Origin of the sequence: Streptomyces sp. NPDC059850, assembly GCF_042731515.1 — a bacterium.
Taxonomy (GTDB): Bacteria; Actinomycetota; Actinomycetes; order Streptomycetales; family Streptomycetaceae; genus Streptomyces.
The window spans coordinates 173,015-265,454 of record NZ_JBHWJI010000003.1; the positions used below are offsets into that span (position 1 = coordinate 173,015).

71 protein-coding genes, 1 tRNA gene and 7 pseudogenes (1 of these 79 only partly in view) are annotated in these 92,440 nt (G+C 70.3%); 33 read left to right on the plus strand and 46 right to left on the minus strand.

Going from position 1 to position 92,440, the window contains the following annotated elements:
* The 4 genes and pseudogenes from ACFV9T_RS03870 to ACFV9T_RS03885 form a co-directional block, all read right to left on the minus strand.
* A protein-coding gene (locus tag ACFV9T_RS03870) for a glycosyltransferase (protein ID WP_385436480.1) crosses the window boundary here: on the minus strand, positions 1 to 180 show its start. Its footprint begins 1,044 nt before the window's first position; only the first 180 of its 1,224 coding nucleotides appear in the window; its start codon is at positions 178 to 180; its stop codon lies beyond the left edge, outside the window.
* 5 nt (positions 181 to 185) lie between these two features.
* Positions 186 to 5,225, minus strand: a pseudogene (locus ACFV9T_RS03875) (type I polyketide synthase); the annotation flags it as partial.
* Positions 5,226 to 5,371: 146 nt separating this feature from the next.
* Positions 5,372 to 11,227: an SDR family NAD(P)-dependent oxidoreductase gene (locus ACFV9T_RS03880; protein WP_385436481.1), complete on the minus strand. Its 5,856-nt coding sequence runs from the start codon at positions 11,225 to 11,227 to the stop codon at positions 5,372 to 5,374.
* Positions 11,228 to 11,612: 385 nt separating this feature from the next.
* Positions 11,613 to 12,719: pseudogene (locus tag ACFV9T_RS03885) on the minus strand (integrase core domain-containing protein).
* On the opposite strand from ACFV9T_RS03885, the pseudogene ACFV9T_RS03890 reads away from it, so the two are divergent.
* A pseudogene (locus tag ACFV9T_RS03890) lies at positions 12,681 to 12,890 on the plus strand (IS5/IS1182 family transposase); the annotation flags it as partial. The pseudogenes ACFV9T_RS03885 and ACFV9T_RS03890 overlap by 39 nt on opposite strands.
* A gap of 90 nt (positions 12,891 to 12,980) precedes the next feature.
* On the opposite strand, the pseudogene ACFV9T_RS03895 reads toward ACFV9T_RS03890, so the two are convergent.
* Positions 12,981 to 13,196 (minus strand): annotated as a pseudogene (locus tag ACFV9T_RS03895) (transposase); the annotation flags it as partial.
* 174 nt (positions 13,197 to 13,370) lie between these two features.
* Between ACFV9T_RS03895 and ACFV9T_RS03900 the strand changes: the two are divergent.
* The gene (locus ACFV9T_RS03900) at positions 13,371 to 14,507 is read left to right on the plus strand and encodes an amidohydrolase family protein (protein WP_385436482.1); all 1,137 of its coding nucleotides are present in this window, start codon (positions 13,371 to 13,373) and stop codon (positions 14,505 to 14,507) included.
* A gap of 159 nt (positions 14,508 to 14,666) precedes the next feature.
* Positions 14,667 to 14,927, plus strand: a complete 261-nt coding sequence (locus ACFV9T_RS03905; protein WP_385436483.1) for a transposase — start codon at positions 14,667 to 14,669, stop codon at positions 14,925 to 14,927.
* A gap of 186 nt (positions 14,928 to 15,113) precedes the next feature.
* Here the strand turns inward: ACFV9T_RS03905 and ACFV9T_RS03910 are convergent, their stop codons facing one another.
* Entirely contained in the window at positions 15,114 to 15,656 is a 543-nt protein-coding gene (locus ACFV9T_RS03910) for a class I SAM-dependent methyltransferase (protein ID WP_385436484.1), read from the minus strand.
* Positions 15,657 to 15,993: 337 nt separating this feature from the next.
* Here ACFV9T_RS03910 and ACFV9T_RS03915 point away from each other — a divergent pair, with 337 nt between their 5' ends.
* Entirely contained in the window at positions 15,994 to 16,647 is a 654-nt protein-coding gene (locus ACFV9T_RS03915) for a LacI family DNA-binding transcriptional regulator (RefSeq protein ID WP_385436485.1), read from the plus strand.
* Positions 16,626 to 16,961, plus strand: a complete 336-nt coding sequence (locus tag ACFV9T_RS03920; protein WP_385436486.1) for a hypothetical protein — start codon at positions 16,626 to 16,628, stop codon at positions 16,959 to 16,961. The genes ACFV9T_RS03915 and ACFV9T_RS03920 overlap by 22 nt, the downstream gene beginning before the upstream one ends.
* Before the next feature lie 445 nt (positions 16,962 to 17,406).
* On the opposite strand, the gene ACFV9T_RS03925 is transcribed toward ACFV9T_RS03920, so the two are convergent.
* From ACFV9T_RS03925 to ACFV9T_RS03955, 7 genes are all read right to left on the minus strand, one after another.
* Positions 17,407 to 18,552, minus strand: a complete 1,146-nt coding sequence (locus ACFV9T_RS03925) for a Gfo/Idh/MocA family protein (protein ID WP_385436487.1) — start codon at positions 18,550 to 18,552, stop codon at positions 17,407 to 17,409.
* 76 nt (positions 18,553 to 18,628) lie between these two features.
* Positions 18,629 to 19,774 carry a Gfo/Idh/MocA family protein gene (locus ACFV9T_RS03930; RefSeq protein WP_385436488.1) on the minus strand — a complete coding sequence of 382 codons (1,146 nt, stop codon included), beginning with the start codon at positions 19,772 to 19,774 and terminating at the stop codon, positions 18,629 to 18,631.
* On the minus strand, positions 19,771 to 20,553 hold the full coding sequence (locus tag ACFV9T_RS03935; protein WP_385436489.1) for a ThuA domain-containing protein: 783 nt from the start codon (positions 20,551 to 20,553) through the stop codon (positions 19,771 to 19,773). Before ACFV9T_RS03935 ends, ACFV9T_RS03930 begins: the two co-directional genes overlap by 4 nt.
* 47 nt (positions 20,554 to 20,600) lie before the next feature.
* Positions 20,601 to 21,443, minus strand: coding sequence for a carbohydrate ABC transporter permease (locus ACFV9T_RS03940; RefSeq protein ID WP_385436490.1), 843 nt, complete (start codon positions 21,441 to 21,443; stop codon positions 20,601 to 20,603).
* Positions 21,444 to 21,450: 7 nt separating this feature from the next.
* Positions 21,451 to 22,509, minus strand: a complete 1,059-nt coding sequence (locus ACFV9T_RS03945; protein WP_385436491.1) for a carbohydrate ABC transporter permease — start codon at positions 22,507 to 22,509, stop codon at positions 21,451 to 21,453.
* A complete protein-coding gene (locus ACFV9T_RS03950; RefSeq protein WP_385436492.1) occupies positions 22,502 to 23,731 on the minus strand; it encodes an extracellular solute-binding protein in 1,230 nt (409 codons plus the stop codon). Before ACFV9T_RS03950 ends, ACFV9T_RS03945 begins: the two co-directional genes overlap by 8 nt.
* A 106-nt stretch (positions 23,732 to 23,837) precedes the next feature.
* Positions 23,838 to 24,878: a LacI family DNA-binding transcriptional regulator gene (locus ACFV9T_RS03955; protein ID WP_385436493.1), complete on the minus strand. Its 1,041-nt coding sequence runs from the start codon at positions 24,876 to 24,878 to the stop codon at positions 23,838 to 23,840.
* Between the two features lie 275 nt (positions 24,879 to 25,153).
* On the opposite strand from ACFV9T_RS03955, the gene ACFV9T_RS03960 reads away from it, so the two are divergent.
* The 7 genes from ACFV9T_RS03960 to ACFV9T_RS03990 all read left to right on the plus strand — a co-directional run bounded on the left by ACFV9T_RS03960 (position 25,154) and on the right by ACFV9T_RS03990 (position 31,428).
* Entirely contained in the window at positions 25,154 to 25,363 is a 210-nt protein-coding gene (locus tag ACFV9T_RS03960; RefSeq protein WP_385436494.1) for a hypothetical protein, read from the plus strand.
* A gap of 279 nt (positions 25,364 to 25,642) precedes the next feature.
* Positions 25,643 to 25,852 carry a LacI family DNA-binding transcriptional regulator gene (locus ACFV9T_RS03965; RefSeq protein WP_385436495.1) on the plus strand — a complete coding sequence of 70 codons (210 nt, stop codon included), beginning with the start codon at positions 25,643 to 25,645 and terminating at the stop codon, positions 25,850 to 25,852.
* A gap of 354 nt (positions 25,853 to 26,206) precedes the next feature.
* Complete coding sequence (locus ACFV9T_RS03970; protein ID WP_385436496.1) at positions 26,207 to 27,469, plus strand: ABC transporter substrate-binding protein; 1,263 nt, start codon at positions 26,207 to 26,209, stop codon at positions 27,467 to 27,469.
* A gap of 3 nt (positions 27,470 to 27,472) precedes the next feature.
* Positions 27,473 to 28,816: an enolase C-terminal domain-like protein gene (locus ACFV9T_RS03975; protein WP_385436497.1), complete on the plus strand. Its 1,344-nt coding sequence runs from the start codon at positions 27,473 to 27,475 to the stop codon at positions 28,814 to 28,816.
* Positions 28,817 to 28,964: 148 nt separating this feature from the next.
* Complete coding sequence (locus ACFV9T_RS03980; protein ID WP_385436498.1) at positions 28,965 to 29,975, plus strand: carbohydrate ABC transporter permease; 1,011 nt, start codon at positions 28,965 to 28,967, stop codon at positions 29,973 to 29,975.
* Entirely contained in the window at positions 29,972 to 30,856 is an 885-nt protein-coding gene (locus ACFV9T_RS03985; RefSeq protein WP_385436499.1) for a carbohydrate ABC transporter permease, read from the plus strand. The genes ACFV9T_RS03980 and ACFV9T_RS03985 overlap by 4 nt, the downstream gene beginning before the upstream one ends.
* Positions 30,857 to 30,867: 11 nt before the next feature.
* Positions 30,868 to 31,428, plus strand: coding sequence for a hypothetical protein (locus tag ACFV9T_RS03990; RefSeq protein WP_385436500.1), 561 nt, complete (start codon positions 30,868 to 30,870; stop codon positions 31,426 to 31,428).
* On the opposite strand, the pseudogene ACFV9T_RS03995 reads toward ACFV9T_RS03990, so the two are convergent.
* A pseudogene (locus ACFV9T_RS03995) lies at positions 31,422 to 32,027 on the minus strand (IS200/IS605 family accessory protein TnpB-related protein); the annotation flags it as partial. The gene ACFV9T_RS03990 and the pseudogene ACFV9T_RS03995 overlap by 7 nt on opposite strands.
* A gap of 346 nt (positions 32,028 to 32,373) precedes the next feature.
* Here ACFV9T_RS03995 and ACFV9T_RS04000 point away from each other — a divergent pair.
* Positions 32,374 to 33,396: a LacI family DNA-binding transcriptional regulator gene (locus tag ACFV9T_RS04000; RefSeq protein ID WP_385436501.1), complete on the plus strand. Its 1,023-nt coding sequence runs from the start codon at positions 32,374 to 32,376 to the stop codon at positions 33,394 to 33,396.
* Between the two features lie 53 nt (positions 33,397 to 33,449).
* Here ACFV9T_RS04000 and ACFV9T_RS04005 read toward each other — a convergent pair whose 3' ends face one another.
* The 11 genes and pseudogenes from ACFV9T_RS04005 to ACFV9T_RS04055 all read right to left on the minus strand — a co-directional run bounded on the left by ACFV9T_RS04005 (position 33,450) and on the right by ACFV9T_RS04055 (position 45,503).
* Complete coding sequence (locus ACFV9T_RS04005; RefSeq protein ID WP_385436502.1) at positions 33,450 to 33,830, minus strand: DUF202 domain-containing protein; 381 nt, start codon at positions 33,828 to 33,830, stop codon at positions 33,450 to 33,452.
* Positions 33,776 to 34,144, minus strand: a complete 369-nt coding sequence (locus ACFV9T_RS04010; RefSeq protein ID WP_385436503.1) for a YidH family protein — start codon at positions 34,142 to 34,144, stop codon at positions 33,776 to 33,778. Before ACFV9T_RS04010 ends, ACFV9T_RS04005 begins: the two co-directional genes overlap by 55 nt.
* Positions 34,141 to 35,121 carry a formylglycine-generating enzyme family protein gene (locus tag ACFV9T_RS04015; protein ID WP_385436504.1) on the minus strand — a complete coding sequence of 327 codons (981 nt, stop codon included), beginning with the start codon at positions 35,119 to 35,121 and terminating at the stop codon, positions 34,141 to 34,143. Before ACFV9T_RS04015 ends, ACFV9T_RS04010 begins: the two co-directional genes overlap by 4 nt.
* Positions 35,121 to 36,722, minus strand: coding sequence for a sugar porter family MFS transporter (locus tag ACFV9T_RS04020; RefSeq protein ID WP_385436551.1), 1,602 nt, complete (start codon positions 36,720 to 36,722; stop codon positions 35,121 to 35,123). Before ACFV9T_RS04020 ends, ACFV9T_RS04015 begins: the two co-directional genes overlap by 1 nt.
* Positions 36,634 to 38,004: a sulfatase gene (locus ACFV9T_RS04025; RefSeq protein ID WP_385436505.1), complete on the minus strand. Its 1,371-nt coding sequence runs from the start codon at positions 38,002 to 38,004 to the stop codon at positions 36,634 to 36,636. Before ACFV9T_RS04025 ends, ACFV9T_RS04020 begins: the two co-directional genes overlap by 89 nt.
* A gap of 684 nt (positions 38,005 to 38,688) precedes the next feature.
* Positions 38,689 to 38,889: pseudogene (locus ACFV9T_RS04030) on the minus strand (hypothetical protein); the annotation flags it as partial.
* Positions 38,890 to 39,080: 191 nt separating this feature from the next.
* Positions 39,081 to 39,926 (minus strand): carbohydrate ABC transporter permease, encoded by an 846-nt coding sequence (locus ACFV9T_RS04035; RefSeq protein ID WP_385436506.1) that lies wholly within the window; start codon positions 39,924 to 39,926, stop codon positions 39,081 to 39,083.
* The gene (locus ACFV9T_RS04040; RefSeq protein ID WP_385436507.1) at positions 39,923 to 40,756 is read right to left on the minus strand and encodes a carbohydrate ABC transporter permease; all 834 of its coding nucleotides are present in this window, start codon (positions 40,754 to 40,756) and stop codon (positions 39,923 to 39,925) included. The genes ACFV9T_RS04035 and ACFV9T_RS04040 overlap by 4 nt, the downstream gene beginning before the upstream one ends.
* A gap of 95 nt (positions 40,757 to 40,851) precedes the next feature.
* A complete protein-coding gene (locus ACFV9T_RS04045) occupies positions 40,852 to 42,114 on the minus strand; it encodes an ABC transporter substrate-binding protein (protein ID WP_385436508.1) in 1,263 nt (420 codons plus the stop codon).
* Positions 42,115 to 42,168: 54 nt separating this feature from the next.
* The gene (locus tag ACFV9T_RS04050) at positions 42,169 to 44,343 is read right to left on the minus strand and encodes a glycoside hydrolase family 36 protein (RefSeq protein ID WP_385436509.1); all 2,175 of its coding nucleotides are present in this window, start codon (positions 44,341 to 44,343) and stop codon (positions 42,169 to 42,171) included.
* A 143-nt stretch (positions 44,344 to 44,486) separates the two neighbouring features.
* Entirely contained in the window at positions 44,487 to 45,503 is a 1,017-nt protein-coding gene (locus ACFV9T_RS04055) for a LacI family DNA-binding transcriptional regulator (protein ID WP_385436510.1), read from the minus strand.
* Between the two features lie 602 nt (positions 45,504 to 46,105).
* Here ACFV9T_RS04055 and ACFV9T_RS04060 point away from each other — a divergent pair.
* Positions 46,106 to 46,711 carry a dihydrofolate reductase family protein gene (locus tag ACFV9T_RS04060; protein WP_385436511.1) on the plus strand — a complete coding sequence of 202 codons (606 nt, stop codon included), beginning with the start codon at positions 46,106 to 46,108 and terminating at the stop codon, positions 46,709 to 46,711.
* 235 nt (positions 46,712 to 46,946) lie between these two features.
* On the opposite strand, the gene ACFV9T_RS04065 is transcribed toward ACFV9T_RS04060, so the two are convergent.
* Both ACFV9T_RS04065 and ACFV9T_RS04070 read right to left on the minus strand, forming a co-directional pair.
* The gene (locus ACFV9T_RS04065; protein WP_385436512.1) at positions 46,947 to 48,176 is read right to left on the minus strand and encodes a M20 family metallopeptidase; all 1,230 of its coding nucleotides are present in this window, start codon (positions 48,174 to 48,176) and stop codon (positions 46,947 to 46,949) included.
* A 60-nt stretch (positions 48,177 to 48,236) separates the two neighbouring features.
* Entirely contained in the window at positions 48,237 to 49,568 is a 1,332-nt protein-coding gene (locus ACFV9T_RS04070) for an MFS transporter (RefSeq protein ID WP_385436513.1), read from the minus strand.
* 146 nt (positions 49,569 to 49,714) lie between these two features.
* Between ACFV9T_RS04070 and ACFV9T_RS04075 the strand changes: the two genes are divergently transcribed.
* Positions 49,715 to 50,611 carry a LysR family transcriptional regulator gene (locus tag ACFV9T_RS04075; RefSeq protein WP_385436514.1) on the plus strand — a complete coding sequence of 299 codons (897 nt, stop codon included), beginning with the start codon at positions 49,715 to 49,717 and terminating at the stop codon, positions 50,609 to 50,611.
* Positions 50,612 to 50,617: 6 nt separating this feature from the next.
* Here ACFV9T_RS04075 and ACFV9T_RS04080 read toward each other — a convergent pair whose 3' ends face one another.
* Complete coding sequence (locus tag ACFV9T_RS04080) at positions 50,618 to 51,568, minus strand: nitrilase-related carbon-nitrogen hydrolase (RefSeq protein WP_385436515.1); 951 nt, start codon at positions 51,566 to 51,568, stop codon at positions 50,618 to 50,620.
* Positions 51,569 to 51,617: 49 nt separating this feature from the next.
* On the opposite strand from ACFV9T_RS04080, the gene ACFV9T_RS04085 reads away from it, so the two are divergent.
* Positions 51,618 to 52,553, plus strand: coding sequence for a LysR substrate-binding domain-containing protein (locus ACFV9T_RS04085; protein WP_385436516.1), 936 nt, complete (start codon positions 51,618 to 51,620; stop codon positions 52,551 to 52,553).
* A 169-nt stretch (positions 52,554 to 52,722) separates the two neighbouring features.
* Here ACFV9T_RS04085 and ACFV9T_RS04090 read toward each other — a convergent pair whose 3' ends face one another.
* Entirely contained in the window at positions 52,723 to 53,022 is a 300-nt protein-coding gene (locus tag ACFV9T_RS04090) for a MarR family winged helix-turn-helix transcriptional regulator (protein ID WP_385436517.1), read from the minus strand.
* Between the two features lie 10 nt (positions 53,023 to 53,032).
* On the opposite strand from ACFV9T_RS04090, the gene ACFV9T_RS04095 reads away from it, so the two are divergent.
* Complete coding sequence (locus ACFV9T_RS04095) at positions 53,033 to 53,386, plus strand: Fur family transcriptional regulator (protein WP_385436518.1); 354 nt, start codon at positions 53,033 to 53,035, stop codon at positions 53,384 to 53,386.
* Between the two features lie 46 nt (positions 53,387 to 53,432).
* Here ACFV9T_RS04095 and ACFV9T_RS04100 read toward each other — a convergent pair whose 3' ends face one another.
* Complete coding sequence (locus tag ACFV9T_RS04100; RefSeq protein WP_385436519.1) at positions 53,433 to 54,545, minus strand: HoxN/HupN/NixA family nickel/cobalt transporter; 1,113 nt, start codon at positions 54,543 to 54,545, stop codon at positions 53,433 to 53,435.
* 143 nt (positions 54,546 to 54,688) lie between these two features.
* On the opposite strand from ACFV9T_RS04100, the gene tsaD reads away from it, so the two are divergent.
* Genes tsaD through alaS form a run of 3 tightly spaced genes read left to right on the plus strand, consistent with a single transcriptional unit; the run spans position 54,689 to position 58,991 of the window.
* The gene (gene tsaD, locus ACFV9T_RS04105; RefSeq protein WP_385436520.1) at positions 54,689 to 55,756 is read left to right on the plus strand and encodes a tRNA (adenosine(37)-N6)-threonylcarbamoyltransferase complex transferase subunit TsaD; all 1,068 of its coding nucleotides are present in this window, start codon (positions 54,689 to 54,691) and stop codon (positions 55,754 to 55,756) included.
* A complete protein-coding gene (locus tag ACFV9T_RS04110) occupies positions 55,756 to 56,322 on the plus strand; it encodes a GNAT family N-acetyltransferase (RefSeq protein WP_385436521.1) in 567 nt (188 codons plus the stop codon). Before tsaD ends, ACFV9T_RS04110 begins: the two co-directional genes overlap by 1 nt.
* Before the next feature lie 17 nt (positions 56,323 to 56,339).
* Positions 56,340 to 58,991 carry an alanine--tRNA ligase gene (gene alaS / locus ACFV9T_RS04115; protein ID WP_385436522.1) on the plus strand — a complete coding sequence of 884 codons (2,652 nt, stop codon included), beginning with the start codon at positions 56,340 to 56,342 and terminating at the stop codon, positions 58,989 to 58,991.
* Between the two features lie 230 nt (positions 58,992 to 59,221).
* Here alaS and ACFV9T_RS04120 read toward each other — a convergent pair whose 3' ends face one another.
* From ACFV9T_RS04120 to ACFV9T_RS04135, 4 genes are all read right to left on the minus strand, one after another.
* Positions 59,222 to 59,752, minus strand: coding sequence for a hypothetical protein (locus tag ACFV9T_RS04120; protein WP_385436523.1), 531 nt, complete (start codon positions 59,750 to 59,752; stop codon positions 59,222 to 59,224).
* A gap of 614 nt (positions 59,753 to 60,366) precedes the next feature.
* Complete coding sequence (locus ACFV9T_RS04125) at positions 60,367 to 61,479, minus strand: PucR family transcriptional regulator (RefSeq protein WP_385436524.1); 1,113 nt, start codon at positions 61,477 to 61,479, stop codon at positions 60,367 to 60,369.
* 214 nt (positions 61,480 to 61,693) lie between these two features.
* Complete coding sequence (locus ACFV9T_RS04130; protein WP_385436525.1) at positions 61,694 to 62,359, minus strand: fasciclin domain-containing protein; 666 nt, start codon at positions 62,357 to 62,359, stop codon at positions 61,694 to 61,696.
* A 75-nt stretch (positions 62,360 to 62,434) separates the two neighbouring features.
* Positions 62,435 to 64,108, minus strand: a complete 1,674-nt coding sequence (locus tag ACFV9T_RS04135; protein WP_385436526.1) for a molybdopterin-dependent oxidoreductase — start codon at positions 64,106 to 64,108, stop codon at positions 62,435 to 62,437.
* Between the two features lie 263 nt (positions 64,109 to 64,371).
* Here ACFV9T_RS04135 and sigK point away from each other — a divergent pair, with 263 nt between their 5' ends.
* The 8 genes from sigK to ACFV9T_RS04175 all read left to right on the plus strand — a co-directional run bounded on the left by sigK (position 64,372) and on the right by ACFV9T_RS04175 (position 72,096).
* Positions 64,372 to 64,959: an ECF RNA polymerase sigma factor SigK gene (gene sigK / locus ACFV9T_RS04140; protein WP_385436552.1), complete on the plus strand. Its 588-nt coding sequence runs from the start codon at positions 64,372 to 64,374 to the stop codon at positions 64,957 to 64,959.
* Positions 64,956 to 65,705, plus strand: a complete 750-nt coding sequence (locus ACFV9T_RS04145) for an anti-sigma factor domain-containing protein (RefSeq protein WP_385436527.1) — start codon at positions 64,956 to 64,958, stop codon at positions 65,703 to 65,705. The genes sigK and ACFV9T_RS04145 overlap by 4 nt, the downstream gene beginning before the upstream one ends.
* Positions 65,706 to 65,840: 135 nt before the next feature.
* Positions 65,841 to 67,109: an NAD(P)/FAD-dependent oxidoreductase gene (locus ACFV9T_RS04150; RefSeq protein ID WP_385436528.1), complete on the plus strand. Its 1,269-nt coding sequence runs from the start codon at positions 65,841 to 65,843 to the stop codon at positions 67,107 to 67,109.
* A complete protein-coding gene (locus tag ACFV9T_RS04155) occupies positions 67,106 to 67,909 on the plus strand; it encodes a DUF1365 domain-containing protein (protein WP_385436529.1) in 804 nt (267 codons plus the stop codon). The genes ACFV9T_RS04150 and ACFV9T_RS04155 overlap by 4 nt, the downstream gene beginning before the upstream one ends.
* Complete coding sequence (locus tag ACFV9T_RS04160; protein WP_385436530.1) at positions 67,906 to 69,243, plus strand: class I SAM-dependent methyltransferase; 1,338 nt, start codon at positions 67,906 to 67,908, stop codon at positions 69,241 to 69,243. The genes ACFV9T_RS04155 and ACFV9T_RS04160 overlap by 4 nt, the downstream gene beginning before the upstream one ends.
* Complete coding sequence (locus ACFV9T_RS04165) at positions 69,240 to 70,538, plus strand: class I SAM-dependent methyltransferase (RefSeq protein WP_385436531.1); 1,299 nt, start codon at positions 69,240 to 69,242, stop codon at positions 70,536 to 70,538. The genes ACFV9T_RS04160 and ACFV9T_RS04165 overlap by 4 nt, the downstream gene beginning before the upstream one ends.
* Positions 70,535 to 71,362 (plus strand): DUF1295 domain-containing protein, encoded by an 828-nt coding sequence (locus tag ACFV9T_RS04170; RefSeq protein ID WP_385436532.1) that lies wholly within the window; start codon positions 70,535 to 70,537, stop codon positions 71,360 to 71,362. Before ACFV9T_RS04165 ends, ACFV9T_RS04170 begins: the two co-directional genes overlap by 4 nt.
* Positions 71,359 to 72,096, plus strand: coding sequence for a serine aminopeptidase domain-containing protein (locus ACFV9T_RS04175; RefSeq protein WP_385436533.1), 738 nt, complete (start codon positions 71,359 to 71,361; stop codon positions 72,094 to 72,096). The genes ACFV9T_RS04170 and ACFV9T_RS04175 overlap by 4 nt, the downstream gene beginning before the upstream one ends.
* Positions 72,097 to 72,239: 143 nt before the next feature.
* Here ACFV9T_RS04175 and ACFV9T_RS04180 read toward each other — a convergent pair whose 3' ends face one another.
* Both ACFV9T_RS04180 and ACFV9T_RS04185 read right to left on the minus strand, forming a co-directional pair.
* Positions 72,240 to 72,893, minus strand: coding sequence for a class F sortase (locus ACFV9T_RS04180; protein WP_385436534.1), 654 nt, complete (start codon positions 72,891 to 72,893; stop codon positions 72,240 to 72,242).
* Entirely contained in the window at positions 72,890 to 73,714 is an 825-nt protein-coding gene (locus ACFV9T_RS04185; protein ID WP_385436535.1) for a hypothetical protein, read from the minus strand. Before ACFV9T_RS04185 ends, ACFV9T_RS04180 begins: the two co-directional genes overlap by 4 nt.
* Before the next feature lie 236 nt (positions 73,715 to 73,950).
* Here ACFV9T_RS04185 and ACFV9T_RS04190 point away from each other — a divergent pair, with 236 nt between their 5' ends.
* Complete coding sequence (locus ACFV9T_RS04190) at positions 73,951 to 74,685, plus strand: GntR family transcriptional regulator (RefSeq protein WP_385436536.1); 735 nt, start codon at positions 73,951 to 73,953, stop codon at positions 74,683 to 74,685.
* Between the two features lie 120 nt (positions 74,686 to 74,805).
* Entirely contained in the window at positions 74,806 to 76,485 is a 1,680-nt protein-coding gene (locus ACFV9T_RS04195; RefSeq protein WP_385436537.1) for a purine-cytosine permease family protein, read from the plus strand.
* A 49-nt stretch (positions 76,486 to 76,534) separates the two neighbouring features.
* Here ACFV9T_RS04195 and ACFV9T_RS04200 read toward each other — a convergent pair whose 3' ends face one another.
* The 6 genes and pseudogenes from ACFV9T_RS04200 to ACFV9T_RS04225 form a co-directional block, all read right to left on the minus strand.
* Positions 76,535 to 77,200, minus strand: coding sequence for an ABC transporter ATP-binding protein (locus ACFV9T_RS04200; protein ID WP_385436538.1), 666 nt, complete (start codon positions 77,198 to 77,200; stop codon positions 76,535 to 76,537).
* The gene (locus tag ACFV9T_RS04205) at positions 77,193 to 78,164 is read right to left on the minus strand and encodes an ABC transporter ATP-binding protein (RefSeq protein ID WP_385436539.1); all 972 of its coding nucleotides are present in this window, start codon (positions 78,162 to 78,164) and stop codon (positions 77,193 to 77,195) included. The genes ACFV9T_RS04200 and ACFV9T_RS04205 overlap by 8 nt, the downstream gene beginning before the upstream one ends.
* A complete protein-coding gene (locus ACFV9T_RS04210) occupies positions 78,161 to 79,006 on the minus strand; it encodes an ABC transporter permease (protein WP_385436540.1) in 846 nt (281 codons plus the stop codon). Before ACFV9T_RS04210 ends, ACFV9T_RS04205 begins: the two co-directional genes overlap by 4 nt.
* Positions 78,999 to 79,964, minus strand: a complete 966-nt coding sequence (locus ACFV9T_RS04215; RefSeq protein WP_385436553.1) for an ABC transporter permease — start codon at positions 79,962 to 79,964, stop codon at positions 78,999 to 79,001. The genes ACFV9T_RS04210 and ACFV9T_RS04215 overlap by 8 nt, the downstream gene beginning before the upstream one ends.
* A gap of 17 nt (positions 79,965 to 79,981) precedes the next feature.
* Positions 79,982 to 81,574: an ABC transporter substrate-binding protein gene (locus tag ACFV9T_RS04220; RefSeq protein WP_385436541.1), complete on the minus strand. Its 1,593-nt coding sequence runs from the start codon at positions 81,572 to 81,574 to the stop codon at positions 79,982 to 79,984.
* Positions 81,575 to 82,077: 503 nt separating this feature from the next.
* Positions 82,078 to 82,361, minus strand: a pseudogene (locus ACFV9T_RS04225) (superoxide dismutase); the annotation flags it as partial.
* Between the two features lie 525 nt (positions 82,362 to 82,886).
* Here ACFV9T_RS04225 and xerC point away from each other — a divergent pair.
* Positions 82,887 to 84,161, plus strand: a complete 1,275-nt coding sequence (gene xerC / locus ACFV9T_RS04230; protein ID WP_385436542.1) for a tyrosine recombinase XerC — start codon at positions 82,887 to 82,889, stop codon at positions 84,159 to 84,161.
* Between the two features lie 116 nt (positions 84,162 to 84,277).
* Here the strand turns inward: xerC and ACFV9T_RS04235 are convergent.
* A tRNA-Pro gene (locus tag ACFV9T_RS04235) sits at positions 84,278 to 84,351 on the minus strand.
* A gap of 561 nt (positions 84,352 to 84,912) precedes the next feature.
* On the minus strand, positions 84,913 to 85,902 hold the full coding sequence (locus ACFV9T_RS04240) for an alpha/beta fold hydrolase (RefSeq protein WP_385436543.1): 990 nt from the start codon (positions 85,900 to 85,902) through the stop codon (positions 84,913 to 84,915).
* 187 nt (positions 85,903 to 86,089) lie between these two features.
* Here ACFV9T_RS04240 and ACFV9T_RS04245 point away from each other — a divergent pair, with 187 nt between their 5' ends.
* Positions 86,090 to 89,368 carry an amidohydrolase family protein gene (locus ACFV9T_RS04245; RefSeq protein WP_385436544.1) on the plus strand — a complete coding sequence of 1,093 codons (3,279 nt, stop codon included), beginning with the start codon at positions 86,090 to 86,092 and terminating at the stop codon, positions 89,366 to 89,368.
* A gap of 6 nt (positions 89,369 to 89,374) precedes the next feature.
* Here the strand turns inward: ACFV9T_RS04245 and ACFV9T_RS04250 are convergent, their stop codons facing one another.
* A complete protein-coding gene (locus ACFV9T_RS04250) occupies positions 89,375 to 90,349 on the minus strand; it encodes a LysR family transcriptional regulator (RefSeq protein ID WP_385436545.1) in 975 nt (324 codons plus the stop codon).
* 70 nt (positions 90,350 to 90,419) lie between these two features.
* Between ACFV9T_RS04250 and ACFV9T_RS04255 the strand changes: the two genes are divergently transcribed.
* On the plus strand, positions 90,420 to 91,538 hold the full coding sequence (locus tag ACFV9T_RS04255; RefSeq protein WP_385436554.1) for a TDT family transporter: 1,119 nt from the start codon (positions 90,420 to 90,422) through the stop codon (positions 91,536 to 91,538).
* A 31-nt stretch (positions 91,539 to 91,569) separates the two neighbouring features.
* Here the strand turns inward: ACFV9T_RS04255 and ACFV9T_RS04260 are convergent, their stop codons facing one another.
* Complete coding sequence (locus ACFV9T_RS04260; protein WP_385436546.1) at positions 91,570 to 92,307, minus strand: helical backbone metal receptor; 738 nt, start codon at positions 92,305 to 92,307, stop codon at positions 91,570 to 91,572.
* Positions 92,308 to 92,440 lie beyond the last annotated feature (133 nt).

A 92,440-nucleotide genomic window follows, 5' to 3' on the forward strand; every position in this document is an offset into this window, starting at 1 on the left:
CGCGGAGACCGGGAGGTCGGGCAGCACCCGGAAGCCGAGCCCGCATCCCTCGACCAGTGCGCGGTGCTGCTCGTGGGTGGCGATGGTGACCGTATGTCCGTCCTCGGCCAGGCGGACGCCGACTCCGGTGAGCGGAGCCACGTCTCCTGTGGTGCCGAAGGTGACGACAGTGATACGCATCGCGGTCAGCCCTTCCTGCCGTCGAGCGCGAGACGGATCAAAGAGGCGGGGTCCATCGAGGTGATGTCCGCACCGCGGTCGTCGGCGCCGGAGGTGGGCGGCCCGTCGGTCGGGTCCTGTGCGGCACCGGCCGGGTGGAGCTCGCCGATCAGATGGCCGGCGAGCTCGGTGATGGTGGGGTGCTCGTAGATCAGGGTGGCCGGCAGGTCGAGTCCGGTCAGGTCCCGCAGCCGGTTCCGCAGATTCACGGCGGCCATCGAGTCGAAGCCGAGGTCGGTGAAGGAACGGTCGTCCTCGATCGCTGCCGGATCGCCGTGGCCGAGCACATCGGCCACCTCCGTACGGAGGTCGGTACGGGCCGCCGCCGTCCGTTCGGCGGCCGGCAGTCGGGCCAGCCGGTCGGCGAGCACGGGCCGCACCGAGGTGGCCGGTGGCTCCGTGGCGGCGGCCGCCTCGTGGGCCGTGGCGAGCGGGGCGAGCAGCGGACTGGACCGCAGGGCGGTGAAGCCCGGCAGAAAGGTCGCCCAGTCCACGTCGGCGAGCACGGGGCAGGTCTCCCCGCCGCCGAGGGCGTGGGCCAGCGCGGTGACGGCGAGTCCGGGGTCGAGACGGGGCAGACCCAGCTGGCGCATGAACGCCGCGGCGTCCTTGTCGCTCGCCATGCCGATCTCGCCCCAGGGGCCCCACGCGACCGAGGTGGCCGGCTTTCCCTCGGCGCGCCGGCGTTGCGCCAGCCCGTCCAGGTAGGCGTTTCCGGCCGCGTAAGCGGCTTGCTTGCCACCGCCCCAGACGGCCGAGACCGAGGAGAACAACGCGAACACCTCCAGCTCGGAGGTGCCGGTGGCCTCGGTGCCGTCGAGAAGCTCGTCGAGGTACGCGGCGCCGAGGACCTTCCCGGAGACAATCCGCGCGTACTCGTCGAGGCCGGTGGCGGTGAGGCCGCCGAACTGGCCCGTACCGGCGGCGTGCAGCACGGCGGTCAGTGGCTCTGAGGTGCCGGTGGCCTCCGCCACCGCCGCCGCCACCGCGTCCCTGTCGGTCATGTCGCAGCTGAGAACGGTGGTCTTGGCGCCGAGCGCGGAGAGGTCCGCCTCCAGTTCGGCGGCGCCGGGGGCGTGCGGTCCGCGGCGGCTGGTGAGCACAAGGCGCGCGGCGCCGTTCCCGGCCGCCCAGCGGGCCACGGCGGCGCCGATGCCGCCGGTACCTCCGGTGATCAGTACGGTGCCGTGGGGGCGCCAGGCCACGAGCTCCGGGCCGCCGTCCCGTTCGTCTTCTCCCGCGTACCGGTTCAGCCTGCGGGTGAGGATCCGGCCGGAGCGGAGGGCGAGTTGGTCCTCGTCGTCGTCTCGGGACAGGTTCGCGGCCAGCTGCCGTACGTCGGCGGCAGCGGGGTGTTCCGGCAGGTCCACGAGACCGCCCCAGATGCCGGGCTGCTCCAGCGCCACGGCGCGGCCGAGACCCCACACCTGGGTCTGCCGGGGATGGGGAAGCGGTTCGCCGTCGGTGCTGACCGCGCCGCCGGTCACGGCCCACAGCCGGGCCGGGCGCCGCGCCTGGGTGAGGGCCCGCACCAGGGTGAGGGTGGCGGCCATGCCGGCGGTCACCGCCGCGTGCCGCAAATGCGGACGCTCGTCGAGGGCCAGCAGTGAGACCACACCGGCCAGTTCGCCGTGTCCGCCCGCCGGCGGGGAGGCGCTGGTCTCCGCACCCGTCGTGAGGGCGTCGAGCCGTCGGGCGAGGTGCGCGGCGCCCGTGCCGTCCGTGTGGTCGGGGTCGGTCACCGTGCCGTCGAGTTCCCAGCGCACCACCGTTGTGTGTCCGTCCGGGCCGGTGAGGGCATCGGTCAACTCGTCGGCCAGGGCGCGGAAGTGTGGGTCGGTGAGCGGTGGCGCCACCAGCAGCCAGGTACCGGTGCCGGCACTCGTTCCAGCGGGCGGGGCGGCCTGCTCCCAGGTGATCCGATAGCGCCAGTCATCGGTCAGCTCCCGCTCACGCCGGCGTCGGCGCCAGGCGGCGAGCGCGGGCAGCGTTTCGGCGAGCGGCCGGGCGTCCGCGCCGGTGATACGCGCGAGTTCCGCGGCGTCGCCGCGCTCCACCGCGTCCCAGAACGCGGTGTCCGTCCTGTCCGGTGCCCGCGTGCCCGCGGCCGGTGCGGCCTCCTGTCCGCGCAGCACGTCGGCCCAGTAGCGCTTGTGCTGGAAGGCGTAGGTGGGCAGTTCGACAGGCTGTGCTCCCGTACCGGCGAACACCGCCGACCACTCCAGGGGTGTGCCGTTGGTGTACAGGGCGCTCAACGCCCGCATCAGCGCCTTGGGTTCGTCCTGGCCCTTGCGCAGGGCCGGTATCACCGTGCGGTTGGCGGAGGCCGCTGCGCCCGGCAGGTCCGTCAGGCACTCCTCGACCGCCGCGCTGAGCTCCGCCCCGGGACCCAGCTCCACGAAGCACCGCACGCCCTGCGCGGCGAGGAACGTCACGCCGTCGTGGAACCGTACGGCCTCCCGGACATGGCGCACCCAGTACTCGGGGGCGCAGACCTCGTCCGCGGTGACCGTACGGCCGGTCAGGTTGGACAGCAGCGGAATCCTCGGCGGCGCCCAGCTCATCCCGCGTGCCACGGTCAGGAAGGACTCCAGCATCGGCTCCATCAGCGCGGAGTGGAAGGCGTGGCTGACGGTCAGGCGCTTCGTCCTGCGGCCGAGCGCGGCGAAGCGCGCCACCGCCTCGTCCACGGCTTCCTCCGCACCCGAAAGCACCAGGGAAGTGGGCCCGTTCACCGCGGCGACGGACAGCGGGGCCGAGGCGGCGGCCAGTACCGACGCGGCCTCCTCCTCGGTGGCCTGCACGGCGGCCATCGCTCCGCCGGGGGGCAGGTCCTGCATCAGACGCCCGCGGGCCGCGACCAGGCGACAGGCGTCGCCGAGCGAGAGCACGCCCGCCACATGGGCGGCGGTGATCTCTCCGATGGAGTGGCCGCCGACGAAGTCCGTCCGCAGGCCCCAGGACTCCATCAGCCGGAACAGCGCCGTCTCCAGCGCGAACAGCGCCGCCTGGGCGTACTCGGTCCGGTGCAGGTGCCCGGCGCCGGGACCGGACGGCCCGCTCCCGGCAGCCACCACCCGGCGCAGCGGCCGGTCCAGGTGGCGGTCGAGTTCGCGGCATACGGCGGCGTAGTGCTCGGCGAACGCGGGGAAGGCGGCCGCGAGTTCCTCGCCCATCCCGGCGCGCTGTGCGCCCTGTCCGCTGAACAGTACGGCGAGTCGGTCGTCGGGCGGCCCGGCGGCGGCGCGCAGCACGCCGGGCGGCCGCTCGGCCCCTTCGGCGAGCTGCGCCAGTGTGCGCAGCGCGTCCGCGCGGGTGGACGGGACGAATGCGGCGCGGTGGCGCAGCGGGCTGCGGGTGGTGGCGAGGGCGTAGCCGATGTCGAGCGGCCCGGGGGCCTCCGGTGCGTCCCGCTCGACCGTGGAGAGGTGGTCGTGCAACCGCTCGGCCTGGGCGCGGAGTCCGGCGGCGGTCGCCGAGGAAAGCAGCCATGGTCTCGGCGCTGGAGCCGCGGACGATGCCGGAGCCGCGGACAGTGCCGGAGCCGCGGACGGTTCCGCCGGCCTTTCGGCGGCGACGGCGTCCTTGGAGCTTTCGCCGCTCCCGAAATTCTCGCCGCTGTTGGACCTCTCGCCGCTCCTGGACTTCTCGGCGTCACCGCCGTCCGCCGGTGCCGGCGGCTCTTCCAGAATCACGTGGGCGTTGGTGCCGCTGATGCCGAAGGCCGAGACACCGGCCCGGCGCGGACGGTCGCCGGACGGCCAGGGCCGGGCTTCGGTCAGCAGTTCCACGGGTCCGGAAGCCCAGTCCACGGCAGGGTTCGGCTCGTCCATGTGGAGCGTTTTCGGCAGCACTCCGTGCCGCATGCCCAGCACCATCTTGATCAGCCCGAGCGCGCCGGCCGCGGCCGTGGTGTGACCGATGTTGGACTTCAGGGATCCCAGCTGGAGCTTGGGCAGAGCGGGAGCGCGGTCCGCGAACGCCGCCATGAGGGCCCGGCCCTCGATGGGGTCGCCGAGCGCGGTCGCCGTGCCGTGCGCCTCGATGGCGTCGATGTCGTCGCTGCGGAGCCCCGCCTCGGCCAGCGCCGCAGCGATGACGCGTTCCTGCGCCGGTCCGCTGGGCGCGGTCAGTCCGCTGCTCGCGCCGTCCTGGTTCACGGCCGAACCCCTGATCACCGCGAGGATCCGACGGCCTTTGCGCCGCGCATCGGAGAGCGGTTCGACCAGCAGAAGTCCCACGCCCTCGGCCCAGTTGGTGCCGTCGGCCGCCTTGGCGAAGGGCTTGCACCGGCCGTCCCCGGCGAGCCCCCGCTGCCTGCTGAACTCGACATACGCCTCCGCGAGCGCCATCACCGCCACCCCGCCGACGATCGCCGCCGAGCAGTCGCCGTTGCGCAACGCCTGGCCGGCCAGATGCAGCGCCACCAAGGAGGAGGAGCAGGCGGTGTCCACCGTCACGGCCGGGCCCTGCAGTCCGAGCGTGTAGGCGACGCGGCCGGAGATCACGCTGGTGACGCTGCCGGTGATGCCATAGCCCTCGAGATGGCTGCCGACCGTCTCGTAACCCGTGTTCGTCGCACCGATGAACACGCCCGTGTCACTGCCTTTGAGGGACATCGGCGCGATGCCGGCGCGTTCGAGCAGTTCCCAGGACGTCTCGAGCACCTGCCGGTGCTGGGGGCACATCGCCTCCGCCTCGCGGGGGCCGATGCCGAAGAGGTCCGCGTCGAAGTGCCCGGCGTCGTCCAGGAATCCGGCCTCCTGGACATACGTGGTGCCCGGGTGGTCCGGGTCGGGATGGAAGAGCGAGTCCAGGTCCCAGTTGCGGTCACGCGGAAAGGGCACGACCGCGTCCCGCTCGGAGACCAGCAGCTCCCAGAGTCCCTCGGGAGAGGTGACACCACCGGGGGTGCGGCAGGCGATGCCGGTGATCGCCAGCGGTTCCCGGTGGCGCGCCTCGACGCTCCGCAGGCGCTGCCGGGTCTCTCGCAGCTCGTGCGCCGCGCGCTTGAGATAGCTGCGCAGCTGTACTTCCGTTGCGGCCATGGGGCTCGCTGCCTTCCTGAAACACCGGGACGGTCTGGAAAACACCGGTACGGCGAGGGCGCCGACCGGATCCGGCAGTGCTGTGTCGACGGGGGGCGCAGCGCTCAGCCGGCGCCGTTCCCTGATTCGGCGTCGAGGAACGCGAAGAGCTCCTCGTCGCTTGCGGAGTCCAGGTCCGCCGTGGCCGCCGCGGGGTTCTCGCCCTCGACGTGCCGCTGTGGCGCGTCGTCGGCGAGTCTCCCCAGGAGGGCCCGCAGCCGCTTGGCCGTCAGGGCTCGTTCCGCATCGTCCGCGCAGAGGCCGGCGACCGCTCGTTCCAGGGCGCCGAGGTGGTCCCGTACGGTGCTCTCCGCCCGGTCCTGCGGGGCCAGGGAGCGCAGGAGGAAGCCGGCGAGCGCCGCCACCGTGGGGTGTTCGAAGGTGACGGTGACCGGCAGCCGCACACCGGTGGCGGCGCCGAGCCGGTTGCGGAGCTCGATCGCGGTCAGGGAGTCGAGGCCCTGGTCGGTGAAGCCCCGTTCGGGGTCCACCGCGTCCGGCGAGGCATGGCCCAGTACAGCGGCGGCATGACTGCGCACCAGGTCTCGCAGGATCCAGTCGTGCTCCGCCGCCGGAGCCTGGGCGAGCCGCTGGGCCAGCGCAGTCGAGCTGTCCGGCGTGGTCGCTCCGGCGCCGGCCGCGCCCTGGGCGGCCGAGCGGGACGGGGCGCGCACCAGGCCGCGCAGCAGCGGCGGCAGGGCGCCGGACTCCGCCCGCTCCCGCAGCCGGCGGGCGTCCAGACGCAGTGGGGCGAGGACGACGTTCTCGGGCAGGGCGGCGTGGGCCAGGGCCTCGTCGAAGAGCCGCAGCCCGTCCTCGGCGGTGAACGGGTGGATCGACAGGCGGGCCAGACGTTTGCGGTCGGCGGAGTCCAACTGCCCCGTCATACCGCTGCCGTCCGCCCAGAGACCCCAGGCCAGCGAGAGCGCAGGGAGCCCGGCGGCGCGGCGCCACTGGGCCAGCGCGTCCAGGAAGGTGTTGGCGGCCGCGTAGTTGGCCTGCCCCGGACTGCCGCAAAGACCGGCCATCGAGGAGAACAGGACGAACTGGGAAGGGTCGTGATGTGCCGTCAGCTCGTGCAGGAGCAGGGCCGCATCAGCCTTCGGGCGCATGACGCGGGCCACGCGCTCGGGGGTGAGCGAGCCGAGGGTGCCGTCGTCCAGGACGCCGGCGGCGTGCACCACGGCGGTGAGCGGGTGTGCGGCGGGTATGCCGCCGAGCAGCGCGGTGAGGGCTGCCCGGTCGGAGGTGTCGCAGGCGGCGACGGAGACCTCGGCGCCCGACCCGGTGAGTTCGGCGACGAGTTGCTCCGCACCGTCGGCGGCCGGGCCGCGGCGGCTGGTGAGCAGCAGTCTGCGGACCCCGTGCTCGGTGACGAGATGACGGGCGATCAGCGCGCCGACCGTTCCGGTGCCGCCGGTGATCAGGGTGGTGCCGTCGGCCGGCCAGGGCCGGGGCCGGTCGGGCGGTGGCTCGGTGATCCGGGCCAGCCGTGGGACGAGCGGCTGTCCCGCACGCAGGGCGAGCTGCGGCTCGGCGGCGGCCGACGCGGTGTGCACGGCGCGGGCGAGCCCCTGGGCGGACTTCTCCGACGCGTCGAGGTCGACGAGCAGCAGCCGTCCGGGGTGCTCGGACTGTGCCGAGCGCACCAGACCGCTGATCGCCGCCGCGCTCGGTGAGACGGTCTCGCCGGGGCTGCCCGGCTCCGGTACGGCGCCGTGGGTCACCACCACGAGACGGGTGTCGGCCACCGCGTCTTCGGCCAGCCAGTCCCGCAGTACGGCCAGCATCCGCTGGGTCCCCTCCAGGGCCGCCGCGGCAAGATCCGCTGCCGGAAGCCGGGAGGTGGGGTGACCGGCGGGCGCGGAGCCGGTGGGCGCGGAGCCGGAGGCCGAAGACCCGGACGACAAGGAACCGGAGGACGAGAAACCGGAGGCCCAAAGTCCGTCCGACCCGCCGGACACGTCGTCGGACACGACATGCAGCACAACCGCCCCAGGCGGCGCAGCCCCGCCGCGGACGGCGGCCAACAGTGCGCTCACCTCCCCCGGAGACGTCAGATCGACCCAGTTCGCCTCGTCCGGCGCGGCCGTCCCTTCCGGAGCCGGTGAAGGCAGCGGAACCCACTGCGTGCGGAAGACCCCGGTCCCCTCTCGCCGCGCCCTCCGCACGGTCCCGGCGAGCAGCTCGGCGGGCATCGCACGCACTGCCAGGGACTCGACCGATGCGACGGGCGCGCCCGTCGCATCGGCCAGGGCCAGGGACAGCGAGCCCGTCCCGGCCGGGGTGATCCTGACGCGCACCGCGGTGGCCCCGGTGGCGTGCACGCTGAGGCCGCTCCAGCTGAACGGCAGCAGCGGTTCGCGGATCTCTCCGTCGGCGTCCGGCAGCCAGGGCTGCAGCGCCGCGTCAAGGAGCGCCGGGTGGACCACGAAGCGGGCGGCCTGGTCCTCATGGCCGTCCGGCAGGCAGACCTCGGCATAGACGTCCGTACCGTCCCGCCAGAGGGCGCATACGCCCTGGAAGAGCGGCCCGTAGTGGTAACCGGCGTCCGCGAGGCGGGAGTAGAAGAAGTCCACCGGTACGGGCTCGGCGCCCGGCGGAGGCCAGGACTCCGGTTGCCACAGCGGTGTTCCCGGCGCGGCGGCGAGCGCGCCCGACGCGTGCCGCGTCCACGGCTCGTCCGGCACCGCACCGTCGGCGCGGGACCAGACAGTCACTGCCCGAAGGCCCTGCGCATCCGCCCCGCCGACCCGTACCTGGATCCGTACGCCGCCCTCCTCGGGGAGGATCAGCGGGCGCTCCACGGTGAGTTCGTCGAGCCGCCGGCAGCCCAGTTCGTCGCCGGCGCGGATCGCCAGCTCCGCGAAGGCCGTTCCCGGGAACAGCACCGACTCGCCCACGGCGTGGTCGGCGAGCCAGGGGTGCGTGGTCCCCGACAGATATCCGCTGAGCAGCACGCCGTCGTCCGCCGCCAGCGGTGACGACGTGGTCAGCAGGGGATGGTCGACGCCGTCGAGTCCGGCGGTGGCCAGTTCGGGGGCCGCCGTCCGGCCGCTGAGCCAGTAGCGCTGCCGCTGAAAGGCGTAGGTGGGCAGGAGAGCCGGGTCCATCCGCTCGCCTTCGGGGGGACACAACCGTGCCCAGTCCACCGGGACGCCGCGGGTGAACGCCTCGGCAAGCGAGGTGAGAAAGCGCCGGGTGCCGCCCTCGTGCCGGCGCAGCGACCCCAGCACCGCCCCCGCCTCGACGCCCGCGGCCTCGAGGACGGATTCCGCGCCCGCCGCGAGGACCGGGTGCGGGCTGCACTCGATCAGGGTGGTGTGGCCGTCGGCCGCCAGCGCGCCGAGCGCTTCGTCGAAGCGCACGGTCTGCCGGAGGTTGGTGTACCAGTACTCCGCGTCCAGGGCAGCGGTGTCCAGGAAGCCGCCGGTGACCGTGGAGCAGAACGGTATGGAGCTTGTGCGCGGCCGCAGCCCGTCCAGAACCTGCGGCAGCCGCTCGCGGAGCACCGCCACACTCGCGGAGTGCGAGGCGTAGTCCACAGGGATGCGCTTGGCCTGGACCCCGTCCCGCTCGCAGTCGGCGAGGAACTCCTCCACCGCGTCCAGCGGTCCCGCCACCACCGTGGCCGCGGGGCCGTTGACGGCGGCCGGTGAGAGGTCGTCGGCCCAGGGTGCGATCCGTTCACGTACCGCGTCGGCGGGCAGCGGCACCGACACCATGCCGCCCGCTCCGGCGAGTTCGTCGAGGACCAGTTTGCTGCGGAGCACCACGACCTTCGCCGCGTCGTCGAGCGTCAGGGCGCCGCTGACACAGGCGGCCGCGATCTCGCCCTGAGAGTGGCCGACCACCGCCGACGGGGTCACTCCGCAGGCCCGCCACAGACCCGCGAGCGCGGTCATCACCACGAAGAGCAGGGGCTGCACCACGTCGACCCGGTCCATGGACGGCGCCTGCGGCTCCTCGCGCAGCACGGCCAGGACGGACCAGTCGGTGTGCACCTCCACGGCCCCTGCGGCCTTGTCGAACTCGGCGGCGAACGCGGGCGACTCGCCGTACAGCCGCAGTGCCATGCCGGCCCACTGCGAGCCCTGCCCCGGGAAGACGAAGACCGGGTCCGGAGCCACGGGCGGTGCGGTGCCCCGGACGATCGCCGGGTGGCTCTCGCCGCTCGCCAGCGACCTCAGCAGATCAGCCTCTTGTGACGGCTCGGCCAGCACTACGGCCCGGCTCGCCAGTTCAGCCCGGCCCCGGGCGAACGCCGCGGCGACGGTGGCCGCCGGCCATGCGCTCAGGTCCGCCCCGTCCCCGCCACCGGTCAGCGCGTCCGCCAGCCGGCCGGCCTGTCCGCGCAGCGCCGCGTCGCTGTGCCCGCTGATCACCAGAGGGCGGGGCGCCGCGGTCAGGATCGGACGGCCGGCGGTCTGTTCCGGCTCCCGCCGGATCCGGTTGTCGTACGTCCCGTTGTCGGATGTCCCGTTGCCGTACGCCCCGTTGCCATACCTCCCGACCGGTTCAGGAGCCTGCTCGAGGATCACATGGGCGTTGGTGCCGCTGATTCCGAACGAGGAGACGCCGGCCCGGCGCGGCCGACCCGTCTGCGGCCACTTGGTGCGCTCCGTCAGTACCGAGACCTGCCCCGCCGCCCAGTCGGCCTTGCCGGACACGGCGTCCACGTGCAGCGTCTTGGGCAGGACCCCGTGGCGCAGCGCCATCACCATCTTGATCACGCTGGTGGCTCCGGCGGCGGCCTGGGTGTGCCCCGTGTTGGACTTCACCGAGCCGAGCAACAGGGGCCGGTCTGCCGGACGTTGCCCTCCGTGGACGGCGATCAGCGCCTGTGCCTCGGTCGGGTCGCCCAGCGGGGTGCCGGTGCCATGGCCGTCCATGGCGTCCACGTCCTCGGGCCGCAGGCCCGCGTCGGCGAGCGCCGCGCGCAGGACCCGCTCCTGGGCAGAAGCGCTGGGCGCGGTCAGTCCGTTGCTCGCCCCGTCCTGATTGAGCGCCGAGCCGCGCACCAGCGCCAGGACCGGGTGGCCGAGCCGCCGGGCGTCAAAGAGCCGTTCGAGGACGAGCATGCTCGCGCCCTCGGCGAGGCCGAAGCCGTCGGCGCCGTCCGAGTACGCCTTGCAGCGTCCGTCCGCCGCGAGCGCCCGCATCCGGCTGAACAGGACCAGATAGCCGGGCTCCGGCATCACGGTGGCGCCGCCGGCGAGCGCGAGCGAGCACTCGCCGCGGCGCAGCGCGGTGACGGCCAGATGCAGCGCGGTCAGCGAGGAGGAGCACGCGGTGTCCACGGTGATCGCCGGGCCTTCCAGGCCCAACGCGTAGGAGATGCGGCCCGACGCCACGCTGGGAGTCGTGCCGGTGAGCAGTTGCGCCTCGAGGCCGCCGGGGGCCTCGGCGGTTGTGGGCCCGTACTGCTGGTAGATCAGTCCCGCGTAGACACCGGTACGGCTGCCGCGCAGGGAGTCGGGGGCGATGCCGGCCCGCTCCAGCGCTTCCCAGGAGACTTCGAGGAGCAGTCGCTGCTGTGGATCCACCGCCCGGGCCTCGCGTGGACTGATTCCGAAGAGCGCCGGGTCGAACTGGTCGGCGTCGTGGAGGAATCCGCCCTCGCGCTGATAGAAGGTGCCGGTCTTCGCGGCGTCGGGATCGAGGAGTCGCCCGGTGTCCCAGCCCCGCCCCGTGGGCAAGTCGCCGACGAGATCATCGCCGTCGAGCAGGGACCGCCATAATTCCTCCGGAGACTCAATTCCGCCAGGCAACCGGCAGGCCGCCGCGACAATTGCGATGGGGTCGTCGGCCTGAATTTCCGCTCTATCGGCAGCATTCGCCGCAGAAAGCGTGACCCCGGCAGGTAAGTTCTCGTCATCCCGCAAAACGCGATCCCCCGCGTGATGTAATGCGCTGACCATTATGTCCGGAAGGAAAGTCGCGACAGCACGGAATACGGATTGCCCAATAGGGCGCACAAGCGCGTCGCTTCCCTCTGGCAATGCTTGATCCAGAGTCGAACACTAGGCCAGCTCTAGAACAAGAGTCAACCTCCCCTGGACGGCCGCGAGTTCCGCGAAATCCCCGGCAAGGGCGGCCCGAATGCATGAGTTGGCGCGAAATGCATGGGTCGCACCAGGGTTCACCGGAGGACAAATGCCGCCCTTCCGGTCAGGCTTGGGGAGTTATTGCAGGTGAGCGATTCGGGCTCGCCTCAAACGCCGGAGGGGATGAATCTTGTCATGCGTCCAAAACCACATCCGACACCGGCACCGACTGACCCTCGATCCACTGCGTGAATTCTGATCACGGGTGTCGGGCGGGTTCCGGGTGCTTCTGATGATGGAGCGATCGGGGCGGTGTGGCGTGGTACTCGTTGAGCAGTCCGCCGAGTACCTGCGTGCGCCTGACCGTGGCAGCGGCCAGGGGGACGTCGTTCGGGTCGTCGTCTGGGGCACGTAGACCCAGGCTGCGGTGGGCGCGTCCCGCGTTGTAGTGCTCGGCATACGTGGTGAGGACCGTACGCAGGTGTCGTTCGCCGGTGATGAGGAGGCGGTCGGTGCACTCTGCGCGGACTGTGCGTATCCATCGTTCGGCGAACGCGTTGGACCGGGGACTTTACGGCGGAGTCGGGATGACGGCTGTGCCGTTGCCGGCGAAGACGTCGTCGAATGCGGCCGTGAACTTGCTGTCCCGGTCACGGATGAGGAACCGGAAGCACCCACCCCTGTCGCCGAGGTCCATGAGCAGATTGCGGGCGAGTTGAGTGACCCATGCGCCGGCCGGGTGGGCGGTGACGCCCAGGACGTGAACGCGCCGGGTGGCAGTCTCCATGACGAAGAAGACGTAGAGGCGTTTGAGGAAGACAGTGTCCACGTGCATGAAATCGCAGGCCAGAAGCGTGTGGGCCTGGGCCCGGAGGAAGGTACGCCAGGTCTGCTGGGATGCACGCTGCGGTGCGGGCGGCAGGCCGGCGCGGCGCAGGACGCGCCGGATCGTGGCGGCGGCAACCCGATGGCCAAGCCGTCGTAGCTCACCTTGGATTCTGACGTATCCCCAGGTCGGGTTCTCTCGCGCCAGGCGCTGGATGAGCGCCGCAATCTCTTCTGCCAGCGGTGGCCGGCCGGGTCCGACCGCCGTTTGACGCCACTTCCAGCGCACGAGACGGCGGTGCCAGGCCAGCAGCGTCCCCGGGGTAACCAGCCGATGGCGGCGCAAGACGGATGGCAGGTGCCGTGCGAGAGCGGAGAGCACGGCACGATCAGCCCATGAAAGCCGCGGCCGCCCTACCTGCCGGCGAAGCACAGCAACCTCATGACGAAGCGCCAGGATCTCGGCGTTACTCACGGCGGTCGACCGGCCCAGCAAAAGAATCTGTCGCCGTGTTTCGGGATATCGAAGTCGACCGCGCACCGCCGGTTCCTGATCTGGTCGCGGGCCGGGGTGTGGGGCCGGCCGCACGAGGCGGTGCTGCACCGACTCGATGACGCCGGCCTCATCGACGTCTCGCGCGTGGTCCTCGACTCCGCTCACGTGAGGGCTAGAAATGGGGGCGAACTCAAGGTCCGGGACCCCCTTTTTCGTGTCGATGTGGCTGCCGTCGATCACCGCCCGGGACCAATCGATCTCGTTTGCCGCGTTCAGCTGGGCAAGCAGGATCCGATGCAGATCGTCGAACACCCCGGCGTTGATCCACCGCTTGATCCGCCGCCAGCACGTCATGCCTGACCTGAAGCCGAGTTCCTGCGGAAGGTCTTCCCAGCCGATCCCGGTATGCAGCACGTACAAGATGCCCTGCAGGCACTGCCGATCCGGCACCGGCCGCGGACCGGGCGCCTTCATCGGGCCACGGCGGAAGCAACGGCTCGAGAAGCTCCCACAACTGATCATTTAGCAGATCGCGTGAGCAGCTCTTTAACGTTCGTCTCAGGTTCGCTCGGTAGGAAGTAGGCATGCAGATAAGCGATGCACCCCGTACGCAGGAGACTAGACCCCCTGAAGCATCTCGCAGACGGATGCCGTACGGATACCTCACCACACAAACGCCTGAAGAGAGGGACTGACATGAAGCCCATGGGACGCCGCGGCTTTCTCACCGCCAGCACGGCACTTGGCATTGGTGCCGGCTTGTCCACGCACGCCATTGTCTCGGAAGCGAGCGAGAACGAGACTTCGGACAAGACTTCTGACATTTCACGGCGGGACCAGGACCTGCCCTTCATTGGCACGGAGGAGACCTTTTCGACTCCCACGTTGTTGAAGCTGAACTCCATCAATCAGGATCACATAGCGTTCCTTGAGGAAATTGGTCTTTCGGATCTAGGCCAACGCCGCATCGGCGATATGGATGCGGGGGGACTCAACGTTCAAATCCTCTCTGCTCATACACCCTCCGTGCAAAATGTCCCTGGGCAACGGGGCATCGACCTTGCCTATCGCCTTAACCGGCAACTTGTAGACGGGCCAATCGCCAAATATCCGGGCCGCTTCAAGGCTTTCGCCACCTTGCCCTTGCAGAGCCCGGAGGCGGCGGCGGACGAACTGGAACGCTCGGTTCGGGAAGATGGCTTCTTGGGCGCACTGACCAACGGACACATCGCGAAGAAGTATCTCGATCATCCCGATTTCGAGCCTGTGCTGGCACGTGCCGTTGCTCTCGATGTGCCGATCTACCTGCATCCCGGCTATCCAGCTGACGAGGTCTTCAAGATCTACTACAGCACCACACGGTCTAAATACACGGAAGAGTACCAAGACTACATTTTCAGTGGGTCTGGATATGGCTGGCACCAGGAGGTGCTGACCCAATGCATTCGGATGATCGCGTACGGGGTTTTCGACAGATTCCCCAAACTGAAAATCATCATCGGCCACATGGGCGAAGGTCTTCCCTTCTACTACGAGCGGATCGTCAATGACATGGGCGAGCCGACCAAAGACTCGCTCGAGAAGCCCATCGGGCAATACTTCCAGGACAACTTCTGGGTCACAACCAGCGCATTCCCCCAGACCGAACTGCTCGATCTCCTGCTGAAGTACATAAGCGTGGATCGAGTGATGTTCGCAACCGACTACCCGTTCGCGGACATAAAGGAGCAGACCGACTGGTTCCGCGGAGTCGACTTGCCGCGCGAAGACAAGGAAAAGATTGCGTTCCGAAATGCAGAGAAACTGTTCAGAATGAAAGTGCCCGTGAAGTGATACGCCAGCATCGGCCGGAGCGAAAGAATGCTTTGCTGTAAGGCGAGAGTGCGGCCGAAGTATGCGATGCGCGGCTGCCCCATAACGCGGTCTCATACAGGCTCTTCTAAGAGGATGTCTTACGTGCTCGTGTGGTGAGCTGCGGCATCATTGCTGCTTGTGGGTGTCGATCTGTCGCAGCGGCTGGTTCCTGACGGTCTGTGGGAGCTGGTCGTACCGTTGCTGCCGTCGTTCAACTCCCGTCCGCAGGGCGGCGGGACCGCTCCGTGTGACGAGCGGGCCGTGTTCACGGCGGTCGTGTATGTGCTGACCAGCGGGTGCGCCTGGCGACATCTGCCGGAGACGTTCGGCGTCTCGCCCGCGACCGCGCATCGCACCTCGCCCGTTCAGGCAGTCGTAGAAGTCACCACGGAAGCGTGACAGCGTTCCGAACGCCTCACGCCGGTCCCCCTGTTGCAGCACACTCTTCTCCACGGCCTCGGTCTGGTCAGGTGCGTCCTTGGTCGGAGCACATGATCAGGCCGAGGTCACCCGCGCGTCCGGCGAATGCCCAGGTGAGCGACCCAGTTCGAGGCGCATTTCGACCTCGTCAGATAAACGACAAGATTAGGGCTTGCTATGCACGGAAACGGCATACGTCCCGTCGGTGTAAGGGTCGCGAGCCCACGTCGCGTACCTGGCTTCCATGGTGAGCCCCACCGCACGGCAGTGCGCGTCGTAGTCGTCCAGGGTGTAACCGCGGTCCAGAGCGAAACCCGCGACGAGACGCCCAGCCGGACGCACATGAGCCGCCGCCCCAGCCACCAGAGCCGGTTCCGTCCCCGGTGGGGTGAACAGAGGGACATTGCCCGCCAGCACCACGACATCGAATGACAACCCCAGGTCGAGGTTGATCAGATCCCGCAAGTACCAGCGGATCTCCGGGGCCAGCCGCCGGGCGGTGGCGAGCATCGACTCATCGGTGTCCACACCCGCCACGTCGATCCCGTGACGGGCCAGCTCGATGGCCACCCGGCCGGTACCACAACCCGCATCGAGGACCGTGGTGGGCTGGAAGGAACGGACCAGCGCGGCCTCACCGTGGATGTCCCCTCCTTCGGCGGCGATGCGGTCGAACCGGGACTGGTACTCATCACCGTTCCACATCATGCGGCCAGAGTGTCACATGCGCGAATGCGCGCGACCATACGGGCAGCGAGCGAGTCCGGCCGCTTCCGGAATCCGCCCGAGGAAGCCGTCGTCAGCCTCACTCACCCCCCTCGATGGCTGCTTGGCACACTATTTAGCGTTGATCATCCGCGCACACGCCAAGTGCCGCGCTACCGCACTTGTCGCGGGTGCCCGAGCCAGTCCAGCCCGGCCCAGCGCGGCCATGCCGCGTCGCACTCGATCAGAAGGGGTGCGGGCCGGGTCGTCCGCAGGTAGTACCCAACACCCGTGTCTCGCCGGGCGGGAAGCGCGCGTGCCGCGGGCGTACGCCTTGCGCTTGAGCTGGAGCGTGGACCACGTCGGTGAAGAGGCGCGACCCACGGGCTTCGTCTCCGGCCGCGATGACGAGTTCGTGGCATGCACGGCGAAGCCCTACACCGGGGTGCGGTGGGGCGAGATCGTCGGCCTGGAGCCGACGTACGTCCGGCCTACCTCCATACGCATCGAGGCCCAGCTGTACGAACCGGACTCGGGGGAACTACTCCACTGCCCGCCGAAGGACGACTCCTACCGAGACGTCGATACGCCTGCGTGGCTGACTCGCCTGGTCACACAGCATGTAGTTCGCACCGAGCCGTCGGCGTGCGCCTGTCATCGGCGCCGGTTCGTGTCCCGCGGGCGCGGCCCGGCCGGTGGGGGCGCCCGGCGACCGGGGCCGACGCTGGCGGATGTGGCCGAACCGGCTGGGGTGTCCACGGGCACGGTGTCGAACGTGTTGAACCGGCCGGAGCGGGTGGCCGAGCACACACGGGTGCGGGTGGAGAAGGCGGTCGCCGAGTTGGGGTTCGTGCGGCGGACCGGGACGACCGGGGACGGTGTGCACTGGCGCCGCAGCGGGTGTCGTCTGGGCCGTGGCCGGGCCTGCCAGTGCCGGGCCGGAATTCGCAGGGCCGGGCAGCTGCGTGCTGGGTGCCCATCAAGGACGGGCTGACGCGGCACGGGCTGCGGCATGGGCACAAGGTGCTGATGGACGAGCTGGGCACGCCTAAGGTACTGGCCGACCAGCGCATGAGGCACACGGACAGTTCGGTGTCGGCGAACTACTCGCACGTCACTACCGAGATGCGGGTAAGGCTGTGCGAGCAGCTGACCGAGGTGTGGGAAGCGGCGCTGTCGGCGCGGCTGGCGCTGTGTCGGACGTCGGCGGTGCCGGTACTGGAGAGGCTGCTTCGGGAGCACGAGGCGGCGCTGGAAGAGAGTTCCAAGGTCATCTCCCATTTGGCTCCCAGGAGGCCCCCAGCATGACTCAGGGGCCCGTCTCCGTGATGGAGATGGGCCCCTGGCCTGCGATAACACCGTCGGGACGACAGGATTTGAACCTGCGACCCCTTGACCCCCAGTCAAGTGCGAACGCCGAATTCCCCGGAATTGCGGCGCTTTCTACTGACGAAATACGTGCAGTAACGCCTGAGTTGTGCGGGGTCGCGCACACCGTGTGGTCCCCAAATGGTCCCCACGATAATGCCTCCATAAGCCAGCTTCGCTTCCACTTCCATCATGCACCGCTTGGCAACATCCGACAAGAACCCACCACTGGGGCCGGGAAGTGAACGCCACCGGCACAAGCCGACACGTCAATGCCCGTGCCGACGCGATCCAGGGCGAGATACTCAACGAGTTCCCGCTATGCAGCATGACGTGCAACGATGACTTTTCGAGCGGCACAACCCCCGCCGAGGGAGTCATCTGGTCAGCCGACGCTCGTCCAGCGGGAGGAGTCCGCCGCGCTGCGCTCGATGGCCCGTATCACGTACTGGACCTGGAGGCCGTCGGCGAACGACGGACGCGGGTCGCTCCCGTCCTCCGCCACCGCTGTCAGGAAGTCGTGGACCTGGTGGACGAAGGCGTGCTCGTAGCCCAGGCCGTGACCGGGCGGCCACCAGGCACCCAGGTAGGGGTGAGCGGGCTCGGTGACCAGGATCCGGCGGAATCCCGCTTCCGTTTCCGGGTGGGCCGCGTCGTACAGCAGGAGCTCGTTCATTGATTCGAAGTCGAAGGCGAGCGATCCCCGTGACCCGTTCACCTCTATCCGCATCGCGTTCTTGCGTCCCGTGGCGAAGCGGGTCGCTTCGACCACGACGAGTCCACCCCCTGCGAGCCGACCGGTGAACGCGGTCGCATCGTCTACGGTCACCCGACCACGCCGGTCCCCGGCCCGAGCCGAGAGCCCGCTGGATTCCGCCGGCAGGGGGCGCTCGGTGACGAACGTGGCCTGCGTCGCCGACACTCCGGTGAGCCGCTCTCCGGTCAGGTGCTGGAGGAGGTCGATGACGTGCGACCCGAGGTCCCCCAGGGCGCCGGAGCCGGCCTGTTCCTTGCGCAGCCGCCACACCAGCGGGAACTCGGGGTCGACGATCCAGTCCTGGAGGTACTGGGCCCTGACGTGCCGCACCTCGCCGATCCGGCCCTCGGCGATCAGGCGGGCGGCGTGTGCCAGTGCGGGCACGCGCCGGTTGTTGAAGCCGACCATCGACCGGACGCCGGCCCGTGCGGCGACCCGCGCGGCGGCGGCCATGCGCTCGGCCTCCTCGGCCGTATTGGCGAGGGGCTTCTCGCACAGCACGTGTTTGCCGGCGGACAGGGCGGCGACCGCGATGTCGGCGTGGGAGTCGCCGGGGGTGCAGATATCGACGATGTCGACGTCGTCGCGCCGTACCACCTCCTGCCAGTCGGCCGCCCAGTCACCCCACCCCAGCCGCTCGGCCGCCCGCGCCGCGCCCTTCGGGTCACGGCCGCAGACGACGGTCATGTCGATGTCGAAGGGCAGGTCGAACACTCGGGGCGCGGTGCGCCATGCCTGGGAGTGCACGGCTCCCATGAACGAGTGGCCGATCATGGCCACCCCGAGGCGGGGGCGGCCGGTACCGGGGTCAGGAGCAGGGCGAGGCACGGGGTCCCCTCTCGGTAGGGCGTCAGGCTGAAGCCGCGGCGGGCGGTGGCTGGTGCTGCGGGACGAGGGCACCGCGAACCGACGGCCAGCCAGTAAGGGCGGCACGTACGTCGGCGCGGGTTTCCTCGCGCAGGGCCGCCGCGTACGCCTGATCGAGCACGTCGTCGACGAGCACGCGCTGTCCGGTCCGGGCCGACTGCACCGCCGCCTCGACCATCGCCAGGCTCATGGTGTTCTCGTGCACCTCGCCCATGGGTGTGCTGCCCGTCCGCAGCGACTCGACGAAGGCCCACAACGCTCCTCCGATGTCGGAGTACGGGGAGCGGGGCCGCTCAGCCGGTTCTACGTCGGCGACGAGCATGGGCTCGTTGTCGCCGTCCCACAGCGCCGAACCCTTCTCGCCGCTCGCCCGCCACGTGCCGTTCCACGACGTCTCGGCGCCCGGACTGCACCAACTGCCGTTGTACGCGTAGCGTGTTCCGCCCTCCATCTCGAAGACGGCGCTCGCGGCGGCGTCGCCGTCGTACCAGCTCCACGGCGGGTTGTACGCCTGGCAGTAGGCGGAGACCGGGTCCGCGCCGAGCAGGAATCGGGCCGAGTCGAAGGCGTGGATCGCCATGTCGATCAGCAGCGGGTACGCCATCTCCTCGCGGAAGCCGCCGAAGCGCGGAGCCTTGAAGAACTCGGTCGTCAGCGTGCCGATCGCACCGAGTTCCCCCAGCATCCCGTGCAGGGCGAACAGTTGGGGGTTCCAGCGCCGTGACTGGCTCACCATGAACAACTCGCCGCTCACCTCGGACGCGGCCGCGAGGGACAGGGAGCGGGCCAGGGTGTCCGCGCTCGGCTTCTCGCCGAGGACGGGCAGCCCGGCGAACAGCGCGGCGGTGGTGATGGGGTGGTGCGCCACCGGAACCGTCACGTTGACGCATGCCTGGGCGCCGGTGTCGGCCGCGAGCGCGACGGCGTCGGAGCCGACCGGAAGGTCCGGCCGCCCCAGGCCGGCGGCGGATCGGCGGGCGGCGTCCAGATCGAGGTCGACGATGCCGACGAGCTCGGTCTCGGGCGTGGCGGTGACGGTGGCCAGCCACCGCTGTCCCATGGAGCCGGCACCGACCACCACCACGCGCAGGGGGTTCTCGGGCCCGCAGGGAATCGTCCGGTGGGTCATCGAAGCGGCCCCGTGTAGGACCTGCCGTCGAAGAAGTCGTCGGTGTCGTAGCGCAGCAGCTCCGGGTAGCCACGCTCAGGCCGGTCCGTGCGAGCCCACTGCACGCCGTTGGCGATCACCCGGCGAATGTCCTTGTTGTGGTAGACCGGGTAGTCCTGGTCGCCGGGGCTGAAGTAGAAGATCCTGCCGTGGCCGCGGCGGAACGTGCAGCCGCTGCGCATCACCTCACCGCCCGTGAACGAGCTGACGAATACCAGCTCGTCCGGTACGGGGATGTCGAAGAACTCGCCGTACATCTCGTCCTCGTCGACGATGAGCGGATGCGGGACTCCCTGGGCGATCGGGTGCGTGGGATTCACCGTCCACACCAGCTCGCGGTCGTGCTCGTTGCGCCACCGCAGGGTGCAGCTGGTGCCCATGAGCTTGACGAAGATCTTCGACCAGTGGCCGGAGTGGAGCACCACCAGGCCCATGCCCGACAGCACGTGCCGGTGCACCCGTTCCACGACCTCGTCGGATACCTCGGCATGGGCGGCGTGTCCCCACCAGGTGAGGACATCGGTCCCGGCGAGCACCTCCTCGGTCAGGCCGTGCTCGGGGTCGTCCAGCGTCGCCGTGCGGACGGTGCAGGCGTCGCCGAGGTTCTCCTTGATGCCCTCGGCGATCGTGGTGTGCATGCCCTGTGGGTAGATCTCCGCCACGTGCTCCTCGATCTTCTCGTGGCGGTTCTCGCCCCACACGGTCACGTGGATCGGGGCCGAGGGCTGTGCGGAAGACATGGTCACAGTGGTGTTCTGCCTTTCTCCGAAGTCGCCCGGAGGGCGGGTCATTTAACGGCTCCGCCGGTCACGCCGGCGCCGATATAGCGCTGTGCCACCAGGAGCAGCACGAGAGCCGGGACCGAGGCGAGGGTTGCGGTGGCCATCACCGCGTTCCAGTCGCTCGTGTGGATGCCGAGGTACTGGTAGAGGCCGAGCGTGACGGGGCGGACGGCCTCGGTCGTCGTCAGGGTCAGCGCGAAGAGGAAGTCGCTCCAGGTGAACAGGAAGGTGAACAGCCCCGCCGTGATGAGGGCGTTCCTGCTCATCGGCAGGACGATCGAGACGAACGCCCGGACATTGCCCGCCCCGTCCACCCGGGCCGCCTCGACCACCGAGGACGGGATGCTGCCCATGAAGGCCCGCAAGATGAGGATCGCGAAGGGGATGCCGTTGTGTGAGTCGGCCAGGATCAGTCCGGTGATCGAGTTGAGCAGCCCGAGGTCGTTGTACGCGCTGTAGAGGGCGTTGGCCACGACGATGCCGGGGATCATTTGGCTGATCAGGATCCCGAACAGCACCGGGCCGACCCAGCGCGCTTTGACGCGGGCGAGTGCGTACGCGGCCGGGCTCGCGACGATCAGGCTGAACACCACACTTCCCACTGACACGATCAGGCTGGTCAGGAGGTTGGGCCCCTGTTGGCTCAGCGCGGTGGCGTAGCCGTCGAGGTTCAGTCGCGTGGGGAACCAGGGCGTGCTCACAGCGGTGTTGGCCGGCTGGAGGGAGACGTTGACCATCCAGTAGACCGGGAACAGCATCACGGCAAGGATCAGCGCGCCGACTGCGGTGTGCCCCCACGGCCGCCGAGAGTGCCGCCGGTGGACAGATGTGTGCGTGATGGATGACATGACGGCCTCACTGCTCGACGGTGCGCCGGTTCGCACGCAGGTAGAGGACGGCGAAGACCAGCGAGATGCCGATGAGGATGTTGCCGAGCGCGGCGCCCTGCCCGAAGTCGAACTGCTGGAAGGAGAGTTGGTAGGACTGGCTGGCGATGGTCTGCGTCGCGTTCGCCGGGCCGCCGTTGGTGAGCCCGAGGATCACGTCGAGCACCTTGACCGTATAGACCACGCCGAGGACGAGCACCACGCTGACCACGGGGCGCAGCAGGGGCCAGGTCACGTGCCGGAACGCCCGCCAGCCCGTCGCCCCGTCCAAGGCCGCCGCCTCGTACAGCTCCTCGGGGATGTCCTGCAGTCCTCCGTAGAGGATCGCGACGTTGAAGGGGATCCCGATCCAGATGTTGACCATGATCACCGCGATCAGCGCCAGCGAGGTGCTGGTCAGCCAGCCGGGACGGTCCTGTACCAGGTGCAGGGCACCGAGGAACCGGTTGAGCACGCCGTTGTCCTGGTCGAGGATCCAGCGCCACACCGCGCTGGAGACGATCAGCGGCACCAGCCACGGCAGCAGTAGCAGGGAGCGCATGACACCGTTCAGCGGGAACCTGCGGCGGAAGAACAGCGCGATCGCCAGGCCGGTGAGGAACTGCCCCGCGATCGAACCCACGGTGAACAGCACCGTGTTGAGGAGTGCCTTGTCGAAGACGGCGGAAGACACGACCGCCGTGTAGTTGGCGAACCCGGCCCATGGCGCCTGGCCGGTGTAGAAGGTGGCCGTCGTGTAGTGCTGGAACCCCATGACGACGTTCTTCACCACCGGGTAGCCGAAGAAGGCCACCATGTAGGCCAGGGCCGGAATCAGGAACAGAAGGAGGGACGAGTGCTGTCGGCCGCGCCTGGACCGCCACCAGGATCGCTTCCAGGGTGTTCTGCCGGGCGGGGCAGGGGACTTGGGCGCCGCCTGCCGCACGGCCTCAGGGCCTACGGGGTGCTTGTCGTTCCGGGGCAGTCCGCGGCGGGTGAGGGCGGAGGCATTGCCCACGGCCCGGGCCGCCCGCCGTGCATCAGCCATCCTGTGCCCGCTTCAATGCCTGCGCCGGAGTCGCGCCCTGGGTGAGCGCGGTCTGGATCGCGGTGTAGATCCTGGTAGCGGCCTTCGGCCAGTCCTTGCCCAACTCACCGGTGCGGGCCCGGGCGTCACGCACCTGTTGGATGAACGCCTTCATCTTGGGCTGTTCTGCGGCAAACTTGTCCATCAGCACGGTCTTCGTCGGCACGGTCTGGCGCTGCGAGGCCAGCGACAAATGGTTCTTGTCGGAGTTGAGGCACGCGACGACCTTGGCCGCCTTGGCCTGGCGCTCCGCGTTGCCGGTCCGCGGGACCGTCCATGTCTCACCGCCCAGAGGGACGACCGGGGGGCCGCCGGCCTTGCGTACCGGAATCTGCACGACGCCGTAGTGCAGACTCTTCTCCTTGTCCAGGACCGGGAACTGCCAGGGGCCGTTGATCATCATGGCCGCGTTGCCCGCTTTGAATTGGTCATTGACGTCGGCCTGGCCCCAGTTGACCACCGACTTCGAGGCGGACCCGTTCTTGACAAGGTCCACCCACAACTGAAGGGCCTGCGCAACCTCGGGGGTGGCTATGTTCTTCTCATCGCCGCCGTTGGACCACATGAACGGCAGGAACTGCCACGTTCCCTCGCGGGTGGCCGGTGCGGAGAAGGCGATGCCGTACCTCTTGCCCGACGTGAGCTTCTTGGCGGCCGACTTGAGCTCGTCCCACGTAGCGGGCGGCTTGATCCCCGCCCGGTCCAGTATGTCCTTGTTGTAGAACAGGCCGACCGTGTTGGTCACCGGCTGCAGGCCGTACAGCTTGCCCTGGTAGGTGGAGGCGTCCACCACTCCCTTGGCGTATCCGTCCGCCGACAGGCCGAAGTCACCGAGCGGAGCGAGGGCGCCGGCGGCGGCGATCTGCTGCAGGTCGGGGTTGTCGAGCATCAGCACGTCCGGCAGTGTCCGCGACGACGCCTGCTGCAGCACCTTGGAGATGAGGGAGGCGCCGGGTACGGCCTCTCGCTCGATCTTCACTCCGTTCCGCTGCCCGCACGCGTCCAGGACCTTCGCGTAGACCTGCTTGTCGGGCTGATCGACGTAGGAGTCCATCACCCGCAGCGTGCCGGCACCGCCGGACGATCCGGCATTCGAGCCACAGGCGCTCAGGGAGAGCGGCGCCAGGAGCGCCAGGGCCACCGTCAGTGTCGTTCTGCTGAGGAATTCTCGTCGTTGAGCCATCTTCGTTCTCTCTTCGGTCGGCGCTGTCTCGGGCGGACCGCGCGGGGGTGTCGATACGTATCGACAGCAATCAGGTGTCACCCCCCTTGACGCGAACAGTTGAGGATCAGCGGACAGGCAGGCTGGTCTGACGCACGGTCAGACGCGGGGTCACCAGTTCAATGGTCGAAAGGGTGGGCACGCTCTCGCGGTTCAGCAGCCGGAACAGGATCCTCATCGCACGGCGCGAGACGTCCCTGGGTTCCAGCGAGATGTTGGTGACGGGGGGTGTGGAGGTCTCGGCCGTCCGATCCGTGCACAGTCCGATGACGGACAGGTCGCGGCCCGGAACCAGCCCGCGGTCCAGCAGGCTCTGCAGCGTCGGCTGGATCAACTGGTAATCGGGGACGACGAGGCCGAGCCGGCCTCTCCCGCCGCCGGGCTCGGGTTCCGCGAGCACCTGGTCCAGGGCGGCCTCAGCCCCGGCACGGGTGGTGTCCGGCGGTCTCACCGCGGCGTAGGCGATGCCGTGTGTGGCGGCCGAGTCCTCGGCTCCCCGCAGGAAACGACGGACGAAATTGACGTCACGCGCCATCACGTCACGCGGGTAACCGAGCATGACGACGCGGTCGTGCGCGGAGGCGGCCAACTCGTCCACCGCCATGCGCCCCGCCAGGGTGTAGTCCATGTCGACGCAGTACAGGCCCGCGGGATCGTCCGGCACGCCGATCAGGATGACGGGCACGCTCAGCCCGGCCGCCACAGGGATGCGCGGGTCCTTCGCCCCGACCTCCATCAGCACGATCGCGTCGCACAGGGACTGGTCGCTGAGCCGGGTGAGGCCCTCGGCGCCCTCGTCCTCGGTGGCCAGGATGACGTTGTGGTCCTCTTCCCGGGCGCACTTGGTGATCGTCTCGATGAAGGGCAGCACCGCCGTCATATCGGCCCCCGGCGCGAACGGCACGACCAGACCGATGAATTTGCTGCGCTGACTCGCCAGCGCCCGTGCACCCGCGTTGGGCTGGAACCCCAACGTCTGGATCGCCTCCTCGACCCGACGCCGGGTCTCGGGGGAGATCGAGCGGCGTCCGCTCATGACATAGGAGACCGTGCTCTGGGAGACGCCCGCCAACCGGGCCACATCCCGGCTTGTCACCATGCGGGGCACCTCCCTCGGTGTCGATGCGTATCGACTGACTGGGACGAGACTGTAAGGACGGGCCGCACGCAACGGCAAGTGCCGTGCACGAAAAAGTTGCGCCGAGCTCGGCGGCCGCTACCACGACCTCCGCTCGGTATCGCCGACGCCTCCGTCATGACCGCGGCGGAGCGCCTGGACACTCCCAAGATCGCAACCCTCGACGCCCGCCGCTTCCCGCCGTCGCCTCCCCACGATTCAGGCACTTCGAGATCCTCTAGCACCTCAGCCCTGCGCCTGCCCGGATGCCGCGTCTGACAACGGCCATCAGGCACCGGCTGGTCGGCGACTTCGGCGACATGCTCACCCAGCAGACCGGCGTCCTCCTGCCCGCCTGGATCAAGGCCCCCGTCGAGGCGGTGTGCTTGCCGAGAATGCCATCCGCCCTGGCCAGAGGTCTGCACCGGGACTGGCCGGTCGTCGGCCTCGTCGCTCGAGTCGGCGCTCTGGCGTAGCCGGTGGGCCTCGCGTCGTGATGATCGAGCAGCCGTGCGGGAACTGCCGCCACGTGATGTCGTCTGCCTCCGGGGCGCCGGAGGTATGTGCAGGCGTCTGAGGAATCGCCCTGGATCCGCTTGTCCCCCCACATTGGGTGTCACCGCCCTGATCGGCCACCTCACTCAAACGAACTGCACCCAACTTTTCCTGCACGACACTTGCCGTGGTGTGCGGCCCGTCCCTACAGTCGCGTCCCAGTCAGTCGATACGCATCGACACCGAGGGAGGTGCCCCGCATGGTGAAAAGCCGGGATGCGGCCCGGTTGGCGGGCGTCTCCCAGAGCACGGTCTCCTATGTCATGAGCGGACGCCGCTCGATCTGGACCGAGGGACGGTTCCGGGTCGCGGTCTGTCCGTCATCGGATTGTGTACGGACCGGGCGGCCGAGACCTCCACACCCCCGTCACCAACCTCTCGCTGGAACCCAGGGACGTCTCGCGCCGTGATGAGGATCCTGTTCCGACCACTGAACCGCGAGAGCGTGCCCAACACTTCGACCATTGAACCGGTGATCCCACGCCTGACCGTGCGTCAGGCCAGCCTGCCTGTCCACTGATCCCCACTGTTCGCATCAAGGGGGATGACATCTGATTGCTGTCGATACGCATCGACACCCCCGCGCGGTCCGTTCGAGACAGCGCCGACCGAAGAGAGAACGAAGATGCCTCTCAGCCTGCAACAGCGTGAAAACGTTTAAACGTTTGCAGTCGTTCTCCGCTATCCCCCGATCCACAGAGCGAAGGCCCGCGATGTCCGCAACATGCCGTCCCCCCACCCCGTTCTCGCCCTCGCGCCGGCGTTTGCTCGCTTCGTTCGGCGCACTGGGTCTGGGCGCTGCCACCGCAGGGTGCGCCACTCCAAAGGCCGCCGCCGACGACACGGTGACGCTCGGCTTCCAGTGGTGGGGCCCCGACGATGCCAATGTGGCCACCACCAAGGCGCTGCGGATCTTCGAGCGCCGCCATCCGAACATCAAGGTGGCGACCTCCTTCACCGGGTACGCCGCCTACTTCCAGCGGCTCGCCACCCAAGTGGCGGCAGGAGGCGGCCCCGACATTCTGCAAATGGACTACTACCAAATGCGGTCCTACGCCGACTACGGGCTGCTCGCGAACCTCGACGGCCCCGAGTTCTCCGCCCTCTCCCTGGACCAGGTGCCCGCCGCCTATGTGAACGCCAACCGCCTGGGTGGCAAGCTGTACGCGGTACCGACGGGGCTCACGACGCAGGCCCTGTTCGTCGATCCCACCCTGTGGCGCAAGGCCGGGGTCGGCCTCCCGAAGAAGGGGTGGACCTGGGACGACCTCCTGGACGACGTCGGCCCCACCCTGAAGCGGGCCATACCCGGCCGAAGCCCGCTCACCGACTTCGGCGGCTACAGCGAGACTTTCAACGTATGGCTCGCCCAGCGGGGCAAGTCGATCTACAAGGCCGACACCTCACTCGGCTTCACCACGGCCGATCTCGCCGCGTTCTGGGAGCTGACGTCGCGGCTGCGGGACAAGGGCATCTTCACCCCGCCCAACATCACCGCTTCTTACGACGGCTCGATCGAGAGCTCTCCGCTGGTACGGAAGATCTCCACGGCCGAGTTCAAGCTCACCTCCTCGGTCACGCCCTACTTCGAGGCATACGGCGAGGTCGTCGCCGTGCCGTTCCCCACCGTGTCCTCCGGGGCACCGCTCGGCCTGACCGCGGGCGCGGGGATGATGTGCGTACAGCAGCGCTGCGCGCACAAGCGGGAGGCCGCGCTGCTGCTCGACTTCATGCTCAACGACCTCGAGGGGGGACGCGCGCTCGGTGTGGTCCGCGGTCTCCCGCCGAACGAGCCGAACCTCACTCGCCTTGCCCCCGGCTTCAGCAAGGACAACCGCATGATCTACGACTACGTCAAGGCATGCGAGAAGGACTTCGCCTCGTCTCCGCTGCCTCCGCCCGGCTCCGACGAGGACAAGCTGGCGTTCAAGAGCGTCTACCAGGACGTGATCTTCGGCAAGCAGGGCGTACGGGCAGCGGCCGCCCAGATGATGGAAAAGTTCCATACGACCGTGCCGGAGGGCTGAGCCATGATCATCCGCGAATTGCGGGTCACTCCCATCGCCTTCTCCGACCCCCCGCTGCTCAACGCCGATGGAGTACACCAGCCTCACGCCCTGCGCGCGGTCGTCGAGCTGATCGTGGACGACGGCCATGGCGGCGAGGTGACCGGTCTCGGCGAATGCGCCGGCCATGCCTGGCAGCTCGACTGGCTGACCCTCGCCGGTACACACATGGCGGGCATCCACGTCTTCGATACGGCCGCGGTCGGCCGGGTCGTCGGCGCGCTGCTGGCCGGCCGGGCAGACGGCGTCGACTACGGTCCCGATGCGCAGTGGCGGCGCTGGGCCGACCGCACGAGCCCGCCCGAATCGCGCGGCCCCGCCCCGATCCCCGCGCCCGCCGTCGACGTACGGCGCGTGTACGCGGCGATCGAGGTCGCGTGCCTGGACGCACAGGGCAAACTGTCGGGCGTACCGGTCGTCGATCTCCTGGGCGGCCGGGTGCGTGATGCCGTGCCCTACAGCGCGTACCTCTTCTACAAGTGGGAGCAGCACCCGGAACGGGAGGGCGCTCCAGCGATCGGGGACGAGTGGGGCGCCGCGCTGGACCCGGACGGCATCGTCGCCCAGGCGCGGCGCATGGTGGACCGGTACGGTTTCCGCTCGCTCAAGCTCAAGGGCGGGGTCTTCCCGCCGGACGAGGAGATCGCGGCCATCCACGCGCTGCGCGCGGCGTTCCCCGGACACCCGCTCCGTATCGACCCGAACACCGCGTGGACCCTTCAGACCTCCCTCACGGCGGCCCGCGAACTCGAGGGAGTCCTCGAATACCTGGAGGACCCGGTGGCCGGGGTCGAGGACATGGGCGCCCTCGCCACGCAGACCTCGATCCCGCTCGCCACGAACATGTGCGTGACCTCGCTGGAGACCATGCGCCCCGCCCTCGACCACGGCGCCGTGCGGATCGTGCTCGCCGACCACCACCTCTGGGGCGGGCTGCGGGGCACCGCCGCGCTGGGTGACGTCTGCAAGGCCGTCGGCTGGGGACTGTCGATGCACTCGAACTCGCACCTGGGAATCAGTCTCGCGGCGATGACCCACGTGGCCGCTGCCACGGAGCACCTGGACCACGCGTGCGACACCCACTACCCGTGGAACGCCGAGGACGACGTGGTGGCGCCCGGCGCGCTGTCCTTCGTCGACGGAGCCGTGCCAGTGCCCCAGGGCCCCGGGCTCGGGGTGGAGCTCGACCGCGCTGCGCTGGACCGCCTGCACGCGACATACCTGAGCCTGGGGCGCGAGCACCGGCACGACACGATCTACATGAGGACCGTCGAGCCGGATTTCGACCCGACGCTGCCGCGCTGGTAGACCCACCACCGCGGCGCCGCCGCAAGGAGTATGGCCGCGCCGCTGCGCGGGCGCCCGCTCCACACGGCCGTCGGCCATGTGCTGTCGATACGTATCGACACCCTTGCGCGGTCTGCCCGAGACAGCACCGATCGAAGAAAGAACGAAGATGGCTCAACGACCAGCATTCCTCAGCAGAACGACACCGACGGTGGCCCAGGCGACCGCGCCACCCCGTCCCATTCCCCGCCCCGGCGGCGACCTCACCGACGCCGTTCCCGAGGTGCGGCGCCGCCGCCGTTCAACGGTGCTGTCGGCACACGTCTTCCTGGCGCCCTGGCTGATCGGCGCGGTCGTCCTAACCCTCGGCCCGATGCTCGCCTCGCTCTATCTGTCGTTCACCGACTACGACCTCTTCTCGAAGCCGAACTGGGTGGGGCTGGCCAACTACCGCTACATGCTGGAGGACGACCGGTTCCTCACTTCGGTGGGGGTCACCCTGAAGTTCGTCCTCATAGGTGCCCCTCTCAAGCTCGCGGCCGCCCTCGCCGTGGCGCTGCTGCTGAACCGCGCCCGCCGTGGAGTCGGCCTGTACCGCGCCGCTTTCTACGCTCCGTCACTGCTCGGCGCGAGCGTCAGTGTCGCCCTGGTGTGGCGGTCGCTGTTCGCCACCGGCGGTCTCACCGACCGTTCCCTGGCGTTCTTCGGCCTCGACATCGGCGGTTTCACCGACAATCCGGACTACGCTCTGTATCCGCTCATCATGCTCACCATCTGGCAGTTCGGCGCGCCCATGGTGATCTTTCTGGCCGGGCTGAAGCAGATCCCGAAGGAGCTGTACGAGGCGTCCTCGATCGATGGAGCGAGCCGGATCCGTACCTTCTTCTCCATCACCCTGCCGATGCTGACGCCCGTCCTCTTCTTCAACCTGGTCCTGGAGATCATCCAGTCCTTCCAATCCTTCACCTCCGCGTTCGTCGTCAGCGACGGCACCGGCGGCCCGTCGGACTCGACGCTCTTCTACTCGCTGTACCTGTACCAACAGGCATTCACCAACTTCCACATGGGATACGCCTCCGCGATGGCGTGGGTCCTGCTGGCCGTCATCGCACTGGTCACGTTCCTCGTCTTCCGCAGCTCCCGGCTGTGGGTCTTCTACGGACAGGAGGAGGCGTCATGACGACCGCGCCGTCCCCGGCCCCCGCCACCGCTCCCGCCACCACCGCCGATCCACCGCTGCGCTCCGCGGTGTGGCACATCGTCTGCGTGGTGCTCGGACTCGTGCTGCTCTACCCGGTGTTGTGGCTGGTCACCGCGTCGGTGAAGTCCGGCACCGAGATCATCTCGAATCTGAGCCCGATCCCGAAGGTCTTCACCCCGGGCAACTACACCCAGGCCGCCGAGGGCATCAGCGGCATCGCCCTGTGGCGGCTCTTCGGCAACTCGCTGCTCATCTCCACCGGCGCGGTCATCGGCAACGTGCTGTCCTGCTCCCTGGCCGCGTACGCCTTCGCCAGGCTCCGCTTCCGGGGCCGCGGCCTCTACTTCGCGGTGATGATCGGCACGCTGATGCTGCCGATGCACGTCGTGCTGATCCCGCAGTACATCATCTTCCAGAAGCTCGGCATGGTCGGCACCTTCCTGCCGCTGATCCTGCCGAAGTTCCTGGCCACCGAGGCGTTCTTCGTCTTCCTGATCGTCCAGTTCATCCGCTCGCTGCCGCGCGAACTGGATGAGGCGGCGGTCATCGACGGCTGCGGGCCGTACCGCACCTTCGGGTACGTCATCATGCCGCTGCTCAAACCGGCCCTGGTCACCACGACGATCTTCTCGTTCATCTGGAGCTGGAACGACTTCCTCTCCCAGCTCATGTACCTCGCCGACCCGCAGGACTACACGCTCCAGCTGGGCTTGCGGATGTTCGTCGACCAGTCGGGCGGCTCCGCGTTCGGGCCGATGTTCGCGATGTCGGTGCTCACGCTCGTACCCGTTCTGCTGTTCTTCCTCGCCTTCCAGCGTCTGCTGGTCGAGGGCGTGCACACCTCCGGGCTCAAGGGATAGGGGGCGGGCACGTGCGCCGTACCTGGTTCGCTCCGTTCGCCGACTGCCTGCTGCTCGGTGTGTTCCTGCTGCTCGCCTCGCTCCCGGTGGTCACCGCCTACCCCGCGCTGGTGGCCGGCTGCACGGTCCTGCGCGAGCAGGCACACGGGGGAGCAGGAGTAGCGCCACGTCACTTCCTGGCGGCGATGTACCGGGTGCTGCGTTCGGGCCCCGCCGTCTGGCTCGCGCCCACCGGGGCGCTGGCCCTGCTGTGGCTGGACACACTCGCCCTGGATGCCCATGGGTCGGGCGCCGGTGTGGCCTTCGCCGTCGCGACAGCCGCGCTCGCCGCCCTGGGGCTGCGGTGTGCCGCGGCCTGGCGGGACGGGCTGCGCTGGCGCACCGTGCTCGCGGCGGCGTTCCGGTCGGTGCCGGGACAGCCGCTCGCCCTCGTACTGCTGGCCGGGTCCACGGCCGCCGCCGCCGTCCTGCTGACCATGTCCCCCGTCCTCCTGCTGATCGTCCTCGGACCACTCGCGTTCGCCGCGACCGCCGCCGACTCCTGGCGCCCGCTCCCCCCTCGTACTCACTGAACCGTTCCTATGGACTGAGCGGGAGTGAGGGCGTGGTACCAGGACTCGTGCTCAGCCGCGTGTCCCGAACGGTGCTGGACACTCCCCCAGCTACCGCTGGGAGGTACCCCCTGGTCGCCCGCTTTCACTCCACGTCCGGGCGGCACGACTCGTGATCGTGGTCCGGGGATGCAGGGGCGGGTCTCCTCACGCCCTCGGGTATCCGGCCTGGCCTGGGTGGTCCGATGCCCCACCACATCGCTCTGGTGTGGTGGGGGTGGTGCCGTCCGTCGCCTGATCGGGTGCCCGAAGGCGCGCATTCCGATCGCCACGGCTGCCACTTCGTGACGCGTGGTCGTGCGGGTTGTGGTGGCCAGCGGTTTCTGCCAGTGCTGGGCACCCCGTAGAGGTGTAGGCGGGGTCGACGGCGACGATCGTGATGCCCTGCTCGGCGGCCATCGACACCAGCCTCGCCTTGAGCTTCGCGGTCGAGAAACGGGAGAGCAGCCGCCGGAAGCGCTTGTTCCGGCCGTGCCGTTCCTGACTGGTGTGTCGTCCGAAAAATCGAGGTCCTCGATCGCGATCGCTGCGTCGCCGGTGCGGCGGGTGTGGTGCAGCACGTCGGCGTCCGGGCACCTCATCGGCATTTCGGCCGCAGCCTGGTCCCGCTGGCGCTCGATCCGTCCGCCCCGCACCGCAGCTATGCTTTCGCCGAGGGCGGGTTCGCAGTCGAGAGGAACAGCAACTGGAGCGCGCGCCCTTCCCGTACGACCGGAAGGCTGACCTGCAGGGTGCTGCGCTGGCTCGCGGACACTGCCGACGTCTTCCCCTCGTCCGAGGACCCGAGAATCCCCGACGTCGATCTGCCAGCCCCGGCGCCGCACGCATGGTGGAGCGAGATCCGGTGTCCGATACCCTGCACGGGTAGCGTGACCAGAACGTCGCAGTCCGTGTGAGGAGGCCGAAATGCCGTCGGGGAGCCGCGTGACGCTGGCGGATGTGGCGGCGGACGCGGGGGTGTCGCGGTCGACGGCCTCACTGGTGCTGAGGGGCGGCGGCCGTCTCTCGGACGCCACCCGCCGGAAGGTCACGACATCCATGGAACGGCTGGGGTATGTCTACCACCGGGGTGCCGCCTCGCTGCGCCTCCAGCGCAGCGAGGCGGTGGGGCTGCTCGTCACCGACATCACCCACCCCTTCTTCGCGGAGATGGCCCTCGGTCTCGAGCGGGCGCTGGAGCGCCATGCTCTGGTGACGATGGTGTCGAACACCTTCGACGCGGTGGCCCGGCAGGACCGGTTGCTGACCACATTGCTGGAGCGCCAGATCGACGGCCTGGTACTGGTCCCCGCGCAGGGTAGCGACGCCGGACTGCTGGACCGGCTGGACCGGCTGCGCGTGCCGTACCTGCTGACCACGCGGTACCTGCCCGGCGAGGCGGCGCCCTATCTGGGACCGGACGATCTCCTGGGCGGTGAGCTGGCGGCCGGCCATCTCATCGAGCACGGCGCCACCCGGATGGCGTACCTCGGCGGTCCGGAGAACGCGGTCGCGCGAAAGGACCGCGTGGCGGGATTCCGCCGGAGGATCGCACAGGCGGGCCCGGACGTTCGGATCGTGGCGGACCTGCCCGGTGCGACCAGCGCCGAGGGCGGACGGGAACTTGGACGCCTGCTGCTGGAACGGGAGGAATTTCCCGACGGCATCATCTGTCACAGCGACACCATCGCGTTCGGACTCTACCGTGTGCTGCGGGACCTCGCGCCGGGCCGGCTGGCCGAGGTGCGCGTCATCGGATTCGACGATCTGGCGGTCGCCGACTTCTGGGAGCCACCGCTGACCAGCGTGTCCGTGCACCCGCAGCACCTGGGGGAACTGGCGGCCGAGACGCTGCACAACGCCATGGCCGTCGGCGAGCGGCCGACCGGTGAAGTGAAAGTCCGCCCCGAATTGGTCGTACGGCGATCCTGCGGCTGCGGGAGCCTCTGACCGTCCGCCTTCGACCGGGGCCGTGACCGAGCGACCCCGTGGAGGGCTGTCGGTCAGCCGACCAGCACCCAGGCGGTGGCGAACACACCCGTGGACGCGGCCAGCGCACCGACCGAGGCGAGCACCCACGGTGGCGGCGGACGCTCACCGCGGCGCAGGCCGCGCGCCACCAGCACAGCGGCCGCGGTGCATATGGCGCACCCGGAGACCGCCCAGATGAGGACGGACGGCCGCGCCAACACCTCGTGGACGAGCAACAGCGCTCCCACCGCCGATGACAGCGCGGTACGGCGCCACGCCAGCTCCGTACGCTCTGGCTGTAGCCCCGGATCCGGAGCCGCTCGGCTGGACAATCCGCTCGGCGGCCCCGCGGCCCCCGTCACCCCGTGCCTCCCACCCACACGAGGACGGTGGTGAACACCCCGACCGTACACAGGACTCCGGCGAGTACCGCGGTCGTTCGTGAGGGCGGCAGCGGCGCCTGCCGGGACAGCGCCCGCTGGACCTTGCGCCAGCGCGGGTATGCCCCGGCGCTGATCACAACCGCCAGCAGTGTGCACGCCACCGCGAGCAATTCGCGAGCATGCGGGACCTGGAAGGAGGGCACGAGCTGACGCACGGCGACCCCGGCGGCCAGCAGGCTGATGCCGGTGCGGATCCAGGCCAGGAAGGTCCGTTCGTTGGCGAGCGTGAAGCGATAGTCCGGTTCCGTGCCTTCCTCGGCCTCCGGACGCCGACGGTCCGTCATGCCGTGCTCCGAGCTGGTTCCACGGAGCCACCGACGGTACGGAACCCGCAGTTGCCCATCGAGGAGTCCGGAGTGTTCGAGGATCGTGCCGCCGCGCGGTAACGGTTGCAGTACGAGTCGTGGCACAGGTAGGAGCCACCACGCATCACCCTGGTCTCGCCCCGGCGCGGACCGGCGGGGTTGTCCACCGGGGAGGACCGGTAGTAGGTGGCGGAGAACCAGTCGGCGCACCACTCCCATACGTTGCCGACTGTCTGCCACAGGCCGTAGCCATTGGGCAGGTACGACCGCACTGGGCAGGTGGTCATGTAACCGTCTTCCCGCGTGTTGTGGACGGGGAAGTCGCCCTGCCAGATGTTGCACCGCCACGCGCCGCCGGGGTGCAACTCGTCGCCCCATGGGTAGCGGGCGCCGACCAGACCGCCTCGCGCGGCGTACTCCCACTGTGCTTCCGTCGGCAGACGGCGCCCTGCCCACTGGCAATAGGCGGCGGCGTCGTGCCAGGACACATGGGTGACGGGATGGTCGGGCGTGTGAAGCGCTTCTGACTCCCGTCCGCCCGGATGCCGCCAGTCGGCCCCGCGGACCGCAAGCCACCAGGGCGCGTCCTCCGAGGAACCGGCGATGTCGGATCGAGGGGCGCGCACGGCGAGGTGGAAGACCGCGGACCACCCGTATCGTTCGGCGTCCGTGCGGTATCCGGTGGCGTTGGCGAAGGCAGCGAAGTCGGCAACCGTCACCGAGGTGGCGTCGATGTCGAAGGCGGTCAGCTCCACCCGGTGCACCGGTGTCTCCCCGTCCGCCCGGTGGCCGTCGCCGTGCGCGTCGCCCATCGAGAGTCGTCCCGCGGGGATCCTCATCTGCTCGATCCCGTGCGTACCGCTCCCCGACCAGGCCGGGGAGGTGTCGTCATGGCTCGCGGGCGGCGCCGCGGACGAGGGAGCACAGCATGGCCGCTGGTGTTCCTCCTGCCCCATCAGCCGTCGACTCCTGGTCGTACGCTCTTGGCAGTGGATGTCCCGGACCGCTGGGGATCGTCGTCCTGGTGGACGGCAGGGGAGGCGTCCAAGACGTGACCTCGGCCGGTCTCCGGCAAGACGTTCCGGATGAACACGGCTGCGATGACACACACGGCGGCGAAGAGGAAGAAGGACAGTGCGGCGCTGCTCTCCAGCAGAGTGGGGAAAGACTGGCTGACCGCGAAGTTCGCCAGCCAGTTGAGGACGAGCACCAGCCCGGTGGCCGAACCCCGGATCTCGGCGGGGAACAATTCGGAGATCACCACCCGTACGCAGACGCCCCAGGTGGCTGCGAACGAGGCCAGGAAGACGATCATGCAGATGAGAGTGAACCAGGCCGTCGCTGCGGAGTGCGATGTGAGCGCGGTGAATGCGCCCAGCACGGCCATGGCGGTGGCCATGACAGCGCAGCCGGTCATCAGCAGGGCCTTCCTGCCGACCCGGTCCACGATGGACAGGCCGACGAGGGTGAAGACCACATTGGCCGTGCCGATACCAAGGTTGGCCGCGACTGCCGCGTTGTCCCCGAAACCTGCGTGGACCAATGTGGTGGGGGCGAAATACAGGATCGAGTTCACACCGACGAACTGCACCAGCAGGGCCAGGCCCACCGCCCCGAACAGCGCCCGGCGGGAACCAGGAGCCGCCATCGTCCGCAGGGTGAAACCCAGACCCGGCTTCCGGTCGGCCATACGGAGCGCGCGGTCGAGTTCGGCCAGCTCCGTGTCGGCACCGGCCCCGCGCCCGAGCCGTATCAGCGAGGCCCGCGCCTCATCGGTCCTGCCGTGCAGGATCAGCCAGCGCGGAGTCTCGGGCAGGAAGACGATGCCGGCGCTCAGCACGAGGGCGGGTACCGCGGACAGTCCGAGCATCCACCGCCAGGCGTCGTACGGCTGGAGTGCGTAGCCCACGCCGTAGGACAGCAGAATGCCGAGCACGACCATCAGCTGGCCCAGCCCGCCGATGGCACCACGGTGCCGGGTCGGGGCCACTTCGACCAGATACACCGAGACCACCGCGGCGCTCGCCCCGACGCCGAGACCCATGACGAACCGGATGACGATCAGGGCCCACACATCGGAGGCGAAGCCCACCCCCAGACCGCCCGCGGCGAAGACGACTCCGGTGGCGAAGATGATCCAGCGGCGGCCGAAGCGGTCCGACAGCCAGCCGGCCACGCCGACACCGACCGCCGCACCCAGCAGCAGAGAGCTGACGATGAAACCTTGCAGGCCGGGGCCGATGCCCAGCTCCCTCTTGATGGACAACATGGCGACGCCGATCACGCCGGTGTCATAGCCGAAGAGGAGCTCGGCGAGGGCACCGAAGAGATAGACGGCCAGGGGGAACCGGGGTCTTGTGCGGTCGGTGGGAGACATCAGGCGTACGTCCTTGTTCTGGAGCGGCAGGAGAGGCCGCGGGAGAGGGCGGAAGTCACGATGGCGGCCAGGAGGGGACGGGGGCCGCCGATCAGGGGGAGACGGGAGGGAGCGCGGGCAGGGCGTCGAATGCCCGGGAACGGGCCGGTGGAAGCCCGATCGGTCCGGTCGCCAACGGATCGCAGGTGTCGGACATCCATCGGTCGAGCCGCTGCGCCAGCGCGCCACGGACCTTTTCGTAGCTGGGATCGTCGGCTACGTTCTCCTGCTCCCAGGGGTCCCGGCACAGGTCGTACAACTCCTCCTCCGGACGTGGCCGGAGGTGTCCGTCACCCAGGCCGCGCCGGGTGGGACTGTGTTCCAGGTCCTGGGACAAGCGGAGCATGGGACCGGAGACGAAGTTGCGGATGTACTTGTAGCGCTCGCTGCGCACGGCGCGCATCGGATCGTAGGAGTCGTGGTAGGTCTTCCCGGTGAACAGCAGCCGCTCGTCCTCACCGGGTGGCAGGATCGCCTGGTCATCGGAACCGGCCGCGGCGGGGGTCCCGCGCAGCAGCGGCAGCAGGCTCACACCCTCCAGACCGAGGTCCTGCGGCGGTTCCCCACCCGCAAGTTCGAGCAGGGTGGGCACTACGTCCAGATGGCTGACGAGGTCGGGCCGGGGGCCGGGGGGCACGCCCCAGGAAAGTGGCGGGCGGACGATCAGTGCCACGCCGGTGCCGGGGTCGTAGAGCGTCCCCTTGGCGCGTGGGAAGGCCGCGCCGTGGTCGGTGGTGAATACCACCATCGTGTTCCGCGGATCGACTATCTCGTCCACGCGTCGCAGCAGATGTCCGACGGCGGCGTCCATCTGGCGGATGGATCCGTAGAAGGCGGCGATGTCCTCCCGGGAGTGCTCGTTGTCCGGAAGATAGGCGGGTACCTCGACCTCGGCCGGGTCGGCGTGCTCATAGTCTTCGGCGGGCCATGGCCGGTGCACTTCCCACAAGCCGACCGTGAGCAGGAACGGCGCGCGCTCGGATTGCGTGGCACGCTCGGCCAGCCAGCTCTCGGCGGCCTCGACCACCGGCCACGCGCGAGGCAGGAAGCCCACCCCGCCCACCTCACCGAAACCGAGGACGGCGGGATCGACGTTCTCATGCTGGAGCCCGATCAGGCTTGTGTCATAGCCGAGGGGCTCGAGCAGCTCGGGCAGCGTCGCGACACCCTTGCGGTACCGCCATGCATGATGCGCCAGCCCCATCACCCCATGACGGTGGGGTGACAGCCCAGTGAAGAGAGAACCGCGGGCCGGCGAGCACAGCGGCGCCGTGGCGAAGGCCCGCTCGAAGACCACGGACCGTTCGGCGAACCTCTGGAGGTTCGGACTCGGCACGCTCGTCTGTCCGTAGCACGACAGCCATCGGCCGAGATCATGGCAGTGGATGAGAACGACGTCTGGACGGGTGGGCGTCACGATCATCACCTTTGATCTTGCCCGCGCCAAGCAGGGCACTTGAATACACAACGTGACTGGTGGATCGATCCACCGCCGACACTGCATCACTCTGCGGAGTTCGCGTCAAGGGTTTGCTACGGCCGATCGAAAGTCGGAACGCAAGCCGCTGAAGTCCCTGTCCGACCTGAAGATCGCGGGTGGAGTGAAGTAACAGACGACGTCCGGCAGCGGCCCCGGCTGTGCCTGAGCCGGCGATGCGAGCGCTGCGCTTGCCGGAAATCTCATCCGTGTAGTCATGCGAAATGTCGGCACTCGTGGAGGATGCCGCCGAGGCGCTCGCGTCTGTCGGAGCACACCGACAGTTGCGCACCGGTAGTCGCGATCCCTCCCCGGAGGGCGGCGGCTCCGTAGAGGAACTGCGGGGTCTCACGTCCTGGCCTTGTGGGACCCGGCTGCGCCGGCCATGGCGGGCCTGCGTCGTATCGCGGCCTACCCGTGGGACGCGGGCTGGATCACCGAAGCCGAGTACCGTCCGGCGGATACCGGGCGCGTCATGGAGGCGACCCGGTTGACCAGCCCGCGCATGCGGACATCTCGCTCGGCGCGGCATCTGCCAGCAGCCGGGGCGGGATGACCTCATGCTCGTAGCGGCGCCACGCTTCCTTGCGCGTGTTTCTGCACGTCGACACCGAGGGCAGCAGCCGGCCGGTGGTTGCAGAACGAGCCCCGCGCACCGCCGCAGGACCGGTTGTTGTGGTTGTAGGCGAACGCGTAGGTGCCGACCGCGACCTACGAGACATGGACCCGCTCGATGCCCGAGCCACTGGACACCACGCTCTGCAAGCGTCCGTCGACCAGCTCGTCGAACGGGACCTTGGTGAGCTTGCGCGGCCGCGCGGGTGGCATCATCCGTGCCGCGCTCGACTTCTCCCAATCCGGCAATGCGCCATCTCCTATGCGGCAATGGGACTTCCGCACCGCGATGGCGGGACACCGCTGAACATGGTTCCGGCCACTGACATCGCTTGTCCCGGACGCGCACTCGGCCGCGTCAACACTGCTCGCGGAGTCTGAGGCGGGTTGGGCAGGCGAGCACGGGGCTACTTCCCGGTGCCGGCGAGGGCGCCCTTGACGAAGTACTTCTGCAAGAAGAGGTAGACGACGAGGATCGGCACGAGTCCGATGAGGGCCGCCCCTGCCGCGGCGCCGATGTTGTTGCTCTGCGTCGCGAAGAAGCTGGCCGCGGCGGGGGCGAGGGGGCGCATCTCCGGCGTGCTGGTGATGTACGAGCTCATCGCGAACTCGTTCCACACCTGCGTCGCGGTGACGATGGTGACCGTGGCCATCACCGGCTTCAGCGACGGCAGCACGATACGGGTGAAGGTGATGAACAGTCCCGCTCCGTCGATCGCCGCGGCCTCCTCGAGCGATACCGGCAGTCCCCGCATGAACTGGGTGAAAAGGAAGACGGCGAGGGGGAGTTGCAGGGTGGTGAGCACCAGGATGAGCCCGCCGTAGGTATTCAGCAGGCCGAGCCGGGCGAACATCGTGTACAGCGGCACGAGGATGCTGAGCGGCGGCACCATGAGCACGCCGAGAATGAGCAGTGAGACGAGCCGGTTCAGCCGGGTCCTCCGGCGCGCGAGGGGATATGCGGCCATCGACCCCACGATGCAGGTGAGGACGGTACTGGCGAACGTCACGAGCAACCCGTTTTCGAGCGCCCAGACCAGGTGCCCTCCGTTGAGCGCCGTCACGAGGTTGTCCGTGGTGGCGTGTGCGAAGGGCGGGAGCCAGAGGGACGAGGTGTCGGTACGCGCTTTGAAGGCGGTCGTGATGACGAGGTAGAACGGCGTCATCTGCACCAGGACGGCGATGGTGATGAACAGCCACTTCGCCGCTCCGGCCTTTCGTGATGCGTGCCGCGAGCGTTCGGACGCCATCATGCCTCCCTTCCCGCGCGATCCATGCGGGCGACGAGGAAGACCGAGACTACGGCGATCACCGCGAACAGCGCCACACCCATCGCGGAGGCGTAGCCCGCGGCCTGCTGACCGAAGTAGGTGCGGCCGATCAAGGTGGAGACGGACTGCGAGGCGTACCCGGGGCCGCCCGCGGTCAGGACCTGGATGACGTCGAACAGCTTGAGCCCCCCGATGAGATTGATGATCACGCTGGCCACGAACGCGGGCTTCAGCAGGGGAACGGTGACGGAACGGAGTAGCGCCCATCCGCGAGCGCCGTCCAACTCGGCGGCTTCGTACACCTCTTGCGGAATCTGTTGCAGACCCGCGAGGTAGATGACCATCGAGATGCCGACGAATTGCAGGGTGTTGATGACGACGATGATCGTGACCGCACCGGTGCCGCTGCTCAGCCAGGCGACGCGTGGCAGGGACAGGGCGGTCAGGACGTCGTTCAGCGCTCCGCGGTCGTACTGGAACAGGAGGTAGTACATCATCCCCATGACGACGGGGGCGACGAGCGCGGGCAGGTAGATCACGGCGCGGGCCAGCGCCTTCGCGCGGCTGACCCCGTCGAGGGCGAGCGCGAGACCGAGGCCGAGCACCTGCTGGAGGAAGGTGCAGCCGAACCCGTACAGCAGGGTGTTGAGCAGGGCGGTGCGGAATGTGTCGTCACCGAACAAGCGGGTGAAGTTCGCGAAGCCGACGAAAGTTCGGGAGGGCGAGTATCCGTCCCAGTTCGTGAAGGCCAGAGCGACCCCCTGCGCGAGGGGATAGAACACGAAGACGGCGAAGAGGGCGAGCGCCGGCACGTACATGAGGTTGACGAACCTGCCGCGGTGTCGCCGTCGGCGCCCGATGGCGGGGCCGCGGACGCCTGCCCTCACCGCGTCAATGGGGTGCCCGCTCATTTCTGCCCGTAGAGCGCGTAGTACTGCCGCTTCATCTGGTTCACGGCCGCGCCCACGGTGCCCTGGCCGGAGATCACGGAGTCGGTGGTCGCGACCATGGTGTTCCAGGAGCCGTTCGGGAGGTAGACCCGGTCGAAGTAGGGCTTGAGCGTCACGGAGCGGTTCGTGACGTAGGTGTGGAAGCTGGGCGCCAGCGAGCCGAAGTTCGTCTTCACGTTCGTCAGTCCCGCCGCCGATCCCGTCGCTTCCGCCAGTGCGGCCGCGTTTTCGGGCTTGGCCAGGAACTTCAGGAAGCCCAGCACTTCCTTCTTGTGGCCACTCGTCTTCGAGACACCGAACGAGTCGACGCCTTCGCCCCCGACGAGGTAGGGCTTGTCGCCGACCGTCGGCGGGATGGGGACGAAGCCCAGCTTGGCCTTCGGGTTGTACTGCCGGGCGGCGGTGAGAACCTGGTTCTGCATCAGCGCGAACCCGGCGGTGCCGCCCGCGAGCGCGCGGGCCATGTCGTCCTGCGATGCGGAGGAGTAGTCCTTGTTGAACCACCCCTTCTTCTCCCAGGACTTCACCCGTTCGAGGAGGCGGGTGTACGGCCCCGAGACGAATGTTCCGCTCTTCATCTTCGCCAGCTCTGAGCTGTTGTACGAGTCGATGGCGAGGTAGTCGGCGATGTGACCGGCCGGGCCCTGGTCCTTGCCGCTGGAGACGATGGGCGTGATGCCCTTCTCGGCCACGGCCTTCGCCGCAGCGTCGAACGCGCTCCATGTGGTGATCTTCGATGGATCGATGCCCGCTTTGGCGAGCACGTCCTTGTTGTAGGAGAGGCCGACGACGTCCGTCTCCCCGGGGAAGGCGAAGATCTGTCCCTTGCTGTCGCGCATGGCGGAGTTGAGCGACGGGTTCACATCCTTCGCCCACGGCTGGCTGTTCAGTGGCATGAGGAACTTGCTGTAGCGCAGCAGCGACCAGCCGTGCGTCGAGAACAGATCCGGGACGTTTCTCGATGCGAGCCGGACCTTCATCTGGTCCTCGTAGTTCACCGACTCCGCCGTGACCTTGATGGTCACGCCCGCCTGCTTCTCGTACGCGTCCACGAGTTTCGACATCACCTTGTACTGCGGGGTGTCGTTCCCCATGTTGAGGAAGAACTGGATCGACTCGCCTCCTGAGCCGCTCCCGCCGCGGCTGCATCCGGACGCGGCGAGCAGGATCGTCAGCGCTCCGAGGGCGGTGATCGCCTTGTGTCTGTGAAGAAGCCTCATCGCCTTGTCCTCTCATGGGTGCAGTGGCGTGATGTCCGAGTGAGTTCGTCAGCGTCAGGAGATCTCGTAAACCCGGGCCGAGGAGCCGGGGATGCCGGGACGCAGCCGGATCGTGCCGTCGGCGCCATCGGTGGCTTTCCACGGGGCGAGACGCCGGGGATACAGCTCGACCAGGTGTTCGGCGCGGATACCCGGGCCGAGGCGCATCGTCAGCTCGGCGTCCTCACCGCCGCGGTGCCAGACGTAGAGGAGGGTGCGCTCGGGGCCGGTCAGCGCGAGCGCGAAGGAGTCGGCGTACCACTCGGGGAGTCCCATCGGCCATCCCGGTACCGCGTCGGCGATCTGGTCACGGATGCGTTTGAACAGCGCGGTCGCGTCCTGGACGAGGGAGAGCTGCTCCGCGGTCATCCGGTCGAGGAAGCCGGACAGATACAGTCGGCCGCTGAGGCCGTTGACCATCGTGAACGCGATCTCCTCGTCACTCATCCACGCCTGCGGGTACGCCCAGTTACCGGCCTGCTCGGGCAGCATCTGCAGGGGCGCACCGGCGGCGATCGCGGGATAGAGCCGGAAATTCATCTGGTCCGAGGTGGACTGGAAGTCGAAGAGTTCGAGCATGGCGAAGTCCGCCCGCATGGCGCCGGAGCTACAGTTTTCGAACACGATGTGGGGATAGCGCCCGCGCAGGTCAGCGACCCACTGAAGGTGTGCCCGGTTGTGGCCGAGCAGCCCCGCTCCGGTGGAGAACGCGTCGTAGTCCGTCCCGGATCCGGGGGTCACGTTGTAGTCGAGCTTGAAGAAGCCGAGGTCGAAGGCGCCGATCAGACGGTCGAACACGGCATCGAGGTGCGCGCGGGCCGCAGGGTGGCGGAGGTCGAGGAAGTAGCGCTCGTGCTCCACCACTCGGCGTCCGTGCCGCTGGAGGAATGCCGCGTCGGGCAGCTGCCGGGCGACGGGGCTCAGCACTCCGACGACCTCGGGCTCCAGCCAGAGGCCGACCTTCATGCCCGCCTCCCGGACCGCGGTCACCACGCGGTCGAGCCCACCGTCGGGGAAACGTTTCTTCGAAGGGATCCACTCTCCGACCGTCGGCCACCAGTCGTGGAGATCCGTGTCGTCGTACCAGCCTGCGTCGATACAGAAACACTCCGCTCCGGCGCCAGCCGCGGCGTCGATGAGCGGCAACAGGCGCTCGGTCGTGGGGTCGCCGTTCAGGGTGTTCATGAAGTCGTTGAAGACCAGCAGCGAGCCGCGGTCCGCCTTCCGCTCACGGCGCAGCCAACGACGGTGCCGGGTCAGCTCCGCCATGACGCTCTCCAGGCCAGCGGCCGCCACCGCGAAGGACACCGGGACCGAGGTGAAGGCGGCGCCCGGCGCCAGCTCCTGAGACCAGTGGTGATCGAGGTCTTCCGGTCCCAGCAGGACCAGCGCGACGGAGTCCTCGCCCTCGCGCACGTTGCCGACCTCCCAGCGCCAACCACCGTTGTGCTCGATCTGCCAGGCCATCGAACGTCCGGTGCGCGCGTTTTCGAGAGCTCCTGTGGGCAGGTTCCTGACCGTCGACCAGGTGGACGTGGAGACCGCGGCGAAACCACCACGTCCCGGCTGATCGTGCAGTGCCGAATCGAAGTCGGCCAGCGCGGTCTGGCTCCAGAGCCGACGCGTGGACCAGCGGTTCTCCGCCAGTTGCTCTCCCGCGCCCGAGTGGAGCACCAGATCGCGGGTGGACTCCCCCGGCGCCACCACCGCTCCGGTGGCGAACGACGAGATCGCTTCCAGGACCACGGGCTCCGCGCCATCGTTCCGCACGCTGGTCTCCACACGCGCGGCCCGGATCCGCGGCGAGGCGATGAAGGTCGTGGTGACGCGCAGACCGGTCAGGGCGTCGGCCTGGACGATCCGCAGCCGCTCGCAGTCCTCTTCGGTCGCCGTGCTGTGCTCGACGTAGCGGAGGCGGGACCCGACGCCGCTGTTCGTGAAGCGGGGGGTGTTGAGCGCCCGCCCGTCGCCCGTGACGATCAGCTCGACCAGCGGTTGGCTCGCGCGCGTCACGGGCGCCGCCGCACCCGGCCCGAGGCCACTCAGCACGACGGGCCGGTCCTTGGCAGCGGTGAACGTCAGCGCCAGCAGACCAGGCTCCCACGCGAAACGGATGGGGGCGATCTCACCTTCGTCCAGGTCGTCCGTCGCTCGGTGCGGCGTGGCCGGTCCGGGGCACGTGCTCTCCACTCAAGGCTCCTTCGCGTCGCGTCGCCCGCAGTATGAAAACGTTGATCAAGCGAGGCATGAAAACGTTGATCAGACGAGCGTGCGGAGACAGTATGTCCTGCCTCAATGCGGCGCAAGACCCGAGACCGAACCGGCTCGGAGGATCAGTGACCAGCGGGCGGCGCGGTGCTCTCGCGCACGATGAGCCCGGACGACGTGGCTCCGGCCGCCTCCACGCCCCGCACAGGATCGATCAGCAGTTCGAACGCGGCTCTGCCTGCCCAGTCGAAATCGAGACGGTAGGTCGTGAGGCTGGGCACCCACGCACGAGCGAGCGGCTGATCGTCGATGCCGACGACGCTCACATCATCCGGTACGCGCCGTCCGGCCTCGTGCAGGCTGCGCATGACTCCGAATGCGAGCTCGTCGTTCCAGCAGAACACGGCGGTCACGGAGCGGTCGCGCGCCAGCGCCGCACCGGCGGCCAGGCCGGACTCCAGGGACCAGTCCGACCGGTGCACGGGCGGCACCGGCGCGTCGGCCTCGGTCAGCGCCTCGTTCCATCCGAGCTCCCGCCCCTGCGCGCCGCCGTGCGGTCCGGGAACGGTGACATGGTGCACCGTCGTGTGCCCCAGACCCAGGAGGTGCTGCGTGATCTCTTTGGCCGCGCGCCGATCGTCCACGAGGACGTGCGGAACCCCGGCCTCGACGTCGTCGCTGCTCGTCACGGTTGCGACCGGGACGGTGCCCAGTCGCGCCCTCAGGCGCTCGGCGTCGTACATGTGGTGATCGAGCACGATCACTCCGACGATCGGCTGTGCGAGGAGCACATCGAGCGCGGTTTCCGTACTCTCCGAGTCGGCGGGGTCGAGCACGGCGATGGCCACTACATGGCCGTTCCGCCGCGCCTGGTCCTCGATGCCCAGGATCATGCGGGCGAGGCCGTGGGCCAACGTGTCGTGAGTGACCACCCCGACGATCGGCTGCTGCCCCTGCACGAGGGCGCGTGCGGCACCGTTCGGCCGGTATCCGAGCTCCTTGATCGCCGCGAGCACCCGATCACGGGTGCTGTCCCGCACCGGGACCGAGCCGGTGAGCACGCGAGACACGGTCGGCAGAGACACCCGCGCCACCCGTGCGACATCGGCGATGGTCGGCGGTCTCTCTCGCTGCACGGGCATGTCCTAGAACCTACGGCATGACGAATCGTCCCGGGCATCCCCGCCGTCCTCCGCCGGTCAGGCGGCGTCCGCTCTTCCACGCTGCTCGGCGATGGAGAGGGCCCGGTACGGCAGCTCCCTCACCTATCACCGTCAATCGCCGGCGAGGCAGAGATGATCTCGCGGTGGCCGGCCCCAGCCGTGTGGAGCCCCACACCACACGGGGGCGAGGCTGCCCGCACGTGCGGCCCGTGGGCAGCGTCTCGTACGACGCGGTGCCACCGAGCACTTGGCGCCGCCGCGGCCGTTCGGCTGGGCGCTATAACGAGGTCGGCCTGAAACCGGGCCTTGTACCCAACGGGCTCCAAGCGGCGAGGTGCCGGCCGCAGGTATGGCACTCGATCCGGATGCGGGCGCCGACCGGGGCCTGTCGTTTAGATCATCCCGGCGGCGCGGGGGTCTGGTGCGCACATCCGCGGACCAGACCCCCTCGGGTCGGCCAAGAGATACCGCACTTCACAGCCGGGCTGATCCAGACGACGGCCCTGGTGCCGCGCAGCGGAAGTTCCGCCGATGAGTTTCCGGTGGTTGTGCGGTCTACCCGTCGACGAAGGGAGCACACCATGCGCAAGATCATCGTTTGCACGTTCCTGACGCTGGACGGCGTCATGCAGGCGCCGGGCGGTCCGGACGAGGACACTCAGAGCGGCTTCGAGCACGGCGGCTGGCAGAAGCCGGTGTCCGGCGACGAGGTCGGCGCGGCCATCGCCGGTTGGTACGAGTTCTCCGACGCGATGCTGCTCGGCCGCAAGACGTACGAGATCTTCGCGTCGTACTGGCCGACCGCCGATCCCGACAACCCGTTCACCCATCGGATGAACAGCATGCACAAGTACGTGGCGTCGCGGACCCTGACATCCGTCGAGTGGCAGAACTCCACGCTGCTGGAGGGCGACATCGTCGATGCCGTACGCAAGCTGAAAGCGTCCGACGGCGGCGACATCAACGTCGTGGGCAGTGGCGACCTCGCCCAGACCCTCATGCGGCACGGCCTCGTCGACGAGTACCGGCTGACCATCCATCCGGTGATCATCGGCACCGGCAAGCGGCTGTTCGCCGACGGAGCGATCCCCACTGCGCTGGAGCCGGTCAGCGTCTCGACGACGAAGGGCGGCACCATCGTCTGCGTCTACCGGCCGAACGGTAAGCCCAGCTACGACAGCTACTAAGCGGTTTGCGCTTTCCCCAGATGCCCGACAGATCTCCGCACTTGTCGCCATGAAGGGCAAAGCAGGCCGCGGCCGCGCCGTGCTCCGCCACCGGCTGGTGCGTACCGCCATGCGCACCCGGTCTGCCAACCCATCGGCGATAGTTGGCTGCGGTGAGGTGCGATGCACATCCCACCCAGCTCGGCTCTTCGAGCGGTACAGGTTCGCGGGAGCGCGGCCCAGGCCGTACGGGGTGTCAGCCGCACAGTTGTTGCATGGTGTGCAGGTGGATGCGGATGGCGTCGAGATAGTCGGCGATGTCGACGCGCTCGTCGGGCATGGTGTTGTAGCGTCCGCCCGGCCCACACACGACGCCCTGCATGTCGGCCCGGTGCTGAAGATGGGCCGCGTCTGTGCCGTAGAAGCAGTAGGGGCGGACGGCGCCGGTGCGCTGGGGCTCTCGGCGGACTGTGGCGAAGGCTCCGTTGACCGCCAGCACCACTGGCGATGCGGGATCGGTCTCGAACGGCGGGAAGTCGGGGAATCCCGTGGTGTTCCGGCTCTCTGTGACCACGGCCTCCAGCCCGGGGTATGCGCGGCAGACATCGGCGGCGACGGTCCGGATGTCGTTCAGGACACTCGTCACGTCCTGGCTCGGGGCGTAGCGTGCGGCGCCAAGGAGCGTGACGACGTCGGCGACCTGTGGTGGGCGGGAGTCGACTGTTTCGCGCCCCAGTCCGCCGCGGATCGCACCGACGTGTGCGCGGTTGACCGATTCGTATGCGGTGGTGGAGGCGCCGCCGAACGTCATCGTGTTGATCGCGGGGATCAGCGAGCATGCGGCGGTGATGGCGTCGATGGCCTCCTCACGCTTGGACATGTGCCGGGTGACGCCGGTCAGTTCGACGGTGAATTTGAGGGAGCCGGCGTGCAGGGTCATGGCTGCCAGGTCGGTCGGTTCGCAGTTGATGAAGTAGTCGGCTCGCAGGCCCGACTCGATCGCCCGCAGGGTGCCGATCCCGCCCTGTAGTTCGCCGACGACGAAGGTCAGGATGATGTCGCCGCGCAGACGGGTCGTGGAGCGAAGGAGTTCCTCAACGGCGACGAGGTAGGACGCGCAGCCGGCCTTCATGTTGGATACGCCCAGGCCGTAGATGAACTCGTCATCGACGAGTCCGCCCCACGGGTCCACGGTCCAGCCCTCGGTCGGGGGGTTGGTGTCGAGATGGCCGTTGAACATCAGGCTCTTTCCGCCGCCCGAGCCGCGCAGGCGGCCGATGGCGTTGAACCGGCCGGGGGACACTTCCTGTAGTTCACTCTCCAGGCCATGGGCGCGCATGCGCTCGACGAGCATGCGCGCCAGGACGCTTTCTCCCGTTGACTGTGTGCGGGTGTCGATCTTGATCATCTCGCTGAGGAGCCCCAATGCCCCGGCGCGGTCGGGTGAGATGGCTGCGAGCGAGTGGTGGTGGGGGGTGGTGGTCATGCTGGGGAGTGCTCCTTGACCGGGTGTGCCTCGTACGGGGGATCGGTACTCGCTCGCCGACTAAACGGTCGCGTTCCAGGAGTCGCTGAGGACCGCTTCGCGGGGCGGTGTGGCGCGCGGTGCCGTTTCGCGGAGGGTGAGGGCGACGATGACGAGGGCGATGGCGGCGACACCCACGATGTAGTACGCGGGAGCCAGCCGTGATCCCGTCTGGCTGATGAGCAGGGTGGCGAGGTAGGGGGCGGTGCCGCCGAAGACCATGTAGGCGAGGTTGTAGCCGATGGACGAGGCGGTGTAACGCAAGTTGGCGGGGAACATCTCGACCAGGAGTACTGCGACGGTGGGGCTCAGGGGGCCGACCGCGGCGACGAACAGGAGCTGACCGGCCAGTGCGGGGCCGAATCCGCCTGCTCCCGACAGCAGGAACGAAGGGATGGCGAGGACCGCCATCGCTGCTGCGGAGTAGAGCACGATGGCGCGGCGCCCGAAGCGGTCGGACATGCTGCCGAAGAAGGGGCTCAGCGCGATGGTGACGATGAAGCAGACGGCCGACGACCACAGCGCCTCGTTGCGCGGCAGGCCGGTCTCCTCGGACAGGTAGGTCGGCCAGTAAGTCTTGAGGACGTAGAAGGCGATCGAACTGAGAGAGACGATGGCGAAGATGATGGCGATGGGACGGCGCTGGGTGCGCAGGGTCTTCCCCAGCGGGGCGGATTCAACCTCGTTGTCCTCGGCCAGCGCCGTGAACACCGGGCTTTCCGCTGCCCGCAGCCTCAGGTAGAGGCCGCACAGGCCCAGGGGCAGCGACAGGAGGAACGGCAGTCGCCATCCCCACTCGCCCATCGCGGTGTTCCCGAGCACGGTGGTGAGCACGGCGACCAGGGCCACAGCCGCGAGGGATGCCGCGTTGGTCGAGATGGCGAGCACGCTGGCGTAGCGGCCACGCCTGTCGGCCGGTGCGGACTCGAGGATGAACGCGCTGGCGCCGGAGTATTCACCGCCCGCGGAGAAGCCCTGCACCAGGCGCAGGATGAGCAGCAGCAGTGGTGCGAACACTCCGATGCTGTCGTAGGTGGGCAGTACGCCGATCAGCGCTGTCGACCCGGACATGACGAGGACCACGATGGTGAGGGTGTGGCGGCGGCCCAGGCGGTCGCCCATGCGTCCGAAGTACACCGCGCCCAGGGGGCGCACGAAGAAGGTGACCGCGAAGATCCCGAAGGTCGACAGCAAGGCCGCGCTGCGGCTCTCGCCGGGGAAGAACTCGTCGGCGATGACCGTGGCAAGGAATCCGTAGAGCGCGAAGTCGAACCACTCCACGAAATTGCCCGCGCCACCGGCGAAAAGTGCGCGGCGTGCCTGTGGCGCGGCACGTGATACCTGGTCAGACATGAAATCTCCTGGGGTTGGGCCATGGCGGCAGGGCGCGTGCTGATGCTGTGGCTGCTGTCGCACCTGCTGCTTTATGCCGTTCACCATGCATTCACGGGTCGGCGCGGTCCAGTTCCAATAGTGAGGCCACTGTTACCCTTTTAGGCATGGATCCGACGTTGCAGCAGCTCAGGGTGTATTTGGTGGTGGCCGAGGAGCTGCATGTGGGTCGGGCGGCGGCCAGGCTGCACATGACGCAGCCCCCGGTGAGCCGACACCTCAAGGCCCTGGAAACGAGCCTCGGGGTGCGCCTGGTGGAGCGCTCCACCAGGCGCATGGCGCTGACTCCCGCAGGTGAGGTTCTGCGGGTGGAGGCCGAGGCCATGCTGGCGCGCTGGGACCGGATGGTCGACCAGGTGCGTGCCGAAGAAGCCGTCGCCGGCCACACCCTGCGCCTGGGCAGCGTGGAAGCCGTGGCCGTGGACGCCTTGCCGACGGCGATCGGCCTGCTGCGGGAGCGATGTCCGGAGGTCGAATGGGATCTGTGTGAAGGGCAGACCGCCGAGTTGCTGGAGGGACTACACACCGACCGATTCGACTGCGTCGCGGTCCGCGGACCGGTCCACACCGCGCCGGGGATCAGCACAGCGGTGATCTACGACGACGAGTTGGTCGCCGCGCTACCGGAATCACACTGGCTGACAGGACCGGAAATTTCCTTGCGGTCCCTCGCCGACGAAGACTTCATCGTCTACAACCGCAGGGCCCGCCTGGGCCTTCTGCCCGCGATTCTCGCCGCCTGCGGACAAGCCGGGTTCGCGCCCCGCATCCGCCACGACGCATCCGGTACAGAGCTCATGCTCGGCCTTGTCGCCGCCGGGGACGGAGTGGCCCTGGTGTCTTCGACGGCTGCACGGGCACCGCGTCACGGAGTGCGGTTCGCTTCCCTGGCGGGCCGTCCGGCTTCGTCCCCGATCCTGCTGGCCTGGCGCGCCAGCATGCCCGACGGCGTCGTCACACAGCTGGTGGACCTGCTCCGGAGCACCGCACTGCGCCGGCAGTGAGCGGCCTCAGCCGCTGGTGACGGTGGGGTGGGGGGATTCGTCGACGTGGAGGGTGAAGACGTCGGGGCGGGCGTAGTGGCCCGTGGTGTCGAGGTCGAAGCGGGCGCGGGCGAGGTCGTCGAGGTCGAGTTCGGCGGTCAGGATGCCCTCGCCGTCGCGCAGTGGCCCGGCCAGGACGTCGCCGAGCGGGGAGACGATGACGGAGCCGCCGCCGATCAGGACCGTGTCCGGGTCGTCGCCCTGGACAGGGCGGAGGTCGCTCGGCAGGGCGTCGCTGCGCAGGTACTGGTTGGCGCTGAGGACGAAACAGCGGCCCTCCAGCGCGATGTGCCGCATGGTGGCCTGCCAGGCGTCGCGGTCGTCGACGGTCGGTGCGCACCACAGGTCCACGCCCTTGGCGTACATCGCGGTGCGGAAGAGCGGCATGTAGTTCTCCCAGCAGATGGCCGCGCCGATGCGGGTGGCGCCGGTGTCGATGACGGGGAGGGTCGAGCCGTCGCCCTGGCCCCACAGATAGCGCTCGGCGGCGGTGGGCATCAGCTTGCGGTGCAGGCCCAGGTAGCCGTCGGGGCCGAAGAAGAGCGCGACGCAGTACAGCGTGCCGCCCTGGCGTTCGACCGCTCCGACCACGGCGTGGCATCCGAGCTCCCGGGTGACCGCGGCCAGCGCCTCGACCTCCGGGCCGGGGACCTCGATGGCCGCCGCGTGGTAGCGGCGGAACAGGTCGCGGCCGGCCGGGGTGCGGCTGCCCACCGTCATGTCGAAGTCCAGTCCCTTGGGATAGCCGCCGAGGAACGCCTCGGGGAGTACGACGACCTCGGCATTCCGGTGGATGGCGGCTTCGCGGATGAGTTCCTCGGCGCGAGCTACTGCCGTCGGCGTGTCGAACAACGGGGCGGCCGCTTGGGCGACGGCGACGGTCACGGTGCGGCGGGGTGCGGAAGAGGCGGACGTCATGCATCGACGTTAGGAACCTCACCGGACATACAGCAAACTAATCCTTGTGATGATCGACATTTACGAAACCGAATTCAGGAAGGCCGACCTCAACCTGCTGGTCGTCTTCGCCGCCCTGATGCGCGAGCGCAGCGTCACCCGGGCGGCCACCGCCCTGCACCTGAGCCAGGGCGCGGCCAGCGCCGCCCTCGGCCGGCTGCGCCGACTCTTCGACGACCCGCTGTTCACCCGCACCCGCGGCGGCATCGAGCCCACGCCCCGCGCCATCGAACTGGCCCGCCGCATCGAGCCCGCACTCGGGCTGATCCACGGCGCCGTGACCGACCAGGACCACTTCGACGCGGCCACCGCCCGGCGCACCTTCACCCTGGGCATGTCCGACGACCTGGAGGCCGCGCTGCTGCCTCGCCTGCTGACGGCCACCGCAGACCTGCCAGGCATCCGGCTCGCCGTACGGCAGGCCAACCGCAACACCGTCGCCGGCATGATCGACCGCGGCGAGATCGACCTCGGTGTGGCCGCCGCCCCCGCACACGGCGACGAACACCGCAGCCGGCACCTGTTCGCCTCCGGCTACACCTGCCTGTTCAACCCACGCCTCCTCCAGCTCGAGGCCCCGCTCACTGTGGACGCCTACCTGGCCCACCCGCACCTGCTGATCTCCTACGACGGCCGACGCGGCATCGTCGACGACGTCCTGGAAGCGCGTGGGCTCGATCGCCGTGTGATCGCCTCCACCACCCACTTCGCGGGAGCAGCGCTCCAGCTCGCCACGCTGCCCGCCCTGGCCACCCTCCCCACCCACGCCGCCATCGTCTACGCCGACATCGTGGGCCTGACGGCCTCCGCGCCACCGCTGCCGATGCCCGAGTACACCGTCAGCTCCCTCTGGCACGGAACCGTCACCGACGACCCCGCTCACGCCTGGCTCCGCCACTTGGTCGAGGACGCGACGCGTTACGCCCGCGGAGATCAGCAGTCCTGAGAGATACGACGGCGTCCAGCACCACGCGCCTTCACCTCCCATGGACGCCAGGCGCAGGTGCACGCAGCGCGTCAGGCTTGGCGCCGGGGCCGAAGTTCGGTACGTTCACGCCTATTTCCATCGAATCTACTCTTTCGATCCCGTGAACCGATGACCGTCACCTTGTCGATCAGCTGAGGGCGGTATCACCCTGGGCTTCCAGGACCTTGCGCAGACCCGAGGCGATCTGCTCGCACTCCTCCGGGGTCAGGACCGACAGAATCCGCTCGTAGTCCCGCAGGTGGGCGTCCATCGCCTGGTCGGCGAGGTCCTTGCCGTGCTCGGTGAGGCGGATCCGCACCGAGCGCCGGTCGGCGCTGTCGCGCACTCGCTCGACCAGCCCTTTCGCGCACTCGCCATTGGCACACGACAGCGCGGCGAAGCCGCCGGATCCTCGTGAGCTGTTGCGGCGCCATGGACTTCGCTGCACTCCGGGCCGATTGCGCTTGCTGGCCCTGCTGGCCGACACGGAGCGTCAACTCTCCGGTTCGGAGGCGCGCGAACACCTGATCCGGTCCGGAAAGGCGATCCACCACACGACGGTCTACCGCACGCTGGAAGCCCTCACGGCGGTTGGGCTGACGCACGCGGTCCACGGCCCCGGCGCGACGCGCTACGGCATCACCGGAGAGCCGCATCACCACACGGTGTGCCAGGAGTGCAGCCATGTCGCGGCCCTGGCGAGCAGGCATCTGACGGAGGCGGTGGGACGGATCGAGGAACTGACCGGGCTGCGGCCCGACTCCTCGGGCTCGCTGCTGGTCTTCGGCCGTTGCTCTCGTTGCGGCGGATGAACCGCCGGACGGGAGCGAGGCGTAAGCGTGTGCGGCGGCACCACGGTCAGCCCCGTTCGGTCGGAGCGGGCTCGGCCAGGCCCGCCGTCCACTTCTCCTCGATGCGTCCGACCTTCCACACCAGCAGGGCGATCGCCCAGGTGGCGAAGAACAGTCCGACGATGACGTATCCGATGATGTTGAGGTCGAGGCCGGAGACCCAGTCCCAGAAGGGGCCGTGCAGATCCGCCTTCTCGGCGATCAGACCCAGCAGCTCGACCGTGCCGATGATCAGCGCCACGGCCACCGACAGTCCGGTGATGGTGAGGTTGTAGTAGACCTTGCGGACCGGCTTGGAGAACGCCCAGCCGTAGGCGAAGTTCATGAACGAGCCGTCGATCGTGTCGAGCAGCGACATACCGGCGGCGAACAGCACCGGCAGACACAGGATCGCGTACCAGGGAAGCCCGGAGGCCGCGCCGGAGCCGGCGAGCACGAGGAGCGCGATCTCGGTCGCCGTGTCGAAACCGAGGCCGAACAGGAGTCCGAGCGGGTACATCTGCCATGGCCTGGTGATCGACTTCATCAGCCTGCCGAGGAGGCGGTTCATGAAGCCGCGGTTGTTGAGCTGTTCCTCCAGGGCGGCCTCGTCGAAGTGGCCGGACCGCATCCCGCGGAAGACCTTCCAGATCCCGGCCATGATCACGATGTTGATGATCGCGATGAGGTAGAGGAACGTCCCGGAGACGGTCGTACCGATCCAGCCGGTGACGCTGTGCAGCGTGGAGTCGTCGTTCTCCACCGGTCCCGCGAGCGCCTTGACGCCGAGGGAGAGCAGGAAGGCGAGCGCGAAGACGACGGTGGAGTGGCCGAGGGAGAACCAGAAGCCGACGGACAGCGGACGCTGCCCCTCGCTCATCAGCTTCCGCGTGGTGTTGTCGATGGCGGCGATGTGGTCGGCGTCGAAGGCGTGTCGCATGCCGAGCGTGTAGGCGGTGACACCGATGCCGACGCCGAATGTCTTGGTGCCCAGGCTGTAGTGCTCGGGCGCGACGATGACCACCAGCGTGAACCAGCCGATGATGTGCAGCGCCAGGATGAACGCGGCCATCCCGCCGAGGCTCCCCCACTCCTTTCGGGTCATGGACGTGCGGACTCGGTGCCACCTGTTTTCAGCCATGCCGTTCAGGTTTCTGCCAATAGATTGCAAGTACAAGCAGAAGGCGGCAAAGACCGCGTCAGGGTTCCGTTTCGGGTACACATCACTGGCCCGCTTATTGCACACTATGTGCAATAACCTATTGATTGCAGAAAGGGGCGGGCGTGAGTTCTCCGATCGTGCTCGGCATCGAGTCGTCGTGCGACGAGACCGGCGCGGGGCTCGTCCGGGACGGGCGGCTGCTGGGCCATGCGCTGGCGTCGAGCATGGACGAACACGCCCGCTACGGCGGTGTCGTCCCCGAGATCGCCTCCCGCGCGCATGTGCACGCGCTGCGGCCGGTCGTACAGCAGGCCCTCGACGAGGCGGGTCTGCGGATGTCCGACATCGGCGCGGTCGCCGTCACCACCGGGCCGGGGCTGTCCGGCGCGCTCCAGGTGGGTCTGGCCGGAGCGAAGGGCTTCGCCTACGCACTCGGCGTCCCGCTGTACGGCGTACATCACCTCGCCGGGCATGTAGCCGCCGACACCCTGGGACACGGTCCGCTGCCCGACCCCTGCATGGTGCTGATCGTCTCCGGCGGCCACACCTCGCTCCTTCTCGTACGCGATCTGGTCCGCGATCCGATCGTCCACCTCGGGGACACCCTGGACGACGCCGCCGGGGAGTGCTTCGACAAGGTCGCGCGGGTCTTCGGGCTGCCGTACCCGGGCGGTCCGGCCATCGACCGGACGGCGCGCGCGGGGGATCCGCGCGCTGTCCCCTTCCCGCGCCCGCTGGCCGGGGCGCCGGACCACCGGTACGACTTCTCCTTCTCCGGCCTGAAGACGGCCGCCGCCCGCTGGGCGGAGGGGCACGCGGGCCGCGAGCTGCCCGTGGCCGACGGCGCCGCCTCGCTCCAGGAGGCCGTGGCCGACGTACTGACCCGTAAGGCGGTGGCGGCCTGCGCCGAGCACGGGGTGGGGACGCTGGTCGTGGTCGGCGGCGTGGCCGCCAACTCGCGCGTACGGTCCCTGGCCGAGGAGCGCTGCCGGGCCGCCGGAATCGAGCTGCGCGTGCCGCCGCTGCGGCTGTGCACGGACAACGGCGCGATGATCGCCGCGGTCGGCGACCTCCTCGTCCGCGCGGGCGCCGATCCCGCCCCGCTCGACATGTCGATCGACCCATCGGCGCCACTGGAGTACGCGGCCCTGCACCCCGTGGCGACAGCGGCCAGGACGGTGGCGGCCTGATGGACATCCATGTCATCAAAGGCGCCGACCTGCTCGATCACGTCGCCGCCCTGCGCTCCGTCTACGTCGACGCCTTCTGCGCCCCGCCCTGGAACGAGGACGAGGAGAAGGCGGTGGCGTTCGTGGAGCGGCTCCCGGTGAACGTGGGCCGCCCCGGCTTCACCGCGGCCCTCGCCTTCGCGGGCCCGGAGGTCGTCGGCTTCGCCACCGCCTGGACCACCCTCTCCCCCTTCCCCACCGACCGCTGCTATCCCCAGGCCGCCGTCGGCCTCGGCCCCGACCGCACGATGGAGTGGCTGTGCGGGGCCCGCGAGATAGACGAGCTGGCCGTCCGCGCCGATGTCCGGGGCACCGGCCTCGCAGCCGAGCTGCTGGAGGCGGTCACCGCGGACGCTCCCGAGGGCCGCTCCTGGCTGCTCACCTCCGTTCAGTCGGCGCGGGCCATGTCCTTCTACCGCCGCCAGGGCTGGACCCAGGCCACCCATCCCTCCCCCGAGGGAAAGGGCATCGTCGTCTTCCTCAGCCCCCGTCACCCCGCCCGGCACTTGGCCCCCCAACCCTTGTGAGCACCCGGAGCCCCCTCTTGCGCACCGCCGAGATCCGCCGCCGCTTCCTCGACCTCTTCGCCGAGCGCGGACACACCGTCGTCCCCAGCGCCCCGCTGCCGACCCCCGACCCAACCCTGCTGTTCGTCAACGCGGGCATGGTCCCCTTCAAGCCGTATCTGACCGGCGAGGCACAGGCTCCCTGGCCGCGCGCGACGAGCGTGCAGAAGTGCGTGCGCACCCTGGACATCGAGGAGGTCGGCCGCACCACCCGGCACGGCTCCTTCTTCCAGATGAACGGCAACTTCTCCTTCGGCGACTACTTCAAGGAAGAGGCGATCGCCTTCGCCTGGGAGCTGTCCACCGCCTCCGCCGCGGACGGCGGTTACGGGCTGGACCCGGCGAAGATCTGGGTGACCGTGCACCACACCGACGACGAGGCGCGCGGCCTGTGGCGACGTATCGCCGGTCTGCCCGACGAGCGGATCGTGGCGCGCGGCGACGAGGACAACTACTGGTCCATGGGGGTGCCCGGCCCGTGCGGCCCCTGCTCGGAGCTGTACTACGACCGGGGCCCGCGGTTCGGCCGGGCGGGCGGCCCGGCGGTCGACGAGGATCGCTACATGGAGTTCTGGAACCTCGTCTTCATGCAGTACGAGCGCGGCGAGGGGTCCGGCAAGTCCGGCTATCCGATCCTCGGCGACCTCCCCCGCCGCAACATCGACACCGGCATGGGCCTGGAGCGCATGGCCACCCTCCTCCAGGGCGTCGACAACCTCTACGAGATCGACGAGACCCGCCCGATCCTCGACCGGGCGGCCGCGCTGGCCGGTGTCCGCTACGGCGCGGAGCCCGAGGCGGACGTACGCCTGCGGGTGGTCGCCGACCACGTCCGTACCGCCCTGATGCTGCTCGCCGACAGCGCCGCCCCCGGCAACGAGGGCCGCGGCTACGTCCTGCGGCGCATCCTGCGCCGGTCGGTCCGTTCGATGCGTCAACTCGGCTACGGAGACCCGGTATTGCCCGATCTGCTCGCCGTCGCCCGGGACTGCATGGCGCCCAGCTATCCGGAGGTCGCGGAAGTCTACGACCGGATCGCCGACCAGGCGGCCGGCGAGGAGGACGCCTTCCGCGCCACCCTCCGGCAGGGCACGACCGTCCTGGACACGGCGGTCGCCCAGGTCAAGGCGGACGGCGGGCACCAACTGCCCGGCGCACAGGCGTTCCTCCTCCACGACACCTACGGATTCCCCATCGACCTCACCCTGGAGATGGCCGCCGAGCAGGGCGTCGAGGTCGACCGCGACGGTTTTACGGCGCTGATGCGCGAGCAGCGCGAACGCGCCCGTGCCGACGCCCGCGCGCGCAAGTCCGGCGGTACGGACACCTCGGCCCTGCGCCCGGTGCTCGACGAGCACGGCCCCACCGACTGGCGGGCCTGGTCCACCCTGACCACCGACTCCCGTGTCCTCGCCCTGCTGTGCGCCTCCGGTCCGGTACCGGTGGCACACGAAGGCGAGATCGTCACCGTCGTCCTGGACCGCACCCCGTTCTACGCCGAGTCCGGCGGCCAGGACAGCGACGCCGGAAGCCTCTCCGGTACGTCCGTGGAAGCCGAAGTCCTCGACGTACAGCGCCCGTTGCCCGGTCTGGTGGCCCACCAGGTCCGTGTCACCGCCGGTGAACTCGCCGTCGGTGACGCGGTCCACGCGGCCGTCGACCCCGAGTGGCGGCTCGGCGCCCGCCAGGCCCACTCCGGCACCCACGTCCTGCACGCCGCCCTGCGCCAGATCCTCGGCCCCACCGCCCTGCAGTCCGGCTCCTACAACCGCCCCGGCCACCTCCGCCTCGACTTCCCCTGGCGCGGCGGGCTGTCCGCCACCGCCCGCAGCGAGATCGAGGAGGCCGCCAACCAGGCCCTGCGCCGCGACCTGCCCGTCGGCGTGCGCTGGATGACCCTGCCGGAGGCGAAGAAACTCGGCGCGCTCGCCCTCTTCGACGAGACGTACGGCGAGAAGGTCCGGGTCGTCGAAATCGGCGGCACCTGGTCTCGCGAGCTGTGCGGCGGCACCCACGTCGAGCGTGCCGCACAGATCGGTGTGGTCGCGCTGACCTCGGAGTCGTCGGTCGGCGCGGGCATGCGCCGGCTGGAGGCGGCGGTCGGCGTCGAAGGCTTCGGCTACCTGGCCCGCGAACGCGATCTGGTGTCCCGGATCGCCGAGCAACTCCAGGCGCCACACGCCGAACTCCCGGGCCGCATCGCCGGGTTGCTCGACCGGCTGAAGTCCGCCGACCGGGAGAACCAGAGGCTCCGGCAGCGGGCCACCCAGGCACGGGCCGCCGACATCGCCGCCCGAGCCGAGGACGCGCACGGGCTACTGATCGCCACCGCGACGGCCGACGAGGGCGCCGACGCGGCCAGGGCGCTCGCGACCGCCGTACGGGATTTGCTGCCGTCGGACCGCCCCGGCGTGGCGGCGGTCGGCACGGTGTCCGGCGGCACCGCGGTCGTCGTCGTGGCCGTCAACCCGGCCGCACGGGCCGCCGCGCAGGACGCCTCCGCCCTGGTGAAGCGGCTTCTGGACGGCCGGGGCGGAGGCTCGCCGGACCTGGCGCAGGGCGGCGGCCTGCCCGCCGGGCGGCTGGCGGAGACGCTCGCGGCCGTGCCCGGCCTGATCACCGGGGCCTGATTCGGGCGGGTGTGCGGGTCCGCGTCCGGTCGGGGGTACGCGGACCCGGCCACCTGTGGTGGCATCCCATGGGTGGCGGCCCGGTTGTACTCCCGCCGAGCCCCAACCGGCCCGCGTGCCGCACAGCACGAGCGCATCGCGGGGCATGTTGCTGACCGCGGATGCGGCGGCATATACCAGGCAAGCTGCACGGGAGCAGCGTGTGCCGGGGTCGGCGGTCCGGAGTCTCCTCAGGTGCCGAGGTCTTCGATGATCTCCCTCACTTGGCGATTCAGCGAGAGGGCCCAGCACATGGACAATGGCGCCAGCCGGGCGACAGCCGCTCCCAGCCACTCCGGGTCCCCCAGACGGTGCAGCGCCCTCGCTTCGGACGTCTTCCGGAACAGCTCTTTCACCAGGTAGACATGGTTACCCAAGTAGGGGCGCTCGTGATGGGTGTAGTTCACCGACCAGGGCTCGTACGGATGGCGGACGAGCCCGCCCACGGAGCAGCCGCTGGGGCCGGTATCCATATGGTGGCCGCCGCCGAGCACGCCCAGCACGCCCATGGTGCGGGTGGCTTGCCACGCCTTATAGGTGGCTCGGATGTGCAGCTCCATGAACCTGGCCCACGGGATGATGGAGAGTGGTTCCGGCCCTCCGGGCTGATGGTGCTCCATGCCCTCGGGGGTGAGGACCAGGCACGAGCCGCCCTCCCGCATCGGGCCGCCGATGATCCAGCGGTCCCCGACCAGTTCCAGTGGGCCCAGGTACTCCGTCATGACTCCCCGCCGGTCGTGTGTTCGCCTGCGCGGCGCCGGTCCGCGGGTCTTCCCACGGGGCCCCGCACCTCGGGAAGGCGGTCCGAGGGCGACGGCTCACCACCTGTTCGCGGACGTGCCCGGCGGGCTGGAGGCGGTGGTTCAACCGCCGTTGCAGCCTGACGCCGACCCAGCCCGCCCCCGCCACCGCCGGCAGCACGGCGACGCGCAGCCAGTGCCGGTCGGACAGCGCGTCCCCGGCGAGCGCGACAACCCAGGCCAGCGCGATACCCGACACGACCACCGCGGTGAACGGCGTACCGGCGGTGTCGGCGCGGACTCCGTCTCCCCCGCGAGCCCCGACGCCGACACCGCCGGTCCACTGCACCAGCCGGTATCCGGCAACGACGAGGAGCGCGACGCTGAACAGGACGGCGAGCAGCCCAGGCGCGGTACGCAAGAACTCGGCCACAGCGCCTCCCCCGATGCCCCGTCTTCCCGTCTCCCCGACTCGGTGCGGGCTCATCGTGGCACCGCGGCTCCGATCCGCGCATTGCCGGAACCCGGCAATCTTTACGCGTTCCTGACGGCCTGGAAACGCCGGAACCGAACGGGCCGAACGGGCCGGGCGGCACCTACAGCGGGTTCGACGGCCACCCCAGCAGCCGGGCCCCCATGGCCGCCGTCTCCAGGGTGAAGCGCTGCAACGCGTCGCCCGGGTCGTAACCGGTCAGGTCCTTGATGCGCGCCAGCCGGTAGGAGAGCGTGCGGACGCCGATGCTCAGCCGTCTGGCCGCCTCGGCGTTGACGTAGGCCGCCGCCGCGCACGCGGTGAGCGTCTCCAGGAGCGGCCCGGCCCCGCCCCGGGCCCGGGTGAGCGGGCCGAGCACCGTGCGCACCAGGTCGGACATGGCAGCACGGTCCCGCAGGAGCACCGGAAAGACCAGCAGGTCGGCGGCGCGCAGAACGGGACCGGGCAGCTCAAGACGGTCGGCGAGCCCCAGGGCGTCCAGAGCCTCCTCGTAACTTCGCACCACGCCACCGGCCCCGACGTGCTCACGGCCGACGGCCACCCGCCGTGCCCCTGCCGGCCCGCTGCCGGGCCCTTGCACCCAGCCGACGAAGGCGTCCAGGATCGCGCGCTCACGCTCACCGCCGGCCGCGACGCACACCAGCCGCCCGTCCTTCGTCGTCAGCAGCACATCGTGCTCACCGAACCGGGCGATCACCTCCCGCTCGACCCGGCGCACGACCGGATGGACGACGTCGTACGGCTCCTCCCCTTCCGCGACCGCCACGGCGTGACTCCCCGCCAGCCGCAGTCCGAACCGCTCCGCCCGCTCGGCCAACCGCCCCAGGTCGCTGCGCCCGTACAGCAGATCGTCGACGAACTCCCGGCGTGCTGCCTCCTCCTGCCGCACCGCCAGGCGCTGCGCCCGCTCGTGCCCCTCGCCGAGGGCGGCGACGGCGGTGTCCACGGCGCCGAGCAACGCGTCGGCGGTACGGACCCTCGCTGCCGCGTCGGACGCCCGGACCGCACCGGGCAGCGAACCCCACAGCCTGCGGGTCTCGCCCAGGTACAGCGTGATCAGTTGCCGCAGTCCGTATCCGGCCTCGGCCGCCCTCTCCCCCAGCTCGCGCAGCTCGTCCAGCTCGGAGCGGCGCAGCAGCCGACCGGTATCGGAGACGTCGACGAGCATCCGCGCGTAGCCACCGAGGAAGTCGGCGGGCATCCGGTCCTGTCTCATCGGTCCGCTCCCTGTGGTCCGTGGGTTCCGCCCGTGTCCAGTGCGATCACCCGCCAGGAGCCCAGGGTGAATGCCTCGGCGACGGTACCGCCTTCCATCTGGGGGTGGGCGGGCCGTCGGCCCTGCGGAACGTTGATGCCACATGCTACGGAGGCGCGTCGCCGTGGGGGTCGGCCGGAATCGGGGAGGGACCGACCCCCGTTGGCGTCGGCTGTTACTGCTTGGGCATCAGCACGCTGTCGATGATGTAGACGTTGGCGTTGGCGGTCTTCACGTTGCCGCAGACCACGTTCGCGGAGTCGTTGACCTGGTAGGACTCACCGGATCCCGAGGTGGTCAGCTTGGACTTCTCCAGGGTCGGGAAGGAGCCGTTGGCCAGGTCCTTCGGGGCGAGCTTCTTGCCCACGACATGGTGCGTGAGGATCTTCGTCAGCTGGGCCTTGTCGTTCAGGACCTTGTCCAGGTCGGCCTTGGGGATCTTGTCGAAGGCGTCGTTGGTCGGTGCGAACACCGTGATGTTCTCGGCGTTGTTGAGCGTGTCGACCAGACCCGCCTTCTTGACCGCGGTGACGAGCGTCGAGAGGGCGGGGTTGTGGGAAGCGGCGGTGGCGACGGGGTCCTTGGCCATGCCGTCGAAGGAACCGGCCCCGTTCTTGGGCACCGACGCGCAGGCCGGGCCGAACGGCTTGGCCATGGTGGCCATGTCGTCCGAGGCGGTCTTGCTCTCCTTGGCCGACGGCGCCGAGGAGTTCGAGGACTTCGAGCCGGAGGCGCTGTCGTCGCTGTCGCTGCCCGAGCAGGCCGTCAGGGCCAGCGGCAGCAGCGCGGCCGTGGCCAGAACCAGGGATGCGCGGCGGGTGCGGCGGGAGGTGGTGTTCATGTCTGCTCCTTGTGTTCGTTGGTGTGGTGCGGAGTCGCGACAGGGAAGTCGCGACGGGGAAAGGGGAAGGGCTGGTCAGTCGACGGTGACCACCACCGAATGCCACCCGCTGGCGCCGTCGGGGATGGTGCGGGTCCGCTTCTGGGTCTGGGTGCGGCCCGTGCGGTCGGTGGCGCGGACGGTGAGGGTGTGGCCGCCGGGGGTGGCCTGCCAGGGGAAGGACCACTGGCGCCAGGTGTCCCGGGTGTCCTCCGCGGCCAGATCGGCCTCGCGCCAAGGTCCGTCGTCCACCCGGACCTCGACCTTGTCGATCCCGCGGTGCTGGGCCCAGGCCACCCCGGCGACCATCACCGGGCCGGACTTGGGGCGCGCGAAGGGCTTGGGGGTGTCGATCCGCGACTCGGTCTTGACCGGCGCCCGGCGCGCCCAGTTCCGCTTCACCCAGTACGGGTCGTAGTCGTCGAACGTCGTCAGTTCGAGTTCCTTGATCCACTTACAGGCGGAGACGAACCCGTACAGGCCCGGCACCACCATCCGCGCCGGGAAGCCGTGCGCGAACGGCAGCGGCTCTCCGTTCATCCCGAGGGCGAGCAGCGCGTCGCGGCCGTCCATCACGTCGTCGACCGGGGTGCCGATCGTCATCCCGTCCACCGACCTCGCCACCAGTTGGTCGGCCGGGCCGCCCTTGGACGGGGGTTCCACGCCGCATGCGGTCAGCAGATCGGCCAGGCGTACCCCGATCCATCGGGCGTTGCCCGCGTACGGTCCGCCGACCTCGTTCGAGACACAGGTCAAGGTGATGTCGCGCTCGATCAGGGGCATCCGCAGCAGGTCCTGATAGGAGAGCGTCATCTCGCGGGTGACGCCCCTGCCGTGGATGCGCAGGCTCCAGGAGGTGGCGTCGACCCGGGGCACGACCAGGGCGGTGTCGACCCGGTAGAAGTCGTGGTTGGGCGTGATGAACGGGCTGATGCCCTTGATGCGGAGCACGGCGCGCTTGGGTATGGGCGCCGCCGCCGAGGCGGCGGCGGGCAGGACGATCCGGTTGCGGGAGGCGATCGCGTTCCGGCCGTGTGCGGCGTTGAGTGAGCGGCCCAGCGCGCCCGCTCCCGTCGACGCGGCCGCGGCGGCGGTCGCGGCGATGACGAAGCCGCGCCGGTCCCATCCCGGCCGGTCGTCTGCACCGGCGGGGGAATCGATCGGCGCCGCCGGGCCGGTGTCCGTCGCGTCGCGCTCTCGTACGGGCCCCCGGGCAGTGGCCAGACGGCCGCAAGGGGGCAGGCGTCCGGCCAGCCAGTGGAGGAGCGCCGCGCCCGCCACGGCGCCGGCCACCGACGGCAGCGCGTCGGTGGCGCTCGTGGAGTCGGGCCGGCCGGTCGCCGCCAGCGCGCCGACGAGACCGAACAGCAGGACCCCGGCCGCGCCGGTGCGCCGATGGCGAGCGGCCACGGCTCCGAGGGCGATCGCGAGGAGGGTGAGTACGGCGAGGATGCCCAGCTGGAGTACGAGCTTGTCGTCCGTACCGAAGTGGCGGATCGCCCAGTCCTTCACCGAGGACGGGGTCTGGTCGATCGCCGCGCCACCCACCGCGACCACCGGGCCCGCCTCGGGACGCACCCCGGCCGACACCAGCTCGGCCACCGTGAGCGCGGCGTAGCCCGCCAGCAGACCGCTCAACGGGCCCAGCCCGGCAAACCGCAGCACTTTCCGGCGCCTTGATGTCGTCAGTTCATCGCTCACACGACACATCCGGAGCCGTGACCAGCGCGGATTGGTTCCTCACCCCTTCGAGGGAAAAGAAATTCCCCCACCAATCCAAGGGACCGGTAACTCCGAAGTATTTCGGCTCCAGCCCATCCGAAAACGCTCCCGAATTACCTACGGAATGACGCGGATGAGGCCCCGCGGAAATGATCTACGGAGGCGAAGTGCACGATGGTCCGGCCCGACCAATCCGCTGCGCGCCCGGCGCCGAAGCACTTGCTGATCAGACCCACAATCCGGAGGTGTCCATGCGTGTAGCGGCACGCGGCGACCGATCGGCGGCACCGGGTCCCGGTGCGCTGGAGTCGTTGCTCGAACGGGTAGCGCGGGGCGACGAAGAGGCGTTCGAGACGGTGTACTCGATGGTGGCCGGCGCGGTCCTGGGCCTCGTGCGCAAGGTGGTGCGCGACCCGGCCCAGTCGGAGGAGGTGGCGCAGGAGGCTCTCATCGACGTCTGGCGTTACGCCGCCCGGTTCGACCCGGACCTCGGCAGCGCCATGACGTGGATCATCACGCTGGCGCACAGACGTGCCGTGGACCGGGTGCGCTCCGCGCAGGCCGCGACGGACCGCGAGCACAAGGTCGCGGCCCGGGACTACAGCCCCCTGTTCGACGAGGTCAGCGAGCGGGTGGAGCGGCGCCTGGAGCGTGAGCAGGTCCGCCGCTGTCTGGATCAGCTCACCGAGTTGCAGCGGGAGTCCGTGACGCTCGCCTACTACCGCGGCTACACGTACCGGGAGACCGCCGAGCTGCTGGGGGCGGCGCTGGGGACCGTCAAGACACGGCTGCGGGACGGGCTGATCCGTCTTCGCGACTGCCTGGGGGTGCCGTCATGACCACGGAGGATCTGCACACGCTGACGGGCGCCTACGCGCTCGACGCGCTGACCGGGCGCGAGGCGGCGGATTTCGAACGCCATCTGGCCGGGTGCGACACCTGCGCGCAGGAGGTCCGGGAGCTGCGGGCGACCGCGGCCCGGCTGGCGCGGGCGGTCGCGGAGGAACCGCCCGCCCGGCTCCGGGCGAAGGTGATGGCGGCGCTGCCCGAGGTCCGGCAGCTTCCGCCGGAGGTCCGCAAGGCGCCGGTGGTGTCCCTGGCGGCCCGGCGTCGGTGGCTGCGGATGCCGTATCTGGTGACCGCGGCCTGTCTGGCACTGACGGTGGTGGCGGGCGGCCTGGTCCTGGACGCCCGGCACGACGCCGACGGGCAGCGGGCCCGGACCGACCGTGCCGAGCGCCGGGCGGACGGGCTGAGCGCGCTGATGGCGGCGCCGGACGCCACCTTCCGTTCCACCGCGCTCAAGGGCGGCGGCAACGGCACGGTGGTCGTCTCCCGGCGGCTGGGCCGGGCGGCGTTCGTCTACCACGGCCTGCCGACGCTGCGAAAGGCCGGCGTCTACGAGCTGTGGTACAGCCGCGACGGCGCGATGGTCCCCGCCGGGCTCCTCGAACCCGGCCGGGCCACGGGCGCGGTGTTCCTCACCGGCGGCCCGCACGGGGCGGACGGTGTCGGCGTCACGGCGGAACCGAAGGGGGGTTCCGCCAAGCCGACCAGTGCGCCGCTGGCCGTCGTGCCTCTGTGACCTGCGGGCCTGCGGACACGCGGGCCCGCAGACCGCTCCGTTTCCCGACCAATCCGCTCCGCCCTCGCCCCCGAACCCCTGGAGATCGGACCAGCAGGCGCCGCGTGTGCGCCCGGGGATGAGGGTGAGGAGGCCATGGCTGTGGAGCAGCGACGAGTGGCTGTGGTGGGTAGCGGCGTAGCGGGCCTGACCGCCGCGTACGTCCTGAGACGGGCGTACGAGGTGACGCTGTACGAGGCCGACGACCGGCTCGGCGGACATGCCCATACGCATGACCTGGCCGGGCGGGACGGCCGCCCGGTGCGCGTGGACAGCGGGTTCATCGTCCACAACGGGCGGACCTACCCGTGGCTGCTGCGGCTCTTCCGGGAGCTGGGCGTGGCCACGCAGGACGCGGAGATGAGCATGTCGGTCCGGTGCGACGGCTGCGGGCTCCAGTACGCGGGCGCGCGGGGAGCCACCGGGCTCTTCGCCCGGCCGAGCAACGCGCTGAGCGGGCGTTATCTGCGGATGCTGACCGAGATCCCCGCCTTCCACCGCGCCGCCCGCACCACGCTCGCGGCGGACCCGGGGGATGCACTCACCCTGCGGCGGTTCCTGACCGAAGGCGGCTTCTCGGACTACTTCGTGACGCACTTCGTCACCCCGCTGGTCTCCGCGGTGTGGTCGTGCGCCGCCGAGACGGCGATGCGGTATCCGGCCGCGTATCTGTTCCGGTTCCTGGACCACCACGGGCTGCTGTCGGTCACGGGATCGCCGCGCTGGAAGACGGTGACGGGCGGCTCGGCGGAGTACGTCGACCGGGTCGTCAAGCAGCTCACCTCCGTCCGTGCGGGCACCCCCGTCGCGGCGGTGCGCCGTTTCGCCGACCGCGCCGAGGTGGTGACGAGGGACGCCACCACCGAGGAGTACGACGCGGTGGTGCTTGCGGTTCACCCCGATCAGGCACTGCGGCTGCTCGCCGATCCCACCGAGGACGAACGGCGGGTGCTCGGCGCCTTCCCGTACTCGCGCAACCCCACCGTGCTGCACACCGACACCACGGTGCTGCCGCCCGCGCGGGCGGCCCGTGGATCGTGGAACCTCCGGATGCCCGCCTGCCACGCCCCCGCCGACAAGGTGCAGGTCAACTACCACATGAACCGTCTGCAACGGCTGGACGCCGCCGAGGACTTCATCGTCTCCCTCAACGCCGACGGACTGGTCGAGGAGTCGAAGGTGCTGGCCCGGATGGTCTACGAACACCCCGTCTACACCCCCGAATCGGTCGCCGCCCAGCAGCGGCTGCCGGACCTGAACACCGCCGTCACCGCCTACGCGGGCGCCTACCACGGCTGGGGCTTCCACGAGGACGGCTGCCGGTCCGGGGTCGAGGCGGCGGCCGCGCTGGGAGTGCGCTGGTGACGTCCGTACCGGCGCCGGGGCCGCGGGCACCCGCGCTCTACGAGTGCGTGGTCGGCCATGCCCGCACCGCACCGCTGCGGCACACCTTCCGGCACCGTACCTACCTGTGGCTGGTCGACCTGGACACCATGCCGGCACTGCCCCGCGCGCTGCGCTTCCTGGCCCGCTTCGACGCCGCTGACCACTTCGACGGAGCCACCGGGGCCGCTGGAGCTACTGGGGCCACTGGAGCCACCATCCGCCAGGGCCTGGACGCCTTCCTGGCCGACCGCGGGGTGCACCTCGACGGCGGGCGGGTGGTGATGCTGGCACACGCCCGGGTCCTGGGGCATGTATTCAACCCGCTCACCCTGTACTGGTGCTACCGGCGGGACGGCACACCGGCCTGTGTCGTGGCGGAGGTCCACAACACCTACGGCGAACGCCACTGCTACCTGCTGCACACCGACGAGCACGGGTGTGCCGAGGTGCCTAAGGAGTTCTACGTCTCGCCGTTCTTCCCGGTCGACGGCGCCTACCGGATGCGGCTGCCGGAACCGGGCGAGCGGCTGGACCTGACGGTGTCCCTGCGGCGCGGCGGGACGCGGCCGTTCACCGCGACCGTGCGCGGCACCCGCAGACCGGCCACCGTCCGGTCGCTGCTGGCCGCCGCGGTGCGGCACCCGTGGTCGACGGCGGCGGTGTCCGCCGGGATACGTCGGCATGGCATCCGCCTCTTCCTGCGCCGCCTGCCGATCCAGCCCCGCCCCCGCCACCGTCCACAGACCCCGTCCCGTCCCCGTGATCAGGAGATTTCGTGACCACCTCCGCCCCGAGCACCGCCAGCGCTGTCGACACCGCCGATGCCGTCCGCCACCGCGCACACGCGCTCCCCCACCCCGCGCCGGTCGACGCGTCCCGATGGCCGGATGTGGCGCGGGCGCCGCGCCTTTCGCGGACCCGCGCGGCCATCGCCAGGCTGATCGTGCGGCGGGCGTTCGCCCGGCTGCCGCTCCGGGTGCAGTGGGGCGACGGCCCGGTCACCGGCTCCGCGGGTCCGGTGCTGCGGATACGTGACCCGCACGCGTTCTTCCGCCGGATCGGCGCCGACGGGCTCATCGGCTTCGGGGAATCCCGTATGGCCGGGGAGTGGGACGCCGACGACCTGGTGGGCGTGCTGACCGTCCTCGCCGCCCACGTCACGGACCTGGTCCCCGCGCCGTTGCAGCGGCTACGCGGAAGATGGGCACAGCGGCAGCCGGGCACGGAGCGCAACACGCTCCAGGGCGCGAGGGAGAACATCCACCGCCACTACGACCTGTCCAACGACCTCTTCGCGCTCTTCCTCGACGCCACCATGACCTACTCCTCGGCGATCTTCCGCAACCTCCCCGCGAACCGGGACGACCTGGCCGGGGCGCAGCGCCGCAAGATCGACAGACTGCTGGACCTCGCGGACGTCGGCCCGGATACGCGCCTGCTGGAGATCGGCACCGGCTGGGGCGAACTGGCCCTGCGGGCAGCCGCACGCGGAGCCAGGGTGGTCACCGTGACGCTGTCCCGGGAGCAACGTGATCTGGCCGTCCGGCGCATCGCGGAGGCGGGCCACGCGGACCGGGTCTCGGTCCGGCTGTGCGACTACCGGGAAGTGGACGGCTCGTACGACGCCGTGGTCAGCGTGGAGATGATCGAGGCCGTCGGCGAGGAGTACTGGCCCGTCTACTTCCGCCATCTGCACCGTCTGCTCGCCCCCGGCGGGCGGATCGCGCTCCAGGCGATCACCATCGCGCACGACCGGATGCTCGCCACCCGTGGCGACTACACCTGGATCCACAAGTACGTCTTCCCTGGCGGGATCATCCCCTCCGTACGGGCGATCGAGCAGGTCGCGGCGGACACCGGGCTGCGGATCGCGCGGGCGGACGCCTACGCGGAGCACTACGCGGAAACCCTGCGGCTGTGGCGCGAGCGCTTCACCAGCCGGGCCGGGCACCTGGCGGAACTGGGGTTCGACGAGACGTTCCGCCGGATGTGGGAGTTCTACCTCGCCTACTGCGAGGCCGGATTCCGCGCCCGCTACCTGGACGTACACCAACTGCTGCTGACCGGCGCCGGGATGCCGGTCGCCCTGACCGAGGACGGAGGTGCCCGGTGACCCCCGTCGCGAACCGGCTCGCCCAGCTACTCGAAACCCACTTCGCGGGAACCCTGCCGGTGCGGCTGCGCGCCTGGGACGGCAGCGAGGCCGGGCCGCCCGGGGCGCCCGTGGTCGTCGTATGCTCCCGCCGCGCGCTGCGCCGTCTGCTGTGGCAGCCGGACGAACTCGGGCTGGCGCAGGCGTACATCGCGGGCGACCTGGACATCGACGGCGACCTGGCCGAAGGGCTCAGCCGCGTATGGGCATCGGTACGGGAGCGCGGGCTGCGCCCCGGCTCCCCGCGCCCCGCCGACCTGGCCAGGGCGTTCACCGCCGCGGTGCGGCTCGGCGCCGTGGGGCCTCGGCCCGCCCCGCCCGGCGCGCCGCGGGCCCGGCTGCGCGGCGCCCTGCACAGCACCGCCCGGGACCGTGCCGCCATCAGCCACCACTACGACCTGTCCAACGACTTCTACGCCCTGCTGCTGGACGAGTCGATGGCCTACTCCTGCGCCTACTGGACCCGCCCCGAGGACGCGTCGTACGGGCTGGCGGACGCCCAGCGGGACAAGCTGGAGCTGATCTGCCGCAAGCTCGCGCTCACCCCCGGCGCGCGCCTGCTCGACGTCGGCTGCGGCTGGGGCTCGCTGTCCCTGTACGCGGCGGCCGAGTTCAAGGCCCGGGTCACCGCCGTCACCCTCTCCCGCGAGCAGCGCGACTACGTGATGGCCCGCGCCCGGGAGCAGGGGCTCGGCGATCTGGTCGACGTCCAGCTGCGGCACTACCGCGAGTTCGCGGGTGGCGGATACGACGCGGTGTGCGCCGTCGAGATGGGCGAGCACGTCGGCGACGCCGAATACCCCGCCTTCGCCGCCCGCCTCCACGGGCTGCTGCGCCCCCGCGGGCGGCTGCTGATCCAGCAGATGTCCCGGGGCGCCGATGCCCCAGGCGGGGGCGCGTTCATCGAGTCGTACATCGCCCCGGACATGCACATGCGCCCGCTCGGCGAGACCGTCGGCCTGCTGGAGGGAGCCGGGTTCGAGGTACGGGCGGTGGAGTCGCTGCGCGAGCACTACGCCCGCACCATCGCCGCATGGCACCGCACCCTCGAAGAACGGTGGGACCGCTTCGTGGCACTGGTCGGAGAACCGACCGCCCGCGTCTGGCGGCTGTATCTCGCGGGCAGCGCACTGGCCTTCGGCGAGCGCCGGATGGGGGTGGACCAGCTCCTCGCCGTACGCCCCACGCCGGAGGGAGACTCGGGCATGGCGGCTTCGACTCCCCTCGGCTGGTACGAGGAAGGGGCCCGCCGGTGAGCGGATTCCCGTGGCCGCCCTTCGCCACCAACCTCGCCGTGACGGCCGCGGTGGCCCTGGCCGTCATGCTCGCCACCTTCGCCGTCGCCGTCGTCACAGGGACGCACCGGGTGGTGGACGTGGCCTGGGGCGTGGCGTTCACCGCCGTGGCCCTGGCCACCTACGCGCTCTCGGCCGGTCACGGAGACGATGGGCGCAGGCTGCTGGTCACCGTGGCGACGGCGGTGTGGGGGATGCGGCTCGCCGTCCACATAGCCTGGCGTGCCCGCGGAACCGGCGAGGACCCGCGCTACGAACGGCTGCTGGCCAAAAGCTCCGGAAGCCGCCACCTCTACGCCCTGCGCATGGTGTACCTGCTCCAGGGGCTGCTGGTCTGGCTGGTCTCGCTGCCCGTCCAGGCCGCCCAGTACACGGCGGTTCCGCTCGGCCCGTCAGCCGTCGCGGGCGGTGCGCTGTGGGCGACCGGGATGTTCTTCGAGGCCACCGGTGACTTTCAGCTAGCCCGCTTCAAGGCGGACCCCGCGAACCGGGGGCGGATCATGGACCGCGGCCTGTGGGCCTGGACCCGGCACCCGAACTACTTCGGCGACTTCCTCGTGTGGTGGGGCCTGTTCACCCTGGCCTGCGGCAGCTGGCAGCCCGCCGCCGTATCGGTCGTCTCGCCCCTGGTGATGTCATACCTGTTGACGCGGGGCAGCGGACAGCGGCTGTTGGAGAACTACCTGGCCGACCGCCCCGGATACGCCGAGTACACCGCTCGGACCAGCGGATTCTTCCCGCTGCCGCCACACCGGGGCACGCCCGGGAGGGGAACGGAACGATGAGCGAAGACGACCTTGTGGGCCCCGCGTCACCGGGCCCCGACCACGCCCAGCCCGTACCCCACCGCCCGCTCACCGTGCACACCCTGCCGCCCGCCCCGCGCGCCGCGGTGGTCCTCCTCCACGGAGGACGCGCTGACGGCCTCGCCCCACCCCCACCGCTCAACCTCCCGGCCCTGCGAATGAGCCCCTTCCGCACCGCGATATCGCGCTCTCTGGGCCGAAGCGGCCTTGTCCTCGCATCCGTGCGCTACCGGTGCCGAGGATGGAACGGACCACGCGCCGACGCCGCACACGACGCCCGAGGCGCCCTCGACGCACTCACCGGACCCGCCCCCGGCCTGCCGGTCGTCCTGGTCGGCCACTCCATGGGCGGCCGCGCGGCGCTCCTGGCCGGGGGACACCCCTCCGTACTGGGCATCGTCGCACTCGCCCCATGGTGTCCACCGGACGAACCGGTCACCCACCTACACGGCAAAACCATCGCCGTCCTCCACGACGAACACGACCGGATCACCAGGGCCGACCACTCCTGGCTCTTCGCCGAGCGGGCCCGGCACGCAGGCGCCCAGATCCACACGATCGCCATGCCACACGGCGGCCACACCATGCTCCGCGACGCCCGCCACTGGCACCGGCTCACCGCGGACCTGGTCGGAGCCATCCTGGACGGGACCGCCCATACCGCCCCCGGGAACGGCGGGTCGCGCCACCGGAGCGGCCGTTCCTGGTCATGAATCCACGCGCCGTCGACGAGGGGCCGGGCGTGGTCGGTGGCGACGGCACCCAGGCGGTCCGGTCGGGGAAACGCGGACCCGGCCCGCAGGATGGCGGCCCGGTTCGACCCCCGCCGAGCCTCAACCGGCCCCGCGCCGACTGCCTACGCGACGGCCGTCATGGTGGCGAACACGACGACGTTGTTGGGGTAGTAGTGCCGATCCGCGTCGAACGTGCCGCCGCACGTGACCAGGCGCAGCCCCGCGTGGTCGAGGTTCTTGTAGATCTCCAGCGTGGGGAAGTCCTTCTTCGGATACTCCTCGACGCGGTCCACCGTGAACGTGGCCGTCCTGCCGTCCGCGCGGGACACCTCGACGGTGTCCCCGGCCTTCATCGTCTTGAGCTTCTTGAAGACGGCGTCCGCGCCGTTCCAGGTCACGTGCCCGGCAATGACGGCGGGCCCCTGGGAGCCGGGAGTGGGCCCGGGCTCGTACCAGCCCGCGAGATCCGGGTCCTTCGGGGTCGTCATCGCCCCCTGCTTGTTCTGTCCCAGCGTCTCCAGATCGCTCGTCACGCCGAGGGAGGGGATGGTGACCCGCTGCGGCACCGACCTGTCGAGGGCCGCGACGGCCTTTCCGCCACCCGAGCCCGGTTCCTGCGTCTGACCAGCCGCCGTGGGCTGACCCTGGCCGGTCCCCGACGCGGAGGTGTCCTGGCCGCCGCAGGCGGTGAGCAGCAGGGCTGCCATGGCGGTCGCGACCACGGGGACGAGGGCGCGCCGCACCCCGGCCCGTGTGCTCAGCGTCGAGCGGTTCACACGGCACCTCCGACCTTCGCCGCCGCGGCACCGGACGCCGTCCGCCGCCGTACGACGAACAGCGCGCCGGCCACCGCCACCGAGGCCGCACCAGCCGCGGCGATCACGACACCCGGGGAGACGCCCGCCCCGTCGGCTCCGCTGCCGGTCTCGATCCCGCCGACGGGGACGGACCCGACGGCCGCGCCCTTGACGACACCGCAGTTGGTCGGAGCGGTCGCCTCCTGCGGGAGTTTCGAGTCGAGTTCGCTCTTGCCCGCGCCCTCGAAGTCGAACTTGTCGTTGTTGTTGGGGTCGATGCCGTGCTGCACGATGTGCAGGTCCTTGATGTGGTCCACCACGTCCTGTGAGACGGGGATGGTCCGCTTGTAGGAGACCTTGCCCTCCGCGTCCGCCACCGGCATCCGGTCCACGGCCAGGCCGCTGCCCGCCGCGTCGGTGTCTCCCGAGACGGTGAGCGAGATGTTGATGTCGCCGTAGTGGACCGTGGCCTCGGTGTTGTTGAGGATCCCGTCGCCGTTGGTGTCGGCGCTGTCGTCCGGGCACTGGAAGTCGTGCCCCTCGGTCGACCCGTGCAGATGCTGCGCCGAGGGCTGACCGGGCACCATGCCCTCGGACTTGATCCACACGGTGAGCTCCTTGCCGCGCAGGCTCAGCAGGGCCGTCCCCTTGGAGTTGGAGTTGTTCAGCTGCTCCAGGTCGATCTGGTAGGCCGGGGTGTCCTCCGCCGCGAATACCGGGGACGATCCGGCCATGGTGAGGAGGGCTGCGGCAGGCAGAGCGGCAAGCACCGCGGCGCGGCCGGTTCGCTTGAGCGTCACGTTCGTTCCTGTTCCGCGGCCTCCGGACGGGGACAGCCGCATGTCGCACGGATTCCTGCTGGGCACCCGAGGGGCCTTACTGCGAATCATTCGCAGTTACACATAGAACGCAGCAACGCTCCCGGGTGTTCAAAGCCGTCGGAAGAATCCGCGCGCCACGGCGTGAGGCGCCGGAAACGAGCAGTTCACAACGAGTGCCCCCTCCGGGAAACAAGTGGTTCCTAGCGTGTCCGCTCATGGATTCGAAGCTGTATACGCAGCCGGACACGGGGCCGGATCCGTCGGCGGCATCCGTTCCGTCGCTGCGCGAGGCGGTCTACGCGAAGCTGCGCGCGGCCGTGCTCGACGGCGAGTTCGGTCCTCGTGACCGGCTGGCCGAGATGCGGCTGGCCGCGCGGTTCGGAGTGTCACGCACCCCCGTGCGCGAGGCGCTGGCGCGGCTGGCGTCCGACGGGCTGATCGAGCGGGGTGACGGTGGTTTCTTCGTCACGGTTCCCAACCTGACCCAGCTGAAGGACCTCTACGAACTCCGGGTCACCCTGGAGCTGAGCGGGATCGCCCGCGCGATCGAAGACTCCTCCGTGCGGCACGATCCGGCAGTCATCGCGGCCGAGCTGGAACGCTGGTACGCGATGCGCGAGGCCCTGCCGCCGCCGGACCCGCGCTTCGTCGTCCATGACGAGCGCTTCCACGCCGAGCTCTCCCGAGCCTCCGGTAATCCCGCGCTGACCGACGCCCTGGTGGCGGTCAGCGAGCGCGTCCGCCGCGTGCGGATGTACGACTTCCTCACCCAGGACCGGGTGGAGACGACGACCACCGAGCACATCAAGATCATGGAGCTGGTCCGCGACGGACGGCTCGACGAGGGCTACGCGGCCCTGCACGCACACCTCGGCGACTCGATGGCCGTGGTGATGGAACACGCCCGGCGCGCCATGACGCAGATGGCCCTGCACGCCGAACGCCTCTGAAAGCCCGGGCCCCACTCCGGGTCCCTCGACTCCCCGGCTGCCGACGCCGCCAACCGGGGGTGCGCCACCGCTCATCACTCCCGCACCACCGGAGTACCACCGCACCCCGAAGGGCTGACCATGAGTACAACCCAGTCACCACAGACGGCCACGGCTGCGAACGCGCCGACCAGTCAGACGACCACTCAGGCGACCACTCAGGCGACCAAGGAGACGCTGGAGGACTACACCCTCCGCTTCGCGCCCCGCAGTTACCGGCGGTGGACGCCGATGGTGGTGGCGACGACCGCGCTGGGCGGCATCGCCTACATGGCCGACTTCTCCATCGGCGCCGGCATCGGCCTTGCCCACGGCACCGGCAACGCGCTCGTGGCGATCGCCGTGGCCGCCGTCGTCATCTTCGTCACCGGTTTCCCGCTGGCGTACTACGGCGCCCGCTACAACATCGACCTGGACCTGATCACCCGCGGCTCCGGCTTCGGCTACTACGGTTCGGTCCTGACCAGTGTGATCTTCGCCAGCTTCACGTTCATCTTCTTCGCCCTCGAAGGCTCGATCATGGCCCAGGGCCTCAAGCTGGGGCTCGGACTGCCGCTCTGGCTGGGCTGTCTGGTCTCCACGCTGATGGTGATCCCGCTGGTGATCTACGGCATGAAGGCGCTCAGCAAGCTCCAGGTGTGGACGACTCCGATCTGGCTGCTTCTGATGGTCGGCCCGCTGGTCTACCTGGTCGCCACCGACCCCGGCACGGTCGACCGCTTCCTCGGCTACGCCGGCACCGACGGCAACGGCGGCCTCGACACCGCCTCCGTGCTGCTGGGCGCGGGCGTCTGCCTGTCCCTCATCGCGCAGATCGGCGAACAGATCGACTACCTGCGCTTCATGCCGCCCAAGACCGAGGCGAACAAGCGCACGTGGTGGACCGCAGTGGTCATGGCCGGGCCCGGCTGGGTGGTGCTCGGCGCACTGAAGCAGGCCATCGGTGTCTTCCTCGCCGTCTACATCCTGGCCGAGGTCGGACCGGCGTCCGCGACCGAGCCGATCCAGCAGTTCCGCGGCGCCTTCGACGCCATGATGCCGTCCTGGCTGGTCGTCCCGCTGGCCGTAGTCCTCGTCGTGATCAGCCAGATCAAGATCAACGTGACGAACGCGTACTCCGGTTCGCTCGCCTGGACCAACTCCTTCACCCGCGTCACCCGGCACTACCCCGGCCGCCTGGTCTTCGTCCTGGTCAACCTGGGCTTCGCGCTGGCCCTGATGGAAGCCGACATGTTCAGCTTCCTCAACAGCATCCTGGGCTTCTACTCGAACTGCGCGATCGCCTGGGTCGTCACCGTCGCCACCGACATCGGCGTCAACAAGTACCTGCTGAAGCTCTCCCCGCACGCACCCGAGTTCCGCCGCGGCATGCTCTACGCCGTCAATCCGGTCGGCGTCGTGGCCTTCACCGCCGCCTCCGGGCTGTCCATCGCCATGTACTTCCACGCGCTCGGCGACACCCTCCAGCCCTACTCCCCCGTCGCCGCGGCCGTCATCGCCTTCGCCCTCACCCCGCTGATGGCCATCGTCACCAAGGGCAAGTACTACCTCCGCCGCACCGACGACGGCATCGCCGAGCCCCTGCTCGACACGGAGGGCAACCCCAGCGCCACCACGTACGACTGCCACGTGTGCCACCAGCCCTACGAGCGTCCCGACCTGGCCGCCTGCCAGACCCACGACGCGGTGGTCTGCTCGCTGTGCCTGAGCACGGACACGGTCGGCGACCACGTGCTGCCCGCACAGCCGTCGGCCCTCTGAACCGAGCGGCCGGACGGTGAGGCAGCGTTCGGATGCCCAGCGGCCCTTGCTACGAGGACGGAACGAGGGCCGGCGGCAGCTGGATGATCCGGTCGCACCAGCGGGTGAGCAGGTCGCGGTCGTGGCTGACCGCGAGGAGACCGGCGCGAGTGCGGTTCCGGTAGGTCTCGACGGTGGCGACCAGTGCGGCGGTGGTCGAGGCGTCGAGCATGGAGGTCATCTCGTCACAAACCAGCCAGCGGGGTTCGTGGACCAGCGCGCGGGCGAGGCAGGCCCGCTGGAGCTGGCCGTCGCTGACCTCGTGGGGGCGTCGGTGGAGGAGTTCGGCGGTGAGGCCGGTGGCCTCGGCCAGTTCCGCCGTACGGTCCTTCGCCGTGGCGGCGAGGCCGCAGGCGCGCAGCGGTTCCGCGATGGTGTCCGCCAGGCGGAGGCGGGGATCGGCGGCCGCGCGGGGTTGCTGGAAGGTGATGCCGATGGCGGTACGCAGGTGGCGGGGCGCGCGGTGCCGCCAGCCGCGTACCCGCTCCCCGTCCACGGTCACGGTGCCCGCCCGGGGTGGATGGAGCAGTGCGGCGATCCGGGCGAGGGTGGACTTGCCGCAGCCGCTCGGGCCCAGCAGCCCGACCGCCTCGCCCGGGGCGATGGTGAGGGAGACGTTGTCGAGGACGGGGGCGGCTCGGCCGTATCCGGCGGTGACGTCCCGCAGTTCAAGCACCAGCAGCCTCCGGGAGGTGGGTGCGGGGGTGGTGGCAGGCGAGGCCGTCGCGTCGGGGCGGCTGCTCGCGGCAGGCGGTGGTGGTGTGGGGGCAGCGTGGGGCGAAGGCGCAGCCGTCGGGTAGCCGGCTGAGTTCGGGTGGCATGCCGGGGATGGGACGGAAGGCCCGGGTAGGGAGCGCTTCGAGCAGGCCGTGGGCGTACGGGTGGCGCGGGCCCGGGGTGCCGAAGAAGTCGGCGGCGGGGGCGAGTTCGACGATCCGGCCCGCGTACATGACGGCGACCCGGTCGGCGACGCGCTGGGCGGCGGTGAGGTCGTGGGTGACGATGAGGACCGCGCGGCCGGAGTCGGCGTGGCGGCGGAGTTCGTCGGCGGTGGCGTCGACGAGATCGCGGTCGAGGCCGGTGGTGGGTTCGTCGGCGAGGAGCAGCGGGGCGTCGCCGACGAGGGCGAGGGCGGTGGCGGCGCGTTGGGCGAGACCGCCGGAGAGCTGGTGGGGGTGGTGGTCGAGGTGGTCGGCGGGGAAGGAGGCGCGGGCGGCGGCCTGCCGTGCCAGGTCGGGCAGGCGGTCGCGGGGTGGGGCGAGGAGTTCGCGGATGGTCTCGTGGAGCTGGGCGCGTACGGTGCGAACGGGGTTGAGGTGGGCGGCCGGGCTCTGCGGCACGAGGCCGATGAGGCGGCCGCGTACCGTGCGGGCGAGGGTGCGTTCGTCGGCGGCGAGTACATCCACGCCGCCGACCACGGCGGTCCCGGTGACCTCGGTGTTGGCGGGCAGCAGCCCGAGGAGGGCGGCGGCGAGCACCGACTTGCCGCAACCGCTCTCACCGACCAGCGCGAGGCACTCCCCCGCGGCGAGGTCGAGGCTCACGGCGGTGACGGCGGCCACCTCCACGCCGTGGCGGAGCCGGAAGCGGACGGTAAGGTCACGCAGCGTCAGAAGAGCGGGCGTCGCGTCGGCTTTCACAGCATCAGCTCCGATCGGCGGCGCGGGTTGAGCCGTTCCCGCCACAGCCCGGCGAGCCCGGCGAGGGCCAGGGTGGGCACGATGATGAACAGCCCGGGGAAGAGGGTGGGCCACCAGTCGCCGGTGAGCAGCGATCCCCGCCCCGTCTGGATGAGGGTGCCCAGACTGGCCTGGTGGGAGGGCATGCCCAGGCCCAGGAAGGAGAGCGCCGATTCGTGCCAGATCGCGTGCGGCACCATCAGCACGGCCGCCAGCCCGGCCTGCGGCAGGGCGCCGGGCAGGAGGTGCCGGACCGTCACCCGCCACCGTGAGGCGCCGCCCGAGATGGCGGCGTCGACGTAAGGCCGGGTGCGCAGCGAGAGGATCTCGGCACGGACGATACGGGCGGTGGAGAGCCAGTGGGTGAGGGCGACCGACACCACCACCGGCCAGACTCCGGGCCGGAACATCGCCACGATGAAGATGCCCAGCAGGAGATGCGGCACGGAGTTGACGGCGTCGACCGTCCGCATGAGCACACGGTCCGTCCAGCCGCCCAGCGCTCCGGCCAGCGCGCCGACCGCCGTGCCGATCACCGTGGCCACAACCGCCGCGACCACGCCGACCAGCAGCGAGACCCGCAGGCCGTAGACGCAGCGCAGCAGCAGGTCACGGCCGACGTCGTCGGTGCCGAAGGGGTGCGCCCAGGATGGAGCGCGCAGCTTCTGCGAGAGATCGACCAGCTGCTGGTCCAGGCCGGTCAGCGGCGGGACGAGCAGCACCGTGAGGAGCACGGCCCCGGTGACGCCGAGGGAGGCGTACCGACGGACGGTCCTGGTCGAGAGGGGCGTGAGGTCAGCCATCGAAGGCCACCCTGGGGTCGGCGAGCCCGTAGAGGAGGTCGGCCAGCAGATTGCCGAGCAGCACGGCCGCCGTCGCCAGGACGGTGGTGGCGGCGAGGAGCGGGAAGTCCACGGCGGTGGCGGCGCGGACGGTGGCCTCGGCGATGCCCGGCCAGCTGAAGACGGTCTCCACCAGCAGCGCTCCGGTGATGAGTTCGGGGATGCGGGAACCGAACAGGGTGAGGACGGTCAGCAGCGCGGAGCGCAGCGCGTGGTGCAGCAGGACGGTGCGTTCCTTGAGGCCGCGGGCACGGGCGCCGGTCACGTGGTCCTCGGCGTACGCGTCCACGACACCCTGGCGTACGTAGAGCACGAACCACGGCATCTGGGAGACGGCCAGCACACCGGCGGGAAGGATCAGGTGCGCGGCGACCTGGCCGGGCGAGACCACCGCGCTGCGGGTGTCGGTCAGCCCGCCGGCCGGGAGCACATCCAGCCGTAGGGCGAACGCCCAGACGGCGAGCAGCCCGAGCCAGAAGACCGGTGCCGCCTCCAGCGTGTAGGACAGCGAGGTGATGACCCGGTCGCACCAGCTGCCCGGCCGCCGGGCCGCGAGCACCCCGAGTGCGGTGCCCAGCGGCACCGTGACCGCGAACGCCGTCGCGCAGAGCAGCACCGTCCAGCCGATCCGCTCCCCGAGGACCTGGGCCACGGGCTGGCGCAGGGAGAAGGAGTCTCCGAGGTCGCCGGTGAGCGCGGCGCCGAGCCAGCGCCACCAGCGGACGACGAACGGCCCGTCGACGCCGAGGTTCGCGCGCAGTTCGTCCAGCGTCTGCTGGGAGGCGCTGAGCCCGGCGGTCCCGGCGTACTGCGCCACCGGGTCGAACGGCGAGGCGGCGGCGAGCGCGAAGACGCCGAGGGTGACCAGGAGCAGTACGGGGAGCGCGAACAGCAGCCGCCGCCCCGCCATCCGGAGCATCGCGCGCCAGGGGAACGTCACGCGCGGGGCTTCCAGTCCTCGACGTTCCACCAGGGCCCGGCGAGTCCGTGGTCGTGCGGCTCGACCCGGGTGGTGACGCCCGACCAGCCGTCGTTCACCACGTACATGTGGTCGATGAGGGTGAGGAACGTATAACCGGGGTCCTTCACCAGCTCGCGCTGGACCTCGGCGTAGGCGGCGCGGCGTTCGGTGTCGTCGGCGGTGCGGCGGGCGGCGTCCAGGGCCTTGTCGACGGAGGCGTTGTCGTAGCGGGCCATGTTGTTCCAGCCGTTCCCGGCCAGCGAGGAGTGCAGCAGCCCGTACAGGTCGTAGTCCGGGTCGACGGGGTTCCCGTTGCCCATCAGCATCGCGTCCCGGTCGAGCCGGGGCCTGACCACCTCGCGGGTACCGGCCTGTACCTTCACCTCGATGCCCACCTTCTTGGCGTCCGAGGCGTAGGCGAGCGCATGGTCCTGGCGGAGCTTGTCGCCGGAGAAATACCAGAGGGTGAACGAGGCGCGCGTCCCGCCCTTGGTGCGGATCCCGTCCGAGCCCCGCTTCCAGCCCGCGGCGTCGAGGATCCCCCGGGCACGCTCCGGGTCGTGATCGCGCTCGCCACCGCCGGCGTGGTAGGGACTGGTGCGCGGCAGCGGGCCGGCCGCGGGGTGTCCGCCACCGTCGAGAATGCTGTCGACCATCGCCTGCCGGTCCACGGCGACATCGAGGGCCCGCCGGACGGCCCTGTCGCCGGTGACCTTCCCGCCCTGCGGGAGGGTGACGGCCCGGTAGTCGGCGGACTCGGCCTCGAAGACCTTCCTGGACGCGTCTTTTCCGAAGGTGCCGGCGAGGTGGGGCGGCAGGATCGCCGCGTCCAGGTCGCCGGAGCGCAGCCGGGTGGCGCGTACGTCGTCGTCGGGCACGATCGCCAGGGTCAGCTTCTTCACCTTCGGCGTGCCGCCCCAGTAGTCGGGGTTGGCCTTGAAGGTGAGCTTCTCGCCCTTCGTCCAGCCGGTGAGGACGTACGGGCCGGTGCCGATGGGCTTGGTGTTGAACGAGCCGGTGTTGACGTCCTGTCCGCCCGCCGCGTGCTCGGGCACGATCGGCAGAACGGTGCGTCCGGCGAAGGGCGCGTAACGGTACTTGAGCTTGAAGACGACCGTGCGGTCGCCCTTGGCGCGGACGCTTCTGATCGCGTCGAGCTCCGCGCGCGAGGGGTTGTTGGTCTTCGGATCGAGGATCGTCTGGTAGGTGAAGACCACGTCGTCGGCGGTGAGCGGTTTGCCGTCGCTGAAGGTGACGCCGTCACGAAGGGTGTAGGTGTAGGTGAGGCCGTCGTCACTGACGTCGGGCAGCTCGGCGGCGAGTGCGGGCTTCGGCTCCAAGTCGGCGTCCTGGGTGAGCAGTCCGTCGAAGATCTTCGAGCTGCCGTCCTTGCCGTATCCGAGTAAGGGGCTGAGCGTCTCGGGCTCGTACGCGATGCCCACCGCGAGCGAGGCACCCGCATCCGAGTCGTCGCTGCCACCGTCGCTCGGAGCCGAACACGCCGGAACCCCGATGATCACGGCAGTTGCGGCTATCGAGGCGATCCGAAACTTCGCACTACGCACCATCGCGCCACCGTTCCCTCATGTACATGCTGTCGCGGGGCAGCGATTGTTGCATGACACCTGCAACTGCGAATAGATCGCGTTGAGCCGCCCGTGCCGTTGTCGGGCGCGCCGCCGCACGGAGGGGGGCCGCCCCCATGCGCCACGCCCTGCGCCGCCCGCGGCCCTGCGTGGTCGGCACGCACATGGCGACCCAGCACCTCCGGGCGGACGGTGCGACGAGCGCCGCTCGGTCCGCACCGCACCCCATTATTGCGAATAACTTGCAATAGCTAGTCCATGCAGCAAGCTGATTGTGTGCGGGGTCGGTCCGACAGCCTTCGCCATGATCCGCGTCTGAAGTCGGTCCGGGGCATGTTCCTTCCGACGGCTGATCGTCTTCTCAATCCGGCACCCGCCGGACAGGCCGACCCTGCACACCGCCACGGCATGGGCAGACCCCCCGCGGGCGTGCCCCGCAGGGGCCCGGCTGCGAGCCGGAACGCGACACCCGCTTCCGAGACGGGTCAGGGAGCGAGCAGGAGATTGTCGACACGCCGCTTGGCGGCGGCGTAGCGCTTGGCCACGTCCTGCCAGTTGACGACCTTCCACATGGCCTCGATGAAGTCGACCTTCTGGTTCTTGTACTGGAGATAGAAGGCGTGCTCCCAGGCGTCGAAGACCAGGATCGGGGTCGAGCTCTGACCGACGTTGCCCTGGTGGTCGTAGATCTGCTCCACGACCAGTCGGCCACTCACCGGCTCGTACGCGAGGACCCCCAGCCGGAGCCATGGGTGGTCGCGGCGGCCTTGATGCTGCCGCCCGGGAACGGGCCGATCAGCCGGACGGGCCCGAGCTGCCGGACCACCTCGGCTGGACCGAGGCCGCGAACAAGGCACGCCGGGCCCTCCCCGCCAGCACAAGTCCCCGATATGGCCGCCCGACCCACCGCCCGGCCCACGAGGGGCAGGCGCCAAGGAGGGTGCCGACTGGTCAGCGCGGGCGAAGATCTACCAGGTGACGGGCAAGTCGCCGAGGTGGAACGATTCGAATCTACTTTTACCAGCCACGGCAGACACGACGGGTTCCGCACGTCGCAGAAGCATGACTCGCGGGATCCCGGCAGGCTTGGCACACTTTTCCTCACCAGCATGCGTCTGACTCAGGAGCCGGCCCATCGCACTTGTCGGGAAAGTAAAGGGATCGCCGCTGGTCAGGCAGCAGATCAGGACCGTGGTGGTCGGATTGCGGTCGTAAGGAATTTCCATTTCTTCATAGCCGCGATTCACAATGAAAATGCCGCCATAATTCCATGTCGCCGTAGAAGGTGATCGTCATGCGCGCCCACGACACCGTGGGGCGCGTCTACCGCCGCTGCGGCTGCCGCGACAAGCAGCGCCGCCAGCTCGGCGCCCACTGCCCCCAGCTGATCTCCGATCCCACTCACGGGACCTGGACCTTCGCCGTCGACCTTCCCGCCACCGAGCCCGGTGGACACAACCGCACCGTGCGTCGGGGTGGCTTCCCCACCGAGGGCGACGCCCGTACTGCCCTGCACCGCTACCGTGCCGGCCGCCGGATCGGCGTCAGCGCCGACCCGAACCAGACCGTCGCCGACTACCTGAACCAGTGGCTCGCGGCCAAGCGGCTGCGGCTCAAGCCCACCACATGGGTCCGCTACCGCGACTACGTCCACGACGACCTGATTCCGGCCCTCGGCCCGATCCGCCTGGACGAACTCGCCTACGAACACATCCACCACTACGTACAGACCCAGCTCGCCACTGGCCGCGGACGCCCCACCGTGTGGCACATCCTCGCCACCCTCTCCAGCGCCATCGGCGACGCCGTCCGCCAACACCGACTCCCCACCAACATCGTCCGGCCCACCGTGATCCCCCGCCCGGCCTCCACCGAGCGCACCATCTGGACCCCGGCCCAGGCCATCCGCTTCCTGCGCCACTGCCATGCCAGCGATCCGGGCTTCGCCGACCTGATCGAATTCCTCATCGGCACCGGCCTCCGCAAGGGCGAAGCCCTCGGCCTCCACTGGGACGACGTCCACCTCGCGGCCCACACCGTCTACGTCCACTGGACTCTCTCGGCGATCGACAACAACAAGCTCGTCCTGACCCGCCCGAAGACCCGCAAGAGCAGCGACTGGGTCGCCCTCTCACCCCGCATCCACGCCCTCCTCACCCACCGCAAAACTCAGTGCTACGCGCCCGGCGACCCGGGAGGCGGATTCGTCTTCCACCGCGACGACGGGCGCCCGCTGCACCCGGAGTACGTCCTCAACCACTTCCACTACCTCGCCCGCCAGGCAGGCGTCCCGCGCACCAGCGTCCACGACCTGCGCCACCTCGCCGCAACGCTGGCGCTGACCCACGGCGTCGAGCTGACCATCGTGTCGAAAACCCTGCGCCACTCCACGATCTCCACCACGGCCAACATCTATGGCCACCTCACCAAACCCGCGGCCCGCCAAGCCGTCGACGCCATCGCCAAACAGCTCGACCGCGAAGAAAGGCGCTACGACCACAAAACGACCACCAGCCCACCCGCCCCGCGAAGCCAACCCCACAGCAACCAGTACACGCAAGCAGCATGAAACAGCATCAGGGCCAGAAGCGGGTCCGGAGCCGATCTACGACCACCCAACGACCACCAACGGAAAAGGCCGCCCCGCCTTCCGGCGGAAACGGCCTCCGACCTGCAATAACACCGTCGGGACGACAGGATTTGAACCTGCGACCCCTTGACCCCCAGTCAAGTGCGCTACCAAACTGCGCCACGTCCCGGTGCTTGTCCGGCTCGGGGTTTCTCCCTTGCCGGCCGCGCATGAAGAACAATACCGCACCTCAGGGGGTGCTCGCCTCCACCCCTGGGCAGGACTCCGGGGCAGCCCGGCGATTACGGAGTGTTCGTGAGTGTCGCGTTCTGTGGTCGAGGAGGTTGCGGGCGCCGGGGCGTGCAGCGAAGGTGCCGCGGCGGACCCCGGAGGTGCGCGCTCGGGAAGAGGTCGGCGCAGCCTGCGGCGTCGGTCAGCGGCAGGTCCAGATGGTCGGCTCGTCGCGGCCTCCGGGGATCGTGGCGTCGTCGCTGGCGACGGAGAGGGCGAGCCCGCGGCCAGGGCGTAGCTCAGCGTGGAGCCGAGCATCCGTCGCGGTTGATGCCCGCGATGTCTCCGCCCCGCGCCACCACGCGCGGCTTGCCGTCGCGGTCCCAGAGCACGCTTGGTGGCTCGTCATCCGCGTCGTATGAGACCTGCGCGTCGCCGTCCTCCCACAGGGCAGGCGCTCCATCTTGCCGTTGCGCGAGCGGATTCCGTCAGCCGCGTCCTCGCCGTCAGGACCTCACGCTCAGGGGATGTGCTTCTCCAGCCACTCCAGGAGGTCCTGCTGGACCTCGTCGCGGTTGGTCTCGTTGAGGATCTCGTGCCGGGCGCCCTGGTAGCCCTTCCAGCTCAGGTTCCGGGTGCCGCCGTAGCGGAAGTCTTCGAGGAGTTCGTAGACCAGGGTCATCCGCTGGTTGCAGGGGTCCTCGGTGCCCACCGCCAGGTGGACCGGCAGCTCGGCCGGGATGCGGGCCTGGTGGCGCGGGTCGTTGATCTTGCGGACAGCGCGCAGCCAGGCCAGGGAGAGGCCGGTGCTGAAGGGGAAGCCGCAGTGGTCGTCGGCCGCGTAGGCGGCGACCTCGGCCTGGTCCCGGGAGAGCCATTCGAAGCCGGTGCCGAACTCGTACGGGTCGTTGAACGAGGCGAAGAGCGTGGGGACGAAGGTGGACAGCGCGGTGGGGCCGCGTTCCGCGATCTCCTGTTCGATGGCCGCCAACGCGCCCTCGATCTCCGCCCCCGGGAGCGAGCGGAAGGTGCCGGAGAGGATCAGCCCGGCCAGTTCCCCGCCGTACTCCTGGGCGCAGTCGCGGGCCAGCATCGAGCCCATGCTGTGGCCGAGCAGCACCAGGGGCGCTCCGGGGTGGTCGGCGCGGGCGCGGGCGCCGATGGCGCGCAGGTCCGCGACGATGGCCCGCCAGGCATCGCCCTCATCGCCAGCGGGATCGTCAGCAGAAGCGCCAGCAGAAGCGCCAGCGGTAGCGACCACGCCGAGGCCGCCGGTGGACTCCGCCGTCGCCCCGTGGCCGCGGTGGTCCGAGGCGACGACCGCGTAGCCGTGCCCGGCCAGGAAGCGGGCGAACCGGTCGTAGCGCCGGGCGTGCTCGGCGGCGCCGTGGGCGATCTGGACGACCGCGCGCACGGGGCCCGCCTCCGGCTGCCACGTGTACGTCGCGACACGCGCGCCGTCCGGGGCGGTCAGGTGGTCCGTGCGGTGGGTGATGCCGCCAGCTCGCATGCGTATCCGTCTCCTGGGCCGATGGGATGAGGCGAAACCCACTCTTCCCCCGCCGGGCCGCCATGCCAAGGGCATGCACAGGCGTGCTGACGGGGTGTTGCGGGGCGCGGGCCGTGTGTAACGATCAGGCGCTTTCCGTGCCACTCGCAACTCCTGAACCGTGCAATTCCCCGCCCCAGGAGGACTGTTGGTCACCTTCGAAGCATCTGACGCGGCCCCGGAGAATCACCCTCCGTCCGAACTCTCCCGGCGGCGCCTGCTGCAGGCCGCCGCCGTGGGCACCGCCGTCGCCGCCACGGCCGCGCTGCCCGCCGAGGCGGTGGCCCATGCCGCGGCCCGGGCGGAGGCGCGGCGGGTCTCGCTCTCCTTCACCGCCGCCACCAACGGCGCCGCGTCCCTCTCCCCCACCGGCGACCGGCTGATCGCCGAGGTCCAGAACGTGCTGTGGTCCGTCCCCCGCGAGGGTGGCGACGCCGTCGCGCTCACCCCGCCCGATCTGGAGCCGACCCGTCCGGTCCACTCCCCCGACGGGAAGCTGCTGGCCGTATGCGCGTACCGGGGCGGCGGCTTCCACATCTGGACGCTGCGCCCCGACGGCTCCGGACTGCGGCAGCGCACCGACGGCCCGTGGGACGACCGTGGTCCGGCGTGGTCGCCCGACGGCACCCGGATCGCCTTCGCCTCCGAACGCGGCGGCGACCCGGTGGCGGGCAGCCCGTACCGGGTGTGGGTGCTGGACGTGGCCAGCGGCGAGCTGACCCGGCTGACCGGACTGCCGGGCCAGGACGGGCCGCTCCAGGGCGGCGCCTGGGAGGACTTCGACCCGGCCTGGTCCCCGGACGGCGCGCGCGTGCTGTTCGTGCGCGGCGCGCTCGCCGGGACCGCGCTGGACGCCCGTACGGTGGCCTCCGTACGGGCGGACGGCACCGGTCCGGTGACCGTCGAGCGCGCCGACGCGACCACCGGCGCGCAGGTGATGACGCCGTCCGTGTCGGCGGGCGGCAGGCTCGCCTATCTGCGCACCACGCCCGCGCCGGAGGCGTCCTGCACGCTGGTCGTGGACGGCGCGAAGGTCGCGGTCGAGGGCGATGTGCAGCCGGTGCCGCCTCGGTGGGTCTCGCGCGAGGAGCGCGAGGAGCTGCTGCTGACGGTGGACGGGCACTTCCGGCTGGTGCGCCCGGACGCCCCGGCGAAGGGCCTCCAGGCGAAGGACGCCCCGGCGAAGGGCGCCCCGGCAAAAGGCGAGGAGATCCCGTTCGCCGCCACCCTGACGGTCGACCGCCCCCGGTACACCGTCAAGCGGTACGACTTCGAGGGCGGCGCGGCGCGTCCGGTGCGCGGGCTGCATCTGCCCGCGCTGTCGCCCGACGGCCGCAAGGTGGCCTTCGCCGCGCTCAACTCCCTCTGGATCGCGGACACCTCGGGCGGCCGCGCCCCGCGCCGGGTCGTACGGGCGGACGCCACCCGGTATCTGCTCGCCCCCTCCTGGACGCGCGACGGGCGCGCCCTGGTGTACGCCGACGACCGCGATGAGCTGCTCGCCGTACGCCGCCGGAACCTCGCCTCCGGAAAGGAGACGGTGCTCGCGTCGGGCGGCCGGGTGCACCCCGCGCTCTCCCCCGACGGCGACCGGCTCGCCTGTATCGACATGTCGGGAAACCTCGTCGTACGGGACCTCGGCGCCGGTACGGAACGGGTGCTGGCCGCGCCGCTCGGGGCGGGCGGGCTGCCCGGGCGGCCGAGCTGGTCGCCGGACGGCCGGTACGTCGCGCTGTGCGACCGCAACCGGCTGAACCAGAGATTCCGCGAGGGCTACAACCTCATCCGGGTCGTCGATACGACAAGCGGCACCGCGACGCTGCACGCCGTCGCGGAGCACACCTCGCTGACCGACCGCTATGACTCCGGCCCGGTGTGGTCCCCGGACGGCCGCCATATGGCGGTCATCGTCGAGTCCGCCCTGTGGCTGCTGCCGGTCCGGCCGGACGGCAGCCCGGACGGCGCCCCGCGCCGGGTGACCGACGAGGCGGCCGACCATCCGTCCTGGTCGGCGGACTCGGGCAGCGTCCTGTATCTGTCGGCGGGCAAGCTGCGGCTGCTGGACGTCGCGAGCGGGAACGCCCGTACGGTACGGGTTCCGCTCGACCACCGGCGGCCGCGCCCGGCCGACACCGTGGTGCACGCCGGGAGGTTCTGGGACGGCACGGGCGGCGGGGGCACGGTCCGCGAGGACGTCGACATCGTGGTGCGCGGCGGCCGGATCGCCGCCGTCGAGGCGCACCGCGGCGGGCGGCCCGCGAAGCGCCGTATCGACGCCTCGGCCCGTACCGTCGTCCCCGGTCTGTGGGACGCCCATACGCATCCCTGGCAATCCTCGTACGGCGGCCGCCAGACCGCGCTGCAGCTCGCGTACGGCATCACCACGGCCGTCTCGTTCGGCGGCTTCGCGTACGAGCAGGCGCGGCTGCGGGAGGCCGTCGCGGCGGGCGCGCTGGCCGGGCCGCGGCTGCTGGCCACCGGTGAGCTGCTGGACGGGCCGCGGGTGGCGTACAGCATGGGCCGGGCGCACCGCACCCGCGATGGCCTGCGGCGCTCGCTGGACCGCGCCGAGGCGCTCGACTGGGACTTCGTCAAGACGTACGTCCGCGCCCCCGGCTGGATCATGGAGGAGGCCGCCCGCTTCGCACACGAAAAGCTCGGGGTGCGCTCCGGCAGCCATCTGTGCACCCCCGGCATCCAGCTCGGGCAGGACCTGACGACCCATCTCCAGGCCACCCAGCGGCTGGAGTACGGGCATGCGACGACGGCGACCGGGCGGGCGTTCCAGGACCTGGAGGAGATCTACACGGCCTGCGACTTCCGGCTGGTGGCCACCCCGTTCACCGCACAGCCGCTGGTCGGCGCGGACCCGGCGCTCGCCGAGGACGAGCGGGTCACCCGGCTGATGCCGCCGTGGGACACCGCGCTGGTGCGGCAGCTCGCCGGGACGCCGCCGACCGGCGCCCAGCTGGCGACCCTGCGCACCGAGATCGGCATATACCGGCGGATCCTGGCCGGTGGCGGGGTGGTCGCCCTGGGGACGGACCAGCCGCTGGTGCCGGTGGGGCTCCATCTGCATGTGACGCTGCGGGCGCTGCACCGGTACGGGCTGTCGCCCGCGGAGGCGCTGCGTACGGTGACCGTCCTCCCGGCGCGGGCGTTCGGCGCCGAACGGGATCTGGGCACCCTGGAGGTCGGCAAGCTGGCGGACCTGACGGTCGTGGACGGCGATCCGTTCACCGACTTCGACGCGATGGTACGGACGGTCTCGGTGCTGCGGGGCGGCGTGCCGTACGAGCAGCGGCGGCTGGTCGAGGCGTTCCCGGCGCCCACCGGTGCCATGGCGGCGCACGGGCGGTCGGCGGACCACTGGCTGGAGGTGGGGCGGCAGCTGCGGCGCGACGGGTGCTGCGAGCAGCACAGCTGACCACGCTCAAGCACGGCGGATCGGCTCGGACGGTGAGGGCCGGGTCAGGCCGAGCAGGTCGCGGGCCGGGCCGGTGGGGTGGGGACCGGACGGCCAGACGGCGCGCAGATCGCGGCGCAGGGGGATGTCCGGGACCGCGATCTCCACCAGGCGGCGGGCCGCCACTTCCTCGCGGACGGCCAGACGGCTGAGCACCGCGGGGCCCGCGCCGCTCACCACCGCCGCCTTGACGGCGGTCGTGGAGGCCAGCTCCAGCAGCGGCGCGGCCAGGCCGCCGTGGGCGGCGAGGGCGGCGTCCAGCACCTGCCGGGTGCCGGAGCCGCGCTCCCGGAGGATGAGCGGGGTGGCGGCGAGTTCGGCGGCGGCCGGTGGGGTGCGGCGGCGGGCCCAGGGGTGGCCGGGGGCGGTGACCACCGTGAGGCGGTCATGGCCGATGACCGCGCCGTCCAGCCCGCTCGGGGTGTCCAGGCCCTCGACGAATCCGATGTCCGCCTCGCCGTCCAGCAGCCGCCCGGCGACCGCCGCCGTGTTCCCGGCCAGGAGCGAGACGGCGGTGTCGGGGCGCAGGGCGCGCAGCGCGATCAGCCAGCCGGGCAGCAGATACTCGGCGATCGTCATGCTGGCGGCGACCCGCAGCCGGGAGTCGCGGCGGTCGCGCAGGGCGTGGACGCCCGCGTCGAACGCCTCGGCCGCCTCCACCACGCGCCGCGCCCAGTCCGTGACGAGCGCCCCGGGCGCGGTGAGCCGGGAGCCGCGCGGCGAGCGGTCCACGAGCGCGACGCCCAGCCGCCGTTCCATCGCCCGGATCCGGCTGCTCGCGGCGGGCTGGGTGATGCCCAGCTCCCGGGCGGCCCGGCCGAGGCTGCCGAGCCGGGCGACGGCGAGCAGCAGCTCCAGCGCGCCGAGGTCGGGGACGCGGTGGGCGAGCGGGGACGGCACCGGGCCGTCGTCACCGGCCGTAGGGCTCTTCCGCTCGCTCATAAAGTCAGCTTATGCCCTCATAGAACGAAGGGGCCTGGTGGGTGACGCGGCGGCGGGCGAGGCTGCGTCCATGGTCACCGCCGCGCCCGCCCCGCCCCTTCCTGCTGCCGCCGTCATACGGGCTCGCCGCCCCCGGCCGTCCGTACGCCACCTCGGCCCCAACTGGTACGCCACGGTGATGGGCACCGCGATCGTGGCCACCGCGGGTGCCGGGCTGCCGGTGAACATCCCGGGGCTGCGCGGCGTCTGCCGGGCGGTGTGGGTACTGTCGGCGCTGCTGCTCGCCGCCGTACTGGCCGCCCGCGCGGCGCACTGGGCGCGCCATCGCGACCGGGCGCGCGCCGATCTCCTCGACCCAGCGGTCGCGCCCTTCCACGGCTGCCTGCCCATGGCGCTGTCGGCGGTCGGCGCGGCGACGCTGTCCGTGGGCGCGGAGGTGATCGGCGTACGGGCGGCGGTGGCCGTGGACGCGGTCCTGTGGACGGCCGGAACGCTCACCGCGCTGCTGATGGCGGCCGGGATCCCGGCGCTGATGGTCGTACGGCACCGGATCGGCCCCGGGGACGCGTCCCCGGTGTGGCTGCTGCCGGTCGTGGCGCCGATGGTGTCGGCGGCGACCGGTCCGGCGCTGGTGCCGCATCTGCCGCCCGGGCAGGGGCGGGAGGCGCTGCTGCTGGGGTGTGTGGCGCTGGCGGGGGCGAGCCTGCTGGGGACGTTCCTGATGCTGCCGCTGATCTTCGAGCGGCTGGTCCGCCACGGTCCGCTCCCGGCGGCGCTGACGCCCGCGCTGTTCCTGGTGCTGGGCCCGCTCGGGCAGTCCACGACGGCCGCGGGCGGGATGGCCGACGCCGTGGCGTACACGGCGGGGGTGCCGGAGGCCGCCGCCCGGTTCGCCTCGGTGGTGTACGGGGTGCCGGTGATGGGGTTCGCGCTGCTGTGGCTGGCGTCGGCGGGGGCGCTGGTGGTGCGGGCGGCGCGGCGCGGGATGCCGTTCGCGATGACCTGGTGGGGGTTCACCTTCCCCGTGGGCACGTGTGTCACGGGGGCGGCGGCGCTGTCCCGGCACACCGGTCTGCACGCGTTCGGCTGGCTGGCGGTGGTGCTGTACGGCGCTCTGGTGGCGGCGTGGGCTCTGGTCGCGGCGCGCACGGCGCTCGGCCTGGCGCGCGGCAAGATGCTCACGCCCTAGCAGCCCGCTGCTCACGCCCTGAGCCCCATCCTCACCGCGCCCCCGCCAGCGCCGCCCCGAGGACCGCGGGCGCCTCCGCCAGCGAGGGGCCGTACCAGGTCAGATGGCGGCCGCTGACGAGCGCGGCGGGCAGCCCGGGGAACGCCTCGGGGCCGTCGTCGGCCGTGAAGCGGTACGGCTCGTCCGGCAGCACCACCAGCTCCGCGCCGCGCCGCGTCAGCTCGTCGATGGGGATGCGCGGGTAGCGCTCGGGGTGGTCCGCGTACAGGTGCCGTACGCCCAGCCGGGACAGCAGATCCCCGGCGAAGGTGTCCCGGCCCAGCACCATCCACGGCCGCCGCCACACCGGCACCACCGCAGGCCGCCGCGCACCGGTGGTCCGTACGTCCGCCCAGGCGGCCTCGGCCTCGTCCAGCCAGCCGGGCCGGGGCAGCCCGCAGCCGTGCACCAGGACCCGGTCCAGCTCGGCGAACGCCTGCTCCAGCGTCCGTACCTCGGTCACCATCACCTTGAGCCCGGCGGCGCGCAGCGCGGCGAGGTCGGGGGCGCGGTTCTCCTCCTCGTTGGCGAGGACGAGGTCCGGGGCGAGGGCCGCGATCCGGGCGGTGTTCGGGTTCTTGGTGCCGCCGACGCGCTCCGCGCGCAGCCCGGGCGGATGGCTGCACCAGTCGGTCACCCCGGTCAGCAGGCCGGGCGCGGTGGCGGCGACGGACTCGGTGAGCGAGGGCACCAGGGACACCACGCTCCGTACGGCGGCGGAAGACCTCATCGCCCCACCGTACGGCGCGCGGGGCGGACGTACGGCCGCCGGCCCCCGCCCGGCGGGAGAAGCGGCCCGGCCGCGCCGGGGGGGGGGGGTTGCGCGAGGGAGGAGGGCCGGTGGAGTAAAAAAAAATAAAACA

Bases quoted from the DNA above. Each gene is read 5' to 3' on its own strand.
- ACFV9T_RS03880 (WP_385436481.1), bottom strand. From the start codon at position 11,227: ATGGTCAGCGCATTACATCACGCGGGGGATCGCGTTTTGCGGGATGAC.
- ACFV9T_RS03900 (WP_385436482.1), top strand. From the start codon at position 13,371: ATGAAGCCCATGGGACGCCGCGGCTTTCTCACCGCCAGCACGGCACTT.
- ACFV9T_RS03910 (WP_385436484.1), bottom strand. From the start codon at position 15,656: ATGATGTGGAACGGTGATGAGTACCAGTCCCGGTTCGACCGCATCGCC.
- ACFV9T_RS03925 (WP_385436487.1), bottom strand. From the start codon at position 18,552: ATGATCGGCCACTCGTTCATGGGAGCCGTGCACTCCCAGGCATGGCGC.
- ACFV9T_RS03930 (WP_385436488.1), bottom strand. From the start codon at position 19,774: ATGACCCACCGGACGATTCCCTGCGGGCCCGAGAACCCCCTGCGCGTG.
- ACFV9T_RS03935 (WP_385436489.1), bottom strand. From the start codon at position 20,553: ATGTCTTCCGCACAGCCCTCGGCCCCGATCCACGTGACCGTGTGGGGC.
- ACFV9T_RS03940 (WP_385436490.1), bottom strand. From the start codon at position 21,443: ATGTCATCCATCACGCACACATCTGTCCACCGGCGGCACTCTCGGCGG.
- ACFV9T_RS03945 (WP_385436491.1), bottom strand. From the start codon at position 22,509: ATGGCTGATGCACGGCGGGCGGCCCGGGCCGTGGGCAATGCCTCCGCC.
- ACFV9T_RS03950 (WP_385436492.1), bottom strand. From the start codon at position 23,731: ATGGCTCAACGACGAGAATTCCTCAGCAGAACGACACTGACGGTGGCC.
- ACFV9T_RS03960 (WP_385436494.1), top strand. From the start codon at position 25,154: ATGCCGCGTCTGACAACGGCCATCAGGCACCGGCTGGTCGGCGACTTC.
- ACFV9T_RS03965 (WP_385436495.1), top strand. From the start codon at position 25,643: ATGGTGAAAAGCCGGGATGCGGCCCGGTTGGCGGGCGTCTCCCAGAGC.
- ACFV9T_RS03975 (WP_385436497.1), top strand. From the start codon at position 27,473: ATGATCATCCGCGAATTGCGGGTCACTCCCATCGCCTTCTCCGACCCC.
- ACFV9T_RS03980 (WP_385436498.1), top strand. From the start codon at position 28,965: ATGGCTCAACGACCAGCATTCCTCAGCAGAACGACACCGACGGTGGCC.
- ACFV9T_RS03985 (WP_385436499.1), top strand. From the start codon at position 29,972: ATGACGACCGCGCCGTCCCCGGCCCCCGCCACCGCTCCCGCCACCACC.
- ACFV9T_RS04000 (WP_385436501.1), top strand. From the start codon at position 32,374: ATGCCGTCGGGGAGCCGCGTGACGCTGGCGGATGTGGCGGCGGACGCG.
- ACFV9T_RS04010 (WP_385436503.1), bottom strand. From the start codon at position 34,144: ATGACGGACCGTCGGCGTCCGGAGGCCGAGGAAGGCACGGAACCGGAC.
- ACFV9T_RS04015 (WP_385436504.1), bottom strand. From the start codon at position 35,121: ATGGGGCAGGAGGAACACCAGCGGCCATGCTGTGCTCCCTCGTCCGCG.
- ACFV9T_RS04025 (WP_385436505.1), bottom strand. From the start codon at position 38,004: ATGATCGTGACGCCCACCCGTCCAGACGTCGTTCTCATCCACTGCCAT.
- ACFV9T_RS04035 (WP_385436506.1), bottom strand. From the start codon at position 39,926: ATGATGGCGTCCGAACGCTCGCGGCACGCATCACGAAAGGCCGGAGCG.
- ACFV9T_RS04045 (WP_385436508.1), bottom strand. From the start codon at position 42,114: ATGAGGCTTCTTCACAGACACAAGGCGATCACCGCCCTCGGAGCGCTG.
- ACFV9T_RS04055 (WP_385436510.1), bottom strand. From the start codon at position 45,503: ATGCCCGTGCAGCGAGAGAGACCGCCGACCATCGCCGATGTCGCACGG.
- ACFV9T_RS04060 (WP_385436511.1), top strand. From the start codon at position 46,106: ATGCGCAAGATCATCGTTTGCACGTTCCTGACGCTGGACGGCGTCATG.
- ACFV9T_RS04065 (WP_385436512.1), bottom strand. From the start codon at position 48,176: ATGACCACCACCCCCCACCACCACTCGCTCGCAGCCATCTCACCCGAC.
- ACFV9T_RS04070 (WP_385436513.1), bottom strand. From the start codon at position 49,568: ATGTCTGACCAGGTATCACGTGCCGCGCCACAGGCACGCCGCGCACTT.
- ACFV9T_RS04075 (WP_385436514.1), top strand. From the start codon at position 49,715: ATGGATCCGACGTTGCAGCAGCTCAGGGTGTATTTGGTGGTGGCCGAG.
- ACFV9T_RS04080 (WP_385436515.1), bottom strand. From the start codon at position 51,568: ATGACGTCCGCCTCTTCCGCACCCCGCCGCACCGTGACCGTCGCCGTC.
- ACFV9T_RS04085 (WP_385436516.1), top strand. From the start codon at position 51,618: ATGATCGACATTTACGAAACCGAATTCAGGAAGGCCGACCTCAACCTG.
- ACFV9T_RS04100 (WP_385436519.1), bottom strand. From the start codon at position 54,545: ATGGCTGAAAACAGGTGGCACCGAGTCCGCACGTCCATGACCCGAAAG.
- ACFV9T_RS04110 (WP_385436521.1), top strand. From the start codon at position 55,756: ATGGACATCCATGTCATCAAAGGCGCCGACCTGCTCGATCACGTCGCC.
- ACFV9T_RS04120 (WP_385436523.1), bottom strand. From the start codon at position 59,752: ATGACGGAGTACCTGGGCCCACTGGAACTGGTCGGGGACCGCTGGATC.
- ACFV9T_RS04125 (WP_385436524.1), bottom strand. From the start codon at position 61,479: ATGAGACAGGACCGGATGCCCGCCGACTTCCTCGGTGGCTACGCGCGG.
- ACFV9T_RS04130 (WP_385436525.1), bottom strand. From the start codon at position 62,359: ATGAACACCACCTCCCGCCGCACCCGCCGCGCATCCCTGGTTCTGGCC.
- ACFV9T_RS04135 (WP_385436526.1), bottom strand. From the start codon at position 64,108: ATGTGTCGTGTGAGCGATGAACTGACGACATCAAGGCGCCGGAAAGTG.
- sigK (WP_385436552.1), top strand. From the start codon at position 64,372: ATGCGTGTAGCGGCACGCGGCGACCGATCGGCGGCACCGGGTCCCGGT.
- ACFV9T_RS04145 (WP_385436527.1), top strand. From the start codon at position 64,956: ATGACCACGGAGGATCTGCACACGCTGACGGGCGCCTACGCGCTCGAC.
- ACFV9T_RS04150 (WP_385436528.1), top strand. From the start codon at position 65,841: ATGGCTGTGGAGCAGCGACGAGTGGCTGTGGTGGGTAGCGGCGTAGCG.
- ACFV9T_RS04175 (WP_385436533.1), top strand. From the start codon at position 71,359: ATGAGCGAAGACGACCTTGTGGGCCCCGCGTCACCGGGCCCCGACCAC.
- ACFV9T_RS04190 (WP_385436536.1), top strand. From the start codon at position 73,951: ATGGATTCGAAGCTGTATACGCAGCCGGACACGGGGCCGGATCCGTCG.
- ACFV9T_RS04195 (WP_385436537.1), top strand. From the start codon at position 74,806: ATGAGTACAACCCAGTCACCACAGACGGCCACGGCTGCGAACGCGCCG.
- ACFV9T_RS04210 (WP_385436540.1), bottom strand. From the start codon at position 79,006: ATGGCTGACCTCACGCCCCTCTCGACCAGGACCGTCCGTCGGTACGCC.
- ACFV9T_RS04215 (WP_385436553.1), bottom strand. From the start codon at position 79,964: ATGCTCCGGATGGCGGGGCGGCGGCTGCTGTTCGCGCTCCCCGTACTG.
- ACFV9T_RS04220 (WP_385436541.1), bottom strand. From the start codon at position 81,574: ATGGTGCGTAGTGCGAAGTTTCGGATCGCCTCGATAGCCGCAACTGCC.
- xerC (WP_385436542.1), top strand. From the start codon at position 82,887: ATGCGCGCCCACGACACCGTGGGGCGCGTCTACCGCCGCTGCGGCTGC.
- ACFV9T_RS04240 (WP_385436543.1), bottom strand. From the start codon at position 85,902: ATGCGAGCTGGCGGCATCACCCACCGCACGGACCACCTGACCGCCCCG.
- ACFV9T_RS04250 (WP_385436545.1), bottom strand. From the start codon at position 90,349: ATGAGCGAGCGGAAGAGCCCTACGGCCGGTGACGACGGCCCGGTGCCG.
- ACFV9T_RS04255 (WP_385436554.1), top strand. From the start codon at position 90,420: ATGGTCACCGCCGCGCCCGCCCCGCCCCTTCCTGCTGCCGCCGTCATA.
- ACFV9T_RS04260 (WP_385436546.1), bottom strand. From the start codon at position 92,307: ATGAGGTCTTCCGCCGCCGTACGGAGCGTGGTGTCCCTGGTGCCCTCG.